General features: G+C 67.0%; 104 protein-coding genes and 1 pseudogene (2 of these 105 running past the window's edge). 53 read left to right on the forward strand and 52 right to left on the reverse strand.

Going from position 1 to position 112,308, the window contains the following annotated elements; all coding sequences use genetic code 11:
• A protein-coding gene (locus JL100_RS35650) for a thiamine pyrophosphate-requiring protein (RefSeq protein ID WP_202685045.1) crosses the window boundary here: on the reverse strand, positions 1–649 show its 5' end (the start). The gene continues 1,151 nt to the left of window position 1, outside the view; 649 of the gene's 1,800 nt are visible here — the first part of the coding sequence; its start codon is at positions 647–649; the stop codon falls past the left edge of the window.
• Positions 650–994: 345 nt separating this feature from the next.
• On the opposite strand from JL100_RS35650, the gene JL100_RS35655 reads away from it, so the two are divergent.
• Positions 995–2,209 carry a zinc-dependent alcohol dehydrogenase gene (locus JL100_RS35655; RefSeq protein WP_202685046.1) on the forward strand — a complete coding sequence of 405 codons (1,215 nt, stop codon included), beginning with the start codon at positions 995–997 and terminating at the stop codon, positions 2,207–2,209.
• Between the two features lie 140 nt (positions 2,210–2,349).
• Complete coding sequence (locus tag JL100_RS35660; protein ID WP_202685047.1) at positions 2,350–3,222, forward strand: SDR family oxidoreductase; 873 nt, start codon at positions 2,350–2,352, stop codon at positions 3,220–3,222.
• A gap of 221 nt (positions 3,223–3,443) precedes the next feature.
• Here the strand turns inward: JL100_RS35660 and JL100_RS35665 are convergent, their stop codons facing one another.
• The gene (locus JL100_RS35665) at positions 3,444–3,590 is read right to left on the reverse strand and encodes a hypothetical protein (RefSeq protein WP_202685048.1); all 147 of its coding nucleotides are present in this window, start codon (positions 3,588–3,590) and stop codon (positions 3,444–3,446) included.
• A gap of 122 nt (positions 3,591–3,712) precedes the next feature.
• Here JL100_RS35665 and JL100_RS35670 point away from each other — a divergent pair, with 122 nt between their 5' ends.
• The 4 genes from JL100_RS35670 to hflX all read left to right on the forward strand — a co-directional run bounded on the left by JL100_RS35670 (position 3,713) and on the right by hflX (position 8,273).
• The gene (locus JL100_RS35670) at positions 3,713–4,258 is read left to right on the forward strand and encodes a sigma-70 family RNA polymerase sigma factor (RefSeq protein ID WP_228421764.1); all 546 of its coding nucleotides are present in this window, start codon (positions 3,713–3,715) and stop codon (positions 4,256–4,258) included.
• Positions 4,255–4,917, forward strand: coding sequence for a ChrR family anti-sigma-E factor (locus tag JL100_RS35675; RefSeq protein ID WP_202685050.1), 663 nt, complete (start codon positions 4,255–4,257; stop codon positions 4,915–4,917). The genes JL100_RS35670 and JL100_RS35675 overlap by 4 nt, the downstream gene beginning before the upstream one ends.
• Before the next feature lie 500 nt (positions 4,918–5,417).
• A complete protein-coding gene (locus JL100_RS35680; RefSeq protein WP_202685051.1) occupies positions 5,418–6,920 on the forward strand; it encodes a ribonuclease J in 1,503 nt (500 codons plus the stop codon).
• 21 nt (positions 6,921–6,941) lie between these two features.
• Positions 6,942–8,273, forward strand: a complete 1,332-nt coding sequence (gene hflX, locus JL100_RS35685; protein ID WP_202685052.1) for a GTPase HflX — start codon at positions 6,942–6,944, stop codon at positions 8,271–8,273.
• A 341-nt stretch (positions 8,274–8,614) separates the two neighbouring features.
• Here the strand turns inward: hflX and JL100_RS35690 are convergent, their stop codons facing one another.
• Positions 8,615–8,851: a hypothetical protein gene (locus JL100_RS35690; protein ID WP_202685053.1), complete on the reverse strand. Its 237-nt coding sequence runs from the start codon at positions 8,849–8,851 to the stop codon at positions 8,615–8,617.
• A gap of 256 nt (positions 8,852–9,107) precedes the next feature.
• A complete protein-coding gene (locus JL100_RS35695; RefSeq protein WP_228421766.1) occupies positions 9,108–9,506 on the reverse strand; it encodes a hypothetical protein in 399 nt (132 codons plus the stop codon).
• A 307-nt stretch (positions 9,507–9,813) separates the two neighbouring features.
• Between JL100_RS35695 and JL100_RS35700 the strand changes: the two genes are divergently transcribed.
• From JL100_RS35700 to JL100_RS35710, 3 genes are all read left to right on the forward strand, one after another.
• Positions 9,814–10,332, forward strand: coding sequence for a Crp/Fnr family transcriptional regulator (locus tag JL100_RS35700; RefSeq protein WP_228421768.1), 519 nt, complete (start codon positions 9,814–9,816; stop codon positions 10,330–10,332).
• Complete coding sequence (locus tag JL100_RS35705; RefSeq protein ID WP_228421770.1) at positions 10,329–10,526, forward strand: helix-turn-helix domain-containing protein; 198 nt, start codon at positions 10,329–10,331, stop codon at positions 10,524–10,526. Before JL100_RS35700 ends, JL100_RS35705 begins: the two co-directional genes overlap by 4 nt.
• Positions 10,527–10,983: 457 nt before the next feature.
• Positions 10,984–11,262 carry a hypothetical protein gene (locus JL100_RS35710; protein ID WP_202685054.1) on the forward strand — a complete coding sequence of 93 codons (279 nt, stop codon included), beginning with the start codon at positions 10,984–10,986 and terminating at the stop codon, positions 11,260–11,262.
• A 515-nt stretch (positions 11,263–11,777) separates the two neighbouring features.
• Here JL100_RS35710 and JL100_RS35715 read toward each other — a convergent pair.
• The 5 genes from JL100_RS35715 to JL100_RS35735 form a co-directional block, all read right to left on the reverse strand.
• Positions 11,778–13,946 (reverse strand): TonB-dependent siderophore receptor, encoded by a 2,169-nt coding sequence (locus JL100_RS35715; RefSeq protein ID WP_228421772.1) that lies wholly within the window; start codon positions 13,944–13,946, stop codon positions 11,778–11,780.
• Positions 13,947–14,573: 627 nt separating this feature from the next.
• Positions 14,574–15,641 carry an amino acid ABC transporter substrate-binding protein gene (locus JL100_RS35720; RefSeq protein ID WP_202685056.1) on the reverse strand — a complete coding sequence of 356 codons (1,068 nt, stop codon included), beginning with the start codon at positions 15,639–15,641 and terminating at the stop codon, positions 14,574–14,576.
• A gap of 115 nt (positions 15,642–15,756) precedes the next feature.
• Positions 15,757–16,383 (reverse strand): DUF883 family protein, encoded by a 627-nt coding sequence (locus JL100_RS35725; protein WP_202685057.1) that lies wholly within the window; start codon positions 16,381–16,383, stop codon positions 15,757–15,759.
• A 196-nt stretch (positions 16,384–16,579) separates the two neighbouring features.
• A complete protein-coding gene (locus JL100_RS35730) occupies positions 16,580–16,984 on the reverse strand; it encodes a type II toxin-antitoxin system VapC family toxin (protein ID WP_202685058.1) in 405 nt (134 codons plus the stop codon).
• A gap of 1 nt (position 16,985) precedes the next feature.
• Positions 16,986–17,219 carry an AbrB/MazE/SpoVT family DNA-binding domain-containing protein gene (locus JL100_RS35735; protein WP_202685059.1) on the reverse strand — a complete coding sequence of 78 codons (234 nt, stop codon included), beginning with the start codon at positions 17,217–17,219 and terminating at the stop codon, positions 16,986–16,988.
• Positions 17,220–17,892: 673 nt separating this feature from the next.
• On the opposite strand from JL100_RS35735, the gene JL100_RS35740 reads away from it, so the two are divergent.
• Positions 17,893–20,532: a PQQ-dependent sugar dehydrogenase gene (locus JL100_RS35740; RefSeq protein WP_202685060.1), complete on the forward strand. Its 2,640-nt coding sequence runs from the start codon at positions 17,893–17,895 to the stop codon at positions 20,530–20,532.
• Between the two features lie 27 nt (positions 20,533–20,559).
• Here the strand turns inward: JL100_RS35740 and JL100_RS35745 are convergent, their stop codons facing one another.
• On the reverse strand, positions 20,560–20,745 hold the full coding sequence (locus JL100_RS35745) for an anti-sigma factor family protein (protein WP_202685061.1): 186 nt from the start codon (positions 20,743–20,745) through the stop codon (positions 20,560–20,562).
• 237 nt (positions 20,746–20,982) lie between these two features.
• On the opposite strand from JL100_RS35745, the gene JL100_RS35750 reads away from it, so the two are divergent.
• The gene (locus tag JL100_RS35750) at positions 20,983–21,225 is read left to right on the forward strand and encodes a DUF1127 domain-containing protein (RefSeq protein ID WP_228421775.1); all 243 of its coding nucleotides are present in this window, start codon (positions 20,983–20,985) and stop codon (positions 21,223–21,225) included.
• A 68-nt stretch (positions 21,226–21,293) separates the two neighbouring features.
• Complete coding sequence (locus JL100_RS35755; RefSeq protein WP_202685063.1) at positions 21,294–21,770, forward strand: c-type cytochrome; 477 nt, start codon at positions 21,294–21,296, stop codon at positions 21,768–21,770.
• 99 nt (positions 21,771–21,869) lie between these two features.
• On the opposite strand, the gene JL100_RS35760 is transcribed toward JL100_RS35755, so the two are convergent.
• Complete coding sequence (locus JL100_RS35760; RefSeq protein WP_202685064.1) at positions 21,870–22,685, reverse strand: SDR family NAD(P)-dependent oxidoreductase; 816 nt, start codon at positions 22,683–22,685, stop codon at positions 21,870–21,872.
• 102 nt (positions 22,686–22,787) lie between these two features.
• On the opposite strand from JL100_RS35760, the gene JL100_RS35765 reads away from it, so the two are divergent.
• On the forward strand, positions 22,788–23,705 hold the full coding sequence (locus tag JL100_RS35765) for a LysR family transcriptional regulator (RefSeq protein ID WP_202685065.1): 918 nt from the start codon (positions 22,788–22,790) through the stop codon (positions 23,703–23,705).
• A gap of 33 nt (positions 23,706–23,738) precedes the next feature.
• Here JL100_RS35765 and JL100_RS35770 read toward each other — a convergent pair whose 3' ends face one another.
• The 3 genes from JL100_RS35770 to JL100_RS35780 form a co-directional block, all read right to left on the reverse strand.
• Complete coding sequence (locus tag JL100_RS35770; protein ID WP_202685066.1) at positions 23,739–24,191, reverse strand: RNA polymerase sigma factor region1.1 domain-containing protein; 453 nt, start codon at positions 24,189–24,191, stop codon at positions 23,739–23,741.
• 61 nt (positions 24,192–24,252) lie between these two features.
• Entirely contained in the window at positions 24,253–25,068 is an 816-nt protein-coding gene (locus tag JL100_RS35775; protein ID WP_202685067.1) for a glycosyltransferase family A protein, read from the reverse strand.
• Between the two features lie 11 nt (positions 25,069–25,079).
• Complete coding sequence (locus JL100_RS35780; protein ID WP_202685068.1) at positions 25,080–26,060, reverse strand: glycosyltransferase family 2 protein; 981 nt, start codon at positions 26,058–26,060, stop codon at positions 25,080–25,082.
• 98 nt (positions 26,061–26,158) lie between these two features.
• Here JL100_RS35780 and JL100_RS35785 point away from each other — a divergent pair, with 98 nt between their 5' ends.
• The 3 genes from JL100_RS35785 to JL100_RS35795 all read left to right on the forward strand — a co-directional run bounded on the left by JL100_RS35785 (position 26,159) and on the right by JL100_RS35795 (position 27,919).
• Complete coding sequence (locus JL100_RS35785; protein ID WP_202685069.1) at positions 26,159–26,548, forward strand: type II toxin-antitoxin system Phd/YefM family antitoxin; 390 nt, start codon at positions 26,159–26,161, stop codon at positions 26,546–26,548.
• The gene (locus tag JL100_RS35790) at positions 26,545–27,000 is read left to right on the forward strand and encodes a PIN domain-containing protein (RefSeq protein ID WP_202685070.1); all 456 of its coding nucleotides are present in this window, start codon (positions 26,545–26,547) and stop codon (positions 26,998–27,000) included. Before JL100_RS35785 ends, JL100_RS35790 begins: the two co-directional genes overlap by 4 nt.
• Positions 27,001–27,094: 94 nt before the next feature.
• Positions 27,095–27,919 (forward strand): alpha/beta hydrolase, encoded by an 825-nt coding sequence (locus JL100_RS35795; protein WP_202685071.1) that lies wholly within the window; start codon positions 27,095–27,097, stop codon positions 27,917–27,919.
• Between the two features lie 15 nt (positions 27,920–27,934).
• On the opposite strand, the gene arfA is transcribed toward JL100_RS35795, so the two are convergent.
• From arfA to JL100_RS35825, 6 genes are all read right to left on the reverse strand, one after another.
• Positions 27,935–29,485 (reverse strand): arabinosylfuranosidase ArfA, encoded by a 1,551-nt coding sequence (gene arfA, locus JL100_RS35800; RefSeq protein WP_228421777.1) that lies wholly within the window; start codon positions 29,483–29,485, stop codon positions 27,935–27,937.
• A gap of 30 nt (positions 29,486–29,515) precedes the next feature.
• Positions 29,516–30,409, reverse strand: a complete 894-nt coding sequence (locus tag JL100_RS35805; protein ID WP_228421779.1) for an ABC transporter ATP-binding protein — start codon at positions 30,407–30,409, stop codon at positions 29,516–29,518.
• Positions 30,406–31,461 carry an ABC transporter ATP-binding protein gene (locus JL100_RS35810; protein WP_202685072.1) on the reverse strand — a complete coding sequence of 352 codons (1,056 nt, stop codon included), beginning with the start codon at positions 31,459–31,461 and terminating at the stop codon, positions 30,406–30,408. The genes JL100_RS35805 and JL100_RS35810 overlap by 4 nt, the downstream gene beginning before the upstream one ends.
• On the reverse strand, positions 31,458–32,321 hold the full coding sequence (locus JL100_RS35815; RefSeq protein ID WP_202685073.1) for an ABC transporter permease: 864 nt from the start codon (positions 32,319–32,321) through the stop codon (positions 31,458–31,460). The genes JL100_RS35810 and JL100_RS35815 overlap by 4 nt, the downstream gene beginning before the upstream one ends.
• Positions 32,322–32,326: 5 nt before the next feature.
• Positions 32,327–33,331, reverse strand: coding sequence for an ABC transporter permease (locus tag JL100_RS35820; protein ID WP_202685074.1), 1,005 nt, complete (start codon positions 33,329–33,331; stop codon positions 32,327–32,329).
• 109 nt (positions 33,332–33,440) lie between these two features.
• On the reverse strand, positions 33,441–35,342 hold the full coding sequence (locus JL100_RS35825; RefSeq protein WP_202685075.1) for an ABC transporter substrate-binding protein: 1,902 nt from the start codon (positions 35,340–35,342) through the stop codon (positions 33,441–33,443).
• Positions 35,343–35,569: 227 nt separating this feature from the next.
• Here JL100_RS35825 and JL100_RS35830 point away from each other — a divergent pair, with 227 nt between their 5' ends.
• Together JL100_RS35830 and JL100_RS36625 are read left to right on the forward strand one after the other, a co-directional pair.
• The gene (locus tag JL100_RS35830; RefSeq protein ID WP_202685083.1) at positions 35,570–36,496 is read left to right on the forward strand and encodes an ArsR/SmtB family transcription factor; all 927 of its coding nucleotides are present in this window, start codon (positions 35,570–35,572) and stop codon (positions 36,494–36,496) included.
• Between the two features lie 120 nt (positions 36,497–36,616).
• A complete protein-coding gene (locus JL100_RS36625; protein WP_267133580.1) occupies positions 36,617–36,748 on the forward strand; it encodes a hypothetical protein in 132 nt (43 codons plus the stop codon).
• Between the two features lie 46 nt (positions 36,749–36,794).
• Here the strand turns inward: JL100_RS36625 and JL100_RS35835 are convergent, their stop codons facing one another.
• Positions 36,795–37,790: a TRAP transporter substrate-binding protein gene (locus tag JL100_RS35835; RefSeq protein WP_202685084.1), complete on the reverse strand. Its 996-nt coding sequence runs from the start codon at positions 37,788–37,790 to the stop codon at positions 36,795–36,797.
• A 217-nt stretch (positions 37,791–38,007) separates the two neighbouring features.
• Here JL100_RS35835 and JL100_RS35840 point away from each other — a divergent pair, with 217 nt between their 5' ends.
• From JL100_RS35840 to JL100_RS35865, 6 genes and pseudogenes are all read left to right on the forward strand, one after another.
• Complete coding sequence (locus JL100_RS35840; protein ID WP_202685076.1) at positions 38,008–39,066, forward strand: SDR family oxidoreductase; 1,059 nt, start codon at positions 38,008–38,010, stop codon at positions 39,064–39,066.
• 26 nt (positions 39,067–39,092) lie between these two features.
• Positions 39,093–40,100 carry a zinc-dependent alcohol dehydrogenase family protein gene (locus JL100_RS35845; RefSeq protein WP_202685077.1) on the forward strand — a complete coding sequence of 336 codons (1,008 nt, stop codon included), beginning with the start codon at positions 39,093–39,095 and terminating at the stop codon, positions 40,098–40,100.
• A gap of 6 nt (positions 40,101–40,106) precedes the next feature.
• Positions 40,107–40,424: a type II toxin-antitoxin system Phd/YefM family antitoxin gene (locus JL100_RS35850; protein ID WP_228421780.1), complete on the forward strand. Its 318-nt coding sequence runs from the start codon at positions 40,107–40,109 to the stop codon at positions 40,422–40,424.
• A gap of 3 nt (positions 40,425–40,427) precedes the next feature.
• Positions 40,428–40,835 carry a type II toxin-antitoxin system VapC family toxin gene (locus JL100_RS35855; protein ID WP_202685078.1) on the forward strand — a complete coding sequence of 136 codons (408 nt, stop codon included), beginning with the start codon at positions 40,428–40,430 and terminating at the stop codon, positions 40,833–40,835.
• Between the two features lie 60 nt (positions 40,836–40,895).
• Positions 40,896–41,006: pseudogene (locus tag JL100_RS35860) on the forward strand (type II 3-dehydroquinate dehydratase); the annotation flags it as partial.
• Positions 41,007–41,490: 484 nt separating this feature from the next.
• Positions 41,491–43,542: a HAMP domain-containing methyl-accepting chemotaxis protein gene (locus JL100_RS35865; RefSeq protein WP_228421782.1), complete on the forward strand. Its 2,052-nt coding sequence runs from the start codon at positions 41,491–41,493 to the stop codon at positions 43,540–43,542.
• Positions 43,543–44,113: 571 nt separating this feature from the next.
• Here JL100_RS35865 and tnpC read toward each other — a convergent pair.
• Positions 44,114–45,472, reverse strand: a complete 1,359-nt coding sequence (gene tnpC / locus JL100_RS35870) for an IS66 family transposase (RefSeq protein ID WP_202685838.1) — start codon at positions 45,470–45,472, stop codon at positions 44,114–44,116.
• A 383-nt stretch (positions 45,473–45,855) separates the two neighbouring features.
• Here tnpC and JL100_RS35875 point away from each other — a divergent pair, with 383 nt between their 5' ends.
• Genes JL100_RS35875 through JL100_RS35885 form a run of 3 tightly spaced genes read left to right on the forward strand, consistent with a single transcriptional unit; the run spans position 45,856 to position 48,823 of the window.
• Positions 45,856–46,806 carry a hypothetical protein gene (locus tag JL100_RS35875; RefSeq protein ID WP_228421783.1) on the forward strand — a complete coding sequence of 317 codons (951 nt, stop codon included), beginning with the start codon at positions 45,856–45,858 and terminating at the stop codon, positions 46,804–46,806.
• Entirely contained in the window at positions 46,760–48,364 is a 1,605-nt protein-coding gene (locus JL100_RS35880) for an ISL3 family transposase (protein WP_228420934.1), read from the forward strand. The genes JL100_RS35875 and JL100_RS35880 overlap by 47 nt, the downstream gene beginning before the upstream one ends.
• 24 nt (positions 48,365–48,388) lie before the next feature.
• The gene (locus tag JL100_RS35885) at positions 48,389–48,823 is read left to right on the forward strand and encodes a hypothetical protein (protein WP_228421785.1); all 435 of its coding nucleotides are present in this window, start codon (positions 48,389–48,391) and stop codon (positions 48,821–48,823) included.
• A gap of 106 nt (positions 48,824–48,929) precedes the next feature.
• Here JL100_RS35885 and JL100_RS35890 read toward each other — a convergent pair whose 3' ends face one another.
• The 7 genes from JL100_RS35890 to JL100_RS35920 all read right to left on the reverse strand — a co-directional run bounded on the left by JL100_RS35890 (position 48,930) and on the right by JL100_RS35920 (position 54,340).
• Positions 48,930–50,201, reverse strand: coding sequence for a sulfatase-like hydrolase/transferase (locus tag JL100_RS35890; RefSeq protein ID WP_202685268.1), 1,272 nt, complete (start codon positions 50,199–50,201; stop codon positions 48,930–48,932).
• Complete coding sequence (locus JL100_RS35895; RefSeq protein WP_202685269.1) at positions 50,198–50,353, reverse strand: NrsF family protein; 156 nt, start codon at positions 50,351–50,353, stop codon at positions 50,198–50,200. Before JL100_RS35895 ends, JL100_RS35890 begins: the two co-directional genes overlap by 4 nt.
• Positions 50,354–50,357: 4 nt before the next feature.
• Positions 50,358–50,927: an RNA polymerase sigma factor gene (locus tag JL100_RS35900; protein WP_202685270.1), complete on the reverse strand. Its 570-nt coding sequence runs from the start codon at positions 50,925–50,927 to the stop codon at positions 50,358–50,360.
• Between the two features lie 128 nt (positions 50,928–51,055).
• The gene (locus JL100_RS35905) at positions 51,056–51,577 is read right to left on the reverse strand and encodes a DUF302 domain-containing protein (protein ID WP_228421787.1); all 522 of its coding nucleotides are present in this window, start codon (positions 51,575–51,577) and stop codon (positions 51,056–51,058) included.
• Positions 51,578–51,732: 155 nt separating this feature from the next.
• Positions 51,733–52,023 carry a hypothetical protein gene (locus tag JL100_RS35910; protein ID WP_202685272.1) on the reverse strand — a complete coding sequence of 97 codons (291 nt, stop codon included), beginning with the start codon at positions 52,021–52,023 and terminating at the stop codon, positions 51,733–51,735.
• A gap of 110 nt (positions 52,024–52,133) precedes the next feature.
• A complete protein-coding gene (locus tag JL100_RS35915) occupies positions 52,134–52,862 on the reverse strand; it encodes a DUF6969 family protein (RefSeq protein WP_202685273.1) in 729 nt (242 codons plus the stop codon).
• A gap of 62 nt (positions 52,863–52,924) precedes the next feature.
• Complete coding sequence (locus JL100_RS35920) at positions 52,925–54,340, reverse strand: adenylate/guanylate cyclase domain-containing protein (protein ID WP_202685274.1); 1,416 nt, start codon at positions 54,338–54,340, stop codon at positions 52,925–52,927.
• A gap of 326 nt (positions 54,341–54,666) precedes the next feature.
• Here JL100_RS35920 and JL100_RS35925 point away from each other — a divergent pair, with 326 nt between their 5' ends.
• Positions 54,667–55,500, forward strand: a complete 834-nt coding sequence (locus JL100_RS35925; protein WP_202685275.1) for a BKACE family enzyme — start codon at positions 54,667–54,669, stop codon at positions 55,498–55,500.
• Between the two features lie 77 nt (positions 55,501–55,577).
• Positions 55,578–56,216, forward strand: a complete 639-nt coding sequence (locus JL100_RS35930; protein WP_202685276.1) for a TerC family protein — start codon at positions 55,578–55,580, stop codon at positions 56,214–56,216.
• A 305-nt stretch (positions 56,217–56,521) separates the two neighbouring features.
• Here the strand turns inward: JL100_RS35930 and JL100_RS35935 are convergent, their stop codons facing one another.
• The 6 genes from JL100_RS35935 to JL100_RS35960 all read right to left on the reverse strand — a co-directional run bounded on the left by JL100_RS35935 (position 56,522) and on the right by JL100_RS35960 (position 69,860).
• Complete coding sequence (locus tag JL100_RS35935; RefSeq protein WP_202685277.1) at positions 56,522–58,261, reverse strand: adenylate/guanylate cyclase domain-containing protein; 1,740 nt, start codon at positions 58,259–58,261, stop codon at positions 56,522–56,524.
• A gap of 21 nt (positions 58,262–58,282) precedes the next feature.
• Positions 58,283–63,145: a PKD domain-containing protein gene (locus JL100_RS35940; protein WP_202685278.1), complete on the reverse strand. Its 4,863-nt coding sequence runs from the start codon at positions 63,143–63,145 to the stop codon at positions 58,283–58,285.
• Positions 63,146–63,301: 156 nt separating this feature from the next.
• A complete protein-coding gene (locus JL100_RS35945) occupies positions 63,302–65,668 on the reverse strand; it encodes a FecR domain-containing protein (protein ID WP_202685279.1) in 2,367 nt (788 codons plus the stop codon).
• A 106-nt stretch (positions 65,669–65,774) separates the two neighbouring features.
• Positions 65,775–67,658, reverse strand: a complete 1,884-nt coding sequence (locus JL100_RS35950) for a TRAP transporter permease (protein ID WP_202685280.1) — start codon at positions 67,656–67,658, stop codon at positions 65,775–65,777.
• 96 nt (positions 67,659–67,754) lie between these two features.
• Complete coding sequence (locus JL100_RS35955) at positions 67,755–68,717, reverse strand: TAXI family TRAP transporter solute-binding subunit (RefSeq protein WP_202685281.1); 963 nt, start codon at positions 68,715–68,717, stop codon at positions 67,755–67,757.
• A 51-nt stretch (positions 68,718–68,768) separates the two neighbouring features.
• Positions 68,769–69,860 (reverse strand): Ldh family oxidoreductase, encoded by a 1,092-nt coding sequence (locus tag JL100_RS35960; RefSeq protein ID WP_202685282.1) that lies wholly within the window; start codon positions 69,858–69,860, stop codon positions 68,769–68,771.
• 198 nt (positions 69,861–70,058) lie between these two features.
• Here JL100_RS35960 and JL100_RS35965 point away from each other — a divergent pair, with 198 nt between their 5' ends.
• From JL100_RS35965 to JL100_RS35975, 3 genes are all read left to right on the forward strand, one after another.
• Positions 70,059–70,799 (forward strand): FadR/GntR family transcriptional regulator, encoded by a 741-nt coding sequence (locus JL100_RS35965; RefSeq protein WP_202685283.1) that lies wholly within the window; start codon positions 70,059–70,061, stop codon positions 70,797–70,799.
• A 61-nt stretch (positions 70,800–70,860) separates the two neighbouring features.
• Entirely contained in the window at positions 70,861–71,799 is a 939-nt protein-coding gene (locus tag JL100_RS35970) for an aminotransferase class IV (RefSeq protein ID WP_202685284.1), read from the forward strand.
• Positions 71,796–72,848 (forward strand): ABC transporter ATP-binding protein, encoded by a 1,053-nt coding sequence (locus JL100_RS35975; RefSeq protein WP_202685285.1) that lies wholly within the window; start codon positions 71,796–71,798, stop codon positions 72,846–72,848. Before JL100_RS35970 ends, JL100_RS35975 begins: the two co-directional genes overlap by 4 nt.
• Before the next feature lie 234 nt (positions 72,849–73,082).
• Here JL100_RS35975 and JL100_RS35980 read toward each other — a convergent pair whose 3' ends face one another.
• Together JL100_RS35980 and JL100_RS35985 are read right to left on the reverse strand one after the other, a co-directional pair.
• Entirely contained in the window at positions 73,083–73,604 is a 522-nt protein-coding gene (locus JL100_RS35980; RefSeq protein ID WP_202685286.1) for a hypothetical protein, read from the reverse strand.
• Between the two features lie 702 nt (positions 73,605–74,306).
• Entirely contained in the window at positions 74,307–75,629 is a 1,323-nt protein-coding gene (locus JL100_RS35985) for an aspartate aminotransferase family protein (protein ID WP_202685287.1), read from the reverse strand.
• A gap of 101 nt (positions 75,630–75,730) precedes the next feature.
• Here JL100_RS35985 and JL100_RS35990 point away from each other — a divergent pair, with 101 nt between their 5' ends.
• The 4 genes from JL100_RS35990 (at position 75,731) to JL100_RS36005 (ending at position 78,914) form a co-directional block, all read left to right on the forward strand.
• On the forward strand, positions 75,731–76,780 hold the full coding sequence (locus tag JL100_RS35990; protein ID WP_202685288.1) for an extracellular solute-binding protein: 1,050 nt from the start codon (positions 75,731–75,733) through the stop codon (positions 76,778–76,780).
• Positions 76,781–76,819: 39 nt separating this feature from the next.
• On the forward strand, positions 76,820–77,659 hold the full coding sequence (locus tag JL100_RS35995) for an ABC transporter permease (RefSeq protein WP_202685289.1): 840 nt from the start codon (positions 76,820–76,822) through the stop codon (positions 77,657–77,659).
• Entirely contained in the window at positions 77,656–78,447 is a 792-nt protein-coding gene (locus tag JL100_RS36000; protein ID WP_202685290.1) for an ABC transporter permease, read from the forward strand. The genes JL100_RS35995 and JL100_RS36000 overlap by 4 nt, the downstream gene beginning before the upstream one ends.
• Before the next feature lie 107 nt (positions 78,448–78,554).
• A complete protein-coding gene (locus tag JL100_RS36005) occupies positions 78,555–78,914 on the forward strand; it encodes a YciI family protein (protein WP_202685291.1) in 360 nt (119 codons plus the stop codon).
• 186 nt (positions 78,915–79,100) lie between these two features.
• Here JL100_RS36005 and JL100_RS36010 read toward each other — a convergent pair whose 3' ends face one another.
• Together JL100_RS36010 and JL100_RS36015 are read right to left on the reverse strand one after the other, a co-directional pair.
• The gene (locus tag JL100_RS36010; protein WP_202685292.1) at positions 79,101–79,886 is read right to left on the reverse strand and encodes an SDR family NAD(P)-dependent oxidoreductase; all 786 of its coding nucleotides are present in this window, start codon (positions 79,884–79,886) and stop codon (positions 79,101–79,103) included.
• 176 nt (positions 79,887–80,062) lie between these two features.
• The gene (locus tag JL100_RS36015) at positions 80,063–80,344 is read right to left on the reverse strand and encodes a hypothetical protein (protein WP_202685820.1); all 282 of its coding nucleotides are present in this window, start codon (positions 80,342–80,344) and stop codon (positions 80,063–80,065) included.
• Between the two features lie 58 nt (positions 80,345–80,402).
• On the opposite strand from JL100_RS36015, the gene JL100_RS36020 reads away from it, so the two are divergent.
• Positions 80,403–81,767 (forward strand): IS701 family transposase, encoded by a 1,365-nt coding sequence (locus tag JL100_RS36020; RefSeq protein ID WP_228420846.1) that lies wholly within the window; start codon positions 80,403–80,405, stop codon positions 81,765–81,767.
• Positions 81,768–81,857: 90 nt separating this feature from the next.
• Here the strand turns inward: JL100_RS36020 and JL100_RS36025 are convergent, their stop codons facing one another.
• Together JL100_RS36025 and JL100_RS36030 are read right to left on the reverse strand one after the other, a co-directional pair.
• Positions 81,858–82,913 carry an ATP-binding protein gene (locus JL100_RS36025; protein ID WP_202685540.1) on the reverse strand — a complete coding sequence of 352 codons (1,056 nt, stop codon included), beginning with the start codon at positions 82,911–82,913 and terminating at the stop codon, positions 81,858–81,860.
• Positions 82,910–83,644: a response regulator gene (locus JL100_RS36030; RefSeq protein WP_228421789.1), complete on the reverse strand. Its 735-nt coding sequence runs from the start codon at positions 83,642–83,644 to the stop codon at positions 82,910–82,912. Before JL100_RS36030 ends, JL100_RS36025 begins: the two co-directional genes overlap by 4 nt.
• Before the next feature lie 125 nt (positions 83,645–83,769).
• On the opposite strand from JL100_RS36030, the gene JL100_RS36035 reads away from it, so the two are divergent.
• The 4 genes from JL100_RS36035 to JL100_RS36050 are packed head-to-tail and all read left to right on the forward strand — an operon-like array spanning position 83,770 to position 90,887.
• The gene (locus JL100_RS36035) at positions 83,770–84,948 is read left to right on the forward strand and encodes an efflux RND transporter periplasmic adaptor subunit (protein ID WP_202685541.1); all 1,179 of its coding nucleotides are present in this window, start codon (positions 83,770–83,772) and stop codon (positions 84,946–84,948) included.
• A 20-nt stretch (positions 84,949–84,968) separates the two neighbouring features.
• Positions 84,969–88,112, forward strand: a complete 3,144-nt coding sequence (locus tag JL100_RS36040; RefSeq protein ID WP_202685542.1) for a multidrug efflux RND transporter permease subunit — start codon at positions 84,969–84,971, stop codon at positions 88,110–88,112.
• A gap of 5 nt (positions 88,113–88,117) precedes the next feature.
• Positions 88,118–89,575, forward strand: a complete 1,458-nt coding sequence (locus JL100_RS36045) for an efflux transporter outer membrane subunit (RefSeq protein WP_202685550.1) — start codon at positions 88,118–88,120, stop codon at positions 89,573–89,575.
• 28 nt (positions 89,576–89,603) lie between these two features.
• A complete protein-coding gene (locus tag JL100_RS36050; protein WP_211113232.1) occupies positions 89,604–90,887 on the forward strand; it encodes an MFS transporter in 1,284 nt (427 codons plus the stop codon).
• A 49-nt stretch (positions 90,888–90,936) separates the two neighbouring features.
• On the opposite strand, the gene JL100_RS36055 is transcribed toward JL100_RS36050, so the two are convergent.
• Positions 90,937–91,395 (reverse strand): MaoC family dehydratase, encoded by a 459-nt coding sequence (locus JL100_RS36055; protein WP_202685544.1) that lies wholly within the window; start codon positions 91,393–91,395, stop codon positions 90,937–90,939.
• Positions 91,392–92,996, reverse strand: a complete 1,605-nt coding sequence (locus tag JL100_RS36060; RefSeq protein ID WP_228421791.1) for a class I adenylate-forming enzyme family protein — start codon at positions 92,994–92,996, stop codon at positions 91,392–91,394. The genes JL100_RS36055 and JL100_RS36060 overlap by 4 nt, the downstream gene beginning before the upstream one ends.
• A gap of 197 nt (positions 92,997–93,193) precedes the next feature.
• Here JL100_RS36060 and JL100_RS36065 point away from each other — a divergent pair, with 197 nt between their 5' ends.
• Together JL100_RS36065 and JL100_RS36070 are read left to right on the forward strand one after the other, a co-directional pair.
• On the forward strand, positions 93,194–93,985 hold the full coding sequence (locus JL100_RS36065; RefSeq protein ID WP_202685546.1) for an oxepin-CoA hydrolase, alternative type: 792 nt from the start codon (positions 93,194–93,196) through the stop codon (positions 93,983–93,985).
• 10 nt (positions 93,986–93,995) lie between these two features.
• On the forward strand, positions 93,996–94,970 hold the full coding sequence (locus JL100_RS36070; RefSeq protein ID WP_228421793.1) for an NAD(P)H-dependent flavin oxidoreductase: 975 nt from the start codon (positions 93,996–93,998) through the stop codon (positions 94,968–94,970).
• 223 nt (positions 94,971–95,193) lie between these two features.
• On the opposite strand, the gene JL100_RS36075 is transcribed toward JL100_RS36070, so the two are convergent.
• Positions 95,194–95,964 (reverse strand): PEP-CTERM sorting domain-containing protein, encoded by a 771-nt coding sequence (locus JL100_RS36075; RefSeq protein WP_202685551.1) that lies wholly within the window; start codon positions 95,962–95,964, stop codon positions 95,194–95,196.
• 611 nt (positions 95,965–96,575) lie between these two features.
• On the opposite strand from JL100_RS36075, the gene JL100_RS36080 reads away from it, so the two are divergent.
• The 6 genes from JL100_RS36080 (at position 96,576) to JL100_RS36105 (ending at position 102,295) form a co-directional block, all read left to right on the forward strand.
• Complete coding sequence (locus tag JL100_RS36080) at positions 96,576–97,607, forward strand: Bug family tripartite tricarboxylate transporter substrate binding protein (protein ID WP_407697065.1); 1,032 nt, start codon at positions 96,576–96,578, stop codon at positions 97,605–97,607.
• Between the two features lie 180 nt (positions 97,608–97,787).
• Positions 97,788–98,318 carry a tripartite tricarboxylate transporter TctB family protein gene (locus tag JL100_RS36085; protein ID WP_202685548.1) on the forward strand — a complete coding sequence of 177 codons (531 nt, stop codon included), beginning with the start codon at positions 97,788–97,790 and terminating at the stop codon, positions 98,316–98,318.
• A gap of 116 nt (positions 98,319–98,434) precedes the next feature.
• Positions 98,435–99,940 (forward strand): tripartite tricarboxylate transporter permease, encoded by a 1,506-nt coding sequence (locus JL100_RS36090; RefSeq protein ID WP_407697066.1) that lies wholly within the window; start codon positions 98,435–98,437, stop codon positions 99,938–99,940.
• Positions 99,941–100,060: 120 nt separating this feature from the next.
• Positions 100,061–100,720: a TerC family protein gene (locus JL100_RS36095; RefSeq protein ID WP_202685759.1), complete on the forward strand. Its 660-nt coding sequence runs from the start codon at positions 100,061–100,063 to the stop codon at positions 100,718–100,720.
• A gap of 118 nt (positions 100,721–100,838) precedes the next feature.
• Positions 100,839–101,540 (forward strand): GntR family transcriptional regulator, encoded by a 702-nt coding sequence (locus tag JL100_RS36100; RefSeq protein ID WP_202685760.1) that lies wholly within the window; start codon positions 100,839–100,841, stop codon positions 101,538–101,540.
• 59 nt (positions 101,541–101,599) lie between these two features.
• Entirely contained in the window at positions 101,600–102,295 is a 696-nt protein-coding gene (locus JL100_RS36105; protein WP_202685761.1) for a CBS domain-containing protein, read from the forward strand.
• Between the two features lie 78 nt (positions 102,296–102,373).
• Here JL100_RS36105 and JL100_RS36630 read toward each other — a convergent pair whose 3' ends face one another.
• Complete coding sequence (locus JL100_RS36630; protein ID WP_267133635.1) at positions 102,374–102,502, reverse strand: PIN domain-containing protein; 129 nt, start codon at positions 102,500–102,502, stop codon at positions 102,374–102,376.
• Between the two features lie 25 nt (positions 102,503–102,527).
• Entirely contained in the window at positions 102,528–103,352 is an 825-nt protein-coding gene (locus JL100_RS36110; RefSeq protein WP_202685762.1) for an IS5 family transposase, read from the reverse strand.
• Between the two features lie 216 nt (positions 103,353–103,568).
• On the opposite strand from JL100_RS36110, the gene JL100_RS36115 reads away from it, so the two are divergent.
• On the forward strand, positions 103,569–104,522 hold the full coding sequence (locus JL100_RS36115) for a hypothetical protein (protein WP_228421796.1): 954 nt from the start codon (positions 103,569–103,571) through the stop codon (positions 104,520–104,522).
• Positions 104,523–104,530: 8 nt separating this feature from the next.
• Here the strand turns inward: JL100_RS36115 and JL100_RS36120 are convergent, their stop codons facing one another.
• Complete coding sequence (locus tag JL100_RS36120) at positions 104,531–105,799, reverse strand: IS256 family transposase (RefSeq protein ID WP_228420945.1); 1,269 nt, start codon at positions 105,797–105,799, stop codon at positions 104,531–104,533.
• A gap of 204 nt (positions 105,800–106,003) precedes the next feature.
• Here JL100_RS36120 and JL100_RS36125 point away from each other — a divergent pair, with 204 nt between their 5' ends.
• From JL100_RS36125 to JL100_RS36130, 3 genes are all read left to right on the forward strand, one after another.
• Entirely contained in the window at positions 106,004–107,224 is a 1,221-nt protein-coding gene (locus tag JL100_RS36125; protein ID WP_201072050.1) for an IS256 family transposase, read from the forward strand.
• Complete coding sequence (locus JL100_RS36980; protein WP_407697067.1) at positions 107,155–107,415, forward strand: PEP-CTERM sorting domain-containing protein; 261 nt, start codon at positions 107,155–107,157, stop codon at positions 107,413–107,415. Before JL100_RS36125 ends, JL100_RS36980 begins: the two co-directional genes overlap by 70 nt.
• A gap of 186 nt (positions 107,416–107,601) precedes the next feature.
• On the forward strand, positions 107,602–108,729 hold the full coding sequence (locus JL100_RS36130; RefSeq protein ID WP_202684528.1) for a PEP-CTERM sorting domain-containing protein: 1,128 nt from the start codon (positions 107,602–107,604) through the stop codon (positions 108,727–108,729).
• A gap of 206 nt (positions 108,730–108,935) precedes the next feature.
• On the opposite strand, the gene JL100_RS36135 is transcribed toward JL100_RS36130, so the two are convergent.
• The 5 genes from JL100_RS36135 to JL100_RS36155 all read right to left on the reverse strand — a co-directional run.
• On the reverse strand, positions 108,936–109,634 hold the full coding sequence (locus JL100_RS36135) for a class I SAM-dependent methyltransferase (RefSeq protein WP_202684529.1): 699 nt from the start codon (positions 109,632–109,634) through the stop codon (positions 108,936–108,938).
• A gap of 132 nt (positions 109,635–109,766) precedes the next feature.
• Positions 109,767–110,027: a hypothetical protein gene (locus JL100_RS36140; RefSeq protein WP_202684530.1), complete on the reverse strand. Its 261-nt coding sequence runs from the start codon at positions 110,025–110,027 to the stop codon at positions 109,767–109,769.
• Positions 110,014–110,301: a transposase gene (locus JL100_RS36145; RefSeq protein ID WP_202684531.1), complete on the reverse strand. Its 288-nt coding sequence runs from the start codon at positions 110,299–110,301 to the stop codon at positions 110,014–110,016. The genes JL100_RS36140 and JL100_RS36145 overlap by 14 nt, the downstream gene beginning before the upstream one ends.
• 12 nt (positions 110,302–110,313) lie before the next feature.
• Positions 110,314–110,493, reverse strand: coding sequence for a hypothetical protein (locus tag JL100_RS36150; RefSeq protein WP_202684532.1), 180 nt, complete (start codon positions 110,491–110,493; stop codon positions 110,314–110,316).
• 789 nt (positions 110,494–111,282) lie between these two features.
• A protein-coding gene (locus tag JL100_RS36155; protein ID WP_202684533.1) for a serine hydrolase domain-containing protein crosses the window boundary here: on the reverse strand, positions 111,283–112,308 show its 3' portion. It continues 294 nt past the right edge of the window; 1,026 of the gene's 1,320 nt are visible here — the last part of the coding sequence; its start codon lies off the right edge, out of view; the stop codon is at positions 111,283–111,285.

The raw sequence follows: 112,308 nt of genomic DNA on the forward strand, positions 1-112,308 counted from the left end.
CGCCGACCAGGATGGCCACCCGCCGGCCCTCGTTCAGCACGTCGGCGGCGCGCTGAAGGTCCGCCTCGTAGGGCACCACCTTCGGCGCGCTGAACCCGACGCCGGAGAACACCGCGCCGTGCTTGCGCGGCGGTTCCTCGTAGGGTTCCTCCTGGAGGTCGTTGGGCAGGATCAGCGCGGTGACCCGCCGCTCGCCCAGCGCCGTGCGGATCGAGCGGTCGATCAGGTGGCGGACCTGGGCCGGAACCATCGCCTGCTGCACGAAGGCGCCGGCGACGTCCTTGAACATGCTCTGGAGGTCGATCTCCTGCTGGTAGTGCGAGCCCACGGCGGTGCGGGCCTGCTGGCCGACCACCGCAAGGACCGGCATATGGTCCAGCCGGGCGTCGTACAGCCCGGTGATCAGGTGCGAGGCGCCGGGGCCGGAGGTCGCCAGGCAGACGCCCAGCTCGCCGGTGAACTTGGCATGGGCGGAGGCCATGAAGGCCGCCATCTCCTCGTGCCGGACCTGGATGAACTCGATCCCCTCGCCGAACCGGTTCAGCGCCCCGAGCAGTCCGTTGATGCCGTCGCCCGGGTAGCCGAATACCCGCCGCACGCCCCAGTCGTGCAACCGCTGCCAGAAGAAATCGCCGACCGTCTGGGCCATGGTTCCCTACCTTTTCCGTTGCCGTTGCCGTTTCCTGCCGGGACGGGAGTCCCGCGCCAAGGCATGGCTGGTCAACAGGGTCCCGCCGGGTGGGTTTCCAGGGACCTGACGAATCTTTCTCCCGGGTCGCGGGGGGCACGCCGCCCTCGTGCTTTCCCTGCTTGCTCCGGGCAAGGGAAGGGCATGATCCGGAACGATGATGACGGACCCGCCGGGGCGGAGGGATAATGGAAGCGGGCGGACGCCACGAAGGGGGGTAGTCGATCGGCTGCGGTTTCCCGGAACGATCGATGCGAGGCCCTGTTTGGGTCGGGAGGTTCCCGCGAAAATCGCTAGGAGTTCTGCATGAAAGCCGTCGTATTCCATGGCGTGGGCGACATTCGACTGGATGACGTTCCCGAGCCGAAGATCCAGGATCCCACGGACGCCATCGTCGAGATCACCGCCAGCGCCATCTGCGGCACCGATCTCCACATGATCCGGGGCACCATGCCGGGAATGCAGCCCGGCACCATCCTGGGGCACGAGGGGGTCGGCGTCGTCCGGGAAGTCGGCGCAGAGGTGCGCAACTTCAAGCCCGGCGACCGGGTCGTCATCCCCTCCACCATCGGCTGCGGCTCCTGCAATTACTGCCGCTCCGGCTATTTCGCCCAGTGCGACGAGGCCAATCCCAACGGCAAGCTGGCCGGAACGTCCTTCTTCGGCGGCCCGAAGCAGACCGGCCCGTTCGACGGCTTGCAGGCGGAATATGCCCGCGTGCCGCACGCCAATGTCGGCCTGGTCCGGCTGCCGGACAACGTCACCGACGATCAGGCGATCATGCTTTCCGACATCTACCCGACGGGCTATTTCGGCGCCGACATCGCGGAGATCCGCGACGGCGACGTGGTCGCGGTGTTCGGCTGCGGCCCGGTGGGACTGTTCGCCATCCTCAGCGCCTACCAGTTCGGCGCGGCCCGCGTGATCGCGGTCGACGGCATCCCGTCGCGGCTGGACATGGCGCGCAACCTGGGGGCCGAGGTCGTCAACTACAACGAGGAGGACCCGGTCGAGGTGATCCGCAGCCTGACCGGCGGCTCGGGCGCCGACCGGGTGATCGACGCCGTCGGCGTGGACAGCGAGCGGCCCAAGGTCGGTCCCGCGGCCGAACAGGCGGAGCAGCAGGCCGGGCAGTTCGAGAAGGAGCGGCAGCAGATCGCGCCGGAGACCAACACCGACGGCAAGGTCTTCAAGCCGGGCGACGCGCCGTCGCAGGCCGGCACCTGGGCGGTCCAGGCCTGCGCCAAGGCCGGCACGCTGTCGATCATCGGCGTCTATCCGCAGACCGACCAGTTCTTCCCGATCGGCATGGCGATGAACAAGAACCTGACCCTGACCATGGGCAACTGCAACCATCGCAAATATGTCCCCACGCTGGTCGGCATGGTGGAGTCCGGCGCGATCGACCCGATCGGCGTCCTGACCAACGTCGAGCCCATGACCGACGTGCTCACGGCCTACCGGGAGTTCGACCAGCGCAAGCCGGGATGGGTCAAGGTCGAGCTGGTGCCCGGCGTCTAGCACCTTCCGCCACGGGAAACCTCCCCCGCCGGGAACCCCCACCGGGAATTGGCGCCGGGAACTGCCGATGGCGGTTCCTGTTGCGGGGGACGGTTCATGGGGTGGCCGACACACCCCGCAGGAATTCAGTGGAGACCAGCATGGTGACCGATCCGAAGAACGACGCCCCCCAGCCGCCGCAGCCAAAGCAGCAGCAGGACATGCCGGGCTCGACCGCCAAGATGACGCCGACGCCGGATCATGGCGAGGAAAGCTACAAGGGCAGCGGCCGGCTGGACGGCCGCGCGGCCATCATCACCGGCGCCGATTCCGGCATCGGCCGGGCCGTCGCGATCGCCTATGCCCGGGAGGGCGCCGACGTCCTGATCTCCTACTACAACGAGCACGATGACGCGCGGGAAACGGCGCGCTGGGTCGAGCAGGCCGGCCGCAAGGCGATCGTCGTGGCGGGCGACATCAAGGAGGAGGCCCACTGCAAGGAGCTGGTCCAGAGGGCCATGAAGGAGTTCGGCAAGCTGGACATCCTGGTCAACAACGCCGCCCACCAGGCGACCTTCGAGAGCATCGAGGACATCAGCGCCGAGGAGTGGGACGTCACCTTCCGGACCAACATCTACAGCCAGTTCTACCTGTGCAAGGCGGCGATCCCGAACATGAAGCCGGGCAGCGCGATCGTGAACACGACCTCGATCAACGCCAAGAACCCGACGCCGACGCTGCTGGCCTATGCCACCACCAAGGGGGCGATCGCCAACTTCACCGCCGGCCTGGCCGGGCTGGTCGCGGAAAAGGGCATCCGGGTCAACGCCGTGGCGCCGGGGCCGATCTGGACGCCGCTGATCCCCTCGACCATGCCGGAGGAGAAGGTCGAGAGCTTCGGCGGGAACACGCCGCTCGGCCGCGCCGGACAGCCGGCGGAACTGGCGCCGGCCTACGTCATGCTGGCTTCCACCGAGTCCAGCTACATCACCGGCGCGGTCATCCCGGTCACCGGCGGCCGGCCGATGCTCTGACCCGGCCGGCCGGGGAGGGGGTGGTCAGTGCTTGCCGGGGGCGTCCTTAGTCCGGGTCATCGCATAGAAAACCGAGGCGCTGAAGCTGGAAAAGCCGGCAAGCACCAGCAGCAGGTACATCACTTCACCGGTCGACATGTCTTTACCTGTCCGTTGGAAGTCGGGGAAACCGTGCGGAAGGAGCCCGCGGGGGACGCTTTCCCCCGCGGGCTCCGGCGCGTTCAGGCGGTGGGAAGAAGCTTGCCGGGGGCGGCCGGCTTGAATATCCTTCGCGCCACCGCGATGATGGCCGTCAGGACCAGGCCGGCGAAAGCCAGGCCCGAACCGAAGACCAGAAGTCCGAGTAGGACGAAAAGGAACGTTTCCATCTTTCCACCTGTCTTCATGGGATGAGGAAACGCTATGCCGTCGGGCGGATGGATGCTTTGATACAGGTCAAATGAGAGCTCGAACGACCGCTCCGGATGGACCGTCCGCAGGAGGAGGCGCCTTGACGCCGCCGGACCAGGGCCGGCTGCTGGCCGCCGTCGCGCGCGGCGACCGGGCGGCCTTCGGCGCCCTGTTCCACCATTTCGCCCCGCGCGTGAAGGCCCAGCTGATCCGGGCCGGTGCCCTGGCCGACGTGGCGGACGAGATTTCCCAGGACGTCATGCTGGCGGTCTGGCGGAGGGCAGGGGAGTACGATCCCCTCCGCGCCAGCCCGGCCGCGTGGATCTTCACCATCGCCCGGAACCGGCGGATCGACAGGCTGCGGCGGGAGCGGCGGCCCGAGATGGACCCGAACGATCCCGAGCTTCGCCCGGCCGAAACGGAGGACGCCGAAGCCGCGCTGAGCCGTATCCAGATGAGCGCGAGGCTGCGGGGCGCCGTCGGCGCGCTTCCGAAAGAACAGGAAGAAGCCCTGGTCGCGACCCTTTTCAGCGATAGGTCCTATGGGGATTATGCCGAGGAGAGCGGGTTGCCGCTCGGGACGGTGAAATCCCGGCTGAGGCTCGCGTTCGCGCGGCTGCGGTCGGAGCTGAAGGAGGCGCTTTGAACAAGTTGACGCATCATCCCCCGGCGGATCTGCTGGTGTGCTACGCCGCGGGCAGCCTGGGCGAACCCCAGGCGCTGGCGGTCGCGACGCACCTCGCCTATTGCCCGGCATGCCGGCGGGAGAACGAGCGTCTGGACGAGATCGGCGGCGTGCTGCTGGAGGAACTGCCTCCCGAGCCGCTTTCCGACGGCGCGCTGGCGTCGCTGCTGGCACGCCTGGACGGCGGCCGCGCGGAAACGCCGGCGGGTGCCTGCCGTGACGCGGGTCCGGGAATTCTCGGGGATGTGCGGGTCCCCGAGCCGCTGCGCGGTTACCTTCGGGACAGGGCGGGCGGCAGCGGCTGGACCGTGCTGGCCGAGGGGGTGAGGTCGCTTCGCCTCGACGTCGGCAGGCCACCCCAGGTGGCCGAGATCCTGAAGATGGCGCCGGGGGCGGCATTGCCGGCCCACCGCCATTCCGACCAGGAGCTGATCCTGGTGCTCCGGGGCAGTTTCTCGGAGGAGGGCGGGCCTCTCTGTGCCGCGGGCGAGCGCTACGCCGCGGGCGACCTGGGCGAGTTCGAGGGAGGATCGGTCCACACGGTGGTCGCCGGCGCGGATGGATGCGTCTGCTACCGCGTGCTGGCCGGGCCGGTGGAAAGGCTGGCCGCGCAGCCGTGAGGCCGCGGGCGTGGTTCCTCGCGGCGGATTTTCGCAGGGGACTTTAAGGGGACGGCGGCCATTGAACGGGACGGGGGAGACATTACATCTGGTGTCCCGGCGGGCTTGGCCACGAAGAGCGGTGCCGGAAGACCCCTGAAAAGTAATGTCCTGAAAGTATTGGCGTGATCTTGAAGCTGCGGACGGCGTGACCATATAAATGACTGTTCCGAGGGCGACTTGGCCTCGCTGAAAAGGCTTGAGGCCCGGTTCATCAGATCCCGGCATGAAATCTCCTCCTCATTCTTGAAGACATGAGCTTGTAGCTTACGAATTGGCCGCGCGCCGCGCGGTCCCGCCTTCCTCCCCGACCCGGGGACCGGCAGCCTCGACTGTTCCCCCGTCTTGGCGCCGACCTCGGGTCCGGGGAGGTCCCACCTTTCCCAGCTTCGCGCCGATCCGCGGTGCACGCTTCTCCGGCAGCGTCGAATGCCGGCCCAAGAACCAAGAAAACGACTGAAATGGTATATTCAATGAACCGGCGCCGCCGCGCGCCGATGGCACGCCCGCGCTCCGTCGCCCGGCGTCAACACGGCCCGGTGCCGGGTACCGACGAGGTGCTTTTCCTGCCGCTCGGCGGCACGTCGCGCATCGGAATGAACATGGCCCTCTACGGCCATGCCGGAAAATGGCTGATCGTGGACGCCGGCGTCGCCTTCATGGGCGACGAGGCTCCGGGGATCGAGGCCGTCATGGTCGATCCCGCCTTCATCGAGGAGCGCATCGACGATGTGGTAGGACTGGTCGTCACCCATGCGCACGAGGACCATATCGGCGCGATCCATCATCTCTGGCCGCGCCTGAGCTGCCCGATCCATGCCACCCCCTTCGCCGCCCACGTGATCCGCGAGCGCCTGAAGGAGAACCGCATCGCCCGGGAAGTCCAGGTCCGGACCTACCGGATCGGCGAGGAGCTGGTGCTCGGCCCGTTCCGGGTCGAGAGCATCGCGATGACCCACTCGGTGCCCGAGCCGGTCGCCCTGGCGATCCGCACGGCCGCCGGGACGGTGCTCCACACCGGCGACTGGAAGTTCGATCCCGACCCGCTGGTCGGCCGCCCGGCCGACCTGGAGGCCCTGAAGCGCCTGGGCGACGAGGGCGTGCTGGCGATGATGTGCGACAGCACCAACTCCATGGTGGAGGGTTCCACCGGGTCCGAGGCGGATGCCCGCGACGGCCTGATGAAGGCCTTCGCCGGCCGCAAGGGCGCCATCGCCGTGACCTGCTTCGCCAGCAACGTGGCGCGCATGAAGGCGGTGGCCGAGGCGGCCGCGGCCAACGGGCGCCGGGTCGTGCTGGCCGGGCGCTCGCTGCTGAAGATTGAGAAGGCGGCCCGCGCCTGTGGCTATCTGGACGGGGTGCCCGAGTTCCTGGGCCTGGACGAGGCCGCCGGCCTGCGCCGGCGCAAGCTGGTGCTGATGTGCACCGGCAGCCAGGGCGAGGAGCGTGCGGCGCTGAGCCGGATCTCCCGCGGGGAGCATCGCTCGCTGGCCCTGCACCGCGGCGACACGGTGATCTTCTCCGCCCGGGCGATCCCCGGCAACGAGGAGGCCGTGGACGGGATCCGCACGCTGCTGGAGGCTCGGGGCGTCGAGGTGCTGTATCCGGCCGACGCCAGGGAGGCGGGAGCCACGGTCCACGTCTCGGGCCATCCGGCCCGCGACGACCTGGTCCAAATGTACGGGCTGGTCAGGCCGCGCTTCGCGGTGCCGGTCCACGGCACCCTGCCGCACCTGGAGGCCCATGCCCGGCTGGCCCGGACCTGCGGCGTCGAGCGCGCCCTGGTGCCGGAGGACGGCGACATCATCCGCCTGGGCCACGTCGGAACGGCGGTGGTCGGGCATGTCGAGCCGCGGCGCCTGGCCCATGACGGGCAGAAGCTGCTGCCCTGGGCGGGGACGCGGCCGGCCGAGATCGAGATCGAAGAGGAACATGCCGCGCAGCCGGTGCTTCTGGCGGCGTAGTGCTTGGGGAAAGAACAGGTAATGGGAAGTCAGTATCTTAATGCCGACCGGCGCGACCGCAACAGCCGCGCCCTCATCATTCATCCCGTGCTCCAGGGCGATTCGCAGACGCGCTCGCCGGAAGCCCGCCTGGAGGAGGCCGCCGGCCTCGCCCGGGCGATCGACCTGGACGTGGCCCACGCCCGCGCGGTCAAGGTCAACCGGCCGCAGCCGGCGACCCTGCTGGGCGGCGGCATCGTGGCCGAGCTGGCGGCGCTGGTCGCCGACGCCGACGAGCGGGGCGAGCCGATCGACCTGGTGGTGGTCGACCACGCGCTGTCGCCCGTGCAGCAGCGCAACCTGGAGCGGGAGTTCAAGGCCAAGGTGATCGACCGCACCGGCCTGATCCTGGAGATCTTCGGCGCCCGCGCCCGGACCCGCGAGGGTCAGCTCCAGGTCGAGCTGGCGGCGCTGAGCTACCAGCGCTCGCGGCTGGTCCGGTCCTGGACCCACTTGGAGCGGCAGCGCGGCGGCTTCGGCTTCATCGGCGGTCCCGGCGAAAGCCAGCTGGAGATCGACCGCCGGCTGATCGGCGAGCGCATCGTCAAGCTGAAGCGGCAGCTGGAGGAGGTCCGCCGGACCCGCGGCCTGCACCGCAAGGCGCGCGCCCGCGTGCCCTATCCGGTGGTGGCGCTGGTGGGATACACCAACGCCGGCAAGTCCACGCTGTTCAACCGCATGAGCGGGGCCGACGCCTTCGCCAAGGACCTGCTGTTCGCGACGCTCGATCCGGCCATGCGGTCGATCCGGCTGCCGTCGGGCAGCAAGGTGATCGTGTCCGACACGGTCGGGTTCATCTCGGACCTGCCGACCTCGCTGGTGGCGGCGTTCCGCGCCACGCTGGAGGAGGTGCAGTCGGCCGACGTGATCCTGCATGTCCGCGACATCGCCCATCCCGACACCGAGGCCCAGAAGGCCGACGTGGAGGCGATCCTGAGGGACCTGGACATCGATCCCGAGACCGATCCGCGGGTGGTCGAGGTCCTGAACAAGACCGACCTGCTGGAGCCGGCCGAGCGCGAGGGCGTGCTGGCCCGGAACGACAGGGCGACGGCGTCGGTGCCGGTCTCCGCGGTCACCGGCGAGGGCCTGGAGCGGCTGTTCCAGGTGCTCGACGGGCACCGGACGGCGGGGCGCCAGGTGATCGACGTGGACGTGGACCTGGCCGACGGGGCCACGCTGTCCTGGCTCTATGCCCGGGGCGAGGTGCTGGACCGGCGCGACGACGAGGACCAGGCCCATCTCCGCGTCGCCATGGAGCCCGCCCATCTGGCCCGGTTCGCCGGGATGACCGGGCAGGCGGCCCGCGCCTGAGGGTCGGCCGCTAGGGAACTGGTGAAAAAACCTGGCCGGGCAGTCTTGCACCGGTCCCGGGCAGGTTCCACATAACAGTTACTGTCGCAACAACAGAAAGGAGGTGATCTTGTGTCTCATTGTTCAAAGCCGCGGTCGTCGTTCACAGTGACCAAGGTCTTCGCCTCCGGCGGGATCTACGCGTAATACTGCGTCGCATCGTGGTCCTTGACCGGGCCGTGGTTTGACAATTGAAAGGCCGCCCTTCGGGGCGGCCTTTCTGTTTCGGGGCGCTACGGATGATCATGCGCACGCAATGCGGTTCGGATCGGATGATCCCGGCAGGACCGGCATCCTTCCTGTCATCCGCCACGCAGTTCCGGAGGTTGGCTGTCCGCACGAAACACGTTCAGGTCTGCGTAGGCCAGAGCAAGGTCGCATTGGAAGTCCTTCAACAGCTTCCTGGCCCGTGCCGCTGCCATTTCATTGCCTTTCCGCTCCAATCCCCTGATGGTCTCGGACAGGCGGGCGATCTGCTCCTCGCCTTCGCGGACACTACGCTCGGCCATGGCGAGCCGAACCCTTTCATACTGGTTCATGATCCTTTCTCCCGGCAGTTGGTCCATCCCGAGATCGCTGGACAAGCCGCAACAGTACAGCCGGCGATTAAGACATGATCGTCTAGATGTATATCCTCGGGACAGTGGCCATCCCGGCGCGGTGGAAGGATCGTTCCGCCGGAGCGGGCCATGCCCCTATGTCGCCGCGTGCCCTCTGCATGAAACCACGTTGCTTGCCGAGGACCCTCCCGCCGGACCGTTCGTCCGGTGAAGCTGCCATGCGGTCGATGTCTCATCACGTACTCTGAATCCAGGCAAGCTGACTTTCCCGGACGACCCGTTCATGGTTGTCGTCAAGGCTCCGGACCCGGTACAGGTTTTCCGAACCGTCCGGTGGCAGGTGGCGCACGATTTCATAGCGGCCTGGCGAAATTTCGGGGTTTGACCTACCCGGCGTGAAATCCACCACCTGTTCGACCGCGTATTTATGATCCTTGACTGCGGACAGGGGCTCGGCCGGCATCTGAGCGCGCCGGATTGCCCGACGATCGTCGCCTCGGCTGGCGGGAGGCATTTCGGCCCCCAGTCCTTGGGCTGAACCCCGTCCGACGAGAGACGCGATCACCGAAATATCCGATTGCGTCGATGGTCCCTTCCTCGTCGCGGGACGACCTCGTTCGTGTTGAGCCGTCATGGCAGTTCTCCAGGGTGTTCGGAAGCTATCCGGATGGGTCGGCATGCATTGGATCAGGACCGCCGCGCTTTCGACCCTCAAGGCGATGCCCTTATTGACGCATGGACAAAGGCAGGATGCTGTACGAAACCGCACTCTCGATGCGTCTCGGCGTCAATAAATCCTCGAGGTTTCAAAAGCCGTCGTTTCCTGGCCGCATCTTGCGGGAACCGTCAGCACGTACCAAATAGAGGTGGTTACCCACCACGATCGTGGCTGTGGGCGATTGAGAGATGTGTGTGCTCCCGCTGAACCAAAGGGGACACATATGTCTCAGATCAAGCAATCCGCTGTTCGCAACCGGCTCCTGGCCGCCCTGCCGCCCGCCGACTTCGGGCGTCTGGCAAATCTACTGACACCTGTCTCCTTGCCGCTGAAGCAGGTTCTCCTTGAAGCGGACGAGCCGATCGAGGTCGCCTACTTCGTCGAGACGGGCATGGTGTCGAACCTGGCCTATCTGGTGAACGGCGATGCCATCGAGATCGGACTCACCGGGTCCGAGGGCATAGTCGGGGCACCGCTCGTCCTGGGCGTCGATACCGCGCCCGCCGGGGCGCTGGTCCAGATGGAAGGCACGGCCCTGCGCATCGGCGCGGCGGCCTTCAGGCAGGTATTCAACGAGAGCGAGGCGTTGCGCACCTGGCTGCTGCGCTATATGCAGGCGCTCTACACCCAGGTGTCGCAGACGGCCGTGTGCAACGGCAGCCATTCACTCGAAGAGCGTCTGGCCCGCTGGCTGCTGATGGCGCATGACCGCGCGGGGGGGGGGGGGATCAGTTCCCGATGACGCACGAGTTCATGGCGATGATGCTGGGCGTGCGCCGGGCCGGCGTGACCGTCATCGCCGGCTCCCTGAAGCAGGCCGGCCTGATCAGCTATACGAACGGCAGCATGACCATCCTTGACCGTCCGAGCCTGGAGAGCGCCTCTTGCGAGTGCTACGGCATCGTCCAGCGGCATCTCAAGCAATTGCTCGGGTAGTGATCTGCGCATTGGTGTGGGTGAGTCGAATTCTCCCATCTCCGGTACGGTAGCGTACAATCATAACCGGTTCCTCGTGCTCTCCTATGCACGGACAAACTGCTTTCAGGAATTTTCCTCCCTGATCTGATGGCCATCCGAGCTCCTGCGGGTGGCCATTTTTTTGTTGCAAGGCTATGGCACAGGACGGCATTTCCGCTTGATCATCTTGACGGCCCGATCTATCTGGCCGATCAGGCATGGCGGCTTCCACCGGGCGGAAGCAAATACCTCATACACACCTTCCGGGGCCTTGGTGAGGCGTATCGGAATGCCGCCCCGGCGCAGCGGGAGGAGCGGTCTGGACGGTTACGTGGTTCGTATGACCACGTCCTGACATAGCTCTCCTCGGTACCAGTCCTGCTGCTGCCGGCGGTTGACAGGAAGGAATGCAGCCTGGTTTGGCGTATGATCGTGCGTGTTCCATGGCGTCACCGCCTATCAACGCTCCAGCGTGTCACGGATGACAGATGCGGTGCATGAGTTCGCGGTATTTCAGGAGGTCGGCGGGAAGATCCTGCCGGTCTACGGGCCTGCCGTGCGGCTCGACCTGCGGGAGGTCTTCAACTTTGGCAGTTGCGACGGCGTGTTCGGCGGCCGGGCAAGCTGCACGCGGGTCATCATGAACGACGGGAGCGTCTATGCGCTCGACGTTCCGGAGGAAGCGTTCAGGGCCATGATAGATGCGGTCGAATGATGCCCGGGTCTGGTCCCGGGCACTCACAGCGGTCGGTGCGGACCGAATTCCCTATTCATCCCGACCCTCGCCGCCGAAACGGGTGACTCGGTCAGGGGTGCACTCGTTCGTCCCCTTGCCGATCTCTTCGATGTTGGGTTTACGGCCGGGCAGGCACGGGGCCGGCCGAGTTCCCACGGCTCCTCCAAGCAACGGCTTGTACGCCGGCACCGGGCGGGAAGGGGCCTTTTTCAGGGACAGGGGATCCCAGTCCGGCGGGGGGACCACCGAGCACGACGATGTCATCAGGGTGACGCAGAACAGGATCGAGAAAAGCCTACGCAAGATACTTCATCCGGAACAATCATGTGATCGAAACTCTGAGGGCGGGGCGGTTCCCCTTCGCCGATGTCCGCGCCACCCCTTCAATGTCTCGTCACATGCTCCTGTTCCTGAAATTCATGTTCGGCGATGTTCAAGCTTGCTGGCCCGATTGATTCTGAAGGGCAGCCGTCGGCAAGGAAGGGCCTGTCGGGTCACCAGCGATACCGCAGCCCGGCGGTCACCGTCCTCTCGTAGCCATAGGCGCACCACTCGCCGAAGTAGCAGGACGCGACATATTCCTTGTTGAACAGGTTCTTGGCGTTGAGCGAGACCTCCGCCCCTTCCAGCTTGGGGGAGAGCGACCCCAGGTCATAGGTGACCGCCGCATCGACCAGCGTGAAGGACGGCACCTTGAAGGTGTTGGCCGCGTTCACGGTGCTGCCGGTGTAGCGGACACCGCCGCCGAGGCTGAGTCCTTCCAGGGCCGAGCCTTCCGGCATCCGGTACAGGGCCCAGCCCGACGCCTGGTGGCGCGGCACGGCGGCAAGCCGGAAGCCTTCCCGCCCGTCGTTGTCCTCGGTGTATTCGGTATCGAGGAAGGTATAGGCGCCGATGACGTCCAACTGGTCGGTGACGGCCATCTTCGCTTCGAGCTCGATGCCGCGCGACCGCGCCTCGCCGCTCTGGACGGAGAATCCCGGACGCTCCGGGTCGCTGGTCAGCAGATTGCTGCGGGTGATTTCGAAGGCGGCCGCCGTGAACAGGCTGTCCGTTCCCGGCGGCTGGTACTTGACGCCGACCTCGTACTGGGTTCCTTCCTCCGGGTCGAAGAGGTTGCCGGCGAAATCGGTCCCGCTCTGCGGATTGAAGGACTCGGCGTAGCTGACGTATGGCGCGATGCCGTTCTCGAAGACGTAGGTCAGGCCGGCGCGGCCGGTCAGCGCCTGGTCGGACTGGCTGGCCTCCCCGGCTGCGGTGGTCCGTTCGGTTTCCACCCAGTCATGGCGGCCGGCGAGCGTCAGCACGAAACCGCCGAACCGGATCTGGTCCTGGAGATAGATCCCGTACTGATTGCTCTTCAGGTCGGTGCGGCTGGTGTCCGGCCGGACGATCGGCTGCCCGTAGACCGGCGCGAAGACATCGATCGACGGCGCCACGCCGAAGCCGGGGGTGTAGTTGCCGTCCAGCCGCTGATAGTCGAAACCGGCCAGGACCGTGTGCTGGACCCGCCCGGTGGCGAGGCGCCCCTGGATCTGATTGTCGAAGGTATAGGAGTCCATCTCCTCGCGCGAGGTCGCGACGCCCCGGTTGAGGGTGCGGAAGTCCGGCTGGAGGCCGTTGGCGTAGACGCTGTCGTAGTCGGCCTCGGTGCGCAGCCAGCGGCCGTTCAGGCGCAGGCTCCAGGTGTCGTCGAACCGCTTGTCGAAATCATAGGCGACCGATGTCTGCGTGCGGTCGAACTTCTCGAAATCCGGCTCGCCGTCATAGAAATCGACCGGAATCCTGCCGAACGGGTTGGGCAGCACCGTTCCCTGGGGCGGCACTCCGCCATAGGAGTTGGACTTGGGATCACGCTGATAGAAGCCGAACAGCGTCAGGCCGGTATCGGCGTCCGGGCGCCAGGTGAAGGAGGGCGCCAGGGCGACGCGCTCGTTCTCGGTCGTGCGGAACTGGCCGTCCTCGCTGAGCCCGACGGCGCTGAGGCGATAGAGGAACTTGCCCTCCGCGTCGATCGGGCCTGAGAAATCGGCCGTGCCGCGCAGGTGGTTGCCGGTGCCGAATTCGAAGCCCACCTCGCCTTGGGGCGTCGCGGTCGGCCGCTTGCTGACCTGATTGATCAGGCCGCCGGCCGGGGACTGGCCGTAGAGCACCGACGTCGGCCCCTTCAGCACCTCCACCCGTTCCAGCAGGAAGGGATCGATCTGGGGCGCCGCGTAGTACAGCGACTGGAGCTTCAGCCCGTTCCAGTAAGTGTCGGCGTCGAAGCCGCGGATCGTGAGCTGGTCGTAGCGAGTCGATACCGCGCCGCGGGTTTCCGGCGTGACGCCGGCGGTATAGCGGACGATCTGGTTCAGGGTCTGGGCGTTCTGGTCCCGGATCTGGTCGGCGGGAATCACCGAGATGGACTGCGGCGTCTCGATCAGCGGCGTATCGGTCTTGGTGCCGGTCGCCTGCCGGTTGGCGACATAGCCCGTGACCGGCGTCAGCGCCGTCTCTCCCTGGCCGGTCACGGTCAAGGCCGGCAGTTCGACCGGCGCATCGGCCGCGCTCGGACCGCCCTCCTGGGCACTCGCCAGCGCCGGCACTATGAACCCGGTCAGCACCAGGGCGCCCAGCGCCGTCCCCTTCGGCCGCCGGCCTCCAACTCCTCGTCTGCGCACTCTATGCCCCCACTTAATAAGAATGCGACTTACTCTCATGATGTCGGGCAGAAATGCAAACGATTCTTAATATCATGCCGAGGGATGTCGGAAGGAGTGGGGGTGGGTCGCGATGGGTAACCGGGAGGGCGCCCGGGAGAGCGTCCAGGAAAAGATGAAAAAATCCCGGCCTTGCAGGCTTGCACCGGTTCCGGGCGGGTTCTACATAGTAGTCACTGTCGCAACAACAGAAAGGAGGTGATCTTGTGTCTAATTGTTCCAAGCCGCGGTCGTCGGTCACAGTGACCAGGGTCATCGCCTCCGGCGAGACCAACGCGTAATACAGCGTCTATCGTGGTTCTTGACCGAACCGTGGTTTGACAATTCGGAAAGGCCGTCCTTCGGGGCGGCCTTTCTTCTTGTGCGGCGCAAGGAATTGACATCGAGGGCAAGAGAAAAGCCCGCGCCACGGGCGGTGGCGCGGGCTTGGAGTTTTCGGTTTCGTGCAAGACCATGTTCCCAGCGACAGGAAAGCCGGGACACACATTCCGCAACAGGCCGCGGGGCGGCGATCACGCGGTCTCGTCGGGTATAGGCGGTCCGGGTATTCCGGGCTTTCCTGGTTGGAGCGTCCTCGCCCGATCGCCGTCAGCGAATGGGCGGGGCGTACATCAGGCCGCCCTCGGTCCACAGGGCGTTGAGGCCGCGTTCCAGCTTCAGCGGGGAGCCCTGGCCGAGGTTGCGTTCGAACAGCTCGCCATAGTTCCCGACCTGCTTGACGATGTTGTAGGACCATTTCGCATCGACGCCGAGCATTTGGCCGGTGTCGCCGGAAACGCCTACGAAGCGCTGGACGTTGGGATCGGGGTCGTCCAGCCGCTTGTCGATGTTGTCGGAGGTCAGGCCAAGCTGTTCGGCCTGGATCAGGGCGAACACGGTCCATTTCAGATAGTCGAACCACTGGTCGTCGCCATGAACGACGGCCGGGGCCAGCGGCTCCTGCGAGACAAGGTCGGGCAGGATCACATAGTCGTCGGGGTTGGTGGCCAGGGTGGCGCGCACCCCCGCCAGGCCCGACGCGTCGGTGGTATAGGCGTCGCAGCGCCCGGCGAAGAAGGCGGCGTTGATCTCGTCGAAGGCCTCGATCACCACGGGTTCGAAGCTGATCTGGTGGCGGCGGAAGAAGTCCGTCAGGTTCTGCTCGGTGGTGGTTCCGGGCTGCACGCAGACGGTCGCGCCGTCGAGTTCCGTCGCCGAGGTGACGCCCAGCGACTTCGGCACCATGAAGGCCTGGCCGTCATAGAAGGTGATCGGCCCGAAATTGAGCCCGACCGCGGTGTCGCGGCTGAGGCTCCAGGTCGTGTTGCGCGAGAGCAGGTCGACCTCGCCCGACTGGAGGGCGGTGAAACGCTGCTGCGGCGACAGCGCGGTGAAGGTCACCTTGCTCTTGTCGCCGAACAGGCCGGCCGCCAGGGCGCGGCAGATGTCGGTGTCGATCCCCGACCAGCTGCCGGTGCTGTCCGGCGTCGAGAATCCGGAAACGCCGGTGCTGACGCCGCACCGGATCGAGCCGCGCTGCTTGATCGCGTCGAACAGCTGGCCGGCCTGGGCGGGCACCGGGGCCGAGGCCAGCAGGAGCGCCGCCAGCGCCATCATGGCCGGCAGGCACCGGGCACCTGGCGCCGGGGCGGCGCGCTTCTTGGTCTGGGCGAACATCGGGGCTCTTCTCCTCCTCCTGGACTGAACGGCTCTCCCTTAACGGGCGGGAGGGCGGTTCGGGGCAGGGAGGCGGCAGAAATCAGCCCCGGCGGGTTCAGTCGTACCGGCGGGGTCAGTCGTAGTAATAGTCGCGCGTGTAGGCTTCCTCGTCGTCGTAATCGTCGAAATCCTGATCGCGCGTCCGATAGGACGAGCCCTGGGTGCCGCGGGCCAGCAGGGCACCGAGGACGAGCCCGGCGGCGAGGGCGCCAAGAAGGCTGGCCGTCGGGTTTTCCCTCACGAACGATTCCGCCGTGCTCAGGCCGCGCCGTCCCTGGTCACGCGCATAGTTGCCGGCCCGCATGGCGTTCAGCCGGGCGCGCTCCGCGATCTCGTTCGCCTGGTCGCTGCGTCGCTGGTACTGGGAGGCGACGCTGCCGGAGCGGATGCCCGCGTCGCTTCCGGAGGAAGAGGCGGCGGGCGAAGAGGTGGTCAAAGGAGCGGACGAGCGGGGCGGCAGGCTGGGCTCGACCACGCCGCCGATGCCGCTGGAGCCGGACATGGTGCCCGTGCCGGTGCCCGTGGCGGGGCTGACGGGGGATCTGGCGGCCGGGGTGGGCGCGCCGACTTCTTCCGTTCCGGTTTCCAGGACTTTCTCGGCGGACGGCCTTGCCGTCTCCGTGGTCGCGGCGGAGGCCTTGTCCGGCTGCGACGTGGCGGGCTTGGTGGTGGTTGACGGCGTCCCCGCGGAACCGGTCATGGGCATTCCTCCGATGTTTATAAAGTCTGTGCGGACAACAGGGCGGGGCGACGGTGGTTCCGTAGCCACCGTTGCGATGCCGACCGGAAGCAGCCAGCCAGGAGTGCCTTGGCGAGAAAATCACTCTGACCCTATTTTGTTTGGCGTATTGGATGGCCACTTCACACCGTTCGGCCGCCGATCCGGAGGATTGCCGTTATGTTCGTGGAGCGATCAGGGTGAGGCCGGGAAAGTAGCTCTGGTAGCGCTGAAGGTCGCGGGGCAAGAGAGCCATGCCGGAAACGGCGGCATGGGCGCCGATGAAGAAATCGGGTAGGACGCCGGTGCGAGTGCCGCCGGCAGAGCGGTACCGCTTGAATGCCTTGCCGGCGAGGAACAGTGCGTCGCGGGGTATTTCCGTCAGAAGGATCCCGGACTCATCGAGAACGGCGTCCAGATCCTCAATCCTTTCAAAACGCACCGACAATTCCGCATAGATGACGCCGTTGATCGCGAGCGGCCCCCGGAAGCTTGCGGCATCCAGTTGCAAAATCGACCAATCCGCCCAGGCGGGATCGTCGGTGACGATATCCAGCAGGACGTTGGTATCGATCAGTGTCATCTCAGCCTTCGCCGCGCGTCAATGCCATGATCTGGTCGGTGGTAGGGCCGGGTCCGGCGCGGCCACGCAAAGCTTCGAACCGCCTCGCAGGGTTGGAGGCATCCACCTTTACCAAGACGACGCGACCGTCTGGGTCCAGCTTGAAATCCACCATGCTCCCGGGTTCAATGCCCAGACGATCGCGGACCAGCTTTGGAATGGTAACCTGTCCTTCGATGGTTACGGTGGTAGCCATGGCTCGCTCCGTATTACCTGCACATAGGTTGGTATCACATAGCATGCACGACATTTTCCAGCCAGTGGGTTGGAGCCTCGAGATGCCGTGCGGTTTCGATTGTCGCATCGCGCCGACTGGTAACTTTCAGGTTAGCAAGTATCGAAAGTACATATATCCGCACTATCCTAGAGTATTTAACCGATCAAGTTTATCATTGATGTAATATCGCTGCGGGGAAACAAAAAGTAATAATTTGGACTGGGTTCCCTCGCAGTAGAAAACGAAGATCCGAAATCAATGAGGCTGAAGAAGAAACTTTGAATTCGGACGCCGTCTCATTTTGCAAGAAAATCTAGAATTGGAACATCATAATCATAACGACAGTACCATAAGAAAGTGATTGCTCACCTCCCTGACAACCGGTAACGCATTGATACCGCTGGATTTGGGCGACGCTCCGCATAAGCGGTATCAAATAACGATTTGCCCTGCTCTTCGGCGGATCAGCTGATCAAGTAAAACAAATACTTGTGGCGAGACCAGCCGCGAGCCGTTACTTCACTATGGGGTATGGCTGCAGAACCCGAAAACCAGCATAGTTTCAGCATGTTACCGGCTAAAGCCAGGGGGGTGAGTAGTTACATAAGAAAACTCCATCCCTATAGATGAGAGACGAAGAGGAGCTTCGGGGATGCGTATGCCGGCATGGTTCGGGACCAGGCTTTTCGATGCGCTCGGAACCCTGGTTCTTCTCTCCCTCCTGGTCCTGTCCGGTGTCGCCGGCCTGCCGTCGGCTTCGCGGGCGACGCCGCCTCCGGGCTTCGTGAACGAGGTCTATACGACCGGGCTGGACCAGCCCTTGCAGGTCGTGCCGGCTCCGGACGGGCGGATCTTCGTCGTCCAGAAGGCAGGGATTATCCGGGTCCTGCCGACGGGTTCGCCGACGCCCCTTGCCCAACCCTTCCTGAGCATCACCAACCTCTATACCGAGCACGAGGCCGGCATCCTCACCATGGCCCTGGCACCCGATTTCGCGACGACGCGGCAATATTACGTCTATTACACCAGCCTGACACCGAAGCGGAACAGGATCTCCCGGTTCACGGCGAGCGGGAACACGACCTCCCTGGCAACGGAAACCGTGATCTGGCAGGACACGGTGGACGCGTCGAACGCCCACCATGGCGGCGGGATGCTGTTCGGCAACGACGGCAAGATCTACCTGACCACGGGCGACCAGTTGACTCCGGCCGACTCCCAGCTCCTCACCAACACGCGGGGCAAGGTGCTGCGGATCAACCGGAACGGCACGATCCCGGCGGACAATCCCTTCCACGACGGGGCGGGACCGAACAAGGACGAGATCTGGGCCTACGGGCTGCGGAACCCCTACCGCGCCAGCATCGATCCGGTGACGGGGCGGATCTTCATCGGCAATGTCGGCGGCAATCTCCAGGCGACGGCGGTGGAGCAGGTCCACATCCTGGCGCGCGGCGCCAACTACGGCTGGCCGACCTGCGAGGCGAGCTGCGGCCCGGGCGTCGCCGCTCCCCTTTACGCGTACCCCCATGACGGCGTCCAGGCCGCGGTGATCGGCGGCTTCGTCTATCGCGGACGGCAGTTTCCCGCCGAATATGTCGGCAGTTACTTCTTCGCGGACTATGCGCGCAACACGATCAAGCGCCTGACCGTGGACGCGATGAACCAATTGACCGGAGTCTTCAACTTCGAACCGGCCAACGGCGCCATAAACGGGCCGTACGGCAATATCAACGACCTGGCGATGGGCGTTGACGGGGCGATCTACTATGTGGATTTCGCGGGTGGCCAGCCGGGCGCGGGCAAGCTCCGGCGCATCCGGGCGACCGCGAACCAGCCTCCCGTCGTCGTCGCGTCGGCCAGGCCGCAGGCGGGCGACGCACCGCTCACGGTGGCCTTCTCCAGCGCCGGGTCGTTCGACCCGAGGGGGGCCAGCCTCACCTATTCCTGGGATTTCGGGGACAATTCCAGGTCCACGGCCGCCAACCCGTCGCATACCTACAATGTCCGGGGACCTTACAGCGTCCGCCTGACGGCTTCCAACGGGACCAATTCGGTCGTCTCGGACCCGATCACCATCAATGTCGGCGTGCCGCCGGTCGCGACCGTCACGGCCCCGGTCTCCGGCGCGCAGTTCGCCGCCGGCGACACGATCACCTTTTCCGGTACCGGCAGGGACCCGACCCTGGGCAACCTTCCCGCCGCAGCCCTGGAGTGGACGGTGAGTTTCCGCCACGAGGGCCATGTCCATCCCGTGGTCAGCGGCCTGAAGGGAACGACGGGCAGCTTCGCGATCGGCAGGACGGGGCACGACTACACCGGCAACACCTCCTACGAGATCACGCTGACGGCGACCGGGGCGAACGGGCTCAAGGCGTCGCAGACGGTCTCCGTGTTCCCGCGGAAGGTGAACCTGAGCTTCGCGACCGCGCCCGCGGGGCTTCAGCTCAGGGTGGACGGGATACCCAGGACGACGCCGTTCGTCCATGACACGCTGGCGGGGTTCCAGCACGTGATCGAGGCGCCGCCGCAGACCGTCGCCGGCACGCGGTACACCTTCACGCGCTGGTCGGACGGCGGGGCGGCGTCGCACACCATCACCGCGCCGCAATCGGCCGCGACCCTGACGGCGACATATTCCGCCGTGGCGGTGCCGGCCCTGGTCCTGCGGCTGCCCTTCGACGAGGGATCGGGGACGACAGCCCTGGATGTCTCCGGGCAGAGGAACAACGGCACGCTGGTCAACGCGCCGACACGGGTGGCGGGCCGGATCGGGAGCGGCGCCCTGGCCTTCAACGGGACCAGCCGCCATGTCCGGGTCAACGGATCGACGTCGCTGAACAAGGCGCGTCAGGCCATCACGGTCACGGCCTGGGTGCTGCGCACGGCGAACCAGACGGGGTGGCGCGCCATCGTCTCCCGGCAGGAGGGGACCGGCGGAGGGGATCACTTCATCCTGGGCTTCAACAACAACAATTTCCGCTGGCTGGTGAAGACCGGCACGGTCTCGGCGCAGCTCGGCGGTGCCGCCCCGCTCAACCGTTGGATCCATCTGGCCGGGACCTACGACGGCTCCACGGTGAAGCTCTATGTGGACGGGGTCCAGCAGTTCTCGACGCCGCTGACCGGCACCATCGCGGGAAGCACCAACCCGATCATCATCGCCGGCAACATCAACGCCGCCGGAGCCGCGCCGGGCGAACTCTTCCTGGGGCGGATCGACGAGCCCCGCATCTACGACCGGGCGCTTTCCGCGTCGGAGATCGCGGTGCTGGTGCAGGGCGGCAGCTGAGGGGCGGCAACCGGGGGGCGGGAGCCTTCAGGCGGCGTCCCTCAGGTCCGATCCGCAGGCGCGGAGGAAGGCGTTGATCTCCCGGAAGGCGCCGACTTTCCGGCGGGCCTCCTCGTTGCCGGCGAGGAAGGCTTCGATCTTCCCGATCAGGGCGGGGTGCAGCTCGCCGTCCACATAGGCGCCGAGCATCATGTCGTCGATATGATCGTTCATGCCGTTCCTCCCGCCGAGTGTCTCGCTGGTGGGGAAGGATGCGGGCTTATGGTTAATTAATGATTAACGCGAGATTCGGGTTTGCGCGACGGCCTCGCGGGGATCGCCGGATCAAGCCCGGCCATAGGCAACAACAGTATCCCCGACACAACTGAAACAGCGGAGCGGTCCGGAGGACGTCAGGGGGAAACATGGCCCCGGTAGGTTCTCCCTCAAGCCGGCATGCCGGAGGGGAGAATGAAGGAGATCGTCATGGAAACGTCATTGGCCGCGCGGAGAGTGTTCGCGGCGGAAGCGGCGGAGGAGGGCCGCCGGGGACCGCGCGCAGTCCTGCTCGTCTTCGATACCCTGAGCCTGTGGCGGGAGCGCGCCCGCCAGCGGCGGCAACTGGCCGGGCTGCCGGACCATATGCTGAACGATATCGGCATCAGCCGTGCGCAAGCCTGGATGGAATGTGACAAGCCGTTCTGGAAAGGGTAAGTGGGGAATAAACCGCCGCCTGGGCCGTCATCCCGGCAGCCCGTCCCGAATGCCGAGAGGTTTCCGCCATGCCCTTGCCCGCAGCCCTGTCCGGCCTCCGCGCCGCCGCGATCTTCGCTGCCGTCCTGCTGGCGGCGGGGGCCGCGGCGTCCCACGAGGGAGCGACCGGCGTGGTGGCGCAGCGCATGGACGTCATGAAGGAGATGGGCCGGCACATGAAGGCGCTGGGCAGCATGCTGTCGGGCAAGACCGCGTTCGACCAGGAGACGGCCCGGCGGCTGGCCGAGACGATGCACGAGCATTGCGAGCACGTGATGCACATGTTCCCGCCCGGCAGCGACGGACACCATTCCGAGGCGACCAGGGCGGTGTGGGACCGGCGCCCCGAGTTCGACGACCGCATGCGCAGGTTCGACGAGGCGGTCGAGGACCTGGTGGCCGCCGCGGCGTCCGGCGGGAGGTCCGAGCTACAGTCCGAGTTCAAGCGGGTGGGCCAGGAATGCTCCGGCTGCCACGACGGTTTCCGGCAGAAGAAATCGCACTGACCGGCGGCAATCCGTTGCCTGTTTATGACGGCCGTAGACATGGTCCGTCAGCCTCCCGCATACCTCCTCGTCTCGATTCCCGGGTCCGTCCCGGTCGTGTCAGGCGCGATCGGCGGACTGGACGATCTCCTGCCGCAATTGGTCGACCTTCGCGCCAGCCCACTGCCGGGCGTCATCGCCGAACACGAGCCGCGATGGCGCCTCGCCCTGCGAAGCAAGCGCCACGATCCGCGCCGCGAGCAGTTTCGGATCGCCCGGCTGGTTGCCATTGGCCCCCTCCACGAATGCGCGATACTGCGCGATCGCCTCGGCATAGTCTGGAATGTCGATGCTGCCGAATCTCGCCGACTTCTGGTCCATGAAGTCGGTGCGCAGCATCCCCGGCTCGACCAGGAGCGAGCGGACGCCGAACGGTGCCAGCTCCTGCGCAAAGCCCTCCATCCATCCCTCGACCGCAAACTTCGACGCTGAGTAGACCGTCCCTCCGCCATTGGCGACCAGCCCGCTCACCGACGAGATCGTGACGATGAGGCCTGAGCGACGCTCACGCATGTGGGGGACGACCGCGCGCGCGACGTTCATCGTGCCGAACAGGTTGACCTCGAATTGACGCCGCACCGCGGCATCGGTGAACGTCTCGAAGAAGCCCAGTTCGGCATAGCCGGCATTGTTGACCAGCACGTCGATCGCACCGAACCGCTCGGTAGTCTTGGTGGCAACCGAGCGCGCGGCTTCGGCATCGGTGATATCGAGTGCGAGGACGTGCAGCCGATCCTGCTCGCCCCCGAAGGCATCGCGCACCGCGTCGGCGGACCGCGCCGTCGCCACGACCGTCTCGCCCGCATCGAGCGCCGCGCGCGTGATCTCGCGTCCAAGTCCCCTGCTTGCGCCCGTCACCAGCCAAACCTTGCCCATCGCCTGCTCCTGGTCGCCCATACTGTCGCTGGCTAGGTAGTCATGCTAAACAATGGAGATAACAGGCTAATCAGTCATAGGCCCCAGTAGCGGGAATCATCAATGCGTCCGGATCAGCTCGGCGAACTCGCCGTCTTCGCAGCGATCGCCTCCGACCGCAGCTTCACCCGGGCCGCAAGGCGGCTCGGAGTCACGCAGTCGGCGTTGAGCCAGACCATGAAGCGGCTGGAGGGACAACTCGGTTTTCGCCTGCTCTCCCGCACGACGCGCAGCGTCGCCCCGACCGCTGCCGGCGAGCGCCTGCTCGCCACCCTGGCGCCGGCACTGGCCGGATTGGACGACGAGATCGCGGCGCTGGCTCTGACCCGCGGGGCGGCGATCGGCACCGTCCGGATCACGACGGGCAAACACGCCGCAGACACTTTGCTGTGGCCGATGCTCCCGTCCTTCATGCGCCACCACCCCGGCATCGAGGTGGAGGTATGCGTCGAGGGCGGGATGACCGACATCGTGGCCGGCCGCTTCGATGCCGGCATCCGGCTTGGCGAGCGATTGGAGAAGGACATGATCGCGCTCCGGATCGGGCCTCCGCTTCGCGTCGCGGTGGTGGCGGCCCCCGGCTATCTGAGCGACCATCCGGCGCCGATGGAGCCCGCCGACCTCACGGGCCATCGCTGTATCGCCTACGGCGACACCCATGGCGACCTGTCTCCCTGGTCGTTCGAGCGCGACGGCCATGCGGTGACGGTCACACCAGGCCGCGGACCGGTGTTCAACGATGGCGACCTGCTGGTTGCCGCCGCCCTGGAGGGTTTCGGCATCCTCTTCATACTCGAAGATCTGGTGGCGGCGCCGATCGCCGATGGCCGCCTCGTCCGCCTGCTGGAGCCGTGGTGCGAGCCGTTTGCCGGCTACCACCTCTATTACCCCGACCGGCAGGGTACGACGGCCTTCGAACTGTTCAAGGAAGCTCTTCGAGCTGGTTTGGAGCAGGGATGCCGCGGTTGCTCGGGCGGGTGAACGACCTGTCGAAGGGCAGGGACGGCCGCAAGGCTACGTCAGCAGGAAGGTGCTGAGCAGGATCAGCAGGAGCACGGCGGCGCAGGCGATCACGATCCGATGGGTCGATGCCGGGGTGGCGGAGGAAGCCGTGACGGCGGCGGCTTCGGCCATCGGCCGTTCCGGCGGGGGCGGGAGCGGCCGGGTGCCCTCGGCCGGCTGGCGCGGCCGGAGCGGGACGACGCGGTCCCGGTTGTCGTCGGTGGGCTCGGGCAAGCGGAACTCCGGGATTTCCGCGCGGTCGCCGGAATAGCGCGGGCGGCCGGTCAGTTCCTCCTCGATCTCGACGGAGACGCCGGCCTCTTCGAGCTGGACCAGCGCGTGGGCAAGCTCGCTGTCGCTCATGCCGTCGACCGGAAGCACCCGGTTCACTTCGTCGATGGTGACGTATCCCCGGTCGCGGCCCATCTCGGCCAGACGGTGGATGATGGAACTGTCGACAGCCATGGGGCGGCCTCCGGACGGTGTGGAGCGGGGCGTGGGCTATAACAGTCCGGGCGTTCCGGTGTCACCGCCCCTTCCCGGCGAGCTTTTCGGAAACGGCGGCGATGCGGGCGAGTTCCAGGCCGAACCGCGCCGCCATCGCGTCGTCGAGCGGAGTTCCCGCCGACGCGACGCCCTGATTGAAGCTGCGGCGCCAATCGGCGAAGGGGCCGTGGGTTTCGGAATGGTTGGCCGAGGTGTTGACCAGATAGGTTCCGGATACCGGCAGGCGGACGGGCTCGGCGCCGTGCTCCCGGGCGGTTTCCAGCCACAGGTGATGGTCGTGCAGGACCGGGTAGGGATCGCGCCGGAATGGGTCCGGGTGGCCGGGCCGCAGGTTGACGACGGTGCTCGACCCGCAGACCCGATGGAAATCCCCGTCGAAGACTGCGGGGTGGGGCAGGGCGACGCCGCGCAGGGTCCGGAGGTCGGTGGCGAAGCCGGCGGCCACAAGCCCGCCGACATGGTCGGGCGTGACCAGCGCCCGCGCGGTCTCGACCAGGCGGGTATCGACCCAGTCGTCGGCGTCCACGAACATCAGCAGGCCGCCGCCGTCGCGCAAGACCCTGTCGTTGATCGCGTGCTTCTTGCGCCCGCTGTCGAGATTGTCCGGCCTGTTCTCCCCCGCCGGCCAGCCAGCGGCGACGAAAGTGATGCGGGGATCGTCGGGCAGGCGGGACGGGCGGTCGTGGCCGGCGATCACGACCCGGAAATCGGGGTCGGTCTGGGCCAGGACGGAGGCGAGCGTCAGGCCGAGCAGGTCCTGGACCAGGTCCCAGTCGGCGGCCAGTGCCGCCGGGATCAGCGGGATGCCGAAGGTGAAAGGGGTGGACGAAGGCAAGGAAGGTTCTTTCAGGCGTTTCGGGATCGAAGGCTCTCAACGTGCAGGCCGTAGAGTCGGCAGCAGTGTTCGTGCCGCCTCCGGATCCCGGGGTCTTCGAGGAGCGCTTCCAGGGTGGCGCGGGCGCGGGGCAGCTTGGGGAGGATGGTGATGTCCTCCTCGTCGTTCCGGTCGAAGGCGGTCCAGCTCCGGTCGAGATCCCAGGCGATGTCGAGCCCGCCGCCGCGATGGTGCTTGACCCGGTAGTCGTCCCGCGAGCGCGTGTTGTAGTGGTTGACCTGGGCGAGGGTCCAGGAGACCCGGCCGGGCTCGGACTGGAGGAAATCGTTCCGGGATTCGTCGTGGAAATAATCCGGCAGGACGGCGCCGGCGCCGTCCACGTAGCGCAGTTCCCCGTGCCGGCCATCATGGGGGTAACGGGGCTGGTGCGGCATCAGCTTGCACCAGTAGGCGTCGATCTTCGTGAACAGGGTCTTGAAGGATAGATTGACCCCGTCGGCCAGGGCGGCGGCCCGGGTGAAGCGCTCGCACACGGGCGCCCGGCTCCAGTCCCGGTGGCCGGAACTGCCGAAGACGCGCCAGTTGACCAGGAAGGCGGTCGCGTCCGGCACGGTGTCCAGCAGATCGGTCACCCTGCCGTTCCCCACATGGATGTTCAGGAACTCGTCCGCGTCCAGCACCATCGCCCAGTCGGCGTCGCGGACGGCGGGAAGGTCCTGGGCTTGTCCGTACGCCGCGAGCTGGGGCTTGTCGCCGGGACCGACTTCGGTGCGGACATGGGTCAGCACGCCGGCATCCTGGAGGGCGTCGAGCAGGTCGGGCGACCCGTCCACGCAGTCGTTGGTGCAGGCCACGAGGTCGGTGAAGCCGATCGAGCGGTGATACGCGACCCATTCCAGGATGTAGGGGCCTTCGTTCCGCATGGTGCAGGCCAGCACGATCCGGCGGGGATCGCCGGTCCCGGCCCGGGGGGCGGTCATAGGGTACGCCATTTCCTTTTCCGTCCTCCTTCCGATCGCCGGCCTGCGGGAACGGCGTATCCTCAACCCCGGCACGCGGGGAAGATCACGTTCGGAACGGTGATGCGCTGTTGGGCGATCGATGCAAAGATCGTTGGGCGATCAAGGGGATTGATGCCTTCCTGATCGGGTGCGATATCGCCCATGAACTTGCCACCCATATGCGGATGCGTTATGGTAGGTACTTCTTACTACTTACCGTGAGTTCAAGTATGCCCGACGGACTCATCAGTGCCACCGAAGCGAACCGGAACTTCTCCAAGGTCCTGCGCGACGTCGAGGGTGGCGCCCGCGTCACCATCACCAAGGACGGCAAGCCGGTTGCCGTCATCGCCCCGGCGGGATCGCCCGGCTCCGTGGGATGTGAGAAAGCCCGGCAGCGTATGATGGCGCTGCTACAGGAAGGGTTGCCGCTCGGCTTTACCGGCGGCATTGATCGAGATGAGTTGCATTCGCGTTGATCCACGCCGGCCTGGACACCAACATCCTTCTGTACGCTGCGGACAATACCGGAGATGCGGAGAAGCATCGCATAGCCGCTGATCTTCTCGGCCGCTTGAGTGCGGAAGGGTGTGGATTGCTACCGCTTCAGGCACTGACGGAGTTCTACGCGGTTGCGACTCGCAAGAAGCATGTTCCCCTTGAGCGTGCATCCCTCTACCTGGATGCGTGGAGCCATGTTTTCCCAGTGCGCGAGGCGGTGTTCGCCGATGTCGTGGATGCAATGCGCGTCCATCGCGACCACGGCATCCAGTTCTGGGACGGCATGATATGGTCCGTCACCAAGCGGGCCGGAGCCCGGTTTCTGCTGAGTGAGAACTTCCAGGATGGCCGCGAATTGGAAGGTGTCCGCTTCTTGAATCCGTTCATGCAACCCAATATGCGGCTGCTCGAAGACGTCCTGCTTCTCTGACGCGCATATCGGGGAAGGTGAGAATCCGCTTTGATCGGGCGAACCGGCGGGTTAAGTCCATGCGGATCGGATCTTTACCGCCTGACGGGATGCCATGTCGAACCTGGAAATCATTTCCCATCTCCCTACGGAACCGTCCAAGCCGGTGCCCCTGCTGTTCGTCCACGGCGCGTTCTGCGGCGCCTGGATCTGGAACGAGAAGTTCCTGCCGTGGTTCGCCGCCCGGGGCTACGAGGCGCACGCCGTCTCGTTGCGCGGGCATGGAAAGAGCGAGGGACGGGACCGGTTGCACGCGTTCGGCATCGCCGACTACGTCGACGACGTGCTCCAGGCTGCGGAATCCTGCTCCAGCCCGCCGGTGCTGATCGGCCACTCCATGGGCGGCAACGTGGTGCAGCGGGCGCTGGCGGCAGGGCCGGACCTGGCGGGAGGGGTCCTGATGGCATCGGCGCCGCCCCACGGCCTGATGGCCTCGACCATGGGGCTGGCCTGGCGCGATCCCTATGTGTTCAACAAGATGTCGCAGATGCTGATGTTCGGGACCGAGGCGATGGGTTTCGAGGCGCTGTATCGGGCGATGTTCTCCGACTCCATGCCGCGCGCCGAGGCGGCCCGGTACGAGGGCAGGGTCCAGGAGGAGTCGCGCCGGGTCTTCCTCGACATCGGCGGCTGGGTGCCGTTTCCGCCGTTGCCCAAGCGCAAGTTGCCGGTGCTGGTGCTGGGCGCCGAGAAGGACCTGCTGTTCCCGCCGGACCAGGTCCACGCGACGGCCTGGGCGTTCGGCACCGACGCCACGTTCTTCCCCGACATGGGGCATTCCATGATGCTCCAGCCGGGCTGGGAAGGTGTCGCCAGCCATATCGACGGGTGGCTGGCGAGGAGCTTCGCGGCCCGGCCGGTTCACGAGGCGGCGGACTGACGGGTCTTCAGACCCTCAGACCGGGGCCTTGAGGCGGATCACGTTCCAGGACGCCGGCTTGAGGGTGGCCTGGATCCGTTCGCCGCGCACCTGCACGCCGTCGAGCGGCACCGGGCTGACGGCTTCGGGGGCCGCCTTCGTGTTGGCCGTCTGAAGGTCGTCGTGGCGAAGCTCCAGCGCGTGGTCCAGGGCCAGGTCGCTGAAGCCGCGGGCGTCCAGGTCCAGGGTGACCTGCTCCTCCAGGTGGCGGTTCAGGACGAACAGGGTCAGCGACTTGTCCTCCTCGTTGTGGACGGTCGCCAGCTTGACGTAGGGCACGCTCGGCATCGGATAATACAGCTCCTGGCTGCCGCGCGGGTCGTAGTAGCGGGCCGAGTATGTCGGCGAGGACACCTGCGACCGCAGCACCCGGCCGCGCCCCAGGTTGCTCATCTGGGCGAAGGGGTGGAAGATCGTCTGGCGCCAGGCCGGACCGCCGGTCTCCGTCATGATCGGTGCGATGGCGTTGACCAGCTGGGCGAGGCAGGCCGACTTGACCCGGTCGGCATGGTTGAGCAGGGAGATGCAGGCGCCGCCGAAGGTCAGGGCGTCCTCCATCGTGTAGACCTCCTCCAGGATCTGCGGCGCCTCCGGCCAGCCCGGCTTGGCCCGGCCCTCGCCCCGGCCGCGGGTGCGGTACCAGACGTTCCATTCGTCGAAGTTCAGCATGATGCGCTTGTTCGACCGGCGCCGGGCCGCGACCGCGTCGGCGATCGCCACGACCTCGTCGATGAAGCTGTCCATCAGGTCGGGGCTGGCCAGGAAGGCCGCGGTGTCGCCGGCGTAATTGTTGAAGTAGGTGTGCAGCGAGATGAACTCGACATGGTCGAAGGTGTGGTCGAGGACCGTGTATTCCCACTCGCCGAAGGTCGGCATGTTGCGGGCGGAGGAGCCGCAGACCGCCAGTTCGATCGAGGGATCGACCCATTTCATCATCTTGGCCGTCTCGGTCGCGATGCGGCCGTACTCGGTCGCGGTCTTGGTCTCCATCTGCCAGGGACCGTCCATCTCGTTCCCCAGGCACCAGAACTTGACGCCGTGCGGCTGCTCCCAGCCGTGGCTCCGGCGCAGGTCGGACAGGGCGGTGCCGCCGGGATGGTTGCAATATTCGAGGTAGTGGCGGGCGGCGTCGGCGCCGCGGGTGCCGAGATTGACCGCCAGCATCGGCTCGATCCCGGTCTCCCGGCACCAGTCCATGAACTCGTTGGTGCCGAATGTGTTCGGCTCGGTCGTGAACCAGGCGAGGTCGAGCCGCTTGGGCCTGTTCTCCACGGGGCCGACGCCGTCCTCCCAATCGTAGCCGGAGACGAAGTTGCCGCCGGGATAGCGCATGATGGTGGGCGCCAGTTCCTTGACCAGGGCCATGACGTCGCGGCGGAACCCGCGCTCGTCGGCTTGCGGGTGGCCGGGTTCGAAGAGGCCGCCATAGACGCAGCGGCCCAGGTGCTCGACGAAGGCGCCGAACAGACGCCGATCGGTGTCGCCGATGGCGAAATCGCGATCGACCAGAACCTCAGCCTTCAACATGGGGAAGTCTCCTGACTATGGATCTTGTTATCAGTGGGAACGGGCGCGGGCCGGCTCCTGCGGGCGCGCGGGATGGTCTTGGCCGGAGGGCTCCGGCGGGACGTCGGGCGACAGCACCGAGTCCTTGAGCAGGCGGGAATAGGGGTGCTGCGGGTTGGACAGAACTGTCCTGGCGTCGCCGCTCTCCACCACCTCGCCCTTCTGCATGATGATGATGCGGTCGCTGATGTAGTAGGCGGTCGCCAGGTCGTGGGTGATGTAGATGATCGAGACCTTGAGGCTGTCCCGCAGGTCCTTGAACAGGTTGACGATCGCCACCCGCAGGGAGGCGTCGACCATGGACACCGGCTCGTCCGCGACGATCAGCGAGGGGCCGGGGATCAGCGCGCGGGCGATGGCGATGCGCTGGAGCTGGCCGCCCGACAGCTCGTGGGGAAAGCGCCCCTTCACCTCCGCCAGGGACAGGCCAACCTTGCGCAAGGCCCGGTCGGAGGCGGCGTCGGTCTCGGCCGGGGTTCGGGCGTCGGTGAAGTTCCGCGCGGTCATGGTCAGGTAGCGGTCGACCTGCTTCAGCGGGTTGAAGCTCTCGAACGGGTTCTGGAAGATCGGCTGGACCTGGCCCATGAAGCGCATGCGGTCGCGGGTGCGCGTGATGCCCGACAGGTCCTCGCCGCGGAAGCGGAGATGCCCCGAGGTCGGCGCCAGGCCGTTAAGGATCATGCGAGCGAGCGTGGACTTGCCACTGCCGGATTCGCCGATGACCGTGAAGATCTCCGGCCGGTCGGCGGTCAGGCCGAAGCTGACGTCGCGGACCGCATCGACCCGCCGCCGGGACAGCAGGCCGCCGGTCCAGAAGCTGCGGCTGACGCGGTCGACTTCCAGAAGCGGTCCAGTGCTTGCGGGGCCGGTCATTGGCCGGGTCATTGGAAGGTCCCCTCGGTCACGGCGTGGCAGGCGACGCGGTGGCCGCCGGCGAGCGGGCGCAGGGCAGGTACCTCGTGCCGGCAGACATCCATGGCGATCGGGCAACGCGGGTGGAAGCGGCAGCCGGGCGGCGGGTCGGCCAGGTTGGGCGGAGTGCCTTCCAGGCCCTTGCGCGGCTCCGCGTCGCCGATCCGCGGCAGGCTTCGGATCAGGTGCGTGGTGTAGGGGTGGCGCGGGTTGCGGAAGATCTCGCGGGTGGTGCCCTCCTCGACCAGGCGGCCGGCATACATGATGGCCAGCCGGTCGGTCAGGTTGGCGTGGACCGCCATGTCGTGGGTGACGAACAGGATCGAGGCCTTCATCTCCCGCTGGACTTCGCGGATCATGGCCAGGACGCTCTTCTGGACCACCACGTCGAGGGCGGTGGTCGGCTCGTCCGCGATGATGAAGCCGGGGCGGCAGACGGTCGCCAGGGCGATCACCACCCGCTGGCGCATGCCGCCGGACAGCTCGTGCGGGTAGGCGTCGAGCACGGAGGGCTGGAGATGCAGGCGGAGCAGATGGTCCTCGACCGCCTGGAGGAACGCCGGCATGGGCAGTCCCATGTGCCGGAAGGCGAAGTCCACGAAGCTCTGCCGGACCCGCCGCAGCGGGTTCAGCACGCTCATGGAGCCCTGCATGATATAGGCGAGATGCTTCCAGCGGATCGCGGTGCGCTCGGCCGGGCTGAGCGCGTAGAGATCGACCTGGCGGGTCCTGAAATCGAACTTGACCGAGCCGCCGACCACGTTGAGCGGAGGGCGGATGGCGCCCGCGATGGTCTTGATCAGCGAGCTCTTGCCGGACGAGGATTCCCCGGCGATGCCGTAGATCTCGTCATGCCCGATATGCAGGCTGATGTCGTCGACGGCGCGAACCTCGCGGGTGACGCCGAACCAGCGGGTCTGGTAGTAGGCCCGCAGGTTCTCGACCAGGAGCGCCGGGGCCGCCGGCCCTGCGGCCGGGGATGGGGCCGGGAACGGGACCGGCTGGGCGAGCTGGTGGAGTGTCATGCGGTGCCTCCCATCCGGCTGAGCCGGCTGCGGGGGTCGATATATTCGTTGAGGGCGGTCGCCAGCAGGTAGAGCCCGATGAACAGCAGCATCACCGCGATCACCGGCCAGGCGATCCACCACCAGACGCCGGCGACCAGGGCCGTGTGCTGGTTGGCCCAGTACAGCATGCTGCCGATGGTCGGCGTGTTGATGTCGGTGAAGCCCAGGACCGACAGGGTCACCTCCATGCCGATCGACCAATTCATGTTGTTCAGCGTGGTCGAGAAGACGATCGGCAGCACGTAGGGCAGGTGTTCCTGCGTCATGATCTGGCGCGGGCTCATGCCGGAGAAGATGCTCTGCTGGGTGAATTCCCGGGTCCGCAGGCTCATCGCGACGGAGCGGATCAGGCGGGCGTCGTAGGCCCAGCCGAGCGCCGCCATGATCACCGCCAGCAGCACCCAGGACATGCTGTCGCGCATGACGAAGTAGAACAGCACCAGGATCGGGAACAGCGGGATGATGATGAAGGTGTCGTTGATCGACATCAGCACCCGGTCGGTCATCCCGCCCATGTAGCCCGACACCAGCCCGACCGTCAGCGAGATGACCCGGCTGAGCGCCGCCACGGCGAGGCCGAACAGCAGCGTGTTGCGCAGCGCCGCGGCCATCTGCCAGAACACGTCCTGCCCGCGGGACGTTGTGCCCAGCCAGTATTCCCACGACGGCGGCACGTCGGGCGCCACGACGTAGATGTCCTCCGCCGGGTAGGGGGAGAAGAAGGACAGCACCGACAATCCGACGATGGCCAGGGTGATCAGGGTGCCGACGGCGAACTCGATGTTGAAGCGGAGCAGGTCGCGGATGATCTTGAACATGCCGGTCACTCCACCTGGACGCGGGGATCGAGGAGCGGATAGAGCAGGTCGATGACCAGCACCGCCGTGGACACGGCGACGATCGACACCGAGGTGACGCCCAGCACCAGGCTGTAGTCGCCGGCATGGACCGCATCGACCAGCAGCGAGCCGATGCCGGGATAGCCGAACACCTCCTCGGTGATGATGGCGCCGGTGAAGATGGCGCCCAGCGACATGGCGAGGCCGGTGACCTGCGGGACCAGGGCGTTCCGCATCACGTAGGAGGTCAGGATGCGGTGCCGGTCCACGCCGCCCAGTTCGGCATAGACGACATAGTCCTCGGTCACGATGTTGGAGACCAGCGCCCGCATGCCCAGGAACCAGCCGCCCATCCCGACCAGCACCAGCGACAGCGCCGGCAGCAGGGAATGGATGAAGACGCTGTAGGCGAAGGCGAAGCTGAAGCCTTGCTGGACCGCCATGCCCGACCCGCCGCTGATCGGCAGCACCGGCCAGAGGAAGCCGAACAGCACCAGCAGCACGAAGGCCACGACATAGTAGGGCATCGGATGCAGGCCCATGGCGACGAGGCCCAGCGCCTTCAGCACCCTGTTCCGGCGGTAGTATCCGGCGAGCCCGCCCAGCAGGTTGCCGAGCAGCCAGGCGATCAGCGTCGCCACCACCAGCAGGCCGATGGTCCAGGGCAGCGCCCGCAGGATCAGCTCGGAGACCGGCGTCGGGAAGGCCGACAGGGACGGCCCGAAGTCGCCCACGGCGATCCGGCTCCAGAAGGAGAGATACTGCTCCAGCGGGGTGCCGCTCATGCCGTACAGTTCGCGCAGCGACTGACGCATGGTCTCGATCGCTTCGGGGCTGGTGTTGCCGAACGAGGTCAGGGCGGAGATCGTCTGCTCGACCGGGTCGATCGGCGTCGAGTGGGAGATCAGGTAGGTCAGGTTGATGCCGATGAAGACGACCAGCGCGAACTGCATCAGACGCTTCGCCAGGTAGGCGGCGTAGGTTCTCATGGGATTGGTCCTCGGAAACGCGGGGTCCGGGAGGGGCGGCGTCCCGCCGCCCCGGTGCGCGGGACGCGCACCCTCCGTTATTCGTTCGGCCCGTTATTCGCTCGGCCCGTTATTCGCTCGGCTTGAGGCGGACCATCATGTAGCGGGAATTGCCCCAGTTCGGCACCGGGTTGGCGTAGGGGTCCTCGGCGGTCGGGTAGCCGGTCCAGTAGGTGTCGTCCATGGCGACGAACACGTTGTAGGCCATCAGCGGGATGATCGGCATCTCCCGCACCGCCAGCTTGACGTATTCGCGGCCGAGCTCGATCGAGCGCGGATCGTCGAACGAGACGCCGCGGATCTTCTCGATGATCCCGTCCAGCTCGGGCGACGCCCAGCGCATGTAGTTGCGCGGAGCCTGCATCTTGCCCGGAGCGGCCACGTAGTCCGAGTGCCAGCTGTCGAGGAAATAGGCCAGGTCGGGGTGGCCGCCGTAGCTCTCGACGCTCCAGCTGATCAGCGTGTCGAAGTCGCCGGCGTTGCGCCGGTCCAGCATGGTGCCCTGGGCGAGGTCGGTCTTGGCGTCGATGCCGAACTGGCGCCATTGCTGGGCGATCATGGTGCCGGCGCGGGTGATCACCGGGCGGGATTCACCCTCGACCATGACCCGGATCGAGAAGGGCTTGCCGTCCGGCGTGTACCAGCTGCTGCCGCGCTTGGTGTATCCCGCCTTCTGCAGCAGTTCCTGCGCCGCCTGGGGATTGGGCTTCCACCAGCCCATGCCGAACGAGCGGTCGATGCTCGCCTGGTCGGTCGGGATCTGCTCCTTCATGGAAGGGCGCAGCATGTCGGCGATCTGCTTGCCGATAGTCGGATCGTACGGCTTGATCTTCCGCTTGCCGGTATCCAGCTCGAACGACTTCAGCCAGTCCTGCATCGGGATGTGGTAGTCGTCGGGGTGGGTGCCGGTCGGCGGGATGCCGATCGCCGAGATGGTCGCGGCCCCCCGGTACGAGGCCATGGAGACGGCCTTGATGTCGATCAGCAGGGCCAGCGCCCAGCGCACGTCGCGGTCCTGGAACTCGGGCCGCTGGTGGTTGAACAGCAGGGCGGGCAGCGTCGGGTCGGGGTGGGCGTAGGGGAAGTCCTTGAACCAGCCGCGCGAGGACTTCGACTGCTTGGCCAGGGTGAACATGCCCTCCGGCGCCACGTCGTGGACGACGTCGAGATTATGGTTCATCTGCGCGATGACGCGCTTGTCCGGCGGGCCGGCGTCCATGTAGACGGCATATTTCGGTCCCGGTTCGCCGAAGCGACCCAGCGTGGTGCGCTGCCAGTCGTCGCGGCGCTGCCAGATGAACCATTTGCCCTGGGGATCGAAGCTGTGCAGCGCATAGGCCCCGAGCGACACCGGCTTGTTGAAGTCGAACCGCATCGGGTCGGGCGCCTGCTCGAACACATGCTTCGGCATGATCCAGATCGCGTTGAAGCGCACCGTGAAGAGGGCGTGGAAACGGGAGTTCGGCCGCTTCAGCTTGAAGACGACGGTCTGCGGATCGGGCGCCTGCACGCTCTCCACGTTGAGGGAGAGCAGCGGACCCCAGCGCATGCCGGTGTTCTTCATCTGGGTTTCGACGGTGTAGACCACGTCGTCGGCCGTGAATTCGACCCCGTCGCTCCAGAAGATCCCGGGCCGCAGTTTCACCGTCATCTCGGTGAAATCGGCGTTGTACTTTGGGGGCTCGGATGCCAGGGAGTTGTCGATCGGCCCGTCGAGGCCTTTTTCAGGGTCGATGTACCACAGAGTGTCCATGGCAAGCTGTTGAAGACCGGTGTACTGGCCCCCGGCATTGATGGCCCAGATGTTGAACCAGCCCGGATTCTTGATCGTCCCTTCCGGGTTCTCCAGGATCAGCGTTTCTTTCCTGGGCAAGCTGGAGACGACGTCCTGCGACTGGGCGGACGGAGCATACGCGGTCGTGCCGATGAGAAGGGCGACGGCGGCGCACGCGATCGTTCTGAGAATGGGCATTTTCCTCCCTTTCCAGCGATGGGGTCGCTTTGTTCTTTTCTTCTGCTTGATTCGAACGCTAATCCTGTTCGGACCATGGGTCAACAGAAAATTCCATATATATCAGGAAATATGATATATAAAGCCGTTTGCATCGCACCATCGGATCGGAAGTTATTTATGAGTATCGAATTTTTTGATATGGTGGCTTGCCCAGTCCGGAGCATGACGTGAACGACCAGACTTCGATAAGCAGCGACATCCTGAGCATCAGCCCCGACCGGGACGCCGATATCGTCAAGGCGCTGGCATCGCTGCCGAGAATGCAGATCCTGCGCCTGCTCCGCCACCGGGGACCGATGAACGTCAACGAGATCAGCGACGCGCTCTCGCTGCCGCAATCGACGGTCGCGACCAACGTGCAGACGCTGGAGGCCTGCGGCCTGATCGAGACGCGCGCCATGAAGGCCAACAAGGGGCGGCAGAAGGTCTGCTATGCCCGCTACGGCGAGATCATGATCCGGTTCGACGACCCGCCGCTCCAGCAGAAGAGCAACCTGATCGAGGTCGCCATGCCGATCGGGCTCTATACGAGTTGCAGCGTTTCGGCCCCGTGCGGGCTATGCTCGGCGGAGGGGGTGATCGGGCTGCTGGACGTGCCGGACTTCTTCCTGGACCCCAGCCGCATGAAGGCGTCTCTGCTATGGTTCTGGCGCGGCCACGTGGAATACAAGTTCCCCAACAATGCGCGCGTGCTCAACGCCGAGGTCGAGGCGATCGAGTTCACGCTGGAACTGTCGTCCGAGGTGCCGGGAACCAACAGCGACTGGCCGTCGGACATCAGCATCTGGGTCAACGACGTGAAGGTGGGGACCTGGACCTCGCCGGGCGACTATGGCGACAAGCGGGGCCGCTTCACGCCCCGCTGGTGGAAGCTGGAGGGCTCGCAATACGGGCACCTGACCACCTGGATGGTCTCCGGGGCCGGGACCAGCGTCAACGGGACCAAGGCGTCGAACGTGACGCTCGCGCAACTGGGCCTGCTGGACCACCACTCCATCCGCCTGCGGGTCGGGATCGACGAGGGCGCCCAGCGGCCGGGCGGCGTCAACATCTTCGGCAAGGAGTTCGGCAACCACGACCAGGATATCGTGATGCGCATCCATGTGAAGTGACGCCTGCCCGTTGTTTTAATCCGGTCACCTGGATTGCCCGGTTTTCGACCATTCCGTTAGGATCATGCCTGGCCGGCGCCGTCGGTCCGAGTTGCGTTTGCGAAGCCGCTGAGTGAGGCCATGGAAGATTTCTGGTTCGGGGCAATCCTGGGATTGGTCGTCGGCTATGCGATCCGCGCGCTGATCTCCCACATGAGGCGCCGGCGCTTCGCGGCGGAGTACGGCTTCAATCCCCGTTATCCCTCCGGTTGAGGGATGGCGGGGGTGCCCGTCGCCGCAGGCACCCCCGATCCGGGAATCAGTTCTTCGCGGCGCGGATCTTCTCCAGTTCGGCCTGCATCTCGCGGGCGCCTTCCGCGCCGAACTCCTGGACGAACTTGTCCGAGACCGGCTTGGTCAGCTCGCGCAGCTTGGCCGTTTCCTCATCAGAAAGGATCGTCACCTCGACGCCCTTGGACTTGATCTCCTCAAGCGCGGTGGCGTCGAAGGCGCGGATGGTCTGGCGCTCGAAGGCGGTCGCCTCGTTGGCGGCCTCGGTCAGGAGCTGCTGTTCGTCGGGCGTCAGCTTGTCCCAGAACTTCTTGCTCATCAGGAAGGCCCAGACGCTGTAGATGTGGTTGGAAACCACGGTGTGCTTCTGGACCTCGTAGAACTTCGACGCGACCAGGGTCGCCATCGGGTTCTCCTGGCCGTCCACCGTCCCGGTCTCCAGGGCGGTGTAGACCTCGGGGAAGGGCATGGGCAGGGCGTTGGCGCCCAGCGTCTTGAAGGTGTCGATGAACAGCGGGTTCTGGATGACGCGCAGCTTCAGGCCGTCGATGTCCTCCGCCTTGGTGATCGGCCGCCGGTTGTTGCTGATCTGGCGGAAGCCGTTCTCCCAGAAGCCCAGCCCGATCAGGCCCTTCTCCGGCAGCTTCGCCATCAGCTTCCGGCCGAACGGGCCGTCCAGCAGCGCGTCGGCTTCGGACGAGGAATTGAACAGGAAGGGCAGGTTGATCAGGCCGAACTCCTTCAGCCCGGCGATGCCGACCAGGGTCGAGGTGTCGGGGATCGTCATTTCCTGGGTGCCGCCCTGGAGCGACGACACCATGCTGACGTCGTTGCCCAGCAACCCGCCGGCGTACAGCTTGACCTTGATCTTGCCGTCGCTGCGCTGGCCGACCAGCTCCGCGAACTTGGCGACCGCCTGGCCCTGGGGATGGTCGGCGCTCAGGCCGATGCCGACCTTGATGTTGCGCTCCTTGATGTCGGCGGCGCCGGCCGGCGATGCCGCCATGATGCCGGCAAGCACCATGAGTCCGTAGAACTTGGACCGATACACTGAGTGTCCCCTCCGTTGAATTATTCTCCCGCCTCTCTACGATGCCGCGCAGGGCTGATCAACTACCCCTGATGGCGCATCCGTCCGGGGACTGCCGGAACCGCCGGGGCCGCGATCGGCATCGGACCCTGGAACTCGGCGGGCATGAAGCGGTTGCCGTTGCGGACACGCCAACCGCGGGAGAGCCTGCATGCAACGCAAGATCATCGTCACCGGATCGCACGGCGTCATCGGCCGTGCCGCCGCGATCCGGCTGGCAGGCCAGACGGACGCCAAGGTCTATGGGCTGGCCAGGCGCACGGAGCCGGCGATTCCGGGGGTCGAGGCGATCTCGGTGGACCTGACCCGTCCCGACCAGGTGCGGGACGCGGTGGCGGGCATCCGCGACGTCACCCATGTGGTGTTCGGCGCCTATATCGAGAAGCAGACCGCGGCCGAGAAGAGCGAGCTGAACGTCGCGATCCTGCGCAACCTGATGGACGCGGTCGAGGAGACCTCGCCGAACCTCCGGCACGTCACCTTCTACCAGGGCGGCAAGGCCTACGGTGCCGATCTCGGGCCGTTCAAGACGCCGGCGCGGGAGGACGACCCGCGCCTGATGCCGCCGAACTTCTATTACGACCAGGAAGACCACCTGCGCGAACGCCAGCGCGGCAAGGACTGGGCCTTCACGGCGCTTCGGCCGGAGGCGGTGTGCGGTTTCGCCGTGGGCAACCCGATGAACCTGTCCATGGTGATCGCGGTCTATGCCGCCATCTCGAAGGAACTGGGCATCCCGCTGCGCTTTCCCGGCACCGAGGCGGCGTACCGGGCGCTCTATCAGGTCACGTCGGCCGACATCCTGGCGGAGGCCGCGGACTGGGCGGGGCGGACGCCGGCCGCGCGCAACGAGATCTTCAACATCACCAACGGCGACTATTTCCGCTGGCAGCACATGTGGCCGAAGATCGCCCGCATGTTCGGCATGGACTGGGCCGACCCGGTGCCGACGCCGCTGACGACCTACATGACCGACAAGGGTCCGCTGTGGGACCGCATGGTCGCCAAGTACGGGCTGCAGCCGATCGTCTATGAGAAGATCGCCTCCTGGGCGTTCGGCGATTTCATCTTCAACAGCGGCTTCGACAATATCAGCAGCACGATCAAGGCGCGCCAGGCCGGCTTCCACGCCTGCATCGACACGGAATACATGTTCGAGGGCCTGTTCCGCCGGCTGCGGGACGACAGGATCATTCCGCCGCTGCCCTGAAACACGATGAAATCCAGGAGAACGACATGAAGGGAATCGTACTGCGCTCGCCCGGAGGGCTGGACCGGCTGGAGCTGGTCGACATGCCCGACCCCGGCGCCCCGGGTCCCGGCAAGATCCGGGTCCGGATCCGCGCCAGTTCGCTGAACTACCATGACTACGGCGTCGTGAGCGGACGGATGCCGACGGCGGACGGGCGCATACCCATGTCCGACGGCGCCGGCACCGTCGAGGCCGTGGGCGAGGGGGTGACCGGCTTCGCGGTGGGCGACGACGTCGTTTCCGTCTTTTTCCCGCAGTGGCAGGACGGGCCGGCCGACGTCGGCGATTTTTCCACCGTGCCCGGTGACGGCGTTGACGGCTATGCCCGGGAGGTCGTGGTGCGTCCCGCCACCTGGTTCACAACCGTGCCCAAGGGCTACGGCCATGCCGAGGCGGCGACCCTGACGACGGCCGGGCTGACCGCCTGGCGCGCCCTGGTGGTCGACGGCGGGCTGAAGGCGGGGGACGTGGTGCTGGTGCTGGGCACCGGCGGCGTCTCGGTCTTCGCTCTCCAGTACGCGAAGATGATGGGTGCCACCGTCATCGCCACCTCCTCGTCGGACGAGAAGCTGGAGCGGGTGCGGGCGCTCGGCGCCGACTACACGATCAACTACCGGCAGCACGAGGATTGGGGCAAGCGGGCCCGGGACTGGACCGGCGGGCGCGGCGTGGACCATGTGGTCGAGGTCGGCGGGCCGGGGACCCTGGCGCAGTCCATCGCCGCGGTGCGCGTCGGCGGGCACATCTCGCTGATCGGCGTGCTGACCGGCCGCGCCGGAGAGGTCCCGACCGCCGTGCTGATGGCGAAGCAGGCCCGCCTGCAGGGCCTGATCGTGGGCAACCGGCGCCATCAGAACGATCTGGTGCGCGCGATCGAGACGACCGGCGTACGGCCGGTGATCGACCGCGGCTTCGCCCTGGGCGAGATCGCCGACGCCTTCCGGTACCAGGAATCGGGAAGCCATTTCGGCAAGATCTGCCTGGAGTTCTGACGGGCCTTGCCGAAAGATGCCGAATATGGTCAGATCAATCTGACCATATTCGGAGATGGACCGATGCCGCCGACCGTCGTGACCGTCAGCGTGACGGAGTTCAAAGCAAAATGCCTGGCGCTGTTCGATGATCTGGAAGGCCGTAAGGTCGCCAGGATCGTCGTCACGCGCCATGGTAAGCCGGTGGCGGAATTGACGCCGCCGCCGACCGAGATGGCACCGCTTTTCGGAGCGCACCGGGGATCGGTCAGTGTCCTGCACGATGCCGATCTGACGCAGCCGACCTTCGACGAGGACGAGTTCGATGTCGAAGGCGGGCGGTGAAAGATGCCGCTCCTCGATACGCACACCATCCTGTGGCTCGACGGCGGCCTGCCCATGACGCAGGAGGCGCTCGACGCGATCGAGGAGGCGCGCCCCAAGGGCGGAGTCCTGGTGTCGCCGGTATCGGCATGGGAGATCGGCACGCTCGTGCGGAAGGGCCGGATCGTCCTGGATGTCGATCCCGTGTCGTGGATCCATCGCTTTCTCGGCCAGCCGGGAGTCCGCCAGGTTCCGCTCACGGTCGACGCGGCCGCCGGATCCTCTTTCCTGCCCGAGTCGTTCCACGGCGATCCGGCGGACCGGATGCTCGTCGCGAGCGCCCGGCAACTTGGCGTACCGATGATCACGAGGGACCGGAAGATCCTGGAATACGCGGCGTCCACCTCGGCAGTTCGGGCGATCCGCTGTTGATGGGCCGCAGGGCATCGTCGCCCTGGGGGACCAATGCACACCGACCCCCGGAGGGCCATCATGAGCCGCATCCTCCATATCCTGAACGGCCCGAACCTGAACCTGCTGGGTAAGTGCCAGCCGGCGATCTACGGATACGAGACCCTGGCCGGCGTCGAGGCCCATTGCCGGCGGACCGTGTCTTCGAGGCGGTCCGGCGAAGGTTACCGGCAGTGAGGTTGCCAGCGGTTCGCTGAAGCCGACGCGGACGTGCGCATGGCGATGAAGGCGATGCTGCGGGACCGGTCGCCGATCGACGCGCTGATGGGAGAGGATGCGCCTTGTCATGATTTGCAAAACGGGAACCAGCACTTGGCTTTTTCGCAGTATGCGAGGTTTTGTAAGATTAACAAAAAATAAATCACTTCGATCGTTGATAAGGGCTGACGATCTTGTGCCGATTTTCTGTCATTCCCGGAGCCTGAGGAGCCAAACACAGAAATAATATGAACTTTCATATATCGCTTTTTATCTACTTCGAGTTGGCATGCTTCATGCTCTCTAAATGGGACCTCATCAAGGCTTCGGTGGCAGGCGTGTCGACTCGTGCCGCGAATTGTCTTTTTTCGGTCAAGGGACGGCTCGTCGGATGAGCCGCCAATCATGCGAGGCGCAAGTGAATACGATTTCAACAACGCAGCGGCAGGGTCCGGCGCATTTCTTCGGCAATCTGAAGACCCAGACCAAAATCAATGCCGGCTTCGGTGCCCTCCTCGCCGTTCTGATCGGTCTCGGCGGGTTGTTCTGGTTTTCCGCCCAGGACGGTGAAAACAACCTCCGCAACTACACGGTCCAGACCAATGTGGCGGGCAGCATCTCCGACGCGGAGTCGGAGATCCTTCAGGCCCGTCTGGCCGTCCGGCAGTTCATCGAGAGCGGCGACAAGAAGCATGTCGCCGACTTCGAGGCGAAGTGGCGCCTCGCCGACGATGCCCTGGCCGCCGCGAGGGCCTTGATGACGATGCCTGAGAACATCAGGGTTGTCGAAGAAATCCTGGATATGAAGACCTTCTACAGCTCGTCCCTTCAGAGCATAGTTGAGAAGAACGCACGCAAGACCACCCAGGAAGCACAGATCCTGACCGACCTGGGCGCCAAGCTGCGCAAGGTCCTGACCGACTTGCGTGTCGCGGAGATCAATGGCGGCAGCCCCGAAACGATCGCCAAGTCGGCACAGGCCGGCGAGAGCTTCCTTCTGGCGCGGGTGGTCGCCGCACGCTTCCTGGACTCCAAGAATAAGAAGGAGGAGGCCGACCGCGTCGCCAAGGAACTCGACGGAGTCGGTAGGCAGCTCACCGAACTGACGGCCCTGTCGCTGGCTCCGGGACAGGCGGAACGGCTGAGCGAGGCGCGGAAACTGCTCTCGGACTACGCCGAGGGTTTCGCGGAAATCGCCGGGCTGACGCTGGACATCGAAGCCGCCGTCGACCGGATGGCCGAGACCATGGCCCCGCTTCAGGATAAGACGGAGGTCATCCTGAACGCTTCCAAAGACCTGCGGGCGGCGGTGCAGGCCGCAGCGACCGAAGACGCGGCGACCGCCAAGACTGCGGCGCTGGCGTTCTGTGGTGCCGCTTTGGCCATCGGGCTGGTGCTGGCTTGGCTGATCGGGCGCAGTATCGCGGTGCCGGTGATCTCCATGACCGATGCCATGCGGCGGCTTGCCGGCGGCGATACCGATGTCGCGATACCGGCGGTCGGGCGGAAGGACGAGATCGGCCAGATGGCCGTCACGGTGCAGGTCTTCAAGGACAACATGATCCGCACCCGCGAGATGGAGCGGGAAGCCAGGGAGGCCGGGGCGCGGGCCGCCGCCGAGCGCAAGGCGGCGATGCTGAAGCTCGCCGACTCCTTCGAGGCCAGCGTCAAGGGGATCGTCGAGACGGTGGCCTCCGCCGCCACCGAGATGCAGAGCACGGCCGCGGTGATGACCCATACCGCGGACACCACCAGCCAGCAGGCGACGGCGGTGGCCGCCGCGTCGGAACAGGCTTCGGCCAACGTCCAGACCGTGGCCGCCGCGACCGAGGAGCTGTCCTCCTCCATCGCCGAAATCGGCCGGCAGGTCAGCAGCTCCAGCCAGATCGCCGGCCAGGCGGTGGCGGAAGCCGAACGGACCAACGAGACCATGAAGGTGCTGGTCCAGGCGGCCGAGCAGATCGGCCAGGTGGTGGAGCTGATCAACACCATCGCCGGGCAGACCAACCTGCTGGCGCTGAACGCCACCATCGAGGCGGCGCGGGCCGGGGAGGCCGGCAAGGGCTTCGCGGTGGTGGCCTCGGAGGTCAAGTCGCTGGCGACCCAGACCGCCCGCGCGACCGAGGAGATCAAGTCGAAGGTGGGCGAGATCCAGGGGGCGACCGGCGGCGCCCAGGCGGCGATCGACGGGATCGGCAGGATCATCGGGCAGATGAACGAGATCACCACGACCATCGCCGCCGCGATCGAGGAGCAGAGCGCCGCCACCCGCGACATCTCCTCCAACGTCAGCCAGGCCTCGCGGGGAACCGACGAGGTGTCGGTGAACATCACCGGCGTGACCCAGGCCGCCGGGGAGACGGGGGCCGCCGCTTCCCAGGTGCTCGGCGCTTCGGAAGGGCTGGCGCGGGATGCCGAGAGGCTGCGCATCGAGGTGACGAACTTCATCGCGACCGTGCGGGCCGCATAACTTCTCCTGTTCTGAACCCGGCCCCGCGGTGTTCGCCGCGGGGCTTTCGTCCGGGATATGCTTCCAAACCATTTACCTGAGGTTCCGGATACGCCCGTTTGGGCGCCCGACGCTCAATGGATCAGCACCTCGCCTTTGCCGATATCCGCCAATCCATGGATCACGACCTGGAACTCGACATCGGGCTCATCATCAGTGTTGACGGTGACCAAGGTATCGCCCCGTGATGACGGTAGGTGAGTTGACCGCGTCGGGGATCGCCACTCGCGCCGATAGAGCTGAGTTCTAGCCGGCGCGCCTTACAGCTGCGCCATTGGGTAGACTGGTGGAATATACCTTTAAGTATGAATAAAATGCCGCCTAGCCAAAGGTGTCTATACCGATATTCTTTTACATTAAAAAAATCACAGATGTAATATGGTTTCTCTTCATTCAAATGCGAGCCGTCACACAGTGACGGATTTGGCAATAAATAAACCTTTTGGTATATCAATCAAACGTCGAAAAGTACGAAATTTAAGTTCCTATATCAGAAGAGTAATTGCTCACGGGGTTGGCGGATCGCGAGCCGTCAGGTGACGGCGAAGGTTCCACCGACGAGGTGGCGTACGGCGGTCCAGGCGGATTGACCTTGCCGACGCGCCGTTCCTGTCACGGATCGATACCCGGCGTGGATGCCGGGTCCCCAGTCGGATCGGAAGCCGTTGGTGACCTTGCGGAAGACCACGGACGGGCGAATTTCCTGCTCGCTGGCGTTGTTGGTCGGCGGCACGCGGCGGTCGGCGAGGAAGACGAAGAACTTGCCGCGCCATGCCTTGACCAGCCGCTGCAACTCGCGTCCGGCCGGATGGGCGGCGGGGGTACCGACCAGGGCATCGAGGCCGCGCTCGGCCTTTGCGGCGTAGGCGGCAAGCGTGCTGTCCTTCAGGCCCGGTCTTCGTTTGCCGACGCGGATGGCCCAGAGCAGGTGATCGCGGATCCTGGGTGCGACCATGGTGTCGCCGCAGTCGATGGCGTACTGCACGTCCCTGAGAACGTGGGCCAGGCAGACCTGGTGGACCCGTCCCAGTTCCTGCTGCCCGGCGTAGCGGTCGGAGATCCAGACCTCGGGCCGATGCCCGCCCAGGATCCCGGCGGCCACCGCCCGGGCGCGGCTGGGGGCGATGGTGTGCAGCACGGCTTGCCCGGAATGGAACACCCATTGCCAGTGGATCACGCCGTTGACCCGCGTCGTGGTCTCGTCCGAGGCGATGACGGAAGCCCCCAGGAGTTTGGCCTTGATCGCCGCGCAGGCCGTGTCGAACGCCGTGCCCATGCGGCGCAACGCATTGGCGATGGCGCCCTCTGAGATCGTCAGTCCGAACAACTCCTCCAGCATCCGCGACAGCCGCTCGAAGCCGACATGATGGCTGTGGTGCAGATAGGCCAGCAGTGCCCGGATGCCCGGTCCGAACGGGGTGCCCGGCGGCATGGCGGCGGGCGGGGCGGCCCGGTAGCGCCGCCCGCAATCGCCGCACCGGCCGCCGAACAGCTCGACCCGCGTCACCACCGGGCGGATCACCGGAAGGTCGATGTGGTCGTAGCGGTGCCGGCACCGCTGGGCGCTCTCGGGCACCGCCGTCCCGCAATGCGGGCAGCCCTCGACCAGGCGGCGCTCGGTCCGGTCCGGATCGTCGGCCAGCGGGCGCGATACTCCGGGGCGCGACGGCCGCGGCTTGCGCCGGCGCTTGGCGTCCGCCGTACGCGACGCACCGCCGGGGCCGTCCTGCGACGGCGGAATGTGCGAATTGGCCGACGTCTTCCGCGGCTTCCCGATCAGCGCTTCCAGTTCGGCAACCCGCGCCGCCAGACGCTCGATCAGCGCCGCCTGCTCGACCAGCAGGGCGTCCTTCTCAGCCTCACTCAGACGGTAACGCGGCGGTTTCTCCATCCCATCCTTGACTCATATTCCAAGCCGCAGCGCAACCCTTTTCGCCAACCCCGTGAGCAATCACTCAGAAGAACGTGCTCAGAAATTAAAATTCGACTGGTTGATCTTTTTTGAAGTGATTGAAATCAAAAAAATCCACTTCACTTGGAAGGAGTGTGTGCATGTCATCACAATCCGATGAGATCGAAACCGTCCCCTAAGTTTCTTGGCGGGATGAATCAGGAACTCGATGAGGACCCATGTAGTTCCTGTGGACTGTCTTGATCTGTTAAAATCATGACCACGTAGAGATCGGGCTGCGATCTCTGGCAGAATGCACTCTTGAGCGCATTGTGCGCGGCATCGCACGCTGTAAATCTCAGTGGCTACCTGGAGTGAGAAAGATGAAACGTAGGACGTTTCTTCAAGCCGCTCTTGCGTTCTCTTTTTGTAGCGGCTTCCAATCCGAAACGACCGCTGCCAATGCTGCCACCGCCGTCACAGCTACGGGCAGGTTGACCACGATCGCTCGTAAGGTATTCCATACCCGGGCAGGCAACAGATACAGGATCTGTTGGACCGCCAGCAGCACCGCCGGTACTTTCCGGGTTACCAAATCGGCCATTCGGTGGTTGCCACCCTTCCTGAACAATCCGACCGTCATAGACTTGAATAAAGTTGCCGCTGACAAGAAAATTTGGACATTCGGCGCGACGGAAGATGTGGTCTTTTTGCCAAAGTCAACACCTTGGACTCATGACCGTCTCCAAACCGTCGGCGGCCGGAACATCGTCTTGATCGGTGGCAAATTCGCTCCCAACTACTTTGGCAGCGCGGTCGGTACACTGAATTTCACTCGCAACCACGGTACGGTTTACATTGAAGGTATTCATGTCGACCATGCCCGTGTCGGCTCTAAGGATGGAGTAGGCTATTTTCACGAGCCGGGTGCATCCAGTGGTAACTTCATCATGCAAAACTGCCGGATAGAGAACATCAAAGGTTCACTGAACGGAACCCACGGCGATTGCTTTCAGCCGCAAGGGTCGGTCAAGAACTTAGGTTTCTATAACGTCACCACGACGACGCAGTACCAGGCTTTCATGCTGGAACCAAGGAACCGGCTTGGATACTCGATCGGCACGATCACGATGGAGCGTGTCGAGGCAGCCAAGCTTCCCGGTCAGGACAGACGGTCCTGGCTCTACTATTTGGTCCATCCGCATTCCCGGTGCAGGGCGAGTGCGCCAGAGGGTGAGGATAACCATATGAGGAGAAACGCTTTTCCCCGAGAGTGCCGTCTTCTCCGTGTCCAATTCGTTGCTGTCCCTGCTCCCTGCCGGTCTCGCGGTTGAGCAGGTTGTCGTCCACCCTGATCGTGTCGTCGTCGCCGTTCGTGCTCGCGCCGCCACAGCGTCCTGTCCCTTGTGCCGGCGCCGCTCGCGTCGCGTCCACAGCCGCTACATCCGGCATCTTGGGGATCTCCCCTGGCAAGGCCGGATAGGCCATCTCGATCTTCAGGTCCGGCGCTTTCGCTGCTCCGCCCCCGGATGCCCGCGCCGGATCTTCGCCGAGCGCCTGCCGGAGGTGGCCCTGCCGAGGGTTCGGCGGACCGTCCGCCTCGCCGAGGCGCAGCGCCGCATCGCCCTGCATGCCGGAGGCGAGTCGGGCGCCCGCTTGGCGGACCGGCTCGCCATGCCGGTCAGCGGCGACACCCTGCTGCGCCTGATCCGGGCGGCTCCCCTCCCGGTGGCACCGTCCCCGCGCGTCGTCGGCATCGATGACTGGGCCTGGCGGCGTGGCCGGCGCTACGGCACCCTCATCGTCGATCTGGAGCGCAGCCGCCCCATTGACCTGCTGCCCGATCGCGACGGAGAAACAGTCGCCGCTTGGCTGAAGGCACACCCCGGCGTGGAGATCGTCGCCCGAGACCGGGCCGGTGCCTATGCCGACGGCGCCCGGACCGGCGCCCCGGACGCGGTCCAGGTGGCTGACCGTTGGCATCTTCTGCGCAATCTCGGCGACGCCCTGGCCGGCGTTCTCGACCGGCATCACCGGGCCATCCGCACTGCGACCAAGGCAGCCACGGCGGTGACGACGGTTCCGGTTCCCAACGCTCCGCCGGAGTCCCGGCCTCTGACCCGCAGCCAGCAGCGCACGCTGGACAAGCGGGCGGCGCGGCAGGCCCGTTTCGAGGAAGTTGCAGCACTGAACGCCCGCGGCTGGTCCCAGAGTGCTATCTCCCGCAGCACCGGCCTGGACCGTGCCACGATTCGGACATGGCTGCGGGCGGGCCGGCCTCCGTCGTGGAGCAAACCGGCTTATGGGAGCACAATCGACCGCCATGCCGAGTACCTGCGGCAGCGCTGGGCCGAGGGCTGCACCAACACCGCCCGGCTGTGGCGGGAAATCCGTGACCGGGGCTATTCGGGCCGGCCCAAGACCGTGCAGGAATGGGTTCGGCGCCGGTTGCGGGGCACCGGTGCGGGGTCTGCCGACGCGGCGTCGTCCGCGACCGCCTGGAAAGCACCCTCCGGCCGGCGCGCGGCGTGGCTGGTGGTGGCCGATGCCGACGAGATCGACGACACCGCAGGGAAGTTCGTCGAGGCGCTGCTTGCCGGATCGCCGGACCTGACCGCGGTGATCGCGCTGGCGCGGGAGTTCCGTACGATGGTGCGGGAGAGGCGGGCCGACGGATTAGATCCGTGGCTCGCGGCAGCGCAGGGAACGGCGCTGGCCGGGTTTGCCGGCGGCCTGAAACGGGACTTGGCGGCGGTTCGTGCCGGGCTGTCGCTGTCATGGAGCAGCGGCCCGGTGGAAGGTCAGGTCAGTCGGCTCAAGACGATCAAGCGTACCATGTGCGGGCGGGCTGGCTTCGACCTGTTGCGCTATCGGGTTCTGGAGGCCGCATGACATCGGAGAAAACATGATGTGGAAATGCACTTACCGCTGGTGCACCGGGAATGCGGATGGACCTACTATTTTACCGAAACCGGCACTCCGGTTTTCCCCATCACTTTCAAAGATGTCTACGTTACCGAGGCGCCCGGCCTGCCGGCCGAATCCAACTTCGTGTATCCTTGCAAAGGCCTCCCTGCGGGCGCGGTCCGGAATGGAAACAAGATCGCGTGGCCGCAAAAGCCTTACAACGGCTACATCACTGTCGGCAGGCGAGGCTTCGTCAAGTCCGAACAATGCGGCATCGGCTACGCCAGGGACGAGTCCGTCATCTGCCGGGAAGGCATCAGCTTCGTCAAAGGAGCGAACGTTTACGAATTCACGGCGATCTCGGACAAGACCTGTTTCGAATTGTTCCGGACGGGCAGCACCAGCGTCACGGTTACCGATATTGTCCTTCGGAATGGCGGCTGACGCCGCTGTTCATGGAGGAGCAGGCCCGGAGCGTCGGCTCGAGTGACCCGGAGCAAGACCCGGGAGCCCCGCAGCTCCCGGACCTGCGGTTCGTTCAGTTCCTTGCTTAGGTCCAGTAGGTCTGCATGGCTTCGTTCCGGGCTTCGACGAACTCGGCAGGGAGGGGTTTCTGGAGTTCGTCGGGCACCAGCTTCGCGAAGAACAGCTTCTTCAGCGCGTCGGCTTCCGGATGGTCGGGCTGGCTGTCCAGTTCGAGCCGGCCCCGTTCCGTGCGGTAGTCGTAGTACTCGTATTCCATCCCTTCCGGCTGGGGAGTGGCTTCGTTCGTCTTCCAGAAGGAATAGGTGCCGAGCTTGCCCGTCTCCGTGATGACGCCGACGGCATGCTCCGGCGCCCGCCAGTAATTGTCCACGTTCGGGTAAATCTCGTCGGTCGAATGCAGCGCATAGGCGCGGCCGGGAGCGCCCGGTTCCGACAGCATCGTGAACAGGTCGGCCCGGCTGCCGTAGAGGGCGTGGAGCGTCGGATCCTTCAGCCAGTCGTTCCCGCCGGTGGCGAGCGACAGGTAGAACGGCACGAGATCGACGCTGGAGGTCAGATGGGTGCGCGGGACCTCCGGGAACCGGGCGTACCGGCCGGTGAAATCGCGGACGATCAGGGGAACCTGGACGGGCTCCCTGTAGACGCCGCCCTTGCCCTGGAGTCCGTGGGCGCTGGAGTATTCGCCATGGTCGGAGGTGAAGATCACGACCGAATTTTCGCGGATCCCCGGCGGGATGTTGCCCAGGAACTGGCCGATCTGGCGGTCCACTTCGAGAATGGTCTGGTTATAGACGTTCTGGGCCTTGATCCAGTAGTCGAACGGCGCGAACGCGGCGCCCTGGCCCGGGAGGTCCGACTTTACGACCTTGAAGCCCGTCCCGGACCCGTCGTCGCTGATGCCGCCCCAGATCACGTCCGACCAGGTGCGGAAATAGCGCTGCAGCTTCGGCTTGGACGCGAGCTGCCCGGCCGATTCCCAGTTTTCCGGCAGGGCATAGTGGCAGTCGGGCGGCGTCTCCTGCTGCACGATGTTGACGCCGTAAGCGAGCGCCGGCGTCAGGTCCGCTTCCTTGAAGAGGCCGGTGTAGCGCTCGGCCTCGATGCGGGCCTCGGCGGCGGCGCCCTGTTCCGCGCCGGCATTCTCCCGCAGCTGGGCCTTCACGTTCTCCTTGTTGATGCGGTTCCGCATCCAGCCGATGGCCTGGGCGGCGATCAGGCTGTCGTTCGGCGTCACCGACCCGTGCGTCGCGTTGGACGGGACGCCGCCCAGGCCCTCGCCGGGGTTGCCGATGGGGTCCGGCGTGGTCAGGCCACCGGCGCGGGAAAGGCTCCTCACGCGCTCGCGGCATGCCGCCAGCGCAGGATCCGGCGTCCCGCCGCACAGGGCATGGCGGTCAGCAGCGCCACCGTCCCGAACTGCCAGAACAGCACCATGAGGCTGGCGTCCTGCGCATGGAACAGCCGCAGGATGAGATCGTCTGTCCGCATGGCGTCAGGCTCCCCTGCCGAGCGCCGCGCGCAACGACCTGATGGCTCGGTGCATGGCGACCTTCAGCGCGGCAACGCTCATGCCGGTCGCCGCGGCGGCTTCCTTGAGGCTCATTTCGTCAACCTTCAGCAACTCGACCGCGATCCGTTGCCTGCGCGGCAGGTCGGCGATCGCGATCCGGAGGCGGTCGGACGTTATGCCTTCCCGATCCGTACCCGCAGCGTCACCGGCGAAGTGTTCGGGTGAAAAGGCTTCCGGCGGGGCTTCGATCGCCACTTCGCTGACTGCCCGCCGGGCATGGCGGCGGGCGGCGTCGGCCACCCGATTGCGGACGATGGCAAGCAGCCAGGGCAGGAACGGACGCCCCGGATCGTAGGCGTGGCGCACGGCGTGGACCGACAGCAGCACGTCCTGCACGATGTCCTCGGCATCCGGGCCGGTGCCCCAGCGGCTTCCGACGGTGCGCCGCACGATGGGCGCTACCTCTCGCAGCAGGCGTGCATAGGCAGCGGCGTTCCCGGCCTGTGCCGCGCGCATCAGCACCGCCAGGTGATCCCGATCGTCGTCCGGCATCTGCATCTCCATCCGCATGTCCCTGTTTGCGGTTGGGGTTGCGGTCGGACGAGAATGCCCGGATTCCCCTGCGGAACGCGCTTCAAGCCTTCACACGTTTGCGTGAGCGGCGTGATCGGCGCCGCCGGTCATCGGGACTGCGCGTCGGCGACGATCTTCGCGAAGATGCCGTCCAATTCCCCGGCCATGGAATCGAGTTCGGCATTCCCGTAAGGAGCGAAGACGCTGGACGGCTTGCGATAGGTCAGCGTCGCCGTGCCGTCGTCGGCTTCCGTGAGGTACAGGCGCAAGGGCGCCTCGATCCCGGCCGGCACGCTGGCCTTCAGCATCCGCACGGCGAAATCGGGGCGGTACACCATGATTACCGCGTTGCCGGGAATCGTGACGCCGATGGACTGCGCACCCCGGGTAGCGCTCGCTTCGGCCACGATGCCCATCCGGTTCTCCTTGATGGCTTGACGCAGCCGGTCGTCGAAGGCGGTGAAGGGAACGTCCGTGTCGATCACGACCGTTCCCGAGCGCTGCGCACCGCCACCAACCATCGCGGCATCCGTCTGGGCATTCGCTTGCACGGCGGGCAAGGAGGCAACCAGTGTCAATGCGACCAATGTCGATGCGAACAGTGTCGATGCGAAGGGAGCGCGTTTCATGTCGGCCTCCGGGGCAGGTTGGGTGCGCATCATACCCGGGTTCCCGCCCGCGCGGCGTGGAGCATGCGCATGCGTGCACGGCTTCGATCCCATCGTCCGCGAGGGCCGGGGAAGGTGCCCGGTCCCCGCGGACTTGGGCGGTCACCTGACCGCGGTCACTTCGCGGCGCAGGGATTCACCGGCGCGCACGGACTGGCGGCGGCCTTGGCCGCGCACGGATTGGCCAAAACCTTGGCCGCGCAGGGGTTGGCCGAGGCCTTGACCGCGCACGGGTTGGCGGCCGGTTTCCCCGCGCACGGGTTGGCTGCGGCCTTGGCCGCGCAGGGGTTGGCCGCCTTGGGCGCGCAGGGATTGGCCTGCGCTCCGGCCGGCCCGGCGACGGTCGCCGCTCCGCCGATCAGCGCAGCGGCCCCGGCGATCAGCATCATTTTCCTCATGCCCGTCATCTCTCTCTCCCGTCGTCTCGTTGGCGTGCGGAAACCTGCGTCGGCTTCCCGGACCGGGTTCGTTCCGCAGGAGCGCCAGGTTACGGTCGCCCGTATCGCAGGAGCCCGCATCACGCCGATGTGATGCGGCTTGATCGGGCGTCCCAGGCGGCCTTGACCGCCGCCACCTGGTCCACCAGCGAGATGTCGAGCGCCGAGGTGATCTCCAGGCCCCGGTCCTCGAAGACGTCGGTGTCCGGGTGCGCGGTCCGTCGCCGGGCTATCGCAAGGTCGCGCCCGCGCAGCAGCGCCTCGATCTGAGGACGGAAAAGAACGGCCATCGCCGTGATCCAGCGGTTGAGCGGCCAGGAGGGGCGGGGCAGGTCGATGACGAAGCGGTCGAGCATGGCGATGACGTCGTCGGCCGCGTACCATGTTTCGCCGGTCACCCAGCGGTTCGTGGTGAACAGGCGAACCGGCAGTCCCTCGCGGCTCATCGAGATCGCGAACAGGTGGGACAGCGCCGCCTCGTCGCCGGCACCGGCGTCCGCCGGTGCGTTCCCCGGCGCCGGCCGCGTGCCGGGCGGCATTCCGGCCGGGCGCAGGAAGGTATGGAAATGCCCGTAGTCGTGCCACCCGCGCTCTTCGGGCGGGTGGGCATGGAAGTAATATTGGGCGTGGGTCTCCGGGTCGTAGACATCGTCCGGCGGGTAGTGCTCCCACTCGGTGAAGGTGCCGTTGCCGCGCAGCACCTCGCCGACGAGGTTGTCGCCGCCCTTGCGCAGCACGCGCACGCAGTCCACGGCCTCCGCCGCCGCTTCGGCCATACGCTCGATCGTCGCGTCGTCAAGATTCATCATGTCGGGTCCATCCTGGCGGTTCTCTCGATTGGCAGGCGATTTCACCTCGGGCGATAGCCGCATCAAGGTCGCGACGAAGCTGCGGACACCCATGAGCCGAGGCCGCGATCGCACGAATCACACAGGGCGACGAGATCCAGGACATGGTCGACGCCGGCGACTTGCCGCGCGGCCAGCACGGTCGCGGCGCAATCCCCGGCGTACCCCTGGCGCCGAGCCAGCTCGAAGGTGTCCAAGGTCGTCAGGGCACGGGTTCCCTCGGCCTTGTTGTGCTTCTCCAACTTGCTGGCGAGGTTTACCGGATCGCCGATCACGGTATATTCGAGCCGCGTATCGTCGCCGATCGCGCCGAAGATCACGCGACCGGTCGTCACCGCTATTCCAAAGCCCAGGGGTGGCGCGCCCGAAGCCTCACGAGCCCGGTTCCAATCCTCCATGGCGTCAAGTACGGCGTCGGCCGCGGCCAACGCATCGGCCGCATAGCTGTTCGCCGCCCGGTCCGTCCCGAAGGTCGCCATGATGCCGTCCCCCAGGAACTTGTCGATCGATCCGCCATGTTCCCGGATTACGGGCACGATACGCTGCTGGTAGTCGCCGAGCAGCCGAAGCACGTCGTAAGGCGGCAGGATGGCGGTCAGTTGCGTGAAGCCACGCAGATCGATCATGACGATGGCGGCCTCGCACGTCTCCCCCTGGCCGACGACGATGCGTTCCCCGCCACCGGTGATGCGCCGTGCGACTTCGGGTGCGAAGAAGCGGGCCAGTTCCCGGGCCGCGCTGCCTTCGGTGACCGCCAGCACGAGCAGCCGCCGGGCACGCGCCAGGGCCATCGTCAGGATCAGCGTTACCACGATGATGGCGAACATCTTGTCGAACTCGGCACCGAGCAGGATTTTGTTTCCCGTCATATATTCGATGTAATTGCGCGTGATCACACCCGTCCCGAGTTCTCCCACGACCGCATTGATCACCAGCAATCCCCAGCCGACCACTCCTGTCATGCCGGTAATCAGCACATATCGGGGATCGAAACGAAGCGCTCGAAGCGAAATGAAGATGAAGACGTACAGAAGAGTTGGCGCCTTGAGATAAAAGCTGGGCGGCTGAGCATACTGGATATGAAAAGACCAGATCAGCACCATGAGCAGACCCATGTCGAACACGGCCGAGATCGTCAACGGCCAGGGCCGAAAGGTCGCGACGCTTGCCCAGGCGATCCGGACGACGGTCAAGGTGATATAGATTCCCAGGACCCAGGGGACCGGCTGCAAACCGGCGACACCACTGTCGGCCGCCTTCGGCGCCAGTGAATAGAGGGTTGTGAACGTCAAGGCCAAAAGGATTTGGACCCAACCGATCAGGACTTCGCTTTCGTGCTCTTGCGCCCGGATCCGAATACGGATGTGCTCCGGCAACCGCTCGATCGGCGTATAGCGTCCAAGAAGCAATTCGCAAAAGTAGCTGAGCCAAACCTGCATCGTAGGACAACCATATCCAAGGGATAGTAGGTCATTATCGCAGGTAGGCGGCCAGGAGCATGATCAAACCTGCGTGATTGACTTTTGCGGCCCGGCACCTGGTCTGTTCTCGCGGCTTCGCGCGTTTCGGGAACGGCTTGACGGCAGGGGCGGCGGAACGGGGAGGACGTCATGGCCGGTGATCCGGGCCAGCCTCTCCATCGGGTTCGATCTTCCCGTCGGTTTCCCGATTGAACCAGCGCCCCCACGCCGCTGTTGACGGGGTCGAGGCCCGGACATCGCGCGGCGCCCAAGCAAGAACAGGCACCCAGGAGGGAGAAGAATCCATGTCCAGACCCGTCGTCATCGCCGTCGCGATCACCGGATCGGTGCCGCGCAAGAAGGACAATCCGGCGGTGCCGGTGACCCCATCGGAGCAGGTGGAATCGACCCACGAGGCGTTCGAGGCCGGGGCCAGCCTGGTGCATATCCATGTGCGCAACCCGGACGAGACGCCGTCCTCCAGCCCGGAGCTGTTCGCTCGGGTCCAGGAGGGAATCCGCAAGCATTGCCCGGGCATGATCATCCAGTTCTCGACCGGCGGGCGCGGGCGCGACCAGGCGGCGCGCGGCAGCGCCCTCTACCTGAAGCCCGACATGGCGTCGCTGTCCACCGGCTCGGTCAATTTTCCGACCATCGTCTACGAGAACGCGCCGGCGCTGGTGACCGACCTCGCCACCCGGATGAAGGAGAACGACATCCGGCCGGAGATCGAGATCTTCGACCTGTCGCACATCCACGGCGCCAGGCGGCTGATCGACGAGGGGCTGATGGGCAGCCGGCCGCACGTCCAGTTCGTCATGGGCGTCAAGAACGCGATCCCGGCGGACGAGCACCTGCTGGAGATCCTGCTGGGCGAGCTGAAGCGGGTGATCCCGGAGGCGACCTGGACGGCGGCCGGGATCGGGCGCTTCCAGGGCGAGGTGATGCGGTGGGTCCTGGAGCGGGGCGCCGACGGCGTGCGCACCGGGCTGGAGGACAATATCCGCATCGCCAGGGACCGTCTGGCCCGCAGCAACGCCGAGCTGGTCCAGATCGCCGCCGAACTGTGCGCGAAGAACGCCGCCCGGCCCGCGACCGTCGAAGAGGCCAGGCGGTTGCTCGGTATCCGCGCCGCCTGACCGACGGGGAAGCCGCCGCGATGACACCAACGGCGGCCCCGCTTGCCGCTTTCACTTAAACCTTCTGGGGAAACATTTTGGAAAACATCGATCTCTGGTCCCAACTCGCGGCGCTGGGACAGGTCATCGCCATCGACCTCGTCCTGGCGGGCGACAACGCCATCGTGGTCGGCATGGCCGCCGCCGCGGTGCCGATGGAACAGCGCCGCAGGGTCATCTTCTGGGGCATCGGCGCCGCCATCGGCCTGCGCATCTTCTTCGCCCTGATCACGACCCAGCTGCTCGCGATCATCGGCCTGACCCTGGCCGGCGGCGTGCTGCTGCTGTGGGTCTGCTGGAAAATGTACCGCGAGCTGCGCTCCCATGGGAGGGACGAGGTGGCGCCCGACGAGGCGATGGAGGCGAAGGCCGCGGCGGCCGCCGGGGGCGTGACCTTCGGCGCCGCCATCTGGCAGATCGTCGTCGCCGACGTGTCCATGTCGCTGGACAACGTCCTGGCGGTGGCGGGTGCGGCCAAGGACCATCCGACGATCCTGGTCATCGGGCTGCTGCTGTCCGTGGTGCTGATGGGGGCCGCCGCCAACATGATCGCCCACGTGCTGCACAAGCACCGCTGGATCGGCTGGGTCGGCCTGGTGATCATCACCTACGTCGCGCTCGACATGATCTGGCGCGGCAGCCGCGAAGTGCTGGCGCACACTGCCTGGTTGACCTGAGGAACCACCGGGAATGCGGCGTTCCCTGGCGGCGGATCGACCTGATCGGGTACCGTTCCAGCGGGGGCGCCGCAAACGTGATTCAGGTTCTTGCCACAGATTACGGCGATGGACAAAGATATGGACCGGATTATCTGAGTGTATCGCCGTGATCTGTGGCCAGTTTTCTTCATTCCATGCCGGTTTCGAACAAGGCAGGCCGTGTGGAATGGTTCAAATCGGTCGGAAACCGCACCCTCCGGTTCGTTCATCGGGCTGGTCCGCCTACAACAAGCGGATGATCGCCGGCGCCATCACCGCCCGGATCAGGGCGGGCGCGTTGCCAGCCCCGCGGTGGCGCGTCGGGACACCTCGAAGACGGGGACCGGGTCCCGCTTGCCCTTCAGCGTGACCGGCGGCAGGCTGACCGTCTCGAACTCGGCGCAGTCCCGGATCGCCTGCTCGACGGTCTCGCTCAGCAGGATGTTGCCCGGCTTGGCGTGGGAGCACAGCCGGGCCGCGAGGTTCACATTGTCGCCCAGAACCGTGTAGTCCATCCGGTCCAGGCTGCCCATGGCGCCCATCACGACCTCCCCGGCATGGAGGCCGATCCCGACGGACAGCTTCCAGTCCGGATGCCGGGCGCTCAGCGAGGCGATCTCCTCCTGGATGTCCAGGGCGGCCCGGGCGGCGTTCGCCACCATGTCGTCCCCCTGGAACACGGCGAGGAGCTGGTCGCCGACATACTTGTCCACGTCGCCGTGGTGGCGCTGCACGATCTCCGCCTGGTGCTGGAAGTAGAAGTTCAGCATCTCGACCACCGTCTCGGGATCGACCCGCTCGGCGAAGGCGGTGTAGCCGCGGATGTCGGAGAACAGCATGGCGACGCGCTGGCGCTCGCCGCCCAGCTTGATCCCGCCGTCCGAGTTGCGGATCGCCAGCATGGTTCCGCCGGAAACGAATTTCTGCAGATGGAAGCGCTCGTTCAGGCCGACCACCATGGCGTTGATTCGCTGGGCCAGGTCGCCGATCTCGTCCCGGGAACGCACGTTCCGGACGCGCGCCTGGAAATTGCCGCGGGCGACCTCCCCGGCGACGCGGTCGATCTCGATGATCGGCCGGCTGATCCGGATGGCCAGCAGGATCGCTCCGGCGACTGCGGCCGCCACGCCGGCCAGCACCCACTGGAACAGGCTTCCGATCATGCGGTCCACCGCGAGATAGGCATCCTCCTGGCGTTTCTCGACCATCACGACCCAGTCGAACGGGCGCGGGAAGGCATAGGCGCCCAGCATCGCCTGGCCGTCCGGCCGGACATAGGGTCCGGCGGCGATGGTCCGGTTGCCCGTCCTCAGCAGGTCCAGCGCCTCGGCCGCCATGGCGACGCCGCCCAGGTCGCCGCGCCCGGGGTCGAACACCCGGCGGCCCTCCCGGTCGACGACGGTGACGAAGCCCGTCTTGGCGAAGGGGTGGTTCTCCAGGAAACGCCGGGTGCGGTCCAGGTCGATCCGGACCGACAGGACCGCCGGCGCCCCGGCGAAACGGGAGCGCAGCGGCAAGACGATGGTCGCCAGCCAGTCGTCGGTCGCCGGCACGTGGCTGACGTCGCCCCGGTTGACCTCGCCGCTGTCCACGGCGGCGCGGATCGCCTCCTCCGGCAGGCGCAGCACCTGCAGCGGGTCGAGTCCGGCGCCGGACAGGCGCTTGGCGAACAGGCCGTTGGTCACCACCACCGGGACCGGCGCTCCCTCCACCGTGATCTGGAGGGCCGCGAACTCGGGCAGGTCGGTGATGCCCAGGGTCAGCAGGGCGATCTTCTCCGGCACGCCGAGCCGCTGGTCGTCCAGCGCGTTGCGGATCAGCAGCAGCGGCGCCAGCCAGGTGCGTTCGGCCCGGTCGTTGATCTCCGCCACGATCTGTTCCGCCGTGGCGGCCAAGTCGCCGTTGGCCGAGCTTTTCAGCTCGTCCTGGACGATCCTGACCATGCTGCGGCCCGCCACCAGCAGCGGCACGACCGCGATGGCGATCGCGAAGACCAGGAGCTTGTTGCGCAGGCTGATCTGCACCGGATGCTCCTACCCCACCGGTCAGCGCCGCGCCGTGGCGCCGTCGCGCTCGGCCACGGTTTCCTCATGCCCGCGGACGTTGACCGTCAGCCCGCCCTCGGTCACCCCGCAGGCCAGGCCGGAGCGGTCGCGGACGGCTACCCGGACCTTGTAGAGTCCGGGCCGGGCGAAGGCGTGGCGGAGCTTCTCGCCGGTGCGCGTCGTCCCGTCGCCCAGGTCCCAGACATAGTCGAGCGCCGAGCCGTCCGGATCGACCGAGGCCGAGGCGTCGAACAGCACGTCGTCATGGGCTCCTCCCGCGAAGGCCTCCCGGTCGGTGCCGGCCTCGACCACCGGGGCGGCGTTGACATGGACCCGGGCCACGTCCTCCGCCACCGCGCAGGGCGAGCCGGAATCGTCGGTCACCGACAGGCGGACCGGGTAGAGGCCCGGCTGGGCGAAGCTGTGGCTGACCTTGGCCCCCGTGGCCTGGGTTCCGTCGCCGAAGTCCCAGCGGTACTCCACCAGCTTGCCGTCCCAGTCGATCGACCCGGAGGCGTCGAACGCGACCGGGGTTCCGGGGCAGGTGCCGCGATCCGGCCCGGCCGAGGCTTCCGGGGGCCGGTTGACGTGCAGGGCGTAAGCGGCGCTCCGGCGGCTGTTGGCGAGACCCGCCCCGTCGTCGGCGACCAGCCGGACATGGTAGGTGCCGGGATCGGCGTAGGTGTGGGAGATGTCGGCCCCCTCGGCCCGGGAGCCGTCGCCCAGGTCCCATTCGAACCGCGCCAGGGCGCCGTCGGCATCCTTCGACCCGGCGGCGCTGAGCGCCACCGGCCGGCCGAAGCAGGCGCCGCCGGCCACGGCGATGGCGGGTTCGGGCGCCGCGTTGACCGTCACGGTCGCGGTGTCGGTGACGGTGCTGTTGGCCACGCCGGCGTCGTCGGTCACGGTCAGCGTGACCTTGTACGTGCCGCTCTCGGCATAGCGGTGCCGCGCCGCCATGCCGGTGCCGGTGGTGCCGTCGCCGAAGTCCCACTCGTAGCGGGTCACGGCACCGTCCGGGTCGGCGGAGAGGGAGCCGTCGAAGCCGACCTCCTCCCGCGTCGCCACGGTCCGGTCGGGGCCGGCGTCCGCCACCGGCGGGGCGTTGGCGATGATGCGGTGCTGGACCGTCACGGCGCTGCACGAGGTCGCCTCCGCCGCCGGCTGGACCGACAGGGTCGCGACATAGGGGCCAGGCTGGGCGTAGACGTGCTCGACCTCGGCCCCTTCCGCCGCCGTGCCGTCGCCGAAGTCCCAGCGATAGGCCGCGATGCCCCCCTCGGTCCCCGCCCTGAAGGCGGCGGGGGCGCCGACCGGGATGCGGGCCGGCGCGTCGATGCTTGCCACCGGGGCGGCGGCGACCTGGACCGCCAACTCGTCGGTGTCGGTGTTGTCGCACTGGCCGCCGCGGTCGCCCTCGATGGTCAGCAGCACGCGGTAGCTTCCCGGCCGGCGGAAGACATGGACGGGGCTCTCGCCGCCGCCCGTGTTGCCGTCGCCGAAGTCCCAGGTGAAGCGGTTGACCACGCCGTCGAAGTCGCGCGACTGCGAGCCGTCGAAATGCACCTCGGTGTTGGCGCAGACCATGCGGTCGGGTCCCGCCTCCGCGATCGGGGATTCGTCCACCACGACGACCAGCCGGTCGGTGTGGCTGGCGCGGTCGAAGCCGGACTCGTCCTGGACCGTCAGGGTCACGGGATAGACCGCGCCGGACCGGTATGTCTTGGTCGGATTGACCGTGTCGGCCCCGGTCCCGTCGCCGAAATCCCAGCCGTAGCGCAGCAGCCCGCCGTCGGGGTCGAACGACTTGCTCCCGTCGAACAGCACCACGTCGCCGGCGCAGACCTGCCGGTTGTCGCCCGCCACCGCGACCGGCGGCTGGTTGATGGTCACCGTGATCGCGGTCGAGGCCCTGGCGTTGGCGAGGCCGGTGCCGTCGTCCACCGTCAGGGTCACGGGATAGGCGCCGCCCTCGGCGTAGGCGTGGGTGACCCGCTCCCCGCCGGCCGGTTCGGAACCGTCGCCGAAGTCCCAGCGGAAGGTCAGCGGGTCGCCGTCGGCGTCGGCGGAGGACGAGGCGTCGAAATCGATGACCGTGGTGCCGCTGACGATGTCGGGACCGGCCGACGCGACCGGCGCCGCGTTGATCCGGATCGCGACGCTGTCCTGGGCGGTGCCGTTGAGCGCGCCGGAGGAGTCGGTCACGGTCAGGCGGGCGGTGTAGCTGCCGGGCTTCTCGAACCGCCGTGCCGTGGCGCAGCTCTCCGCCCGGGTCTCCGTGTCGCTGAAGGTCCAGCGGTATGCGGCGAGCGGGCCGTCGGCGTCGAACGAGTTGCAGCCGTTCAGCCTGATCTCCTCGCCGGGCGCCGCCCTGCGGTCCGGGCCGGCGTCGGCGACCGGCTCGGCATTGACGAAGACCAGCGCCTCGTCGAAATCCACCGCGTCGGACTGGCCGGTGTCGTCGCGCACCGTCAGGCGGACCCGGTAGGTGCCGGGCTCGGCGAAGCGGTGGGTCGCCTGCGGGCCGCCGGCGCCGCTGCCGTCGCCGAATTCCCACTGGTAGCCGGCGATGTCGCCGTCGGGATCGAGCGAGCCGCGGGCGGAGAACGTCACGGTCTGGCCGGGCGAGACGGTCTGGTCCGGCCCCGCGTCGGCGATCGGCGCCGCGTTCACCAGCACCCGCATCGTGTCGGAATCGCTGCTCCGCACGGTGCCGGAATCGTCGGTCACGGTAAGCCGCACGAGATAGTCGCCGACCTTGCGGTAGACATGGGTCGGTGTCGGCCCGGTCCCGGTGGAGCCGTCGCCGAAGTCCCAGTCGTAGCGCGCGATGCGCCCGTCCGGATCGGTCGAGCCGCCGCCGTCGAACGAGACCTGGCTGGCCGTCACGATCTGGTCGGGACCGGCGTCGGCCACGGGGGGCGCGTTGACGGTGACGGTCAGCTCGTCCTCGCCCGTGCTGGTCGAGGTCCGGGAATCGTCGGTCACCACCAGCCCGACGCGATAGGTGCCGGGCGTCCGGTAGGCGTAGGCCGCCTGCGGGCCCGATCCCCGGGCGCCGTCGCCGAAGTCCCAGGCATGGTCGATCAGGGTGCCGTCGCGGTCGGTCGAGGCCGAGGCGTCGAACGGGATCCGCTCGCCGACCGCCACCCGCCGGTCCGGCCCGGCCTGGGCCGTGGGCGGGTCGTTGACCACGGCGCGCAGCGCGCTGCGGGTGACGCTGTTGGCGACGTCGGCGTCGTCGCGAACGGTCAGGACAACGCGGTAGGTTCCGGGCCGGTCGAAGGCGTGCTCCACCGCCTGGCCCTCGGCCGACGCGCCGTCGCCGAAGTCCCAGGCGTGGGCGGATATCCGCCCGTCCACGTCATAGCTGCTGCCGCCGTCGAGCCGGAGAACCTCGCCCACGGAAAGCCGCGCCTCGGTCCCCGCCACGGCGACCGGCGGCGCGTTGACCCGCACCACGGCCGTGTCGGTCCCGGCGTTGCAGGGCGGGGCCGTGTCGTCCTCCACCGTCAGGGTCACGGTGTAGCGGCCGGGAGCGGCATAGGCCCGGCTCGCCCGGACCCCCTCGCCGCGCGAGCCGTCGCCGAAGTTCCACAGGCGCCGGGCGATCGGCCGGTCGCCCGCCCGGGAGGCGGAGGCGTCGAACCCGACCGCCTCCCCCGGCGCCACCAGCCGGTCCGCTCCAGCCTCGGCGGCCGGGGGCCGTTTCAGGAAGACCGGGACGGGCAGGGCGGTGCCGTTGCCGATGGTGCCGGAGCCGTCGAGCACCCGCAGCGTTCCCGAATAGCTGCCGGGGCCGGGATAGCGGTGGGTGACGGTCCGGCCCTCGCCGGCCGAGCCGTCGCCGAAATCCCAGGCGTAGCGCAGGGAATCGCCGTCCGGATCGAGGCTGGCGCCGGCATCGAACGACACCGAGTAGCAGTCCGCCAGCGTCTCGACCGCGGCCGCGGCCTGCGGCCGCTGGTTGGGCCGCTTCGCCAGGGCGGGAAGGGCGATGGGGACCGGGCGGCCCTGGTCGTCGGTGACGGTGAAGGTGGCGTCGTTCGGCACCTCCTCCCCGCCGCCGAACAGGATCGCCGCCGTCTGGCCGGCTTCGCCGGGCGCCAGGGCGACGGTGGTGGAACGCCAGTCGCCCTGGCCCGAGGCGGCCAGCGGCTGGCTCCGGAAGGCCGACGCGAAGGAAACCTCGCCGTTGGCCGCGTCGAAGTTGGCGACCGTCAGGCTGCGGGCGTCGGCGGGGACCAGGAAGCGCAGTTCCGCGACCGAGCGCTTGTCGGGCATCCGGACCGTCGGGCGGTAGGCCAGGACCTGCAAGCCCGGGGGTTCCAGGTTGCGGTGATCGCGCAGGCTGACCGTGGCCGTGAACAGGTTGGCGTCGTCGCCGCCCAGCCCCTCGACCACGAGCCTGAACACGCGGCGCCCGTCCATCAATTCGCCGTCCTCCGGGTCGAAGGCGGCCAGCGTCGTCCATTTGCCGTCGCTTTCCGGGTCCAGGGCGAAGTCGCGGGCGGCCAGTTCCGTCCCGGCGTCCGTGGACGCACCCGCGCCGCCGAACAGTCGGAAGCGGGCCTGGGTGTCCGGCTTGCCGTAGACCAGGTCGTGCTCGCCGCCCAGGTCCGGGTCGAAGACGCGGAGGAAGAGCTGTTCGCGGCTGTCCTGGGGAACGCTGAGGAGGATCACCTCCCGGTGGTCGTCGTCGCCCTCGACGGGCAGGGCCTTCGGGCCGTAGGTCACCGACAGGGGCCGTTCGGGTGGCGTGCCCTGCGCCAGGGCGCCGGTGGTCGCCCCCAAGACCGCCAGGGCGGCGCACAGCCTGACGGGACGTGTTGACAGAGATACCAAGCCGATGCCCTTCGCCATGCCCGTCTCCCTTTGAAACCCTGATACCGTAGGTCGGCCTTCGCGACGCGAACGCCGACAGCACCTGCCGACGCCTCCGCCTCGATGTCGGCGTTCGCCTCGCGGCGAAGGCCGACCTACGGGAAACCCTTGGAAATCAAGCTATCGATACGTCCCTCAATCCAGCCTGTAGCGCCGCCCGTTGCCGACATAGTCCTCCAGCAGCACGTCCTTCAGGACGACCGGCCCCGCCACGTCGGCCGGCAGGGTCAGGGTGGTGCGGTAGCTCTGCGAGGAGTCGTTGAACCTCAGGTAATCGGTGTAGAAATTGCCGCCGACCGCCACGGTGACCGCCGCCGCCTGGCGCAGGCCGGAGCGGTCGCGGGCCTTGACCTCGATGGTCAGCCGGCCGCCGCGGTCGATCCGGCGCGGCTCGGCGCGGCCGTCGAGGAGTTCCGGCGGCTCCTGGTCCAGGCTGACGATCCAGCGCTCGATCCCGGTATTGCCGACCCGGTCGGTCGCCAGCATCTCGATTCGGTTCTCGCCGGCCGTCAGCTCGACCTGTTCCTTGAACCGGCCCTCCAGCTCAGGCACCGGGCGGCCGTTCACCAGCAGGACGGCGCCGGGCTCGACGCGGCCCTGGAGCGGGAGCCACTGGACGTTGGTCACGGCAGGCGGCTGCTCGTCCAGGGTGATCCGGGGGGCCTCGCGGTCGATGGTGGCCCGGAACGTCTCGTCGGTCGTGACGCCGTTGGGCGTGGTCACGGTCAGGGTCAGCGCCTCCTCCGCCTGATCCAGGGGGACCGTGAGCCGGAACCGGCCGGCGGGATCGCTGAAGGTCGAGGCGCGCAGGGGTCCCGACGCGGAACGGACGCCGATCCTGGCATCCGCCTCGGTGGCGCCGGACAGGACCAGGGGGCTTCCGCCGGTCACGAAATGGCGCGGCCCGATACGGGGCAGGTCGGCGTCGTAGGCGACCGCCGCCGTCCCGGCCGGCGTGAAGGTGAAGGACCTTGCCCGCTCGGTCCGGTTGCCGGCGGGGTCGGTGGCCTCGATGCGGACCTCGTTCGAGCCCTCGGCGGGCTGGAAGGCCAGCTCGAACGACCCGTCCGGGCCGACCGCCAATGGTTGGCCCCGGAAGGCCAGCGCCGAGTCCGGTTCCGCCGTGCCCCGGACCAGGACCGGCGCCTCCTGAAGGATGGTGCTATCAGCCGGTTCGCTGATCGCGAGGTAGGGCGGCGTGGTGTCGGTGCGGATGTTGAAGCGGTGCGCGGCGCTGCGCTCCCCCGGCAGCCCGAACTTGTCCAGCGCCGCCACTCGCCAATAATAGGACCCGACCTCCAGCCCGGGCAGGGCCAGGCGCGGCTCGGGCAGGCCCCAGCGGCTGTCCACCAGCTGCTGGAACACCTGGTCATGGCCGACCTCCAGCCAGTAGCCGGTCGATCCCGGCACGACGGCCCAGGCCAGCTCCGCGTCGGCGTTGAAGACGGTCGCGTCGTCCCGCGGGGCGATGATCTCGGGCGCCGGCATCACCGCGACCGCCTCGGCCGGGGCCTGGCCCGCCGGGACCACGGTGCCCTCGTTGCGGCCCAGCGTGACGCTGGAGCCCCGGGCGGCGACCTCCAGCGTCGCGTCGTCGTAGTTGGTGAACTTGGAGCCCTGGCGGTCCCGCTCGACCCAGAAGCTGGTCGAGTTGATCTGGGTCTGCACGTCGGGGATCTCCAGCTCGAAGGTCTTGCGCCGGCTCTTGCCCGACAGCAGGGCGTAGAAGTCCCCTTCGATCAGGTTGACCTTGGCCTCCTGCGCCCGCTCCAGCGGATCGGCCCGCATCCGGATGATGACGGCCTCGGAATTGGCGTTGAGGCGCAGGCGGCTCTCGTCGCGGAAGGTGATCTGGGCGGTCGAGCGGGACAGGGTGCGGACGCGCTCCTCCTCGACCAGCGTCGATCTCAGCGGCCGGTCGGCCCAGACCAGGTCGCGCGGCCGGCGCCCCTCGACCTCTCCCTGCCGGTCGCTGAGCAGGGCCTCCACCGCGGCGTCGCGCGCCTTCAGGGCCAGTTGCAGGGCCTGGTCGGCCGCCTTCTCCGCCCGCCCGGCCAGATCGACGGCGGCCGACCATTCCCCGGCCTGCCGCCTGGAGAGCGCCTGGTCGTGCAGGTCCACCGCCTGCTCGATCTCCCCGGCGGCGAAGACCTTGGCCCCGGCCTCCGTCGCGGAGCGGATATGGTCCAGGGCGGCGGCCAGCGCCCGGTTGGCCCGGCTGACCTGGGTGGCCGGGATGCGCAGCTCCACGCCGGGCCTCGCGTCGGCGACCGAGGCGAGGCCGCTGGCGCGCAGGATTTCCGTCCACAGGTTCGGGTCGCCCAGGTGCAGGCGGGCCAGCTCGCGCAGGCTCTGCCCCTCGGCGAGCCTGTGCCTGAGGAAATCGTCCTCGGCGGAGAATGCCGGCAGCGGAGCGGCGGACAGCAGCAGGGCCAGGATGAAGTGAGCGGCGCCCTGGGCGAGCGCACCGCGGCGACCCTGGAGGCGGTCACTATCTTCCATCTCAGGCCTGCCCGCCTTTAAGTTAATTCCCTTATTGTTATCATCGGATGCCGAAACAGTCGCATTCGCAAAAGAGGCATACCCCGGTGGCCAGCCGGGGTTTTCCCTATTTGCTCTCCGTCACCGGCGTGGGGGAGGCCCCGGCGCGCCGTCCCGCCAGCTGCACGGCGACTAGGCCCGCCAGCAGGGTGAAGCCGATTCCGTCCGTCACCAGGCCCGGCTTGATCAGCACCAGCGCCGCCAGGAACATCACGACCCGCTGCACCGCCGGCAGGGGTGCCAGCAGGAAGCCGTGGAGCGAGGCCGCCAGCGCCACCACGCCGATGGTGGCGGTCACGACCGACCACAGGATCACGTACCACTCGCCGATCATCAGCAGGGACGGCGAGAAGACGAACATGTAGGGGATGATGAAGCCGGTCAGCCCCAGCTTGACCGCGGCCCAGCCGCTGTCCCACAGGCCCGCCTTGGAGATGCCGTTGGCGGCATAGACCGCCATGGCGACCGGCGGCGTGATGGCGGACAGGATGGCGAAGTAGAAGACGAACATGTGCGCCGCCTCCACCCTGACGCCCAGCGTCACCAGGGACGGCACCAGCAGCGCCACCTGGACGATGTAGGCCGGGGTGGTCGGCATGCCCATGCCCAGGATGATGCCGGCCAGCATGGTCAGCACCAGGGCCGGGATCAGGCTATTCTGGGCGGCGGCGATCACGACGCCGGTGAAGGTCAGCCCCAGGCCGGTCTGGGCGATCACGCCGATCACGATGCCGGCGCAGGCGCAGGCCAGCGCCACGCCCAAGGTGTTGCGGGCGCCGTTCTCCAGGGCGTCGATCAGGGCCGCCACCGTCATCTCGTGCCGGGTGGTCCTGCGCATCAGGGTGACCGGCGGGATCGAGACGATGCCGATCAGGGCGGCGTACGGGGCGCTGAAACCGGCCATGAGCACGCCCACGATGATCACCATGGGCAGGAATAGGTGGCCGCGCTCCACCAGCACTTCGCGGACCCGCGGCAGATCGGCCTTGGGCATGCCGACCATGCCGACCCGGCGCGCCTCGAAATGCACCGCGGCGAAGACCGCGAGGTAGTAGAGCACCGCGGGGATCAGCGCGTAGGCCGCGACCTGCAGGTAGCCGACCCCCAGGAACTCCGCCATGACGAAGGCGGCGGCGCCCATGATCGGCGGCATGATCTGGCCGCCGGTGGAGGCCACCGCCTCGACCGCGCCGGCGAAGGCCGGGCGGTAGCCGATGCCCTTCATCAGCGGGATCGTGAAGGTGCCGGTCGTCATGACGTTGGCGACGGCGCTGCCGGAGATCGTGCCGAACATCCCGCTGGTGATGACGGACACCTTGGCCGGGCCGCCCGGCGTGTGGCCGGTCAGGGCCAGGGCGAAGTCCATGAACAGCTTGCCGGCCCCGGTCCGCTCCATCATGGCGCCGAAGATGATGAACAGGATCACGTAAGTGGCCGACACGCCGAGCGGGATGCCGAAGATGCCCTCGGTCGTCAGGTACATCTGGTCGACCAGCAGCTGCGGCGCGATGCCGGCGCCGAACAGGGCGTAGGCGGCGAACAAGGCGGCGGTGACCGGCAGCGCCCACCCGACGACGCGCCGCGACGCCTCCATCACCAGCAGGATCAGCAGGGTGCCGAACACCATGTCGCCGGTGGTCAGGTCCTCGACATAGGCGTAGCGGGTCAGCACATAGTCGAGGTTGCCGAGAAGATAGCCGATCGCGGCGAGCGAGGCGGCGACCAGGACCAGCTCGGCGACGCCCGGCAGGTCGCCCGCCGCCTTCCTCCTTCCCGGAAGCAGCCCGACCGGATGGAGCAGGTAGACCAGCACCAGGGCGAAGGCTAGGTGCGTCCCGCGGAACGTGAAGACCTCGGGCGTTCCCGTGAAGGCCACGTAGAGGTGATAGGTACTCATGGCGACCGCGATGGCGGTCACCAGATAGCCGAAAATACGCTGGGCGCTGCTCATGATGGCACCGGTTCCGCAGGGCACGGGAAACTGGGCCGCCGCTCCCCCGGGGGCGGGGAAGCGGCGGCTTCGGATGAAGGGCTCAGGAAACCGTCGTCACAGGGCGTTCTGTTCCCGATAGTACTTCTCCGCGCCGGGGTGGAACGGCACGCCCACGTCGGTCGCCATCTGCTTCACGTCCAGCCCCTTCAGGGCCGACACGACGCCGGACAGGTTGTCCAGGTTCTCGGCCAGCGCCTTGGTGATGGAGTAGGCGGTCTGCTCCGGCATCTTGCAGGAGCCGAACAGGTGGGTCCAGGTGCCGAAGGTCTGCACGTCGTCCTCCTGCTTCGGATAGGTGCCGGCCGCGATCGTTCGCTTGTCGTACCCCTCGTTCTTGGAGCGCAGCTTCTCCAGGCTCTCGTCGGGGACGTTCAGCACCGAGATGTCGCGCGAGGTGGCGAGGTCCATGATGGAGGAGGCGGGGATGGTCGTGATCAGGGTGAAGCCCTGGATATGCCCGTCCTGCATCAGCGAGACCGCGTCGGTGTAGGAGACGAAGTTCACCTTGCTCATGTCGTCATAGGAAAGGCCGTAGGTCTCCAACAGGTCGCGCGACATCTGCTCGGCCGTATTGCCGCGCGGCTGAACGGCGATGGCCTTGCCCTTCAGGTCGTCCACGCTGTCGATGCCCATGTTCTTCGGGGCGACGACCTGGAAATACTGGAAATACAGGCTGGCGATCTGGCACAGGTTCTCCGCCTTGGCCTTGAACGGGTCGCGCCCGTGGACCGCGTCCACGGTGGAGACCGAGTTGCCGAAGCCCAGCTCCGCCTTGCCGTTCTCGACGCCGATGGCGTTGATGATGCCGGCGCCGGGCTGCACCTGGACCGAACTGCCCGGCACTGCCTTCTGGATGATGTTCTGGATGGCGCCGCCCAGCGGGTACCACGACCCGCCCTGCGGGCCGGTCATCAGGCGGAACGTCTCCGCCCCGGCCCCGCCGGCCGCGAGGCCGGTCCCGAGCGCCACGGCGGTGCCGAGGACGGCGCGCTTGAAGGTGCTGTTCTTGCTGGTCATGTCCGTTTCCTCCGTTTCGGGTTTTCTTGTTCGTTCGGTGTTTCGAGGGTCCTAGGCTCCCTCCTCCTCCGCTTCCAGCAGGAAGGCGGCTCCGCCGTCCCGGGCCAGCCGGCGCAGCAGGCCGACCTGGTCCGGATGGAGCGGGATGCCGTTGGCCCGGCGGTCGGCCCTGCTGTCCGCCTCCGGGTCGCCGTGGACCAGGACCGGCTGTCCGGGGTCGGCGCGCGGACAGCCGTGCAGCGCGTCGATCAGCCCGTCCAGGTCGGTTTCGAACTCGCCCTCGTCCCTGAAGGCCTTGGGATCGATGGTCATGAAGAAATGGCCGACGCCGTAGGCGCCCGGCGCCTCGCCCCGCAGCGCCGCGATGCTGCCGCCGGACAGCACGCTGGACAGGATCTCGACCATCGCGGCGAGGCCGTAGCCCTTGTGCCCGCCCATCTCCCGCGTGCCGCCCAGCGGCGTCATCAGCCGGTGAGCCAGCGCTTCCCGGGGATCGGTCACCGGGCGGCCCGCCTCGTCGAGCGCCCAGCCCTCCGGCACCGGCTTGCCCGCCATGGCGGCCAGCCGCAGCTTGCCGATCGCGGCGGTCGAGGTCGCCATGTCCAGGACGAACGGCCGGTTCGCCGAGGCTGGCGCCGCGAAGGCCAGCGGGTTGGTGCCGAACATGGCGCGCGTGCCGAAGGTCGGGACGATCGCCGCCTTGTGGACCGCGCTGGTGGAGATGCCGATCAGCCCGGCCTCGGCGGCCATCGACGCGTAGATACCGGCGGCGCCGTAATGGTTGGAATTGCGCACCGTCACCGCCGCCAGTCCGGCAGACCTGCCCTTGGCGATCGCCATTTCCATGGCCAGGACCGAGGGCGCGTGCCCGAGCCCGCCGCCGCCGTCCACCACGGCGGTGACCGGCGTCTCGCGGACGACCCGGATGTCCGGCCGCAGGTTCAGCCTGCCGTCCCGGCGCAGCGTGTCGTAGACGTCCATCATGGTGACGCCGTGGCTGTCGATGCCGCGCAGGTCGGCTTCGACCATGACCCGGACGGTCGGCTCGATCACGTCGGCCGCCATGCCCCAGGCGGCGAAGATCGCGGCGAGCTGGGCTGCGACGGCATTCTCGGGAATCCTGACCGTGTTCGTTCCGGTCACTGGACCTCCGGCCTTCCTGCTTGAAGCTTCTGGGCGGGCCTTGTCATGCGGCGGGCTCCGGATCAGGCGATGGGTCGCCGAACCGTAACCCAGGGAAATCACACTTGTAAACAACCGGTTCGGTTGTCAGGCAGGCGCCCTGACTTGTAAACTCCGCGGCACCATGCCCACGCCCAACGTCCACAGGGATACCTGCCCATGAGCGCAGCCCCCGGCGACGGTCCGGCCGCGCCCGTCCAGGCCCGGCAGACCCAGGCCCGGCAGACCAAGCTGAGCGACAGGATCTACGAACAGGTCCTGGGCCTGATCGTCAACGGGGAGTTCGCGATCGACGCGAGGCTGCCTGCGGAGGCGGACCTCTCGGCCCGCTTCGCGGTCTCCCGCCCGATCGTGCGCGAGGCGCTGGCGCGGCTGCGCGACGACGGCGTGATCGTGTCACGCCAGGGGGCGGGAAGCTTCGTCAGGCGCCGGCCCGACCGGGACGTGCTGCGCATGGCCCCGGTCGGCAGCATCGCCGACATCCAGCGCTGCTTCGAGTTCCGAGTCGTCATCGAGGGCGAGGCCGCCGCCTTCGCCGCCGCCCGCCACGACCAGGACACCCTGGCCGACATCGGCGCGGCCTTGAAGGCGCTGGACGCGGTCATCGCCTCGGGCAGCCTGGGCGTGGAGGCGGACCTGGATTTCCACCTCTCGATCGCCCGGGCCGCGCGGAACCACTTCTTCGAGGCGACCCTGCAATCCATCCTGACCCATGTCGGGTTCGCCATGAACCTCGCCCGCAGCCTGTCGCTGGCCCGCCCGATCGAACGCCTGCACCAGGTCCAGGCCGAGCACATCGCCATCTTCGAGGCGATCCGCGCCCGCGACGCCGAAGGCGCCCGGCAGGCCATGCGCACCCATGTGGACAATGCGCGCCACCGGGTGTTCGAGGGTCAGTAGCCTTCCGGCCCCATTGGTGGTTCAATGGGTCGAATGCGAATGAAACCGGAGGGAGACGGCGATGGCAGTGCTTGCCAACCAGCGCGTGGCCTATTTCAACGGGCGGATCGTTCCCGAGCGCGAAGTGGTCGTACCGTTCCGCGACCGCAGCTTCCTGCGCGGCGACGCGGTGTTCGACAGCACCCGTACCTTCGGGGGCCGGCCGTTCCGCCTCCGTCAGCATGTCGACCGGCTCTACCGCTCGCTCAAATACCTTCGGATCGATCCCGGCCTGACGCCGGACGAGATGCTGTCGATCAGCGAGGAGGTGCTGGCGCGCAACGTCCATCTGCTGGACGAGAACAGCGACTACTGGATCAGCCAGCGCGTCTCGCGCGGCACCGACGCCGCCGGCGACGAGGGGTGGGAGCACAGCGGCCCGACCGTGATCGTCGAATGCATGCCGATTCCGCTGAAGAAGCGGGCCCGGCTCTACCGCGACGGCATGGACGTGGTCGTCCCCGCCGTCCGCCGGACCCCGCCCGAGGCTTTCAGCCCCCGCGCCAAGACCCACAACTACCTGAACCTGGTCATGGGCGACATGGAGGCCCACGCGGTCGATCCCGACGCCTGGGCCGTGCTGCTCGACGTGAACGGCAACCTGGCGGAGGGAACGGGCAGCAACATCTTCCTGGTCCGCGACGGGCGCCTCCACACCCCGCAGGAGCGCTATGTCCTGCCCGGCATCAGCCGGCGCGTCGTCATGGACCTGGCCGAGGCCGAGGGCATACCGCTGGTCGAGGCCGACCTGGACCTGTACGACGCGGCGACCGCGGACGAGATCTTCATCACCTCCACCAGCCTGTGCATCTGCCCGGTGCGCAGCGTCAACGGCAACCCGGTCGGGGCCGTCCCCGGCCCGATGACCAGACGGCTGACCGACGCCTATGTCCGCCACGCCGGGTTCGACTTCGTGGCCCAGTATCTGCGCCACCTCGATACGGCAGCCGTTGGCCGATGACGTCGATAACGCTGAACGAGGTCTCGAAGCATTACGGGCCTTTCCGCGCCGTCGACGGCATCGACCTGGAGGTGCGGCAGGGGGAATTCGTCACCATCCTGGGGCCGAGCGGGTCGGGCAAGACCACGGTCCTCAGCATGATCGCCGGCCTCAACCACCCGACCCGCGGCAGCATCTGGCTGGGCGGGCGCGACGTGACCTGGATGAAGGCGGCGGAGCGGAACGTCGGGCTGGTGTTCCAGAGCTACGCCCTGTTCCCGCATATGACGGTCTTCGACAACGTCGCGTTCCCGCTGACGGTGCGCAACGTGTCGAAGGCGGACATCCGCACCCGCGTGGACCGGGCGCTCGCCGTCGTCCGGCTGGACGGGTTCCAGAAGCGCAAGCCGCAGCAGCTTTCCGGCGGGCAGCAGCAGCGGGTGGCGTTGGCCCGGGCGATCGTGTTCCAGCCGGACATCCTGCTGCTCGACGAACCGCTCGGCGCGCTGGACCGCAAGCTCCGCGAGGAGGTGCAGGTCGAGCTGCGGCACCTCCAGCGCACGCTCGGCATCACCACGATCCTGGTGACCCACGACCAGGAGGAGGCGCTGTCCCTCTCCGACCGGATCGTCGTGCTGAGCGAGGGCAGGGTGCAGCAGATCGCTACCCCGCAGGACGCCTACTTGAAGCCGCGGACCCGCTTCGTCGCCGAGTTCCTGGGGACCGCCAACCTGTTCGAGGGGCGCCTGGAACAGGGCGGGACGCTGGCGCTGGCCGACGGCTCCCGCCTGGCGGCGCCGTCCTCGGACCTGCCGGCCGGCGCCGCCGTCGTGGCGATCGTCCGGCCGGAGCGCATCCAGCTCGACGACTCGGAGGAGGGCGGCCGGGACGGCGTTCCCGCGGTCATCGAGGACATGGTCTATCTCGGCCAATCCATCCGTTATCATCTCCGCCGCCCCGACGGCCAGGGCGCGGTAGTCCTGTCCCTGGACCGGGGCGGCCGCTTCGGCCCCGGCCAGCCGGTCCGCCTGAACTGGCAGCCGGAGGATGTCTGGATCATCCCGGGGTGAGGGGAGGAGGCCCGCCCGCTCGCCCGCAGTCGAGTCCGACATGGGAACCGGAAAGCGGTGGGAGGTAGCCGCGGCGCGGTGATGACCTCCGTGCTAATCGCGGGACGCCGCTGAATTCACTCCGGAACCTTTCAAATTCGCTTCATGTAAAAAAGTGAAAAACGGCCGGCCGCACCCTTTCGGATGCGGCCGGCCGTCTTTGCGGACGCGCAGGAGATGTCGTCTGTCCGTCGATCAGTACGGGCAGTTCACGACCGCCGCGGGGGAGAGGACGGACGAAACCTGGCCCAGCACGGCCACCGAGGCGACTTCGGTGACGCCGGTCTGGGCCATGATGAAGCCGTCGATGTTCAGGCCGAAGCCGGTCTGGGAGCCGAAGGTCTGGGCGCAGGTCCACTGCGTGCCGCCGTTCGGGGTTGTGGTCTTGTTCATGGTGGAGATGTTGAAGCAGTTGCCGCCGTTGGTCGGGACGGTCAGCGTGAAGGTGCCCATGCCGGAAGTCCACTCCGTACCGGCGCCCTTCCCGTAGAAATTGTTCGCGGCGACGACGACCGTCCCGCTGGTGTTGGTCAGGGTGTTGCCGATGGCGGTGATCACCACGCCCACCTCGGACGCGACGGTCGCACTGGCGGAGACGGTCGAATTCGAGTTGAGGCAGAAAGCGTAGTCCTGCGCGACGGTCTGGGCATTCGCCGCGCCCGAGGCGGCGGTAAGCGCGGCAATGGCTGCACCGGCAATCAGAAGAGCCTTACGCATGAAATTACTCCACAGGAAGTGCGATTGATCGACAAGATCAACATAACACTATTGATCTAAAACTTAAGCCAAAAACAGCGTAACGATCGATTTTTCTGTTTCGAATACTCTTGTATGGCAAGTATTACTTCGGTTTAACATTGCGATATCTACTATTACAATCCAGTTATATGATCAATAGTCAGCTCCAATGGATTTGGCGCGCTATCCGCATAAAGGCTTTGGTCAGGTTGATCTGCTGGAAAATGGTCGCCGAATCGAATGAGCGCGCCGCCGCCATGGCGATCGCCCAGCCGGAGCGCCTGTCCAAGATCCGGCCAGCCGGTTCGCTTGGCATGTCAAACGGAAGGTGTCTTGATCATCCCGGGCGATAGACGGAGACCGGCCCGTCCGCGGTCGAGATCGCAGTTGCCACTGGACCAGGCAAGGGCTGGACCCTCATGGCCGACCAACGGCGAAACCCCTGGCGGTGGTCACCGGCGCCTTCTCCGGAAGCAACGGCAGCACTGATGGAAACGGTCGAAGTCGTGACGAGGCAGAAAGCGTAGTCCTGCGCGACGGATTGGGCATTCGCCGCGCCCGAGGCGGAGGTGAGCGCGGCAATGGCATCGCGATGCCTTGGCCCGGCTGCCCGGGCCGGATCGACCTGATCGGCCACTTCCGAAATCGGCCCGCGAACACCGACCTGCCGGGCGAACCGAATCAGCCCGGAGAGCCGAGGACCTGCCCGTTCTCCGCCAGGAAAGCCTCGAACGAATCGACGAAGCCGTCGTGGTCGGCGTCGGTCAGGGGCAGGGACAGGCTCAGGAAACCGCGGTGGGCGAAATAGAAGCCCTTGGCCATCATCTCCAGGTGGAGCAGCGCGCGCGCGGCCTCCGGCGTCTCCTCGGCGTCGGCCGGCCGGTGGATGGGGCGGGTCTGGAAATGGATGCCCAGGATCGAGCCCACGCCGGTCGCCAGGACCGGCACGCCCGCCCGCTCGCCCGCCTCGTTCAGCCGGCGGCGCAGCGCGTCGCCCCGTCCGTTCAGGCGGTCGGCGGCCTCCGGCGTGTAGAGCTTCGTCAGCCCGGCGACGCCGGCAGCCATGGTCAGGACGTTGTTGTTGAAGGTTCCCGCATGGGCCCAGGCATCGGGCCGGCGCGGGTCGTAGTGCGCCATCAGGTCGGCGCGGCCGCCGAACGCGCCGAAGGTCAGCCCGCCGCCCAGGTACTTCCCGAAGGAGGTCATGTCCGGGACGATCCCCAGTTTCGACTGCAATCCGCCCGGCGACAGGCGCGAGGTCATCACCTCGTCGAAGATCAGCACGACGCCGTGCCGGGTCGCCGCGTCGCGCAGCGCCTGGAGGAATTCCGGGGTGCCGGCGATGCAGCCGCCGGCGCCCATCATGGGCTCGACGATGATGGCGGCCAGGTCGCCCGCATGGCGTTCCACCAGCTCGACGGCGGCCTGGGGATCGTTGTAGGGCGCCGTGACCGTCGGGATCGGCAGGTTGATCGGCGAGCGCTTCTTGCCGAAGGTCAGCACGCCGCCATGGTAGGCGCCTTCGAACACCATCGCGCGGGACCGGCCGGTCGCGGCCCGCGCGGTCATCAGCGCCATCAGGTTGGCCTCGGTGCCCGAATTGCAGAACCGCACCAGGTCGACCGAGGGGAAGCGCCCGCAGATCAGGCCGGCCAGCTCGACCTCGTAGCGGTTCGGCCCGCCCAGCACGATGCCGCTGTCCAGCGCCTCGACCACCGCCTGCCGGATCACCGGATTGGAATGCCCGTAGAGGCCCGCCGTGTATTCGCCCAGGAAGTCGAGATAGCAGTGTCCGTCGGCATCCCACAGCCGGGCGCCCTCGCCCCGCTCGATGGTCACGGGAAAGGGCGGATGGAACAGGACGGTCCGGGTATTGCCGCCGGGCAGCGTCCGGCACGCCGTCTCGTACCGCCGCTGGCTGATCGGGTTACTCTCGATGAAGCGGGCAGTCGCGTCATGTAGTGCCGCATCAAGCGAAATGTTCCGAAGTGATAATCCGGCCATAATACTTTCCCCCGTCCGGCTGGTTTTCTTGTCGTTTCAATTCGTTGCACGTCCGTCGCTTTGGTGCAATCCTTCGAGAATTGAATGACAGGGAGCGGACAATGATAAATCCAGCGAAGAATCCAGCAACGATCATTGCCAGGGCAGCCCTTTTCGCCGGATCGCTCGTCGCGGCGACTTCGCTGGGCACCGTGGCGCATGCCCAGCTCAAAGAGATCCGGATGATGGAGGCCGGCGGCGCGTCCGGCGAGTCGATCGAGGAGGGGTACCTGAAGCCTTTCACGGAGAAGACCGGCATCAAGGTCGTCCGGGAAAGCCCGTGGTCGCTCGGCAAGCTTCGGGGCATGGTGGAGACCGGCGTCATCACCAACGCCATCGTCGAGCTGGACAGCCTCGCGGTCGAGCAGGCCAAGGCGCTGGACCTGCTGGAGCCGCTGGACTGGCAGGCGATCGATCCCATGCCGATCTTCGACGAGGCGCGGCAGGAGAAGGCGATCGGCTACCAGTACTACTCGACGCTGATGGCCTGGCGGGCCGACGCCAAGCCGGTATCGAGCTGGGCCGAGTTCTGGGACGTGGAGAACTTCCCCGGCAAGCGCGCGCTGCCCAATTATCCCACATACACCCTGCCCATCGCGCTGCTGGCCGACGGCGTCAAGCCGGAAGACCTCTACCCGCTCGACCTGGACCGCGCCTTCGAGAGCCTGGAGAAGATCAAGGGCCATGTCTCGGTCTGGTGGGACGCCGGAGCGCAGCCGCCCCAGCTGCTGAAGGACAACGAGGTCCAGTACGCGGTCGCCTGGTCCGGCCGGGTCGCCGGGCAGGAAGGGATCGGCTACACCTTCAAGAACGCCCTGCTCGACCTCGCCTTCTTCACCGTTCCCCGGGGCGCCAGCGCGGAGCAGAAGGCCGCCGCCTTCAAGATCATGCACGAGATGACGGTGCCGCAGAACCAGGCCGCCGCCGCCAAGGTCATCTCCTACACCGGCAACAGCCCGGACCTGGAGCCGCTGCTGCCCCAGGACAGGCTGAACGAGTTCCCGACCACCCAGGCCAACAAGGAGGTGCAGATCCTGCCCGAGCCGAAATGGTGGTTCGAGAACGCCGACCTGGTCGAGGAGCGCTGGCAGGAATTCAAGCTGGGCCTGTGACGCACCGGAGAAGGACGAGGCCAGGGACTCGAGAGTAAGATGTCTACCGCAAGATGGCGCCCGCCGCCCGGAGCGGCCTATGTCATGCCGCTCTTCCTCGCCATGCTGCTGGCGTTCAACCTGCCGATCCTCCTGATGCTCGGGCGCAGCGTTTCGGGACTGGAGTTCAGCCTTGAGCACTACCAGCGGCTGGTCGAGGCGCCGGTCTATCTGCGGGTGCTGGCGAACACCTTCAAGATCGCGGTGATCTCCACGCTCGCCTGCATGGTGCTGGGCTATCCGCTGGCCTACTGGATGCGCGGCCTGCGTCCGGGCTGGCAGCTCGTCGCGGTCTCGCTGGTGGTGCTGCCCTTCTGGGTCAGCATCCTGGTGCGGACATATGCCTGGATCGTCGTGCTGGGGAACGACGGCGTGGTGAACAGGACCCTGATGGGGCTGGGCCTGATCATCGATCCGCTGCCGTTCCTCTATGCCGAGCTGGGCGTGGTGATCGGCACGGCGAACATCCTGCTGCCCTTCCTGGTGCTGCCGCTGTTCGCCGCCATGCTGAAGATCGACGACCGGCTGCTGGACGCGGCGGCCTCGCTGGGGGCGCCGCCCCGGACGATCTTCCGGCGGGTGTTCTTCCCGCTCACCATCCCGTCCTTCGGGGCGGGGGCCGTGCTGGTCTTCATCCTGACGCTGGGCTTTTTCGTGACCCCGGCCATCCTGGGCGGCGGGCGGGTGCCGATGATCGCCAACATGCTGGAGACGCTGATCAACCGGATGCCCCGGTGGGAGCTGGCGGCCGCGATCTCCACCGTGCTGCTGGTGGTCACCCTGCTGTTCTTCGCGCTTTACCGGCGCCTGTCCGAAGCGTCGGAGGGCACCCTGCGATGAGGCGGCTCGGCGACCTGCCCCTGATGATCTACGGCGTGCTGGTGCTGCTGTTCCTGTTCCTGCCGATCGCCATCGTGGTGCCGATGTCGTTCTCGGCGGCCAGCTCGCTGACATTCCCGCCGACCGAGTTCTCGCTGCGCTGGTACCAGTCCTTCTTCCAGGACCCGCGCTGGATGGAGGCGATGCGCGTGTCGCTGCTGGTGGCCCTCCTGTCGAGCCTGCTGGCGCTGGCGCTGGGCAGCGTCGCGGCCTACGGGCTGGTGCGCGGGACCTTCGCCGGGCGCCGGCTGATCGACGCCAACTTCATGGCACCGATGATCGTGCCGCCGGTGATCACGGCGGTGGCGCTCTACATCGTGTTCGCCTGGGTCGGCCTGCTCGGCACGCTGCCCGGGCTGGTGATCGGCCACATGCTGCTGGGCGTGCCCTACGTGGTGCTGATCATGTCGGTGGCGATCCGGTCGTTCGACGTGCGGATCGAGCAGGTGGCCTTCAGCCTGGGCGCGTCCTGGTTCACCATGTTCCGCCGGGTGCTGCTGCCCAACCTGATGCCGAGCGCCTTCGCCGCCTGGATCTTCGCCTTCATCACCAGCTTCGACGAGGTGATCGTCACCCTGTTCGTGGCCGGCGCCTACCAGACGGTCCCGAAAAAGATGTTCAACGAGCTGGTATTGCAGATCAACCCGACCATCACCGCCATCGCGACCCTGCTGATCGCCTTCAGCGTCTGCCTGTTCGTCGTCTTCGCCCTGTTGATGCGCCGGGCCGGCCTGCTCGGGCCCCGGTGACGCTCGCGTGAAAAAAGTCCCGGCGGCGTGTCGGCCCGTGCCAGGCTGGTTCGTCATCTGGACAGGGAGGCCGGCGCGGCCTCGATCAGCGAAGGGGAAGCAAGACGATGCGCGTGATGGTTCTGGTGAAGGCGACCGAGGACAGCGAGGCGGGCATCCTGCCCTCGGCCGAGCTGATGGAGGCCATGGGCAGGTTCAACGAGGAGCTGACCAAGGCCGGGATCATGCGGGCCGGCGAGGGCCTGAAGCCGTCGTCGCAGGGCAAGCGCGTGGCCTTCGACGGCGCCGGCCGCACCGTCATCGACGGTCCCTTCGCCGCGACCCGCGAGCTGGTCGCCGGCTTCTGGCTGTGGGAGGTCAAGGACATGGCCGAGGCGGTCGAGTGGGTGAAGCGTTGCCCCAACCCGATGCCCGGCCCGAGCGAGATCGAGATCCGCCCGCTTTACGAGATGGCCGATTTCCAATAGTGGTCCTGCACAGTGTTTTTGATGACGTTCGGCGGAGTGCGGTAGGTCGGCCTTCGCCCGTCAGGGCGAACGCCGACACCCTGCGTCGACGCTCCGGCCACGCTGTCGGCGTCGGCCTTCGGCCGAGGCCGACCTACGATGAATCGATCGAAACCACTGTGCCGAGCCGATAGGTGGCCACCCCTCCTACATCTTCATGCCGGGCAGGTTGAGCGACGCGGTGTTGCCGCCGTCCACCGGCAGCGCCTGCCCGGTGACGTAGCTGGCGTCGTCGCTGGCGAGGAAGGCGATGACGGCGGCCACTTCCTCCGGCCTGCCGTAGCGCCGCAGCTCGCAGCGGGCGCCGAGCCGGTCGCCCTTGCCGACGGTACGGGCATGGTCGAAGATCCCCTGGGTCATGCCGGTCTCGATCAGGCCGGGGCAGACGGCATTGACCCGGATGTTCCACTGGCCAAGGTCGCAGGCGGATGTCTGGGTGAAGTTGATCAGCCCCGCCTTGGAGGCGCTGTAGGCGTTTCCCCCCGCACCCGACCTTATCCCCGCGACCGACGCGGTGTTGACGATGGCGCCGCGGCCGGCGGCCTGCATGGGACGCGAGGCGTATTTGGTGAAGTTGACCGCGCCGAACAGGTTGACCGCCATGACCCGCTGCCACTCGCCCAGGTCCTGCTCGGTCGCGATAGCCGTGCTGCCGCCCAGGATGCCGGCATTGTTGCACAGCACGTCGATGCGGCCGTACCGCGCCAGGACGTCGGCGACGCAGGCCTCCACCGCCGCCTCGTCGGCGACGTCCACCGCGAAGATGCCGGACCGCGCGCCGTCCGGCAGCGCGCCCGCGGTCCCGCGCAAGCCTTCCTCGTCGCGGTCGATCAGGGCGACCGCCGCCCCCTCGGCCGCGAGGCGCCACGCCGTCGCGCGCCCGATGCCGCTGCCCGCCCCGGTTACCAGGGCGACCCGATCCGTGAACCGCATGGATTTTCCTTCCCTCCCACAATTCCTGCCCGTCGTTCCTGAGGGCAGCGCGATAGCTATTGGCCAAACAACGCCAAGGCGGAACGAGCCAAGAGCATGACGGTCAGGCCGCCCGACCGGCGTGGCAGCATCGCCTCGTGTCCACTCGACTTTGGCCATCCTAAATGGGACTTTGATCAGGCCCTGATCCAGAAGAAGGGTTCCTCGGCGATGAAGTCGAGGGCGTCATCAAGGGGCATGATGGCGCCGAAGGGACCGGCGGGTCCCCAGGCGTCGCGTCGCCACCAGAGGACCTCGACCTCGTCGTCCTCGCCGGTCGGGCACAGGCGGGCGACCGGCGCGCCGGTGCGGGTGCTGACCAGCGAGTAGCCGTGACCGGCGCGCCGGGCGCGGACGCCACCTTGCGGCCAGGGGTGGGCGTGGATGCGCTGGAGCACGGGGTCGGTCTTGGCGGCCATGGCGATCTCCGCGGGGCGGGACTGTTGGGTCCAACACTCCAACCGCCCGGAGGGGACCATGGACCGCCCTGACCCGCCGCTGCCCGAGGCGTTCTGCCGCTGGCTCGCCCCGGCGCTCGCTGTGTTCTCGCCGACCTGCCGGCCCCAGGCCGCCGCGCTGGCGGTCGGCGCCCTGCTGGCGCTTGGCCCGCGCACCGTGGCCGGCGCGCTACGCGCGCTCGGCCTGGCCGGACGGGCCGATTTCGCCACCTTCCACCGGGTGCTCAGCCGCGACGTGTGGTCCGGGCTGGCGCTGGCCCGGCGGCTCACCCGGGCGCTGGTGCGCGTGTTCGCCCCGCTCGGCCCGGTGGTGGTCGGGCTCGACCACACCCTGGAGCGCCGGCGCGGTCCCCGGGTCCGGCCGGCGGCACACTACTACGACCCGGTGCGCTCCTCGCGCGGGCGCAAGGTCACCAGCCGCGGCCTGCGCTGGGTCTCGGCCATGCTGCTGGCCGAGGTGCCGTTCGCCCGCAAGGTCTGGGCGCTGCCGATGCTCAGCGCGCTGGCGCCGAGCCAAGCCTTCTGCCAGGCCGAGGGCCGGCGATACCGGCCGGTCACGGCGTGGGCGCTCAGCCTGCTGCGCCTGGTGCGGCGCTGGCTGCCGGGGCGCGCCATGGTCGCGGTGATGGACGGCGAGTTCGCCTCGGTCGGCCTGCTGCGCGAGTTGGGCCGCGCAATGACCGTGGTGACCCGGCTCCGCCTGGACGCCCGGCTGTTCGACTTCCCGGCCCCGCGCCCGCCCGGCCGGGGCGGTCGGCCCGCCACCAAGGGCAAGGCCCAAACCAAGCTGGCCAAGCGGCGGCACGACGCGGGCGAGCCCTGGCAGCGCTTCGCCCTGCTGGTCCGCACCGGGCGTCGCCACGCGCGGGAGGCGGAGTTCATCTCCGGCACCGCGCTGTGGCACCACCCGGGGGAGCCGCCGGTCGCGGTCCGCTGGATCCTGGTGCGCTATCCCGGGTCCAAGCGCGACCCCGACGCGTTGGCGTGCACCGACTTGACGGCCGACCCGCTGGTCATCCTCGGCTGGTTCTCCAGGCGCTGGCTGATGGAACTCACCTATGAAGAGGCGCGCGCCCACCTCGGCGTCGAGACCCAGCGCCAGCACGCCGACAAGGCGGTGTTCCGCACCACCCCGGTGCTGTTCGGCCTGTACTCGCTGGTCGCGCTCCATGTCCAGGCCTTCGCCGGCCAACTCGACCTGACCCCGCGCCGGGCGGCCTGGTACCCCAAGACCGCCCCGACCTTCGCCGACGCCCTGGCTGCCGTACGCATCGCCCTGTGGACCGACCTGAATTTCGTCACAGCCCTGGATCCCGGCGAAACCGTCCAAATTCCTCGCACCGTCTACGTCAGGCTCGTCCAGGCCGCCGCTTATGCCCCCTGACCTATCAAAACCAATCCGAAGCCGCTCGTAGTCCCATTTAGGATGGCCAAAGTCGAGGTCCACATACATGATTTATCTCTCCATCATGGGCTAACTCGGCCAGGACAACTTGAATTGCGCGCCTCCCTTGGGTGAAGGCGCGTAGCCAACTTGCCCTCCATGCGCCTGGGCAATAGCAGAAACGACAGCCAGTCCCAGCCCGCTTCCCTTGCGTCCAGTCGAGCGGGTCGAGGCGGCACGCCGGAACGCCTTGAACAGGTGTGGCGCGAAAGCGTCCGGAATTCCGGGTCCCTCATCCTCGACGATCAGGTGGCACCAGCCATTGTCCAGGCGCGTGCGGATGTTGATCGATCCCGGTGCGGCGTGCTGGCGGGCGTTTTCCAGCAGGGCCAGCAGCGCCTGCCGGATCCGGACCGCATCGCAGCGGACGTGGCGTTCGTCCAAATCCAGGACAGGCTGCTGCCCGGCCGACTGGAGGGAGCTTCTGAAGACGTCCACGACCGCCGCGATCTCGGCGGAAAGGTCGGTCTCCTGGATCTGGAGATCCAGATGTCGGCTTTCGGCCAGGCTGACCACCCGCAAATCCTCGATCAGCCTGGCCAGTCCCTCGACCTGGGTCAGCAGGCTTCTGAACTGGGCCTCGTCCGGCGGGAAGACACCTTCGGCCAAGCCCTGCAAACGGCCCCGCAGAATGGTCACCGGCGTGCGGAGTTCATGGGCGATCGCCGCGTTCCAGAACCGCTGCTCTTCGGTCACGCGTTGCAGCTCGTCGGCCAACGCGTTGAAATCGTCGGCGAGCAGGGCCGCTTCGCCCAGCGAGCGGTCGCCCGCGATGGCGCGGGCGCCCAGATCCCCTTTGGCGACGCGGCGGATGCCGTCCGCCACCGAGTTGAGCGGAACGAGGATGCGGCGCGCCAGATTGACGGCAACCCCGATCGCGATCACCAGCCCGGCCAGGGTGGTCGCAATCAGCCAAACCCACTCCGCACCGTTCGGCATCGAAGCCGCCGGATCGAATTGCTCGGGCCAATATGTGAATGCCACATAATAGAACGCATAGGATGTCAGCACCACCAGCAGCGTGACTCCAAGCGCAATCGCCGCCATGGACAGAACGATCTGCCGGCTGAGACCGACCAGCTTCATTCGCCGCTCCACAGCTTGTAGCCGACACCGCGAATTCCGACGGGAACGCCGGCGATGCCGGCGTCCTCCAGCTTCCTGCGCAGCTTGCTGATGTGGCTGTCCACCGTCCGCTCCAGGGCGTCGCCTTCCGGCAGGCAGGTGTTCAGCAGCTCGGCGCGGCTGAACACGCGCTTGGGAGCGCGCACCAGCTGCGCCAGCAGATTGAATTCGGTCAGGGTCAGGCTCAGGGACCAGCGGCGATTGTCGATCTCCACCGTGGCTTCATGGGTGTCCAGGTCGATCTGGAACGGAGCGGCGCGCAAGACACGCTGGTCCTGGCGGCCGGCGCCCGGCATCGACCGGCGCAGCACCGCCTGGGTGCGCGCGACCACCTCCGCCGGATTGAACGGCTTGACCACATAGTCGTCGGCGCCGATGCGCAGCCCCATCAGCTTGTCGATGTCCTGGTCCAACGCCGTCAGCATGATGACGGGGGTCGTGCCCCGGTGCCGGATCTCGGAGAGGACCTGCCAGCCATCGACGTGCGGCATCTGCACGTCCAGCAGCACGAGGTCGGGCTTGAGGGACCGGTGAAGCTCCAAGGCCCGGCGACCGTCGGCGGCGTAAGCGGTTCGCAAGCCGCTGCGGGCCAGATAGGCGGCAAGGATGTCGGCGATCTCCAGTTCGTCCTCGGCGATGAGGATCAGGGCCTGGGAGGCCGGGGCGGGATCGGGCAAAGGCATCATCGGCATCGCGGCTGCTCGCAGTTTTTTTCACTCTCCATCGAAGCTCCATACTAGCTCGAACGAAACGCAATCGGGTGCCGTCAGATTGCCGGCGTTCTTGCCGATACCGGCCTGCGCCTGAAGGAAAGCGGATGAGGATCGACCAATTGCGCCGTCATGGCGGCGCCTGTGCCCTGGTGGCGGTGATGCTGACGGGGTGTGAGCAATCCGGACCGGTCGCGGTCCCCCCAGCCCCGCAGGTGTCCGTTCTCACCGTCGCGCCATCCCCGCTGGAACTGACCGACGATCTGCCGGGCCGCGTCGCCGCGTTGCGGGTTGCCGAGATACGGCCGCAGGTCAGCGGCATCGTGCTGCGCCGAAGCTTCGAGCAGGGCAGCGAGGTGGCTGTCGGCCAGCCCCTGTTCCACATCGACCCGGCGCCGTTCAGGTCCGAGGTGGACATGGCCGCCGCCGCGCTGCGGCGGGCAACGGCGGGGCTGGAGCATGCCAGGGTGCAGGTGGCGAGGCTGCAGCCGCTGGTCAGGGCCGATGCCGTCAGCCGCCAGGTCTACGACGATGCGGTGTTCCAGCGCGATCAGGCCGTGGCCGACGTGGCGCAGGCCCGCGCGACCCTGGCCCGCCGCGAACTCGACCTGAAGTTCGCCACGGTGGAGGCGCCGATTTCGGGACGCATCGACCAGGCGCTGGTGACCGAGGGGACGCTGGTCGGCGGCAGCGACGGAGGTTCGATGGCGCGCATCCAGCAGATCGACCGGGTTTATGTGGACGTGCGCCAGCCGGCATCCTCGCTCGCTCCCCTGCGCAAGGCCATGGCCCTGCGGAAGGCGGAGTCCGGGGACGGCCTGCCGGTCGCCATTCTGCGCGACGACGGCGAGCCGTACGAGGCGACCGGGCAGGTGCTGTTCTCGGGCATCTCCGTCGATCCCGGCACGGGCGACGTGCTGCTGCGCATCCTTGTCGACAACCCGCGGCGCGACCTGCTCCCGGGCATGTTCGTTCGCGCGCGGGTGCCGCGCGCGAGCTACGCCGATGCCCTGACCCTGCCTCAGCAGGCGGTGGTGCGCGTCGGCGGCCAGCCGCAGGTGTGGACGCTCGACGGGAACGATCGGGCTTCCCTTAAGCCGGTGGAACTCGGCGAACTGGCGGACCGCCGCTATCGCGTCAGCGCCGGCCTCGAAGCCGGGCAGAAGATCGTGGTCGAGGGCATGGAACGCCTGTCCGAGGGCATCCCGGTGACCGCGCGTGACTGGCCGGTTTCCAAGCCCACCGCCACCGCCACCGCCGCCACCACCGCCACCGTCATGCGCTGAGCGAACAGGACGATTCCGCCATGCCTTGCTTCTTCATCCGGCGCCCGGTGTTCGCCTGGGTCATCGCCCTGTTCATCATCCTGTTCGGCGTGATCGCCATTCCACGGCTGCCGATCGCACGCTACCCCTCGGTGGCGCCGCCGACCGTCAGCATTTCGGCAACCTACCCCGGGGCCACGCCGCAGACGATGAACGACGGGGTGATCGGCCTGATCGAACGCGAACTGTCGAGCGTCAAGAACCTGCTCTATTTCGAATCGGTCTCCGACGCCTCCGGATCGGCGACCGTCACCGCCACCTTCAAGCCCGGCACCGATCCGGACATAGCCCAGGTCGATGTGCAGAACAAGCTGAAGTCCATCGAGCCGCGGCTGCCGCAGACGGTGCGCCAGAACGGGCTGAGCGTGGAATCTTCGTCGTCGGGCTTCCTGATGATCGTCGGGCTGAAGTCCGATGACGGCCGGTTCGACGAAACCGCTCTCGGCGACTACATGGCGCGCAACGTCGTCGAGGAGTTGCGGCGCATCGACGGCGTCGGCCGGGTGCAGCTGTTCGGTTCCGAGCAGGCGATGCGCGTCTGGGTCGATCCGGCCAGGCTGATGGCCCATGGGCTGTCGATGGGCGACCTGACGGCGGCCATCGGCCAGCAGAATGTCCAGATCGCTCCCGGCAGCGTCGGCGCATCGCCGGCGCTGCCGGGGCAGGCCGTGACGGTGCCGCTCACCGTCCAGGGACAGCTGACCACACCGGAGGAGTTCGCCGGCATCGTGCTCCGCGCGGCTTCCGACGGCTCGAAAGTGACGCTCGGCGATGTCGCGCGCGTCGAACTCGGCGCGCAGTCCTACAGCTTCATCAACCGGGAAAACGGCAAGGCCACGACCGCCGCGGCCGTGCAGCTCACGCCCGGCGGCAACGCGGTCAGAACCGCCGATGGTGTGCAGGCCCGCATGGAGGAGCTGAGCCGGACCCTGTCCGCCGGCATGAGCCATTCGATTCCCTTCAACACCGCTCCCTTCGTGAAGGTGTCGATCGAGAAGGTCATCCATACGCTGGCCGAGGCGATGCTGCTGGTCTTCCTGGTGATGTACCTGTTCCTCCAGAACCTGCGCTATACGCTGATCCCCGCCATCGTCGCGCCGGTCGCGCTGCTCGGCACCTTCGCCGTGATGCTGGCCGCGGGCTTTTCGATCAACGTCCTGACCATGTTCGGCATGGTGCTGGCCATCGGCATCATCGTCGACGACGCCATCGTCGTGGTCGAGAATGTCGAGCGCATCATGACCCGCGAGGGGCTGGCGCCCGGGGACGCGACGGTCAAGGCGATGAAGGAGATCACCGGTGCCGTGATCGGCATCACGCTGGTCCTGACCGCCGTGTTCATTCCCATGGCGTTGGCGAGCGGTTCCGTCGGCGTGATCTACCGGCAGTTCACGCTGTCGATGGCGGTGGCGGTCCTGTTCTCCGCCTTCCTCGCCCTCACCCTGACGCCGGCGCTCTGCGCGACGCTCCTCATGCCGGTCGACCCCGCGCATCCTGAAAAGCGCGGCTTCTTCGGCTGGTTCAATCGGGGCTTCGACCGCCTGACGCAGCGTTACGAGCGGCGTGTCGCCGGGCTGGTGGCGCGCACCGGGCGCGTGATGCTGGTGTTCGCGGCACTCGTCGCGGTCCTGGTGCTGGCTTTCCGGCAACTGCCCTCGTCCTTCCTGCCCGAGGAGGATCAGGGCTACTTCATGACCTCCATCCAGCTTCCCGCCGACGCCACGACCGAACGCACGCTGAGGATCGTCAAGACGTTCGAGGAGCATGTCGCCTCGCGCCCGGCAATCCAATCCAACCTGTCCATCGTCGGATTCGGCTTCTCGGGCTCCGGCACGAACGCCGCAATGGGCTTCACCATGCTCAAGGACTGGGGCGAGCGCGACGGCGCCACACCCCGGAGCGAGGCGGACCTCGCGCAGCAGGCCATGGCCGGCACGACGGAAGGCACGGTGATGAACCTGCTGCCGCCCGCCATCGAGGAGCTGGGCACCAGTTCCGGCTTCACCCTGCGCCTTCAGGACCGCGCCAACCAGGGTTATGCCGCGCTCAAGGCCGCAGAGGCGCGCCTGCTGGAACTGGCGGCGCAAAGCGAGGCCGTGACCGGCGTCTATTCCGACGGTCTGCCCGCCGGCGCCAGCGTCCGCCTGGACATCGACCGCGAGAAGGCCGAAGCGCTGGGCGTGGCGTTCACCAGCATCGGCGACACGCTGTCCGCGGCGACGGGTTCGAGCTACGTCAACGACTTTCCCAATGCCGGGCGCATGCAGCAGGTCATCGTCCAGGCCGAGGCATCGGCGCGCATGCAGATCGACGACGTGCTCAGGCTCCATGTCCGCAACGCGGCCGGCGGAATGGTGCCGCTGTCGGAGGTCGTCCGGCCGGCGTGGAGCGAGACGCCATCGCAACTCGTCCGTTACCAGGGGTTCCCGGCCGCGAGCATCTCCGGCAGTGCCGCGCCCGGCGTCTCCAGCGGCAGCGCCATGGCCGAGATGGAGCGGCTGGCCGCGCAGTTGCCGTCCGGTTTCGCCATCGCCTGGACCGGACAGTCGCTGCAGGAGCGGCAGTCCGCCGCCCAGGCCCCGATGCTGATGGCGCTGTCGATGCTGGTGGTGTTCCTCGTGCTCGCCGCGCTGTACGAGAGCTGGGCCATTCCGCTGTCGGTCATGCTGGTGGTGCCGCTCGGCCTTCTCGGCGCCGTGCTCGCGGTGACGCTGCGCGGCCTGCCCGACGACGTGTACTTCAAGGTCGGCATGATCACCGTGATCGGCCTGTCGGCCAAGAACGCCATCCTGATCGTCGAGTTCGCCAAGCAGCTGCACGAGGAGGGCATGGGGCTGGTGGAGGCCGCCGTGGCCGCCGCCCGCCTGCGCCTGCGCCCGATCCTGATGACCTCGCTGGCCTTCGGTCTCGGCGTCGTGCCGCTGATGATCGCCAGGGGCGCCAGTGCCGAGACCCAGCACGCCATCGGTACCGGCGTGTTCGGCGGCATGGTCAGCGCGACCGTGCTGGCGGTCTTCTTCGTTCCCGTCTTCTTCGTGCTTGTCATGGGCTGGAGGGAACGCCTCGAAACCTGGCGGATGAACCGCCGAACCGCCCCCGCACCTCGCCGGGCGGAAGGGGAATGACACCGATGCGCCCGCTCACCATCCCCGTCCTCCTCACGCTGTCGGCCTGTTCCCTGACCCCGGCGCTCGACAGGCCGGCCCTGCCGGTGCCGGCGGTCTTGCCGGTCGTCGCCGGGGCCGGGATGCGGGAGTCTGCGGTCGAGCCCGAATGGCGCACGCCGTTCGGAGACCGCCGCCTGCGGCGGCTGATCGAACTGGCGCTGGCCAACAACCGCGACCTGCGGCTGGCGACCCTGAACGCCGAGACGGTCCAGGCCCAGTACGGGATTCAACGCGCGGCACGGCTGCCCGCCATCGACGCGGCCGGCAGTGCCACCCGCCAGCGGACGGCCGCCGATGCCGAAACCAGCCCGGCCGTGCCGGCGACCATCCGGAACCAATACGGGCTCACCGTCGGACTGAGCGCCTTCGAGATCGACCTGTTCGGCCGCCTGCGGTCGCTCTCCGACGCCGCCCTGGCACGCTACCTCGCCAGCGACCAGGGGCGCCGGTCCGCTCGGATCGCGCTGATCGGGGCGGTCGCCGACGCCCATTTCGCCGAGCGGCTGGCCCAGGAGCAACGGCGGCTGGCCGAACACACCGTGGCCGACTGGCAGCAGTCGCTCGACCTGGCGCGGCAATCGAGGGAGCGCGGCCAGACCAGCGGGCTGGACGTGGTCCAGGCCGAAGGGCAGCTGGCCACGGCCAAGGTCGACCTGGAGGCGCGGACACGCGCCGTGGCGCAGGCTCGCAACGCGCTGCGGCTCCTGGTCGGCGCCGAACCGCCTGCCGACCTGCCGGACGCCCTGCCGCTTGAAGATCAGGCCGTCACGCTGCGTTCGCCGGCGGGCCTGTCGTCGGAACTGCTGCTTCGCCGGCCCGACATCCTCCAGGCGGAACAGGCCTTGATCGCGGCCAACGCCGATATCGGCGCGGCGCGGGCGGCTTTCTTCCCGCGCCTGTCGCTGACCACCTCGCTGGGCTATGTCAGCCCGGCCATGGCCGGGCTGTTCGGCGCCGACCATGGCATCTGGACCTTCGCGCCGCAGATCACCCTGCCGCTGTTCCAGGGCGGACGGCTGGAAGCGGAGCTGCGCCTGGCCGAACTCCGCAAATCCGCGGCCGTCGCCGAGTACGAGCGCGCCATCCAGATCGCGTTTCGCGAGGTCGCCGACGGTCTGGCGGGACAGGCGACCTTCGGTCGCCAGATCGAAGCGCAGACGCGCGTGGTCACCTTCGCGGAGCGCCGGACCACGCTGTCCGGCCAGCGTTACCGCGCGGGCGTCGAAGGGCGGCTGGAACTGCTGGATTCCCAACGGCAGCTTTATGCGGCGCGGCAGGCCCTGCTTGACCTGCGCCGCGACGCGCTGAGCAACGCGGTCGCGCTTCACAAGGCGCTGGGAGGCGCAATGGACGACGAGCCGGCCACCCCGTCCCTTGCCGCGCCGTCCCCCGGCACCGTGTCACCATCGAACGGCGGTTGAGAAGCGATCCATGACCGGGCATGAAACGATGGAAACGGAAAGCGCTCGACCTCCGGCGCCTCAGCCAACCGCGGGATGGACGGGGGGCGATGGAGGCTGGCGTGTGCGGTTCTACACCATTCTCGGAGGGCAGGCGCTTTCCCTGATCGGGTCGGCATCGACCCAGTTCGTGCTGATCTGGTGGATCACCGACACCACCGGCAGCATCACGGCATTGACCGCGGCCGGCATGGCCGCGCTGTTGCCCCAGGCGGTTCTCAGCCCACTTGCCGGGATTTTTGCCGATCGCTACAGCCGCCGCCTGCTGATGATCGCGGCCGACGGCGTGTCCGCCTTGTGCATGCTGGTGCTGATCGCGCTGTTCCTGACCGATCGGGTGGAGCTGTGGCATGCCTTGGCGATGATGGCGATCCGCAGCGCGATGCAGGGCTTTCAGGAGCCGGCCATGGCGGCCAGCACGCCCATGCTGGTGCCGGGCGGCTTCCTGGTTCGTGCGGTCGGCCTGGAACAGTCCGTGCACAGTCTGACCCTGGTTGCCGCCGCTCCGCTGGGAGCGCTCGCCATCGCCGTGATGCCGATCGGTTGGGCTCTGGCGATCGATGTCGCCACGGCCATTCTCGGCATCGCACCGTTGCTGCACTTCCGCATCCCGCAAGCCTTCGCACAGGACGGCGAAAGGGCCGGCCTCTGGCGGGAGTTCCGCGAGGGCGTCGAGGTGGTCTGGAGGACACCCGGCCTGCGGCAGCTCTTTCTCCTGCTCGGCGGGGTCGTGTTGGCTTTCATGCCGGTCTTTACGCTGGTGCCGCTGCTGGTGAAGGAGCATTTCGGCGGAGGCGCCGCCCAACTGGCCTTGTTGGAAAGCCTGTCGGGCATCGGCATGGGGGTGGGCGGCCTGCTGGTGGCCGCACTGGCGCCGCGCAGACCGATGCCGTGGATTCTGTTCGGCTTTGCCATCTCCTGTGGCGCGATGGCTCTCACGGCTCTGGCTCCGCGCGGTCTTTTCGGTGTGGCCGTGGCGTGGTGGGTCATCAGCGGCCTCACCTTCGTGCTCGCCGACGCTCCGCTGACCGCAGTGCTTCAGACCATCGTGCCGAACCATCTGCTCGGGCGTGTGCTATCCCTGATGAACACGGTCATGGGACTGGCGGCGCCTGTGGGGTTGGGGCTTCTGACGCCGCTCGGCGAGGTGTTCGGGGTGCGCGGAATGTTCATCGTTGCCGGACTGTTTGGCATGACCGTCAGTTTGTCCGGGTTTCTATCAAGGCCAGTGATGGCCCTGGACCGGCGCCGTCTGGAAACGGACCGGAGGTGACATGCCGACTCACCGACAAAATGATCGCCAAGCCAGGTTGAGAACCCGCTCAGACCAGATACAGCACCAGCATCTCGGCGACGCAGACCGGGCGGCCGCCGCCTTCCAGCTCCACGGTCGCCTCGGTCGCGGCCAGGAAGCGGCCCTCGCCCTGCGTCTCCACCGACTTCAGCCTGAAGACGGCGCGGATGCGGCCGCCGGCCGGGACCGGGGCCGGGAAACGGACGCGGTTCAGCCCGTAGTTCAGCCGGGCGCCGATCCCGTCCACGGCGAAGGCCTGCTCGCTCAGCATCGGCAGCAGGGACAGCGTCAGGTAGCCGTGGGCGATGGTCGTCCCGAACGGTGACTCGCGCGCGGCCCGGCCGGGGTCCACGTGGATCCACTGGTGATCGCCGGTCGCGTCGGCGAAGGTCCCGATGCGCTCCTGCCCGATCTCGATCCATCCGCTGGCCCCCAGCTCCGTGCCGACCCGCCCGAGGAGCGCCGGTATCCCGTCGATGCGGTTCATGCCTTCCGTTCCTCCTCCCGCCGTTCCCCTTCCCGATAGGGCGCCCGAAGCTCCCGCTTCAGCACCTTGCCGATCTCGCTGCGCGGCAGCGACTCCCGCAGCTCCAGCCCGGACAGCCGGTGCGTCCGGCCCAGCCGTCCGTTGGCCCAGGCCAGCAGGTCCGCCGCATCGACGGTCCGGCCAGGCTTCGGCACCACGAAGCCCAGCGGCGTCTCGCCCCACTCCGGGCTCGGCACGGCGACGACCGCCGCCTCCGCCACCGCGTCATGGGACAGCAGCACCTGTTCCAGGTCGCTGGCGTAGATGTTGAAGCCGCCGGACAGGATCATGTCCTTGCGCCGGTCCAGCAGATAGAGGAAACCGTCGCCGTCGAACCGTCCGAGGTCGCCGGAGCGGATGAAGGCCTCGCCCTCCGGACTGTACCAGACGGCCTCGCGGGTCGCGGCGGGCGCGCCGTGGTAGCCGCTCATCATGGTGGAGGACCGGCCGACGATCTCCCCGGTCTCGCCGCGCGGCAGTTCGCGCCCCTGCTCGTCGATGATGCGGATGTCGGCTCCGCCGGCGGGCCGTCCCACGGACTCCAGCTTGTCGGGAAACGCCGCCGCGTCCAGCACGGTGCCGACTCCCCCCTCGGTCATGCCGTAGCCGTCCAGCATCCTGCCGGGCCAGCGCTCCAGGATCGCGCGCAGCACGGAAGCCCGCAGCGGCGCGCTGGTGGACATCTTGGCGCGGAACGACGACAGGTCGAAACTGTCGAAGTCGGGCAGGGCGAGGAGGCGCTCGTACTGGACGGGGACCAGCATGGTGTGGGTGGCGCGCTCGCGCTCGGCGAGTTCCAGGTAGCCGCGCGCGTCGAACTTCCGCATCAGCACGACCGTCCCGCCGCCCGCCAGGGTCGGCAGCAGCGCCACCAGCGTCGTGTTGGAATAGAGCGGCGTCGCGATCAGCGTGACGGCGTCGCCGCCCAGCCCATAGGCCGCCACCCGCTGGCGGTTCTGGCGCGACCGGAAACGGTGGTCGTGCAGGATGCCCTTGGGCACGCTGGTCGTGCCGGAGCTGTAGATGATGTCGAACCCGTCGTCCGGCCCCAACCCGACGGCAGGCGGCTCGGCCGCCGTCCCACCGAGCCAGTCCTCCAGTCCCGTCCAGGCCCCGTCCGCGAAATCCAGGCCGATCCGGACCGGAACGCCGCCCGCGATCTCCTCCCCCGCCGGCCGGTACCGCGCGGAGGCGAACAGGAAGCGCGCCCCGCTGTCGGCCAGCATCCCGCCGAGCGCCTCCGGCGTCGCGGAGGTCGGCAGCGGCGCCATGCAGCCGCCGGCGGCCAGCGTGCCGAGATAGAGGGCGACCAGGTCGGCCGAATTCTCCGACAGGCCGGCGACCCGGTCGCCGATGCGGAGCCCGGCGCCGGCCAGCGCCGCCGCGACGCGATCGACCCGGCGGCCCAGCTCTCCCCAGGCGACCGTCAGCCCGCCGTCGCGGATCGCGGGATGGCCGGGGCGTTCGGCGGCATGGCGGCGCACCAGCGCCGGCATCGGCTCGAACACCTCGTCCGGAACGGGGGCGGGGACGATCGTCGAGGGGGCGTCGGTCATGGCCATGGTACCTGTTCTTCGTTCCTGTTGTTCCTCCCGGGGCCTTGCCGGATCGTTACACGAGCGGTTCCGGAGTGTCAAACTGGTGAAACAAGATTTCGCTGTGCGGTATAACTTGGCCTGGGCCGGTTTACATCGCCCGGACGATCCCGTATGCAGTCTACGCAAAACGAAATTCCGCAAAAAAGCGCCGGGAGGAAACGATGACGGAAATGCTTGAGGAGTGGCGGGGGCGGGTCCTGGTCCTGACCATCAGCGACCCGGCGACGCGCAACGCTCTGGGTCCCGCCGTCTATGCCAAGGGTGCCGAGGCGCTGCGCCGGGCTGCCTGGGACCCCGGCATCGGCGCGGTGGTGCTCACCGGCGCGGACGGCGCCTTCTGCAGCGGCGGCAACCTGAACCGCCTCGCCGGCCTGCGCGGCGAACAGCCGGAGCATGGGGCTGAACAGGCCGAGGCCGGCATCGGCCTGCTGCACGATTGGATACGCCTGCTGCGCGCTTGCCCCAAGCCGGTGATCGCCGCGGTCGAGGGCGTGGCCGCCGGCGCCGGCTTCTCGGTGGCGCTGGCCTGCGACATGATCGTGGCGGCCAAGGACGCGCGCTTCGTGCTGGCCTATGTCAAGGTCGGCCTCAGCCCGGACGGCGGCGCCACCGCGTTCCTGGCCCGGGCGCTGCCGCGCCAGATGCTGGCGGAGATCGCCCTGGAAGGCGGCGCGATCGAGGCCGGACGCCTGCACCATGCCGGACTCGTCAACGCCCTGTGCGACCCCGGCGCGGCGCTGGAGTCGGCGGTCGCCCGGGCCCAGAAGCTGGCCGACGGACCGACCGGGGCGATCACGTCGATCAAGCGCCTGATCGACGCGGCCCAGGACGGCGATCTCGACTCCCAGCTCGACCGCGAGCGCCGGGCGTTCGTCGGCAACCTGTTCCATGCCGACGCCGGGGAAGGCATCGCCGCCTTCCTCGAAAAGCGTCCCGCCCGTTTCCACCCCTGAGGTTCGGGCGATGCTGAACACCCGCGTCACCGAATTCTTCGGCACCCGGATTCCCATCGTCGCCAGCGGCCTGCAATGGCTGGCGACCGCGGACTATGCGGCCGCCGCGTCGCGCGCCGGCATCATGGGCTTCATCACCGCCGCCAGCTTCCCCGAGCCGGCGGCGCTGCGGGACGAGATCCGCCGCTGCCGCGACTTGGCCGAGGGCGGGCCGTTCGGCGTCAACGTCTCCATGCTGCCCAAGCTGGTGGAGGGCGACCGCACCGAGGCGGTGTTCGACCTGATCGCGGAGGAGGGCGTCCGCTTCGTCGAGACCTCCGGCCGCAACCCGGAGCCCTATCTGCCCCGCCTGCGCGCCGCCGGGATCAAGGTGGTCCACAAGGTCCCGACGGTGAAGCACGCCCGCAAGGCCCAGTCGGTCGGCGTGGACATGGTCGAGGTGATCGGCGCGGAAGCGGGCGGGCACCCCGGCATGGAGCTGATCGGCACCATGGTGCAGTCGGTCCTGGCCGCCCGCGAAATCACCGTGCCGCTCGTGATCGGCGGCGGCATCGGCACGGGCGAACAGCTCGTGGCCGCCCTGGCCCTGGGCGCCGACGGCGTGCTGATGGGCACCCGCTTCCTGGTGGCCGAGGAGGTGCGCGCGCATGCCGCCTACAAGGACCGCCTGGTCGAGGCGCGCGAGACCGACACCACGCTGGTGATGCAGTCGCTGCGCAACACGCTGCGCGCACTCCGCAACGAGACCACGGACAGGATCCAGCAGGTCGAGAAGGAGCGCCCCGGCGACCTCGCCGCCCTGCTGCCCCTGGTCTCCGGCAAGCTCGGCCGGCAGGCCTACGAGACCGGCGACATGTCCCTGGGCGCCCTGTCCCTCGGTCAGTCCGTCATCTTCGCCGACCGCGTCGAACCCCTGGCCGCGATCGTCGCCCGGATCGAGGCGGAGGCGGAACGCGCGCTGGAGCGGCTGCGCGGGCTGATGTGAATACGCTGGGCGGCCGGTGTCGCAGGACGGATCCTCACCGTGGCCGTACCGCTGGCGCCCGAATTGCCCGGCCGGATGCCGCCCGTCGCGCCTGTAAAGAATTCCGACACCGCGGAACCGGGAGCCCGTTGCGCGGTCGGGATGCCATAAAGAAACCGGCCCGGAGAGATCTCCGGGCCGGTGTCGTATGTCCGTCGAAGGGGAACCCTCGCGGCGTGCGCGCTCAGGCCTTCCTGCGGGACCGGCTCGCGACGCCGAGACCCAGCAGGCCGGCGCCCAGCAGGGCCAGGGTCGCGGGCTCCGGCACTTCGGTCGGCGCCGGGGCTACCACCTGCAGTTCCGCCGTGCCGGCCAGCGGCAGGAGGAAGTTCAGGTCCGGATCGGCGTTCTGGAAGCTGCTGCTCAGCGTGATCAGGTTGTCGATGCCGAAATACCCGCCGGCGGAACCGCCGGTGATCCGCAGCAGGCCGTTGCCGTTGCCGATGATGTTGTCGGAATCGGCGAAAGCCGTGCCCGAGCTGAACAGGGAGCCCGTCGATCCGGCATTCGGGCCGGAGACCTCTTCCGTCTCGAAGCCGACGGCCGTCAACCAAAGATCGCCGTCGCTGAAGCCTTCCGTGGTCGCCAGGTTTGCATCGGGAGTGCTGTCGACGTAGAAGTTGACGTTGCCGCCCGTGAACACGGTCGTGTTCAGCGTGTCGCTGGTATCGAACTCCGACACGACGTAGTTGTCGAACGTGTAGGTCAGTTCGCAAGGACCGGGCGAGCAGAAGTCGTCACCGAACAGATTGTTGATCTGCGAAACGCGACCGAAGCCGGACAGCGTGTCGCCCACGCCGGTCACGAAGGTTTCGGTGAGGTTCGAGAACTTGAAGGTCGTCTCGTTCGGGCCGCCGACGATGACGCCGGCCACCGGGGTCGGAGCCGCCTGGGCCTGGCCCAGCCCCAACGCCAGAACGGCGCCGACGGCCGCCACTCCGAGGCTCTTTTTCATGTGGTTCTTCATCAGGTCCTCCTTACGCACCGCACCCTTGCGGCTTCAAGGAGGAAGCACGCGGCGTGCCAACACTGGTTTTTCCTGAGTTTCCAACACGTTGACCGGGATCGGGCGAAAATCTCCGCCGGTTCTGTAAGATTTTCCGACAGGCCTGCCGGAACGCATGACCGCGGCTTTGACATCGGAGGACCGGTGCCGCCCGGTTCGCTTTCTTCCCGACGGGTCGGTGGCGCAAGGTATTCTTTATACAGAATACCAAATACCAGTATTCACAATATTCGTTTCAGGACTAGGCCCATATGAATGCCGTTGCAGCGTTTTGCAAGGGCCTGTGTTTACTCGATAATTTTCGGTTCTCAGTCATACGTTGCAGAGTTCGTCACTTTCCCAATCATCGATCTTTTGCGTACGCACAGTTCTGGTGCGATGCAATATTTTAAAAGTTTTTTGGTTAACTAAGTTTTTCAGTTGTCAAATATGCCCAATGCCACATACCGTATACCAACGTACCGGCGGATAAGCCGGGCGATTTCGAAAACAGCACCGCCAGGGCCGCTTCCGACATGAAATAACGAAACAACCGGCCCGACGAGAGGGAGGAGCCTTAGATGACTGCGACCAAGAAGTTTTCTTGCCTGCAGAAGGCTGCCGCAATAACGACGGCCACATTGACGAGCGTAATCTTCGGCGCGATGACCTCCACCGCAGCGCTTGCGTGGGAGCCGACCAAGTCGGTCGAGTTCATCGTCCCGGCCGGCACCGGCGGCGGCGCCGACCAGATGGCCCGGATGATCCAGGGCATCATCCAGAAGAACGACCTGATGAAGCAGCCGATCGTCGTGATCAACAAGTCGGGCGGCGCCGGCGCGGAAGGCTTCCTGGACGTTTCCGGGTCCAACCGCAACCCGCACAAGATCATCATCACCCTGTCCAACCTGTTCACCACCCCGCTGGCCACCGGCGTTCCCTTCTCCTGGAAGGACATGACCCCGGTCGCCATGCTGGCGCTCGACAACTTCATCCTCTGGGTCAACGCCGAAAGTCCCCACAAGACCGCGAAGGAATTCGCCGACGCGGCCAAGAGCGGCGGCGCCAACAGCTTCAAGATGGGCGGCACGGGATCGAAGCAGGAAGACCAGATCATCACCGCCGCGATCGAGCAGGGGACCGGCGCCACCTTCACCTACATTCCCTACAAGGGCGGCGGCGACGTCGCGGCCCAGCTGGTCGGCAACCACATCACCTCCAGCGTGAACAACCCGATCGAGGCGGTCTCCCAGTGGCGCGCCGGCGCGTTGCGTCCGCTCTGCGTCTTCGACGGCCAGCGCATCGACATCAAGGAGCCGATCGCCGACGGCCAGTCCTGGAACGACGTGCCGACCTGCAAGGAAAGCGGCCTGGACGTCGAATACACCATGCTCCGCGGCATCTTCATGTCGCCCGGCGTGACCGCCGACCAGACCCAGTTCTATATCGATCTCTTCGAGAAGGTCCGCGAGACCCCGGACTGGAAGGACTTCATGGAGAAGGGTGCCTTCAACACGACCTTCATGGTCGGCGACGAGTTCAAGTCCTGGCTCGGCAAGACCGAGACCTTGCACAAGACCCTGATGGAAAAGGCCGGCTTCCTCGCGAAGTAACCGCTCCCGCGGCGGTCCCGGGAACGCGGCGCCACGGCGCCGCTCCCGGGACGTCCCGGCGATCCGACCCGACCCCTGCCCGAAACGACACCGGCCGCCCGGGTGACGCCTTCGTCCCCCGGTCGGCCCGCCGGGACCGTGCGCCCATCTTCCCGGCGGTTTCCGAAGGAAAGAGTTTCCATGAGCCAGCCAAACAGGAACCCGAACAGGAACCCGGACAGGAACGGGGAGTCCGTCGTCTCGGTGCGGACGATGGAGATCGTCACGGCGGCGCTGTTCGCCATCGTCGCGGCGGTGGTCATGTACGACAGCTCCAGGGTCGGCGCCGGCTGGGCCAGCGACGGTCCAGAGGCCGGGTATTTTCCTTTCTACGTCGGCCTGATCATGTTCGTGTCGAGCGGGGTCATCCTGGTGACCAACCTGATCAACCGGACCCCGAAGGCGGCGACCTTCGTGGAACGCGGGCAGCTGAAGCTGGTGGTCAGCGTCCTCGTTCCGGCCATCGTCTTCGTCGCCCTGATCTGGGTGCTCGGGATCTATCTCGCGGCCGCCATCTTCATCGCCTTCTTCATGAGCTGGCTGGGCCGCTATCCGGTCCTGAAGATCCTGCCGATCGCCATCCTGATCCCGCTCGCGCTCTTCGTGATGTTCGAGATCTGGTTCCTCGTCCCGCTGCCCAAGGGCCCGGTCGAGGCATTCCTTGGCTACTGAGCCCCTGACTACTGAGCCGAAAAGCTGAAGAGCCGTCGCGCCGGCGCGGGATCGCGTCCGCGAGCCATGCCGGCGGCGAATGACGGTCATCGTGGAGGGAAGTCTTGGACGCTTTGATGAATCTGATGCATGGCTTCGGCGTTCTCGCCGACCCCATGAACATCGTCTACATGTTCGTCGGCATCACGCTGGGCGTGCTGATCGGCGTGCTGCCCGGGCTGGGCGGGGCCAACGGGGTCGCGATCCTGCTGCCGCTGACCTTCAGCATGTCGCCGACCTCGGCGATCATCATGCTGTCGTGCATCTACTGGGGAGCCCTGTTCGGCGGCGCCATCACCTCGGTGCTGTTCAACATCCCGGGCGAGCCCTGGTCGGTCGCCACCACCTTCGACGGCCATCCCATGGCCCAGCAGGGCCGCGCCGGCGAGGCGCTGACGGCGGCCTTCACCTCCTCCTTCTTCGGCGCCTTCCTGGCGGTCATCCTGATCACCTTCCTGGCCCCGGTGATCGCCGGCTTCGCGCTCCGCTTCGGGCCGGCCGAGTTCTTCGCGGTCCAGCTCCTGACCTTCTGCAGCTTCGTCGGCATGGGCAAGGAGTCGCCGTTCAAGGTGCTCACCGCCATGATGCTCGGCTTCGCCCTGGCCGCGGTCGGGCTCGACACCGTCACCGGCCAGCTGCGCATGACCTTCGGCACGGTCGAGCTGCTGCGCGGGTTCGACTTCCTGATCGCGGTCATCGGCCTGTTCGGCATCGGCGAGATCCTGCTGACCATGGAGGAGGGCCTGGCCTTCAAGGGCAAGTCGGCCAGGATCAACCCGGCGGTCGTGCTGCAGACCTGGAAGCAGCTGCCCAAGTACTGGGTCACGGCGCTGCGCGGCTCGATCGTGGGCTGCTGGATGGGCATCACGCCGGGCGGCGCCACGCCGGCCTCGTTCATGAGCTACGGCCTGGCCAAGCGCTTCTCGCGCAACGGCGCCAAGTTCGGCACCGGCGAGATCGAGGGCGTGGTGGCGCCCGAGACCGCGGCGCACGCGGCGGGCACCAGCGCGCTGCTGCCGATGCTGACGCTCGGCATCCCCGGCTCGCCGACCGCCGCGGTGCTGCTGGGCGGGCTGCTGATCTGGGGCCTGCAGCCCGGCCCGCTGCTGTTCGTCGAGCAGAAGGAGTTCGTCTGGGGCCTGATCGCCAGCATGTACCTGGGCAACGTCGTCGGCCTGATCGTGGTGCTGACCACGGTGCCGCTGTTCGCCTCGATCCTGCGCATCCCGTTCAGCATCATCGCCCCGATCATCATCGTGATCTGCGCGGTCGGCGCCTACACCGTCCACAACGCCTTCATGGACATCGCCGTCATGCTGGTGTTCGGCGTGCTGGGCTACGTCTTCAAGAAGCTGTCCTACCCGCTCGCCCCGCTGGTCCTGGCCCTGGTGCTCGGCGACATGGCCGAAAGCTCGTTCCGCCAGGCCATGCTGCTGTCCCAGGGCGACCTCGCCATCTTCTGGTCGAACCCCCTGGTCGGCTCCATCGTGACCCTCGCCCTCGCCATGCTGTTCTGGCCGGTCATCTCCCTCGCGATCGGCAGGCTCCGCGGCTCCCCGGCGGCGCCGGTCTCCGTCAAGTAAACGACCCTCCCGGGCCGGAAGAAAGCCGGCACGATCACCCGAAGCAGGGAGGCGGCAGGGAACGGCCCCGGCCGTTCCCTGCCGCGGCGGGGTGGTCGCGCCCAGAAACAGAGGTAATCCATGGCCGAACTCTTCACGGCGGACGTGATGTCCGCTTTCTTCCAGGTCCTCATGATCGACCTGGTCCTGGCCGGCGACAATGCCGTGGTCATCGGCCTCGCCGCCGCCGGCCTGCCCCGCGACCAGCGGAACAAGGCGATCCTGATCGGCATCATCGCGGCGACCGTCCTCCGCATCATCTTCGCGGGGCTGACGACGCAGCTGCTGCAGATCGTGGGATTGCTGCTGGCCGGCGGAATCCTGCTGCTGTGGGTGAGCTGGAAGATGTGGCGCGAGCTGCGCGAAGCCCACGAGCGCGACGAGATGGACGCGAACGAGGCCCTGGCCGACGCGGATCTGAACCACGACGGCACCGTCGCCGGAAGCCGCCCGCGCAAGACCTTCGCCCAGGCGGCGACCCAGATCGTCGTCGCCGACCTGTCGATGTCGCTCGACAACGTCCTCGCGGTGGCCGGCGCCGCCCGGGAGCATCCCCGCGTCCTGATCTTCGGCCTGGCGCTGTCGATCGCGCTGATGGGGCTGGCGGCCACCATGATCGCGCGGCTCCTGCAGAAGCACCGCTGGATCGCCTACCTGGGCTTGGCGATCATCCTCTATGTCGCGCTGGAAATGATCTATCGCGGCGCCCTGGAGGTCTGGCCGGTGGTCAACGGTACCTGACGCCGGGAGAGTCCACATCCAACCGCAATGGAGGATCGGCACGAAGCTTCGCCGGTAGTGTCGGACCAGGTCTTTTGCTCCGGAAAAACAACTGTCGCCGAAAGGGGCTGGGAAGCCGATGGGCAGCTTGAAAGTCGAACTCAAACCGCTGGATACCAGCCATACCCTGAAGATGCGGGCCTATCAGTCCCTGAAAAGCTCCATCGAGGCGATGGATCCGTACAGCCATCGCGGTGAGATCCGGATCGACGAGCGCGAAATCTCCGAACGGCTGGGGATCAGCCGCACGCCGGTGCGCGAGGCGCTGATCCTCCTGGAGCACGAGGGCTTCGTCCGCACGGTGCCGCGCCGGGGCGTCGTCGTGGTCCGCAAGACCCGTTCGGAAATCATCGATATGATCATCGTCTGGGCGGCGCTGGAAAGCATGTCGGCACGGCTCTTCGCGGCCTGCGCGTCGGACGGCGAGATCGCGGCGCTGGCGTCGAGGCTGCGGCAGCCCTTCGACGGGGCGGAAGCGGCGGGCGAAGCCGGACAAGCCCCCGGCGCCGCCGACGGGATCATGGAAATCCACGACGCCTTCGTCGGCGCGTCCGGCTGCGGCATGATCGGCGAGCTGACGAAGAACCTTCGCGTCCAGATGCGCTGGATCAACCGGCTGGCCGGCCACGCCGCGGACCAGGCGGCCCGGGTGGCCGTGCTGCGCCACGGGATGGCCGAGGCGATCGGGAACCGCGACGCCGGCCTGGCCGGCGCCCTGATCCGCGACCACAATCTGGGCCTCGCCGGATACATCGAAAAGAACTGCGATTTTCCCGACTGACCCGGGACACGGGTCGGCCGGGGAGACACGGCGGCACATCAACAGGAGGAATTCCAGGAATGCAGGCCAAGGACATCATGACCTCGCCCGTGATCACGGTCGGTCCCGACATGCCGGTCGCCGAGATAGCGGCCCTGCTGCTGGAAAGGCGGATCAGCGGCGTGCCGGTGGTCGACGCCGACCGGCGGCTCGTCGGCATCGTGAGCGAGGGCGACCTGCTGCGCCGCGTCGAGACGAACACGGAGCGGCACCATTCCCGCTGGCTGGAGGTCCTGATCGACCGCAGCGGCCAGGCCGCCGAATTCGTCAAGAGCCACGGCCTCCACGCCCATGACGTGATGAGCCGGAAACTGGTGACGGCCGCCCCGGAAACCGACCTGGGCGAGATCGCCGAACTGATGGAACGCCACCGCGTCAAGCGCGTGCCGGTGGTGGAGGACGGGGTGCCGGTCGGCATCGTCAGCCGGGCCAACCTGCTGCACGGGCTGGTCGCCTACAAGCGATCGTCGGCGGGCATCGCCGCCGTCAGCGATCCGGAGATCCGCACGGCGCTGGCGGACCTGCTGCGCGGCGAATCCTGGGCCCGCCTGCGCCACGTCAATATCGTCGTGACCGAGGGGGTGGTCCACCTCTGGGGCATGGTGGACAGCGAGGACCAGCGCCGCGCCCTGACCGTGGCCGCCGAGTCCGTGACCGGCGTCAAGTCGGTGGAGGACCACCTGAACCTCAACTGGTTCACCAACCAGTCCGGGTGATCCGGCGCGGGCAGCGCCTTCTCCGAGCGCTGCCCCGCGCTCGGAGAAGGCGGCGGAACCACGGCATCGGCGGAACGGTCATGATGTGCTGAAGGGATTGGCGATGCGCAGCCGTCCGTCGATGACCATGCCGTCCTGCATGTCTTCCGACCAGAGTATCCCGCATCCACCGCGGAGGCGCTCTGGTGCATGGAGGCTGACGAGCACGGATTTCTCCCTGGTTCGGTGATCTTCAAGCGGCACGGGCGGAGTCCGGGCGTCCGAGGTCGAGCAATCGGTTGAGGACGGTGACGGCGATCCGGGTTTCGACCTCCTGGACCGGGCGGGTGTGCGAGCGCAGGGTGTCGCCGATGATGCGCTTGTATCGGCTCATCGTCCCCTCCGCCCCGGCCCTCGCATTGTAGCCGGACGTTCGCTGCCACCCCATCCGGCCCTGTTCGGCAATGGCCTGGATGCGGTGGTCGCGCTGGGTCGGGTCGGTTTCGGCCGAGGCGCTGAGCACGGCCGTGGCGCGCGGCGGGACGATAACCGCGGCTTCCGCGGAGTGCCCGGCCACAGCATCGTAGACCCGATCCTGATCGTAGGCGCCGTCGGCAATGACGGCGCCGAGCGGCTCGTCGACCTGGTCAAGCAAGGGGCCGAGTTCGGCGGCATCGTCGACCTCCTTGCTGGTCAGGCTCGAGGCGCCGATCGTGCCGGTCTTGGCATCAACAGCGAGATGCAGCTTACGCCAAGCCTGGCGGCGCTGGGTGCCATGCTTCTCGACCAGCCACTCGCCCGGTCCGCTCAGCTTCACCCCGGTGCTGTCGACTAGCAGGTGGACTGGTCCGCGCGCCGGCCAAGCTTGAGGTGCCATCGTCAGAGTTCTGGATCGTCGGGTCAAGGTCGAATGGTCCGGCACTGGCAAATCCAGCCCCATCAGCTCGAGCAGGGAGCCGACCAGCCCTTCGGTCTGGCGTAGCGGCTGGTGGAAAACCGTCCTGAGGATCAGCGCTGTCTCGACCGCGAGATCCGAGTAGCGCGCCTGACTTTTCGGACAGGTAGTCCAGAGCTTCACCTGATCAACTTCGGACCGCAGACCGCAAGCCCGTGCTATTTAAGCTAAATCTGCTCAGCACTCGCTCCATCGTGACTGCCGCGGTCTTATCCTCAAGCACACTGCCCTACGGCGCGCACCCAACCCTGCAGTTGCTCCACCATACTGAGCTGCACATTTCCGATTTTTACATCATAAGTCCGTAAAAATGGCCGCATACCTGCACGGAGGCAGTTCATGCACCTGGGTCACCTATTCCTTCTAGGCTCCACCATTCTCGCTCCCGGTACAGCCCTCGCCGTCCCGGCCTACACTGTCACCGACCTCGGTACCCTCGGTGGGGTTTTCAGCGGGGGCGGCGGCATCAACGCCAACGGCCAAGTGACGGGATCCAGCAGCACCGCGGCTGGCGACATCCACGCGTTCCTGTGGGATCCGGCGGCTGGCATGCGGGATCTCGGTACCCTCGGTGGGGTTTTCAGCGGGGGCGGCGGCATTAACGCCAGCGGCCAAGTGGCGGGAACCAGCGAAACCGCGGACGGGCTCGTCAGTCCATTCCTGTGGGACCCGGCGACCGGCATGCGGGACATCGGCGGAGGCTTCCCCGGCGGCAGCGGCGCCGATATCAACGCCCGCGGCCAGGTTTCGGGATACGTCGCGAACGGTGGCACCCATGGGTTTCGGTGGGACCCGGTGAGCGGTCTGCAGGAACTCGGCAGCCTTACCGGGGGCGACACAGGCTTCTCCACCGCCGGCACCGGCATCAACGACCGCGGACAGGTGACAGGTGACAGCGAAACTACGGATGGCGTCAATCGCGCATTCTTATGGGATCCGGTGACAGGGATGCAGGACCTCGGCACCCTCGGGGGAGGGGGCAGCGCCGGCATCGACATCAACGATAGCGGCCAAGTGACCGGGGCCAGCGACACCACGATCGGTTTTACTCACGCGTTCCTGTGGGCTCCAGCGATTGGCATGCAGGATCTCGGCACGCTGGGAGGAACCTTCAGCGTCGGTAATGGCATCAACGGCGGCGGCCACATAACGGGAACCAGCACCACCACGGACGGTGACGAAGCTGCATTCCTGTGGAACGGCGCTGGTCTGCTCGACCTCAACGACCTGATTCCCGCGGGATCGGGTTGGACGCTCCTGAACGGAAACGGAGCTATAGCGGAATTTGGGTGACGAGGTGTTCAGGCGGCGCTGTGTGATGTCGGCACGCTGACCTCGATGCCGTCGCGGAATTTGACGCCTTGGATGATCTTGGGCAACTGGTTTTCGCCCTGAAGTCGCCGCCAAGTTCTGGATGCTGCCGAGATCAGCTTGAAGACCATGAGCTTGGCAGTGTCCTGGGAAAGCGCCCCCTTGGTGCGGACCGTCCGGTGCCGGACTGTGGCGAAGACGCTTTCTATAGGGTTTGTGGTCCGCACGTGATCCCAATGCTCGGCCGGGAAGCTGTAGAAGGCCAGCAGGGCATCACGATCTTTGGTCAGGCATTCGACGGCACCGGAGTACTTGGCGCCGTACTTCTTCTCGAAGGTATCAAGGGCATGCTCCGCCGCCTTGAGGTCGGGCGCCATCCAGATCTCCCGCAGGTCCTGCTTGACCGCGGGCTGGAGCGATTTCGCCACCTTGTTGAGAACATTAGAACTTTTATGAAACCAGCAGCGCTGATGACGCGTGCCGGGGAAGACCTCGTCGAGCGCCTTCCAGAAGCCCAAAGCACCATCGGCGACCGCCAGTTCCGGGGCGATTCCCAGCCCGCGGGCCTTCAGGTCGATCAGCAGTTCGCGCCAGCTCTGGGCGCTTTCGCGGACGCCGACCTGGAAGCCGAGCAGTTCCTTTTTACCCTCCGGCGTGGCGCCGATCATCACCAGCATGCACTCGGCGGCAGGCTCCATGCGGGCCTGGAGGTAGACGCCGTCGGCCCAGACATAGACGTAGCGCCGGGCCGACAGGTCCCGCCGCTGCCAGCGCGCGTAGTCGTCCGCCCAGCTCTCCTTCAGCCGCGCGATGACCGCCGGTGACAGGTTGGGCGCGTCCTTGCCGAGCAGAACGCTCAGCGCCTCCTGGAAATCACCGGCTGAAACGCCGCGCAGATACAGGATTGGCAGCAGGGCGTCGAGACTGGTCGTCCGGCGCGCCCAGCGCGGCAGCAAGGCTGAGCTGAACCGGATGCGCTCGGCTGCCGGACCGGGAGCGCGATCACGGACCTTGATCCGCTGGACCTCGACCGGCCCAATCCCGGTCTGGATCATGCGCTCCGGTCCATGGCCATGCCGGACCAACCGGTCCCGGCCGTCGGCCAGCTTCAGGTCTTTGCTGGCAGCCAGGAAAGCCGCCACCTCGGCTTCGATGGCCTGCTCCAACAACTGGCGGGCTCCCGATCGGAGAAGGGCCGTCAGGGGATCATCGATCTCTTCGGGCTGGCGAAGCCGGACAATGCTGGTATCTTCGTTCATGGCGTAGCGCTCCCTCGTGGAGGTTCTGGCAGGCGTCAAGCACCTACCTCGTTACGCCACCTTCCTCACCTCGTCATCACCCAGTTTCCCCCATAGCTCACGGAAACGGGATCAACGACGCCGGGCAGATCACTGGGACCGCATCGGGGACTATCGGGAATTTCGTGCTTGGCGGGGTTATCCTGAAACAGAAGGAGACCCTGAATGGCCCGACGCAAAGATCCTGTTATCCCTGACGCGATCCTTGACCAGCTGCTGGCTGGAGCCGATGCGAAGACGGCATTCGACCAGAACGGCCTGCTCGACCAGCTGAAGAAGGCGCTGACGGAGCGGGCGCTGAAGGCGGAGCTGGATCATCATCTGGCTGGAGATGAGAGCGGCAACCGTCGCAACGGTTACGGCCACAAGACGGTGCTGACCGATGGCGGCTCGATGGGTCTGTCCATTCCCCGCGATCGGTCGGGGACGTTCGATCCGGCGCTGATCGGCAAATACCAGCGGCGCTTCCCCGGCTTCGACGAGAAGATCATCTCAATGTACGCACGCGGCATGTCAACCCGGGAGATCACGGGACACCTGCGGGAGCTCTATGGCATCGAGGTGTCGGCCGACCTGATCTCCACGGTGACGGACGCCGTGATCGAGGAGGTGACGGCCTGGCAGAACCGGCCGCTGGAGGCGATCTACCCCCTGGTGTTCCTGGATGCCATCCGGGTCAAGATCCGCGACGAAGGTCTGGTCCGCAACAAGGCCATCCATGTCGCCATCGGCGTGCGGGCCGACGGCGCCAAGGAGGTGCTGGGCCTGTGGATCGAACAGAACGAGGGCGCCAAGTTCTGGCTGCGCGTCCTGAACGAGTTGAAGAACCGGGGTGTGGAGGACATCCTGCTGGCCGTCGTCGATGGGCTGAAAGGCTTTCCCGAGGCGATCGCGGCTGCCTATCCGGAGACGATTGTTCAGACTTGCGTCGTTCATCTGCTGCGCCACAGCATGGAGTTCGCGTCCTGGAAGGACCGCAAGGCCATCGCCGCCGCCCTGAAGACGGTCTACGACGCTGTCGACGACAAGGCCGCCGAGATGGCTCTGAGCGCCTTTGAGACCGGGCCTTGGGGCGAAAAATACGCGGCCATCGGCAAGGCTTGGCGGCGGGCGTGGCCGGAGGTCATCCCCTTCTTTGCCTTCCCGCGCGAGGTCCGGCGCATCCTTTACACGACCAATGCCATTGAAGCGTTGAACTCAAAGCTGCGCCGGGCGGTCCGGGCCAGGGGGCATTTCCCCAATGACGAGGCCGCGCTGAAGCTCCTGTTTCTCGTCTTGAACCGCGCGGAGAAAGACTGGAAGATGCCGCCCCGGGAATGGACGGCCGCCAAAGCCCAGATGGCTGTCATCTTCGGCGACCGGTTCGCAAAGGCGATGACCGCCTGATACTGAACCCGCCCCGCCAAGCACGGAATTCCCGACAGTCCCCCGGCATCGACCCCGGCGGGCAAACCAACGCCTTCCTGCTCACGCCGGTCACGGTCGCGGAGGTCCCGGAACCGGGAACGCTGGCACTGATCGCCGTCGGGGGCATTGGGCTGGGCTTGGTACGGCATCGCAGGCGCCAATTACGATGAACACACAATCCAAAGGTGACGATGCCCGTCCGAAGCGCACCGTTTTCGGACAGGGCTGATCTGCACAAGACCTTCCTTTGACGCGGCCACTGCCCATACTCAAGCACAGTGCCCTACAGCGTGTGTCCGGAGGTGCACTGGGTTCGCCATACTGATCGCCAGGCCAGACACCTCCGGAGACAAACCATGCGGAGACATCACCTGCTCCTCCTGGGCATTCTTACCCTCACTCCCAGTAAAGTGCTCGCCGTCCCAACCTACACCATCACAGACCTCGGCACGCTCCCCGGCGGTGACTTCAGCATCGGTTCCGGCATCAACGCCCGCGGCCAGGTGACAGGGAGGAGCAACATCGCGGGCTCCATTCCCCATGCATTCCTATGGGACCCGGTGGCCGGCATGCGGGACCTCCTTCCCGTCGACGAGCCTGCCAGCCCCAGCAGCGCCAGTGTCGGCAACGGGATCAACGACAATGGCCAAGTGACGGGGTGGGCTGGCGACCTCGGTGTCGAGCATGCGTTCCTGTGGGACCCGGTGGCCGGTATACGGGACCTCGGAACCCTCAGCGGCGAAGCCGCCAGTTACGGCAACGGCATTAATGATAGCGGCCAAGTGACGGGAACCAGTCCCATCGTCGCAGGGCCCTTCTCCTTCAACTCTCGTGCATTCCTATGGGACTCGGCGACCGGCATGCAGGACCTCGGCACTCTGGGCGGGGTTGAAAGTCGTGGCAACAGCATCAATGACAACGGCCAAGTGACGGGAAGCAGCGAAATCGAGTTTATAGGTCCCACGCATGCGTTCCTTTGGGACCCAACAACCGGTATGCGGGACCTTGGAACCCTTCCTGGTGAAGGCAACAGCGAGGGTAATGGCATCAACGACAGCAGCCAAGTGACGGGAACCAGCGGAGGGCATGCGTTCCTGTGGGACCCGGTCACCGACATGCAAGACCTTGGCACACTGGGAGGAACCTTCAGCGTCGGCAACGGCATCAACGACAGCGGCCAGGTGACGGGACAGAGCACCACCGCAGACGGCGCCGACCGTGCGTTCGTGTGGGATGGCACGGGCTTGTTCAACCTGAACGACCTGATCCCTCCGGGGTCGGGATGGACTCTCCAGGGTGGAAACGGGATCAACGACGCCGGGCAGATCACTGGGACCGGCATCGACCCCGGCGGGCAAACCAACGCCTTCCTGCTCACGCCGGTCACGGTTGCGGAGGTCCCGGAACCGGGAACGCTGGCACTGATCGCCGTCGGGGGCATTGGGCTGGGCTTGGTGCGGCATCGCAGGCGTCAAAACGCCTAACAGGCTGCGGAAAATCGCGCACTTTCAGGTAAGGCGTGCATTATAGTTAACGCGGTGAGCCCAGCTGGGAGGGAATAACACCAGTTCCGCTTGAACACTTCATACTTTTCTACTACTGAAACATTGGTGATCAACGAAATGCGTTAGGAGTGTTCAGGCGAAAATGGTATGATGCGAAGGGCGGACAAGAATTCGGCTTGATCAACTTATGTTGGACGACGGCCCTCCACGTAAAGGCTTTCAAACCTCCGCGCTTCTTGGTCAATCAGTAAATATTCTATCCTTCCAGCACCGAAATTCTGCCTCTCGACCTCCACAAATCCAGCTTCTCTAAGCAGCAATGCAAGTGTTTCGAAATCATAGCAGAATTGATGCTCTCGGCCTTGACGAAATACCTCATTGACTACCTCCATGGGCGTCCTGAACCTGCCGCCACGCCTTTCAAGCATCCATTTCCGATCCTCAAAGTAGCGGCGAAGGTAAAGTTCTCCATCCGGAACAGATATCCTGATCGTTCCGCCAGGCCTCAAGGATCTCAAACACTCCCTAAGAAAGGTGTGAGCGTCCGCAGGTTCTAAGTGTTCGAAAAAATGCTCGGCGTATATGCCCTCAAACCGTTTATCTTCGAACGGCAATGACCGTGTAAGATCCCATACCACATCCACTCGCGGAGCCGGAAAACCATCGATGTTGAACCACTCTTCACTATCTCGTCTTGTTAGACCACACGCGACGTTCAGGTAACGAGCATTCGGTTTCAATTTTTTCGCTTTATCTCGAATATTATTAAATGCCCTATTGGCAATAAAATGAAGATCTACATTCAGCCAGTAGATTGTTCGTTCACTCAAAAATGATTTTGCGAATCTAGTGCGAAAAGCGCGTGCGACAGCTTTCTGGATCATGAATGGTTCCTTATCGAAAGGCTTCACTAGGCATGGTCTGGACACTATGCATGTTCTTATCGACTGCACACCCAGCAGGCTGTGGAAAATCGGGGGTAGTCCGCAGAATCGTTCAGAGGCTGTTTGTAGACGTCAGGTGCTGATTTGCTGGGTGACAAGGCGCACGGCGCCGTCGGCGACCCGGTACTGGTGGACCCAGGCCTGGCGCAACGTCTCGACCGCCGGCAGGGCGCGCAGCCCGGCCGGGGCCGACGGGTCGAACACGGCGGCCAGCACGGCGTAACCGTCGGCGCCGATCCGGTCGGCCAGGGCGGCGCGCTCGGCGTCGCCCTTGGGCAGCCGGTACTGCTCGACCCGCGGGCCGTAGAGCTCGAACCAGTCAGGGCCAACCACGCCGAGCAGCCACGCGGGAGCCGCCCCGGCCACGGCGCTGCCGGCCGCGCGCCTTGACCAGGCCGGCCCCGCGCAGGCGCTCCAGCACGGCTTCGAGCAGCTTCTGCTCCAGGCCGCCCTCGACCAGCCGGGCGCGGAACTCGCAGAGCACCGAGGCGTCCAGGCCGGGGTCGGCCAGGCCCAGGCCGAGAAGGTACTTCCAGTCGATGCGCGCGCGGGCCGCCTCGGCGGCCTGACGGTCCGACAGCCCCTCGGCGAACTGCAGGACCGTCATCAGGGCGAGCCGTCAGGGGCACGCCGCCGGCTGGCCGCGCTCGGGAAACAGCGGCTCGAACAGCGCGTCCTTGAACAGCGGGCCGAGCCCGTCGCGCAGGCGCAGGTAGACGTTGCCCTTGGGAAAAGCCGCCTGGGCCACCCGCCGGGTGTCCTCGGGAACGGTTGCGGGATCCTGGGGCCGAAGCGACATGACCATCCCTCCCGGTGGGTGATGCGCGCAGTCTCCGTTGGAAAGCCGCAACTCTGCGCCGGTTCCCCCAGGTCGGGCAAACACGCATGAGATATAGGCCGGGGCCGGCAGGCCGGATGTAACCTTCAGAGTAGAAAGGGTCTATCCAACTTGCCCAGGATATTTATTTAAAATCATTTGTCAGCGGTATCATCAATGGCTGCGACCAGCTTTACCACACCAAAGGCGCGCTTGCGCCAATCTTTGTTCCCGCCGCCGCGGGGGCTTCTGCCCTCGCGGCGGCGGGAACACCCGTTGTCCCGGCGCTCCGCCGTCCGCCCGACCCGTTCCGCCCGCGCTGACGCGGACGATCGCTCCCCATCCCGGGCCATGACCGGCCGGACAGCCGCTTTCGGCTTCCGGAACGCCCTGGCTCGCCCCCGATCCTGAACGGCGAAGGCGAAGGATTCCCATGAACGATACCGACGACCCGGCCGCCCGAGTGCAATGAGCGCCGCACCCGCGCCGACAAGGGCTGCCAGTCATCTCACGCTCGAGGCTCAAAGGATTGATTTCCTATCTCAAGGCAGCTATCATGATCAGGTCAACATCCCGAAAAATCCCCGTCATGCCTATCGTGCCAACCTGCCATGGAGTGCGCCCCTGTGGAGTGAACCCCTGGACCGAGACAGCGAAAATGATGACACATGCTGACAAAAAGGGGGTGGGGGATGTCGTCATCCTGCGCCGGTCCGCCGCCGCGACGGCACGGAAGCATACGAATGATGACATTCCCCCACCCCCCGCGCCTCAGTTCGCGTGGGTCTCGACCACCGACTGGTAGACCAACTGCTTGAAGAGCTTGCGGTAGTACGGCCGGCTCGGGCCGGGGGCCTGCGTCATCAGCACGGCGGTCAGGTCCTCCTCCGGATCGACCCAGAAATAGGTCCCGGCATAGCCCGCCCACATGTACTCCCCGGCCGAACCGGACACGCCCGCGATGCCGTCCTGCCCGCGGACCGAGAAGCCGAGGCCGAAGCTGTAGCCGGGGGTGCCGAGGAGCAACTCGCCGGGGCTGAGCACGGGCTGGATGCGCTCGCCCAGATGGTCCGACGCCATCAGCCTGATGGTGGTCGGGCTGAGGATGCGGGCACCGTCCAGCTCGCCGCCGTTCAGCAGCATCTGGGTGAAGCGCAGATAGTCGGCGGCGGTCGAAACGGCGCCGGCGCCGCCGGAATCGTTGGCGGGCACGGCGGACACGTCGATCAGCTTGTTGGGGTTGCCGGTCGCCGGGTCGATCTTCAGCGGCTCGGCCAGCCGCGGCAGGTCGGCCTGGGCGACGGAAAAGCCGGTGTCGTTCATCTTGAGCGGCTGGAAAACCCGCTGTTCCAGGAACTCCGACAGCCGCATGCCCGCCGCCTTCTCGACCACCCGGCCCAGGATATCGGAGGCGAGGCTGTATTCCCAGCGGGTGCCGGGCTGGTGGACCAGCGGGACCCCGGCGATCGCCTTGACCTGCTCCTCCGGGCTCATGGAGCGGGAGTCGTAGTCGCGGTCGCTCGGCTTGTAGAGCCCGGCCTTGGCGTAGCCTTCCTTGACCACGGCGTTCTGGGTGATCTCGCCATAGGCGAGGCCGGCGGTGTGGCGCAGCAGGTCCTGGACGGTGGGCTTCCGCGCCACCGGCTCGGTCGAATAGGTGACCTTGCCGAAGGGATCCAGGCTCGCCTTGCTGACCTGGAGGTTGTCGAACTCGGGCAGGAACTTGGACACGGGATCGGTCAGCTCCAGCTGGCCTTCCTCGTACAGGATCATGGCGGCGACCGAGACCAGCGGCTT

The organism is Skermanella mucosa (assembly GCF_016765655.2).
Taxonomy (GTDB): Bacteria; Pseudomonadota; Alphaproteobacteria; order Azospirillales; family Azospirillaceae; genus Skermanella; species Skermanella mucosa.

What these genes read in the sequence shown, in the direction of transcription:
- JL100_RS35925 (WP_202685275.1), top strand. Translation starts at nt 54,667, where the DNA reads ATGTCCAGACCCGTCGTCATCGCCGTCGCGATCACCGGATCGGTGCCG.
- JL100_RS36015 (WP_202685820.1), bottom strand. Translation starts at nt 80,344, where the DNA reads ATGGCCGCCAAGACCGACCCCGTGCTCCAGCGCATCCACGCCCACCCC.
- JL100_RS36095 (WP_202685759.1), top strand. Translation starts at nt 100,061, where the DNA reads ATGGCCGAACTCTTCACGGCGGACGTGATGTCCGCTTTCTTCCAGGTC.
- JL100_RS35975 (WP_202685285.1), top strand. Translation starts at nt 71,796, where the DNA reads ATGACGTCGATAACGCTGAACGAGGTCTCGAAGCATTACGGGCCTTTC.
- JL100_RS35810 (WP_202685072.1), bottom strand. Translation starts at nt 31,461, where the DNA reads ATGACACTCCACCAGCTCGCCCAGCCGGTCCCGTTCCCGGCCCCATCC.
- JL100_RS35730 (WP_202685058.1), bottom strand. Translation starts at nt 16,984, where the DNA reads ATGACACTGATCGATACCAACGTCCTGCTGGATATCGTCACCGACGAT.
- arfA (WP_228421777.1), bottom strand. Translation starts at nt 29,485, where the DNA reads ATGTTGAAGGCTGAGGTTCTGGTCGATCGCGATTTCGCCATCGGCGAC.
- JL100_RS36135 (WP_202684529.1), bottom strand. Translation starts at nt 109,634, where the DNA reads ATGATCCAGAAAGCTGTCGCACGCGCTTTTCGCACTAGATTCGCAAAA.
- JL100_RS35665 (WP_202685048.1), bottom strand. Translation starts at nt 3,590, where the DNA reads ATGGAAACGTTCCTTTTCGTCCTACTCGGACTTCTGGTCTTCGGTTCG.
- JL100_RS35900 (WP_202685270.1), bottom strand. Translation starts at nt 50,927, where the DNA reads ATGCCGGACGACGATCGGGATCACCTGGCGGTGCTGATGCGCGCGGCA.
- JL100_RS35910 (WP_202685272.1), bottom strand. Translation starts at nt 52,023, where the DNA reads ATGACGGGCATGAGGAAAATGATGCTGATCGCCGGGGCCGCTGCGCTG.
- JL100_RS35950 (WP_202685280.1), bottom strand. Translation starts at nt 67,658, where the DNA reads ATGAGCAGCGCCCAGCGTATTTTCGGCTATCTGGTGACCGCCATCGCG.
- JL100_RS36120 (WP_228420945.1), bottom strand. Translation starts at nt 105,799, where the DNA reads ATGAACGAAGATACCAGCATTGTCCGGCTTCGCCAGCCCGAAGAGATC.
- JL100_RS36625 (WP_267133580.1), top strand. Translation starts at nt 36,617, where the DNA reads ATGGAAGATTTCTGGTTCGGGGCAATCCTGGGATTGGTCGTCGGCTAT.
- JL100_RS35690 (WP_202685053.1), bottom strand. Translation starts at nt 8,851, where the DNA reads ATGAACCAGTATGAAAGGGTTCGGCTCGCCATGGCCGAGCGTAGTGTC.
- JL100_RS35795 (WP_202685071.1), top strand. Translation starts at nt 27,095, where the DNA reads ATGTCGAACCTGGAAATCATTTCCCATCTCCCTACGGAACCGTCCAAG.
- JL100_RS35885 (WP_228421785.1), top strand. Translation starts at nt 48,389, where the DNA reads ATGCACTTACCGCTGGTGCACCGGGAATGCGGATGGACCTACTATTTT.
- JL100_RS36130 (WP_202684528.1), top strand. Translation starts at nt 107,602, where the DNA reads ATGCGGAGACATCACCTGCTCCTCCTGGGCATTCTTACCCTCACTCCC.
- JL100_RS35990 (WP_202685288.1), top strand. Translation starts at nt 75,731, where the DNA reads ATGATAAATCCAGCGAAGAATCCAGCAACGATCATTGCCAGGGCAGCC.
- JL100_RS35845 (WP_202685077.1), top strand. Translation starts at nt 39,093, where the DNA reads ATGAAGGGAATCGTACTGCGCTCGCCCGGAGGGCTGGACCGGCTGGAG.
- JL100_RS36075 (WP_202685551.1), bottom strand. Translation starts at nt 95,964, where the DNA reads ATGAAAAAGAGCCTCGGAGTGGCGGCCGTCGGCGCCGTTCTGGCGTTG.
- JL100_RS35655 (WP_202685046.1), top strand. Translation starts at nt 995, where the DNA reads ATGAAAGCCGTCGTATTCCATGGCGTGGGCGACATTCGACTGGATGAC.
- JL100_RS36115 (WP_228421796.1), top strand. Translation starts at nt 103,569, where the DNA reads ATGCACCTGGGTCACCTATTCCTTCTAGGCTCCACCATTCTCGCTCCC.
- JL100_RS35905 (WP_228421787.1), bottom strand. Translation starts at nt 51,577, where the DNA reads ATGAAACGCGCTCCCTTCGCATCGACACTGTTCGCATCGACATTGGTC.
- JL100_RS35750 (WP_228421775.1), top strand. Translation starts at nt 20,983, where the DNA reads ATGAAGGAGATCGTCATGGAAACGTCATTGGCCGCGCGGAGAGTGTTC.
- JL100_RS35920 (WP_202685274.1), bottom strand. Translation starts at nt 54,340, where the DNA reads ATGCAGGTTTGGCTCAGCTACTTTTGCGAATTGCTTCTTGGACGCTAT.
- JL100_RS35970 (WP_202685284.1), top strand. Translation starts at nt 70,861, where the DNA reads ATGGCAGTGCTTGCCAACCAGCGCGTGGCCTATTTCAACGGGCGGATC.
- JL100_RS36000 (WP_202685290.1), top strand. Translation starts at nt 77,656, where the DNA reads ATGAGGCGGCTCGGCGACCTGCCCCTGATGATCTACGGCGTGCTGGTG.
- JL100_RS36085 (WP_202685548.1), top strand. Translation starts at nt 97,788, where the DNA reads ATGAGCCAGCCAAACAGGAACCCGAACAGGAACCCGGACAGGAACGGG.
- JL100_RS36125 (WP_201072050.1), top strand. Translation starts at nt 106,004, where the DNA reads ATGGCCCGACGCAAAGATCCTGTTATCCCTGACGCGATCCTTGACCAG.
- JL100_RS35815 (WP_202685073.1), bottom strand. Translation starts at nt 32,321, where the DNA reads ATGTTCAAGATCATCCGCGACCTGCTCCGCTTCAACATCGAGTTCGCC.
- JL100_RS35840 (WP_202685076.1), top strand. Translation starts at nt 38,008, where the DNA reads ATGCAACGCAAGATCATCGTCACCGGATCGCACGGCGTCATCGGCCGT.
- JL100_RS36055 (WP_202685544.1), bottom strand. Translation starts at nt 91,395, where the DNA reads ATGAACCGCATCGACGGGATACCGGCGCTCCTCGGGCGGGTCGGCACG.
- JL100_RS36080 (WP_407697065.1), top strand. Translation starts at nt 96,576, where the DNA reads ATGACTGCGACCAAGAAGTTTTCTTGCCTGCAGAAGGCTGCCGCAATA.
- JL100_RS35855 (WP_202685078.1), top strand. Translation starts at nt 40,428, where the DNA reads ATGCCGCTCCTCGATACGCACACCATCCTGTGGCTCGACGGCGGCCTG.
- JL100_RS35805 (WP_228421779.1), bottom strand. Translation starts at nt 30,409, where the DNA reads ATGACCCGGCCAATGACCGGCCCCGCAAGCACTGGACCGCTTCTGGAA.
- JL100_RS36150 (WP_202684532.1), bottom strand. Translation starts at nt 110,493, where the DNA reads ATGTCGCTTCGGCCCCAGGATCCCGCAACCGTTCCCGAGGACACCCGG.
- hflX (WP_202685052.1), top strand. Translation starts at nt 6,942, where the DNA reads ATGGGAAGTCAGTATCTTAATGCCGACCGGCGCGACCGCAACAGCCGC.
- JL100_RS36065 (WP_202685546.1), top strand. Translation starts at nt 93,194, where the DNA reads ATGACGGAAATGCTTGAGGAGTGGCGGGGGCGGGTCCTGGTCCTGACC.
- JL100_RS35945 (WP_202685279.1), bottom strand. Translation starts at nt 65,668, where the DNA reads ATGGAAGATAGTGACCGCCTCCAGGGTCGCCGCGGTGCGCTCGCCCAG.
- JL100_RS36980 (WP_407697067.1), top strand. Translation starts at nt 107,155, where the DNA reads ATGGACGGCCGCCAAAGCCCAGATGGCTGTCATCTTCGGCGACCGGTT.
- JL100_RS35760 (WP_202685064.1), bottom strand. Translation starts at nt 22,685, where the DNA reads ATGGGCAAGGTTTGGCTGGTGACGGGCGCAAGCAGGGGACTTGGACGC.
- JL100_RS36005 (WP_202685291.1), top strand. Translation starts at nt 78,555, where the DNA reads ATGCGCGTGATGGTTCTGGTGAAGGCGACCGAGGACAGCGAGGCGGGC.
- JL100_RS35755 (WP_202685063.1), top strand. Translation starts at nt 21,294, where the DNA reads ATGCCCTTGCCCGCAGCCCTGTCCGGCCTCCGCGCCGCCGCGATCTTC.
- JL100_RS35735 (WP_202685059.1), bottom strand. Translation starts at nt 17,219, where the DNA reads ATGGCTACCACCGTAACCATCGAAGGACAGGTTACCATTCCAAAGCTG.
- JL100_RS35955 (WP_202685281.1), bottom strand. Translation starts at nt 68,717, where the DNA reads ATGACCAGCAAGAACAGCACCTTCAAGCGCGCCGTCCTCGGCACCGCC.
- JL100_RS36040 (WP_202685542.1), top strand. Translation starts at nt 84,969, where the DNA reads ATGCCTTGCTTCTTCATCCGGCGCCCGGTGTTCGCCTGGGTCATCGCC.
- JL100_RS36100 (WP_202685760.1), top strand. Translation starts at nt 100,839, where the DNA reads ATGGGCAGCTTGAAAGTCGAACTCAAACCGCTGGATACCAGCCATACC.
- JL100_RS35700 (WP_228421768.1), top strand. Translation starts at nt 9,814, where the DNA reads ATGTCTCAGATCAAGCAATCCGCTGTTCGCAACCGGCTCCTGGCCGCC.
- JL100_RS35720 (WP_202685056.1), bottom strand. Translation starts at nt 15,641, where the DNA reads ATGTTCGCCCAGACCAAGAAGCGCGCCGCCCCGGCGCCAGGTGCCCGG.
- JL100_RS35705 (WP_228421770.1), top strand. Translation starts at nt 10,329, where the DNA reads ATGACGCACGAGTTCATGGCGATGATGCTGGGCGTGCGCCGGGCCGGC.
- JL100_RS36025 (WP_202685540.1), bottom strand. Translation starts at nt 82,913, where the DNA reads ATGAAGCTGGTCGGTCTCAGCCGGCAGATCGTTCTGTCCATGGCGGCG.
- JL100_RS35995 (WP_202685289.1), top strand. Translation starts at nt 76,820, where the DNA reads ATGTCTACCGCAAGATGGCGCCCGCCGCCCGGAGCGGCCTATGTCATG.
- JL100_RS35695 (WP_228421766.1), bottom strand. Translation starts at nt 9,506, where the DNA reads ATGACGGCTCAACACGAACGAGGTCGTCCCGCGACGAGGAAGGGACCA.
- JL100_RS36050 (WP_211113232.1), top strand. Translation starts at nt 89,604, where the DNA reads ATGGAAACGGAAAGCGCTCGACCTCCGGCGCCTCAGCCAACCGCGGGA.
- JL100_RS35780 (WP_202685068.1), bottom strand. Translation starts at nt 26,060, where the DNA reads ATGGCGTACCCTATGACCGCCCCCCGGGCCGGGACCGGCGATCCCCGC.
- JL100_RS35965 (WP_202685283.1), top strand. Translation starts at nt 70,059, where the DNA reads ATGAGCGCAGCCCCCGGCGACGGTCCGGCCGCGCCCGTCCAGGCCCGG.
- JL100_RS36020 (WP_228420846.1), top strand. Translation starts at nt 80,403, where the DNA reads ATGGACCGCCCTGACCCGCCGCTGCCCGAGGCGTTCTGCCGCTGGCTC.
- JL100_RS35745 (WP_202685061.1), bottom strand. Translation starts at nt 20,745, where the DNA reads ATGAACGATCATATCGACGACATGATGCTCGGCGCCTATGTGGACGGC.
- JL100_RS35875 (WP_228421783.1), top strand. Translation starts at nt 45,856, where the DNA reads ATGAAACGTAGGACGTTTCTTCAAGCCGCTCTTGCGTTCTCTTTTTGT.
- JL100_RS35825 (WP_202685075.1), bottom strand. Translation starts at nt 35,342, where the DNA reads ATGCCCATTCTCAGAACGATCGCGTGCGCCGCCGTCGCCCTTCTCATC.
- JL100_RS36010 (WP_202685292.1), bottom strand. Translation starts at nt 79,886, where the DNA reads ATGCGGTTCACGGATCGGGTCGCCCTGGTAACCGGGGCGGGCAGCGGC.
- JL100_RS36045 (WP_202685550.1), top strand. Translation starts at nt 88,118, where the DNA reads ATGCGCCCGCTCACCATCCCCGTCCTCCTCACGCTGTCGGCCTGTTCC.
- JL100_RS35915 (WP_202685273.1), bottom strand. Translation starts at nt 52,862, where the DNA reads ATGATGAATCTTGACGACGCGACGATCGAGCGTATGGCCGAAGCGGCG.
- JL100_RS36105 (WP_202685761.1), top strand. Translation starts at nt 101,600, where the DNA reads ATGCAGGCCAAGGACATCATGACCTCGCCCGTGATCACGGTCGGTCCC.
- JL100_RS35820 (WP_202685074.1), bottom strand. Translation starts at nt 33,331, where the DNA reads ATGAGAACCTACGCCGCCTACCTGGCGAAGCGTCTGATGCAGTTCGCG.
- JL100_RS35740 (WP_202685060.1), top strand. Translation starts at nt 17,893, where the DNA reads ATGCGTATGCCGGCATGGTTCGGGACCAGGCTTTTCGATGCGCTCGGA.
- tnpC (WP_202685838.1), bottom strand. Translation starts at nt 45,472, where the DNA reads ATGGAGAAACCGCCGCGTTACCGTCTGAGTGAGGCTGAGAAGGACGCC.
- JL100_RS36030 (WP_228421789.1), bottom strand. Translation starts at nt 83,644, where the DNA reads ATGCCGATGATGCCTTTGCCCGATCCCGCCCCGGCCTCCCAGGCCCTG.
- JL100_RS35985 (WP_202685287.1), bottom strand. Translation starts at nt 75,629, where the DNA reads ATGGCCGGATTATCACTTCGGAACATTTCGCTTGATGCGGCACTACAT.
- JL100_RS35895 (WP_202685269.1), bottom strand. Translation starts at nt 50,353, where the DNA reads ATGCGGACAGACGATCTCATCCTGCGGCTGTTCCATGCGCAGGACGCC.
- JL100_RS36145 (WP_202684531.1), bottom strand. Translation starts at nt 110,301, where the DNA reads ATGACGGTCCTGCAGTTCGCCGAGGGGCTGTCGGACCGTCAGGCCGCC.
- JL100_RS35940 (WP_202685278.1), bottom strand. Translation starts at nt 63,145, where the DNA reads ATGGCGAAGGGCATCGGCTTGGTATCTCTGTCAACACGTCCCGTCAGG.
- JL100_RS36090 (WP_407697066.1), top strand. Translation starts at nt 98,435, where the DNA reads ATGAATCTGATGCATGGCTTCGGCGTTCTCGCCGACCCCATGAACATC.
- JL100_RS35835 (WP_202685084.1), bottom strand. Translation starts at nt 37,790, where the DNA reads ATGGTGCTTGCCGGCATCATGGCGGCATCGCCGGCCGGCGCCGCCGAC.
- JL100_RS35660 (WP_202685047.1), top strand. Translation starts at nt 2,350, where the DNA reads ATGGTGACCGATCCGAAGAACGACGCCCCCCAGCCGCCGCAGCCAAAG.
- JL100_RS35765 (WP_202685065.1), top strand. Translation starts at nt 22,788, where the DNA reads ATGCGTCCGGATCAGCTCGGCGAACTCGCCGTCTTCGCAGCGATCGCC.
- JL100_RS35725 (WP_202685057.1), bottom strand. Translation starts at nt 16,383, where the DNA reads ATGACCGGTTCCGCGGGGACGCCGTCAACCACCACCAAGCCCGCCACG.
- JL100_RS36060 (WP_228421791.1), bottom strand. Translation starts at nt 92,996, where the DNA reads ATGGCCATGACCGACGCCCCCTCGACGATCGTCCCCGCCCCCGTTCCG.
- JL100_RS36070 (WP_228421793.1), top strand. Translation starts at nt 93,996, where the DNA reads ATGCTGAACACCCGCGTCACCGAATTCTTCGGCACCCGGATTCCCATC.
- JL100_RS35680 (WP_202685051.1), top strand. Translation starts at nt 5,418, where the DNA reads ATGGTATATTCAATGAACCGGCGCCGCCGCGCGCCGATGGCACGCCCG.
- JL100_RS35770 (WP_202685066.1), bottom strand. Translation starts at nt 24,191, where the DNA reads ATGGCTGTCGACAGTTCCATCATCCACCGTCTGGCCGAGATGGGCCGC.
- JL100_RS35980 (WP_202685286.1), bottom strand. Translation starts at nt 73,604, where the DNA reads ATGCGTAAGGCTCTTCTGATTGCCGGTGCAGCCATTGCCGCGCTTACC.
- JL100_RS36035 (WP_202685541.1), top strand. Translation starts at nt 83,770, where the DNA reads ATGAGGATCGACCAATTGCGCCGTCATGGCGGCGCCTGTGCCCTGGTG.